The sequence below is a fragment of the Amycolatopsis sp. NPDC054798 genome (genome assembly GCF_053611505.1).
In genome coordinates, this window is the sequence record NZ_JBSHAM010000001.1 from 31087 (window position 1) to 142676 (window position 111590).

Annotated in this window: 113 protein-coding genes and 1 riboswitch (1 of these 114 running past the window's edge); of the genes, 61 read left to right on the top strand and 52 right to left on the bottom strand. The window is 68.7% G+C overall.

Going from position 1 to position 111590, the window contains the following annotated elements; translation table 11 throughout:
• The first annotated feature begins 379 nt into the window (after nt 1–379).
• Entirely contained in the window at nt 380–976 is a 597-nt protein-coding gene (locus ACWGIC_RS00155) for a class I SAM-dependent methyltransferase (RefSeq protein ID WP_452073672.1), read from the top strand.
• A 50-nt stretch (nt 977–1026) separates the two neighbouring features.
• Nucleotides 1027–2421 carry an FAD-binding oxidoreductase gene (locus ACWGIC_RS00160; RefSeq protein ID WP_452073673.1) on the top strand — a complete coding sequence of 465 codons (1395 nt, stop codon included), beginning with the start codon at nt 1027–1029 and terminating at the stop codon, nt 2419–2421.
• 62 nt (nt 2422–2483) lie between these two features.
• On the opposite strand, the gene ACWGIC_RS00165 is transcribed toward ACWGIC_RS00160, so the two are convergent.
• The 4 genes from ACWGIC_RS00165 to ACWGIC_RS00180 all read right to left on the bottom strand — a co-directional run bounded on the left by ACWGIC_RS00165 (nt 2484) and on the right by ACWGIC_RS00180 (nt 5796).
• Nucleotides 2484–3188, bottom strand: a complete 705-nt coding sequence (locus ACWGIC_RS00165) for a DedA family protein (RefSeq protein ID WP_452073674.1) — start codon at nt 3186–3188, stop codon at nt 2484–2486.
• A 175-nt stretch (nt 3189–3363) separates the two neighbouring features.
• Complete coding sequence (locus ACWGIC_RS00170; RefSeq protein WP_452073675.1) at nt 3364–3945, bottom strand: hypothetical protein; 582 nt, start codon at nt 3943–3945, stop codon at nt 3364–3366.
• A 32-nt stretch (nt 3946–3977) separates the two neighbouring features.
• Nucleotides 3978–5168, bottom strand: a complete 1191-nt coding sequence (gene nagA, locus ACWGIC_RS00175; protein ID WP_452073676.1) for an N-acetylglucosamine-6-phosphate deacetylase — start codon at nt 5166–5168, stop codon at nt 3978–3980.
• Between the two features lie 52 nt (nt 5169–5220).
• A complete protein-coding gene (locus tag ACWGIC_RS00180; RefSeq protein WP_378303647.1) occupies nt 5221–5796 on the bottom strand; it encodes a SigE family RNA polymerase sigma factor in 576 nt (191 codons plus the stop codon).
• 195 nt (nt 5797–5991) lie between these two features.
• Between ACWGIC_RS00180 and ACWGIC_RS00185 the strand changes: the two genes are divergently transcribed.
• Nucleotides 5992–6276 (top strand): YciI family protein, encoded by a 285-nt coding sequence (locus ACWGIC_RS00185; protein WP_452073677.1) that lies wholly within the window; start codon nt 5992–5994, stop codon nt 6274–6276.
• Here ACWGIC_RS00185 and ACWGIC_RS00190 read toward each other — a convergent pair.
• The 4 genes from ACWGIC_RS00190 to ACWGIC_RS00205 all read right to left on the bottom strand — a co-directional run bounded on the left by ACWGIC_RS00190 (nt 6273) and on the right by ACWGIC_RS00205 (nt 10437).
• The gene (locus ACWGIC_RS00190; RefSeq protein ID WP_452073678.1) at nt 6273–7271 is read right to left on the bottom strand and encodes a PDR/VanB family oxidoreductase; all 999 of its coding nucleotides are present in this window, start codon (nt 7269–7271) and stop codon (nt 6273–6275) included. The two genes, ACWGIC_RS00185 and ACWGIC_RS00190, sit on opposite strands and share 4 nt — an antisense overlap.
• Nucleotides 7268–8128, bottom strand: a complete 861-nt coding sequence (locus ACWGIC_RS00195) for a metal-dependent hydrolase (protein WP_452073679.1) — start codon at nt 8126–8128, stop codon at nt 7268–7270. Before ACWGIC_RS00195 ends, ACWGIC_RS00190 begins: the two co-directional genes overlap by 4 nt.
• Nucleotides 8125–9594: a flavin-containing monooxygenase gene (locus ACWGIC_RS00200; RefSeq protein WP_452073680.1), complete on the bottom strand. Its 1470-nt coding sequence runs from the start codon at nt 9592–9594 to the stop codon at nt 8125–8127. The genes ACWGIC_RS00195 and ACWGIC_RS00200 overlap by 4 nt, the downstream gene beginning before the upstream one ends.
• Nucleotides 9595–9669: 75 nt before the next feature.
• Nucleotides 9670–10437 (bottom strand): helix-turn-helix transcriptional regulator, encoded by a 768-nt coding sequence (locus tag ACWGIC_RS00205; protein WP_452073681.1) that lies wholly within the window; start codon nt 10435–10437, stop codon nt 9670–9672.
• 68 nt (nt 10438–10505) lie between these two features.
• Here ACWGIC_RS00205 and ACWGIC_RS00210 point away from each other — a divergent pair, with 68 nt between their 5' ends.
• Nucleotides 10506–11555, top strand: a complete 1050-nt coding sequence (locus ACWGIC_RS00210; protein ID WP_452073682.1) for a zinc-binding dehydrogenase — start codon at nt 10506–10508, stop codon at nt 11553–11555.
• On the opposite strand, the gene ACWGIC_RS00215 is transcribed toward ACWGIC_RS00210, so the two are convergent.
• The 3 genes from ACWGIC_RS00215 to ACWGIC_RS00225 all read right to left on the bottom strand — a co-directional run bounded on the left by ACWGIC_RS00215 (nt 11552) and on the right by ACWGIC_RS00225 (nt 13924).
• Nucleotides 11552–12025 carry a pyridoxamine 5'-phosphate oxidase family protein gene (locus ACWGIC_RS00215; RefSeq protein WP_452073683.1) on the bottom strand — a complete coding sequence of 158 codons (474 nt, stop codon included), beginning with the start codon at nt 12023–12025 and terminating at the stop codon, nt 11552–11554. The two genes, ACWGIC_RS00210 and ACWGIC_RS00215, sit on opposite strands and share 4 nt — an antisense overlap.
• An 8-nt stretch (nt 12026–12033) precedes the next feature.
• Nucleotides 12034–12927, bottom strand: coding sequence for an SDR family oxidoreductase (locus tag ACWGIC_RS00220; protein WP_452073684.1), 894 nt, complete (start codon nt 12925–12927; stop codon nt 12034–12036).
• 82 nt (nt 12928–13009) lie between these two features.
• On the bottom strand, nt 13010–13924 hold the full coding sequence (locus tag ACWGIC_RS00225; RefSeq protein ID WP_452073685.1) for an aldo/keto reductase: 915 nt from the start codon (nt 13922–13924) through the stop codon (nt 13010–13012).
• Nucleotides 13925–13986: 62 nt separating this feature from the next.
• Here ACWGIC_RS00225 and ACWGIC_RS00230 point away from each other — a divergent pair, with 62 nt between their 5' ends.
• From ACWGIC_RS00230 to ACWGIC_RS00250, 5 genes are all read left to right on the top strand, one after another.
• The gene (locus ACWGIC_RS00230) at nt 13987–14808 is read left to right on the top strand and encodes an LLM class F420-dependent oxidoreductase (protein ID WP_452073686.1); all 822 of its coding nucleotides are present in this window, start codon (nt 13987–13989) and stop codon (nt 14806–14808) included.
• A 104-nt stretch (nt 14809–14912) separates the two neighbouring features.
• Nucleotides 14913–15944, top strand: a complete 1032-nt coding sequence (fbaA, locus tag ACWGIC_RS00235; RefSeq protein WP_452073687.1) for a class II fructose-bisphosphate aldolase — start codon at nt 14913–14915, stop codon at nt 15942–15944.
• Nucleotides 15945–15957: 13 nt separating this feature from the next.
• A complete protein-coding gene (locus ACWGIC_RS00240) occupies nt 15958–16428 on the top strand; it encodes a hypothetical protein (RefSeq protein ID WP_452073688.1) in 471 nt (156 codons plus the stop codon).
• Between the two features lie 58 nt (nt 16429–16486).
• Nucleotides 16487–17143 (top strand): MBL fold metallo-hydrolase, encoded by a 657-nt coding sequence (locus ACWGIC_RS00245; RefSeq protein WP_452073689.1) that lies wholly within the window; start codon nt 16487–16489, stop codon nt 17141–17143.
• A gap of 201 nt (nt 17144–17344) precedes the next feature.
• Nucleotides 17345–20416, top strand: coding sequence for an NACHT domain-containing protein (locus ACWGIC_RS00250; RefSeq protein WP_452073690.1), 3072 nt, complete (start codon nt 17345–17347; stop codon nt 20414–20416).
• A gap of 55 nt (nt 20417–20471) precedes the next feature.
• On the opposite strand, the gene ACWGIC_RS00255 is transcribed toward ACWGIC_RS00250, so the two are convergent.
• On the bottom strand, nt 20472–21860 hold the full coding sequence (locus ACWGIC_RS00255; RefSeq protein WP_452073691.1) for an alpha-L-fucosidase: 1389 nt from the start codon (nt 21858–21860) through the stop codon (nt 20472–20474).
• Nucleotides 21861–22080: 220 nt separating this feature from the next.
• Between ACWGIC_RS00255 and ACWGIC_RS00260 the strand changes: the two genes are divergently transcribed.
• Nucleotides 22081–23841: a hypothetical protein gene (locus ACWGIC_RS00260; RefSeq protein ID WP_452073692.1), complete on the top strand. Its 1761-nt coding sequence runs from the start codon at nt 22081–22083 to the stop codon at nt 23839–23841.
• On the opposite strand, the gene ACWGIC_RS00265 is transcribed toward ACWGIC_RS00260, so the two are convergent.
• Nucleotides 23838–25760, bottom strand: coding sequence for a UvrD-helicase domain-containing protein (locus ACWGIC_RS00265; RefSeq protein ID WP_452073693.1), 1923 nt, complete (start codon nt 25758–25760; stop codon nt 23838–23840). The two genes, ACWGIC_RS00260 and ACWGIC_RS00265, sit on opposite strands and share 4 nt — an antisense overlap.
• A gap of 101 nt (nt 25761–25861) precedes the next feature.
• Complete coding sequence (locus ACWGIC_RS00270) at nt 25862–27031, bottom strand: hypothetical protein (RefSeq protein WP_452073694.1); 1170 nt, start codon at nt 27029–27031, stop codon at nt 25862–25864.
• Between the two features lie 234 nt (nt 27032–27265).
• Here ACWGIC_RS00270 and ACWGIC_RS00275 point away from each other — a divergent pair, with 234 nt between their 5' ends.
• A complete protein-coding gene (locus ACWGIC_RS00275) occupies nt 27266–27676 on the top strand; it encodes a DUF3151 domain-containing protein (protein WP_452073695.1) in 411 nt (136 codons plus the stop codon).
• Nucleotides 27677–27785: 109 nt separating this feature from the next.
• Nucleotides 27786–28679, top strand: coding sequence for a helix-turn-helix domain-containing protein (locus ACWGIC_RS00280; protein WP_452073696.1), 894 nt, complete (start codon nt 27786–27788; stop codon nt 28677–28679).
• Here ACWGIC_RS00280 and ACWGIC_RS00285 read toward each other — a convergent pair.
• From ACWGIC_RS00285 to ACWGIC_RS00295, 3 genes are all read right to left on the bottom strand, one after another.
• Complete coding sequence (locus ACWGIC_RS00285; protein WP_452073697.1) at nt 28660–29166, bottom strand: GNAT family N-acetyltransferase; 507 nt, start codon at nt 29164–29166, stop codon at nt 28660–28662. The two genes, ACWGIC_RS00280 and ACWGIC_RS00285, sit on opposite strands and share 20 nt — an antisense overlap.
• 261 nt (nt 29167–29427) lie before the next feature.
• Nucleotides 29428–30612, bottom strand: a complete 1185-nt coding sequence (locus tag ACWGIC_RS00290) for a GGDEF domain-containing protein (protein ID WP_452073698.1) — start codon at nt 30610–30612, stop codon at nt 29428–29430.
• A 324-nt stretch (nt 30613–30936) separates the two neighbouring features.
• Nucleotides 30937–32196, bottom strand: a complete 1260-nt coding sequence (locus tag ACWGIC_RS00295) for an MFS transporter (RefSeq protein WP_452073699.1) — start codon at nt 32194–32196, stop codon at nt 30937–30939.
• Between the two features lie 317 nt (nt 32197–32513).
• On the opposite strand from ACWGIC_RS00295, the gene ACWGIC_RS00300 reads away from it, so the two are divergent.
• On the top strand, nt 32514–34391 hold the full coding sequence (locus ACWGIC_RS00300; RefSeq protein ID WP_452073700.1) for an FAD/NAD(P)-binding protein: 1878 nt from the start codon (nt 32514–32516) through the stop codon (nt 34389–34391).
• On the opposite strand, the gene ACWGIC_RS00305 is transcribed toward ACWGIC_RS00300, so the two are convergent.
• The 3 genes from ACWGIC_RS00305 to ACWGIC_RS00315 form a co-directional block, all read right to left on the bottom strand.
• Nucleotides 34381–35280 carry a glycosyl hydrolase family 18 protein gene (locus ACWGIC_RS00305; protein WP_452073701.1) on the bottom strand — a complete coding sequence of 300 codons (900 nt, stop codon included), beginning with the start codon at nt 35278–35280 and terminating at the stop codon, nt 34381–34383. The two genes, ACWGIC_RS00300 and ACWGIC_RS00305, sit on opposite strands and share 11 nt — an antisense overlap.
• A gap of 49 nt (nt 35281–35329) precedes the next feature.
• A complete protein-coding gene (locus ACWGIC_RS00310; RefSeq protein WP_452073702.1) occupies nt 35330–35968 on the bottom strand; it encodes an HNH endonuclease family protein in 639 nt (212 codons plus the stop codon).
• Nucleotides 35969–36120: 152 nt separating this feature from the next.
• Nucleotides 36121–36792, bottom strand: a complete 672-nt coding sequence (locus ACWGIC_RS00315; RefSeq protein WP_452073703.1) for a hypothetical protein — start codon at nt 36790–36792, stop codon at nt 36121–36123.
• Nucleotides 36793–36868: 76 nt separating this feature from the next.
• Here ACWGIC_RS00315 and ACWGIC_RS00320 point away from each other — a divergent pair, with 76 nt between their 5' ends.
• Complete coding sequence (locus tag ACWGIC_RS00320; protein WP_009084870.1) at nt 36869–38155, top strand: adenylosuccinate synthase; 1287 nt, start codon at nt 36869–36871, stop codon at nt 38153–38155.
• A 54-nt stretch (nt 38156–38209) separates the two neighbouring features.
• On the opposite strand, the gene ACWGIC_RS00325 is transcribed toward ACWGIC_RS00320, so the two are convergent.
• Entirely contained in the window at nt 38210–38707 is a 498-nt protein-coding gene (locus tag ACWGIC_RS00325) for an OsmC family protein (RefSeq protein WP_452073704.1), read from the bottom strand.
• Between the two features lie 150 nt (nt 38708–38857).
• Here ACWGIC_RS00325 and ACWGIC_RS00330 point away from each other — a divergent pair, with 150 nt between their 5' ends.
• Nucleotides 38858–39760 carry a TIGR03564 family F420-dependent LLM class oxidoreductase gene (locus ACWGIC_RS00330; RefSeq protein ID WP_452073705.1) on the top strand — a complete coding sequence of 301 codons (903 nt, stop codon included), beginning with the start codon at nt 38858–38860 and terminating at the stop codon, nt 39758–39760.
• On the opposite strand, the gene ACWGIC_RS00335 is transcribed toward ACWGIC_RS00330, so the two are convergent.
• From ACWGIC_RS00335 to ACWGIC_RS00350, 4 genes are all read right to left on the bottom strand, one after another.
• Entirely contained in the window at nt 39741–41378 is a 1638-nt protein-coding gene (locus ACWGIC_RS00335) for a Na+/H+ antiporter (protein ID WP_452073706.1), read from the bottom strand. The genes ACWGIC_RS00330 and ACWGIC_RS00335 overlap by 20 nt on opposite strands.
• 601 nt (nt 41379–41979) lie before the next feature.
• On the bottom strand, nt 41980–42192 hold the full coding sequence (locus tag ACWGIC_RS00340) for a hypothetical protein (protein ID WP_452073707.1): 213 nt from the start codon (nt 42190–42192) through the stop codon (nt 41980–41982).
• Nucleotides 42193–42796: 604 nt separating this feature from the next.
• Nucleotides 42797–44332 carry an amino acid permease gene (locus ACWGIC_RS00345; RefSeq protein ID WP_452073708.1) on the bottom strand — a complete coding sequence of 512 codons (1536 nt, stop codon included), beginning with the start codon at nt 44330–44332 and terminating at the stop codon, nt 42797–42799.
• Between the two features lie 218 nt (nt 44333–44550).
• Complete coding sequence (locus ACWGIC_RS00350; RefSeq protein WP_452073709.1) at nt 44551–45900, bottom strand: FtsX-like permease family protein; 1350 nt, start codon at nt 45898–45900, stop codon at nt 44551–44553.
• A gap of 328 nt (nt 45901–46228) precedes the next feature.
• Between ACWGIC_RS00350 and ACWGIC_RS00355 the strand changes: the two genes are divergently transcribed.
• Nucleotides 46229–46675: a nitroreductase family deazaflavin-dependent oxidoreductase gene (locus ACWGIC_RS00355; RefSeq protein WP_452073710.1), complete on the top strand. Its 447-nt coding sequence runs from the start codon at nt 46229–46231 to the stop codon at nt 46673–46675.
• Between the two features lie 68 nt (nt 46676–46743).
• Here the strand turns inward: ACWGIC_RS00355 and ACWGIC_RS00360 are convergent, their stop codons facing one another.
• Nucleotides 46744–47880 carry a glycerophosphodiester phosphodiesterase gene (locus ACWGIC_RS00360; RefSeq protein ID WP_452073711.1) on the bottom strand — a complete coding sequence of 379 codons (1137 nt, stop codon included), beginning with the start codon at nt 47878–47880 and terminating at the stop codon, nt 46744–46746.
• Nucleotides 47881–48131: 251 nt separating this feature from the next.
• Between ACWGIC_RS00360 and purD the strand changes: the two genes are divergently transcribed.
• From purD to ACWGIC_RS00405, 9 genes are all read left to right on the top strand, one after another.
• Nucleotides 48132–49391, top strand: coding sequence for a phosphoribosylamine--glycine ligase (gene purD, locus ACWGIC_RS00365; protein ID WP_452073712.1), 1260 nt, complete (start codon nt 48132–48134; stop codon nt 49389–49391).
• Between the two features lie 98 nt (nt 49392–49489).
• On the top strand, nt 49490–49879 hold the full coding sequence (locus ACWGIC_RS00370) for a PE domain-containing protein (RefSeq protein WP_452073713.1): 390 nt from the start codon (nt 49490–49492) through the stop codon (nt 49877–49879).
• Nucleotides 49860–50462, top strand: coding sequence for a DUF3558 domain-containing protein (locus tag ACWGIC_RS00375; protein ID WP_452073714.1), 603 nt, complete (start codon nt 49860–49862; stop codon nt 50460–50462). Before ACWGIC_RS00370 ends, ACWGIC_RS00375 begins: the two co-directional genes overlap by 20 nt.
• Nucleotides 50463–50470: 8 nt before the next feature.
• On the top strand, nt 50471–52132 hold the full coding sequence (locus ACWGIC_RS00380) for a hypothetical protein (protein WP_452073715.1): 1662 nt from the start codon (nt 50471–50473) through the stop codon (nt 52130–52132).
• The gene (locus ACWGIC_RS00385) at nt 52129–52887 is read left to right on the top strand and encodes an ESX secretion-associated protein EspG (protein WP_452073716.1); all 759 of its coding nucleotides are present in this window, start codon (nt 52129–52131) and stop codon (nt 52885–52887) included. Before ACWGIC_RS00380 ends, ACWGIC_RS00385 begins: the two co-directional genes overlap by 4 nt.
• Before the next feature lie 188 nt (nt 52888–53075).
• Nucleotides 53076–53387, top strand: coding sequence for a hypothetical protein (locus ACWGIC_RS00390; RefSeq protein ID WP_067577414.1), 312 nt, complete (start codon nt 53076–53078; stop codon nt 53385–53387).
• 22 nt (nt 53388–53409) lie between these two features.
• Complete coding sequence (locus tag ACWGIC_RS00395) at nt 53410–54555, top strand: transglycosylase SLT domain-containing protein (protein WP_452073717.1); 1146 nt, start codon at nt 53410–53412, stop codon at nt 54553–54555.
• 41 nt (nt 54556–54596) lie between these two features.
• Nucleotides 54597–55763, top strand: coding sequence for a pyridoxal phosphate-dependent aminotransferase (locus ACWGIC_RS00400; protein WP_452073718.1), 1167 nt, complete (start codon nt 54597–54599; stop codon nt 55761–55763).
• Between the two features lie 124 nt (nt 55764–55887).
• Complete coding sequence (locus ACWGIC_RS00405; RefSeq protein ID WP_409184305.1) at nt 55888–56073, top strand: hypothetical protein; 186 nt, start codon at nt 55888–55890, stop codon at nt 56071–56073.
• 69 nt (nt 56074–56142) lie between these two features.
• Here ACWGIC_RS00405 and ACWGIC_RS00410 read toward each other — a convergent pair whose 3' ends face one another.
• Complete coding sequence (locus ACWGIC_RS00410) at nt 56143–56724, bottom strand: HAD family hydrolase (RefSeq protein ID WP_452073719.1); 582 nt, start codon at nt 56722–56724, stop codon at nt 56143–56145.
• A gap of 16 nt (nt 56725–56740) precedes the next feature.
• A complete protein-coding gene (locus ACWGIC_RS00415) occupies nt 56741–57757 on the bottom strand; it encodes a threonine aldolase family protein (RefSeq protein WP_452073720.1) in 1017 nt (338 codons plus the stop codon).
• Between the two features lie 141 nt (nt 57758–57898).
• Between ACWGIC_RS00415 and ACWGIC_RS00420 the strand changes: the two genes are divergently transcribed.
• The 3 genes from ACWGIC_RS00420 to ACWGIC_RS00430 are packed head-to-tail and all read left to right on the top strand — an operon-like array spanning nt 57899 to nt 59736.
• Nucleotides 57899–58408, top strand: coding sequence for a SigE family RNA polymerase sigma factor (locus tag ACWGIC_RS00420; protein WP_037808752.1), 510 nt, complete (start codon nt 57899–57901; stop codon nt 58406–58408).
• Nucleotides 58401–59090: a hypothetical protein gene (locus ACWGIC_RS00425; RefSeq protein ID WP_452073721.1), complete on the top strand. Its 690-nt coding sequence runs from the start codon at nt 58401–58403 to the stop codon at nt 59088–59090. Before ACWGIC_RS00420 ends, ACWGIC_RS00425 begins: the two co-directional genes overlap by 8 nt.
• Before the next feature lie 37 nt (nt 59091–59127).
• Nucleotides 59128–59736: a TetR/AcrR family transcriptional regulator gene (locus ACWGIC_RS00430; protein ID WP_452073722.1), complete on the top strand. Its 609-nt coding sequence runs from the start codon at nt 59128–59130 to the stop codon at nt 59734–59736.
• Between the two features lie 6 nt (nt 59737–59742).
• On the opposite strand, the gene ACWGIC_RS00435 is transcribed toward ACWGIC_RS00430, so the two are convergent.
• A complete protein-coding gene (locus tag ACWGIC_RS00435) occupies nt 59743–60156 on the bottom strand; it encodes a Rid family hydrolase (RefSeq protein WP_452073723.1) in 414 nt (137 codons plus the stop codon).
• Between the two features lie 13 nt (nt 60157–60169).
• Entirely contained in the window at nt 60170–60826 is a 657-nt protein-coding gene (locus ACWGIC_RS00440) for an HD domain-containing protein (protein ID WP_452073724.1), read from the bottom strand.
• A gap of 72 nt (nt 60827–60898) precedes the next feature.
• Between ACWGIC_RS00440 and ACWGIC_RS00445 the strand changes: the two genes are divergently transcribed.
• Nucleotides 60899–61831 carry a GlxA family transcriptional regulator gene (locus ACWGIC_RS00445; RefSeq protein WP_452073725.1) on the top strand — a complete coding sequence of 311 codons (933 nt, stop codon included), beginning with the start codon at nt 60899–60901 and terminating at the stop codon, nt 61829–61831.
• On the opposite strand, the gene ACWGIC_RS00450 is transcribed toward ACWGIC_RS00445, so the two are convergent.
• The 3 genes from ACWGIC_RS00450 to ACWGIC_RS00460 are packed head-to-tail and all read right to left on the bottom strand — an operon-like array spanning nt 61807 to nt 64111.
• Nucleotides 61807–62517: a FadR/GntR family transcriptional regulator gene (locus ACWGIC_RS00450; RefSeq protein ID WP_452073726.1), complete on the bottom strand. Its 711-nt coding sequence runs from the start codon at nt 62515–62517 to the stop codon at nt 61807–61809. The genes ACWGIC_RS00445 and ACWGIC_RS00450 overlap by 25 nt on opposite strands.
• Nucleotides 62514–63500, bottom strand: coding sequence for a lactonase family protein (locus ACWGIC_RS00455; protein ID WP_452073727.1), 987 nt, complete (start codon nt 63498–63500; stop codon nt 62514–62516). Before ACWGIC_RS00455 ends, ACWGIC_RS00450 begins: the two co-directional genes overlap by 4 nt.
• On the bottom strand, nt 63497–64111 hold the full coding sequence (locus ACWGIC_RS00460) for a bifunctional 4-hydroxy-2-oxoglutarate aldolase/2-dehydro-3-deoxy-phosphogluconate aldolase (protein ID WP_452073728.1): 615 nt from the start codon (nt 64109–64111) through the stop codon (nt 63497–63499). The genes ACWGIC_RS00455 and ACWGIC_RS00460 overlap by 4 nt, the downstream gene beginning before the upstream one ends.
• An 80-nt stretch (nt 64112–64191) precedes the next feature.
• Here ACWGIC_RS00460 and ACWGIC_RS00465 point away from each other — a divergent pair, with 80 nt between their 5' ends.
• The 7 genes from ACWGIC_RS00465 to ACWGIC_RS00495 all read left to right on the top strand — a co-directional run bounded on the left by ACWGIC_RS00465 (nt 64192) and on the right by ACWGIC_RS00495 (nt 70707).
• On the top strand, nt 64192–64872 hold the full coding sequence (locus ACWGIC_RS00465; protein ID WP_452073729.1) for an SDR family NAD(P)-dependent oxidoreductase: 681 nt from the start codon (nt 64192–64194) through the stop codon (nt 64870–64872).
• Between the two features lie 8 nt (nt 64873–64880).
• Entirely contained in the window at nt 64881–66029 is a 1149-nt protein-coding gene (dgoD, locus tag ACWGIC_RS00470) for a galactonate dehydratase (RefSeq protein ID WP_452073730.1), read from the top strand.
• Nucleotides 66030–66063: 34 nt separating this feature from the next.
• Complete coding sequence (gene purB / locus ACWGIC_RS00475; protein WP_452073731.1) at nt 66064–67491, top strand: adenylosuccinate lyase; 1428 nt, start codon at nt 66064–66066, stop codon at nt 67489–67491.
• Between the two features lie 145 nt (nt 67492–67636).
• Entirely contained in the window at nt 67637–68440 is an 804-nt protein-coding gene (locus ACWGIC_RS00480; RefSeq protein WP_452073732.1) for a substrate-binding periplasmic protein, read from the top strand.
• Nucleotides 68441–68460: 20 nt separating this feature from the next.
• Nucleotides 68461–69222, top strand: coding sequence for an ABC transporter substrate-binding protein (locus ACWGIC_RS00485; protein WP_452073733.1), 762 nt, complete (start codon nt 68461–68463; stop codon nt 69220–69222).
• Between the two features lie 4 nt (nt 69223–69226).
• A complete protein-coding gene (locus tag ACWGIC_RS00490) occupies nt 69227–69970 on the top strand; it encodes an amino acid ABC transporter permease (RefSeq protein WP_452073734.1) in 744 nt (247 codons plus the stop codon).
• Entirely contained in the window at nt 69967–70707 is a 741-nt protein-coding gene (locus ACWGIC_RS00495; protein WP_452073735.1) for an amino acid ABC transporter ATP-binding protein, read from the top strand. Before ACWGIC_RS00490 ends, ACWGIC_RS00495 begins: the two co-directional genes overlap by 4 nt.
• On the opposite strand, the gene ACWGIC_RS00500 is transcribed toward ACWGIC_RS00495, so the two are convergent.
• Entirely contained in the window at nt 70667–71188 is a 522-nt protein-coding gene (locus ACWGIC_RS00500) for an NUDIX domain-containing protein (protein ID WP_452073736.1), read from the bottom strand. The two genes, ACWGIC_RS00495 and ACWGIC_RS00500, sit on opposite strands and share 41 nt — an antisense overlap.
• Nucleotides 71189–71273: 85 nt before the next feature.
• On the opposite strand from ACWGIC_RS00500, the gene ACWGIC_RS00505 reads away from it, so the two are divergent.
• Nucleotides 71274–72161, top strand: a complete 888-nt coding sequence (locus ACWGIC_RS00505; protein WP_452073737.1) for an MOSC domain-containing protein — start codon at nt 71274–71276, stop codon at nt 72159–72161.
• On the opposite strand, the gene ACWGIC_RS00510 is transcribed toward ACWGIC_RS00505, so the two are convergent.
• Nucleotides 72044–72838 (bottom strand): SAM hydrolase/SAM-dependent halogenase family protein, encoded by a 795-nt coding sequence (locus ACWGIC_RS00510; protein ID WP_452073738.1) that lies wholly within the window; start codon nt 72836–72838, stop codon nt 72044–72046. The genes ACWGIC_RS00505 and ACWGIC_RS00510 overlap by 118 nt on opposite strands.
• A gap of 47 nt (nt 72839–72885) precedes the next feature.
• Between ACWGIC_RS00510 and ACWGIC_RS00515 the strand changes: the two genes are divergently transcribed.
• The 6 genes from ACWGIC_RS00515 to ACWGIC_RS00540 all read left to right on the top strand — a co-directional run bounded on the left by ACWGIC_RS00515 (nt 72886) and on the right by ACWGIC_RS00540 (nt 78313).
• Nucleotides 72886–73767, top strand: coding sequence for a phosphoribosylaminoimidazolesuccinocarboxamide synthase (locus ACWGIC_RS00515; RefSeq protein WP_452073739.1), 882 nt, complete (start codon nt 72886–72888; stop codon nt 73765–73767).
• A 66-nt stretch (nt 73768–73833) separates the two neighbouring features.
• Complete coding sequence (locus ACWGIC_RS00520; protein ID WP_452073740.1) at nt 73834–74655, top strand: helix-turn-helix domain-containing protein; 822 nt, start codon at nt 73834–73836, stop codon at nt 74653–74655.
• A gap of 30 nt (nt 74656–74685) precedes the next feature.
• The gene (locus ACWGIC_RS00525; RefSeq protein ID WP_452073741.1) at nt 74686–75522 is read left to right on the top strand and encodes a patatin-like phospholipase family protein; all 837 of its coding nucleotides are present in this window, start codon (nt 74686–74688) and stop codon (nt 75520–75522) included.
• 467 nt (nt 75523–75989) lie between these two features.
• Entirely contained in the window at nt 75990–76466 is a 477-nt protein-coding gene (locus ACWGIC_RS00530) for an NADPH-dependent FMN reductase (RefSeq protein WP_452073917.1), read from the top strand.
• 186 nt (nt 76467–76652) lie between these two features.
• The gene (locus tag ACWGIC_RS00535) at nt 76653–77513 is read left to right on the top strand and encodes a class I SAM-dependent methyltransferase (protein WP_452073742.1); all 861 of its coding nucleotides are present in this window, start codon (nt 76653–76655) and stop codon (nt 77511–77513) included.
• 101 nt (nt 77514–77614) lie between these two features.
• Nucleotides 77615–78313: a DUF2334 domain-containing protein gene (locus ACWGIC_RS00540; RefSeq protein ID WP_452073743.1), complete on the top strand. Its 699-nt coding sequence runs from the start codon at nt 77615–77617 to the stop codon at nt 78311–78313.
• On the opposite strand, the gene ACWGIC_RS00545 is transcribed toward ACWGIC_RS00540, so the two are convergent.
• A complete protein-coding gene (locus ACWGIC_RS00545) occupies nt 78310–78945 on the bottom strand; it encodes an MBL fold metallo-hydrolase (RefSeq protein WP_452073744.1) in 636 nt (211 codons plus the stop codon). The two genes, ACWGIC_RS00540 and ACWGIC_RS00545, sit on opposite strands and share 4 nt — an antisense overlap.
• A gap of 199 nt (nt 78946–79144) precedes the next feature.
• Here ACWGIC_RS00545 and ACWGIC_RS00550 point away from each other — a divergent pair, with 199 nt between their 5' ends.
• Both ACWGIC_RS00550 and ACWGIC_RS00555 read left to right on the top strand, forming a co-directional pair.
• Entirely contained in the window at nt 79145–80641 is a 1497-nt protein-coding gene (locus tag ACWGIC_RS00550; RefSeq protein ID WP_452073745.1) for an aldehyde dehydrogenase family protein, read from the top strand.
• A 9-nt stretch (nt 80642–80650) separates the two neighbouring features.
• Entirely contained in the window at nt 80651–81814 is a 1164-nt protein-coding gene (locus ACWGIC_RS00555) for a lactate 2-monooxygenase (protein WP_452073746.1), read from the top strand.
• Nucleotides 81815–81817: 3 nt separating this feature from the next.
• On the opposite strand, the gene ACWGIC_RS00560 is transcribed toward ACWGIC_RS00555, so the two are convergent.
• Nucleotides 81818–82159, bottom strand: coding sequence for a hypothetical protein (locus ACWGIC_RS00560; RefSeq protein ID WP_452073747.1), 342 nt, complete (start codon nt 82157–82159; stop codon nt 81818–81820).
• Nucleotides 82160–82198: 39 nt separating this feature from the next.
• Nucleotides 82199–84316, bottom strand: a complete 2118-nt coding sequence (locus ACWGIC_RS00565; protein WP_452073748.1) for a DPP IV N-terminal domain-containing protein — start codon at nt 84314–84316, stop codon at nt 82199–82201.
• 209 nt (nt 84317–84525) lie between these two features.
• Here ACWGIC_RS00565 and ACWGIC_RS00570 point away from each other — a divergent pair, with 209 nt between their 5' ends.
• Together ACWGIC_RS00570 and ACWGIC_RS00575 are read left to right on the top strand one after the other, a co-directional pair.
• Nucleotides 84526–85254 (top strand): helix-turn-helix domain-containing protein, encoded by a 729-nt coding sequence (locus tag ACWGIC_RS00570; protein ID WP_452073749.1) that lies wholly within the window; start codon nt 84526–84528, stop codon nt 85252–85254.
• Nucleotides 85255–85272: 18 nt separating this feature from the next.
• The gene (locus tag ACWGIC_RS00575; protein ID WP_452073750.1) at nt 85273–86451 is read left to right on the top strand and encodes a glycosyltransferase 87 family protein; all 1179 of its coding nucleotides are present in this window, start codon (nt 85273–85275) and stop codon (nt 86449–86451) included.
• On the opposite strand, the gene ACWGIC_RS00580 is transcribed toward ACWGIC_RS00575, so the two are convergent.
• From ACWGIC_RS00580 to ACWGIC_RS00590, 3 genes are all read right to left on the bottom strand, one after another.
• Nucleotides 86448–87260, bottom strand: coding sequence for a class I SAM-dependent methyltransferase (locus tag ACWGIC_RS00580; protein ID WP_452073751.1), 813 nt, complete (start codon nt 87258–87260; stop codon nt 86448–86450). The two genes, ACWGIC_RS00575 and ACWGIC_RS00580, sit on opposite strands and share 4 nt — an antisense overlap.
• Nucleotides 87257–88837: a GMC family oxidoreductase gene (locus tag ACWGIC_RS00585; RefSeq protein ID WP_452073752.1), complete on the bottom strand. Its 1581-nt coding sequence runs from the start codon at nt 88835–88837 to the stop codon at nt 87257–87259. The genes ACWGIC_RS00580 and ACWGIC_RS00585 overlap by 4 nt, the downstream gene beginning before the upstream one ends.
• Before the next feature lie 82 nt (nt 88838–88919).
• Entirely contained in the window at nt 88920–89819 is a 900-nt protein-coding gene (locus ACWGIC_RS00590; protein ID WP_452073753.1) for a hypothetical protein, read from the bottom strand.
• A 93-nt stretch (nt 89820–89912) separates the two neighbouring features.
• Between ACWGIC_RS00590 and purS the strand changes: the two genes are divergently transcribed.
• Both purS and purQ read left to right on the top strand, forming a co-directional pair.
• The gene (gene purS / locus ACWGIC_RS00595; protein ID WP_037808692.1) at nt 89913–90152 is read left to right on the top strand and encodes a phosphoribosylformylglycinamidine synthase subunit PurS; all 240 of its coding nucleotides are present in this window, start codon (nt 89913–89915) and stop codon (nt 90150–90152) included.
• A complete protein-coding gene (gene purQ, locus ACWGIC_RS00600; protein WP_452073754.1) occupies nt 90149–90826 on the top strand; it encodes a phosphoribosylformylglycinamidine synthase subunit PurQ in 678 nt (225 codons plus the stop codon). The genes purS and purQ overlap by 4 nt, the downstream gene beginning before the upstream one ends.
• A 63-nt stretch (nt 90827–90889) precedes the next feature.
• Here purQ and ACWGIC_RS00605 read toward each other — a convergent pair whose 3' ends face one another.
• From ACWGIC_RS00605 to ACWGIC_RS00615, 3 genes are all read right to left on the bottom strand, one after another.
• Nucleotides 90890–91309 (bottom strand): pyridoxamine 5'-phosphate oxidase, encoded by a 420-nt coding sequence (locus tag ACWGIC_RS00605; protein WP_452073755.1) that lies wholly within the window; start codon nt 91307–91309, stop codon nt 90890–90892.
• 229 nt (nt 91310–91538) lie between these two features.
• On the bottom strand, nt 91539–93281 hold the full coding sequence (locus ACWGIC_RS00610; RefSeq protein WP_452073756.1) for an ABC transporter ATP-binding protein: 1743 nt from the start codon (nt 93279–93281) through the stop codon (nt 91539–91541).
• Complete coding sequence (locus tag ACWGIC_RS00615) at nt 93278–94912, bottom strand: ABC transporter ATP-binding protein (RefSeq protein WP_452073757.1); 1635 nt, start codon at nt 94910–94912, stop codon at nt 93278–93280. Before ACWGIC_RS00615 ends, ACWGIC_RS00610 begins: the two co-directional genes overlap by 4 nt.
• A gap of 108 nt (nt 94913–95020) precedes the next feature.
• Here ACWGIC_RS00615 and purL point away from each other — a divergent pair, with 108 nt between their 5' ends.
• Nucleotides 95021–97327 (top strand): phosphoribosylformylglycinamidine synthase subunit PurL, encoded by a 2307-nt coding sequence (gene purL / locus ACWGIC_RS00620; RefSeq protein WP_452073758.1) that lies wholly within the window; start codon nt 95021–95023, stop codon nt 97325–97327.
• Nucleotides 97328–97383: 56 nt separating this feature from the next.
• Here purL and ACWGIC_RS00625 read toward each other — a convergent pair whose 3' ends face one another.
• The 3 genes from ACWGIC_RS00625 to ACWGIC_RS00635 all read right to left on the bottom strand — a co-directional run bounded on the left by ACWGIC_RS00625 (nt 97384) and on the right by ACWGIC_RS00635 (nt 100264).
• Complete coding sequence (locus ACWGIC_RS00625) at nt 97384–98325, bottom strand: pentapeptide repeat-containing protein (RefSeq protein ID WP_452073759.1); 942 nt, start codon at nt 98323–98325, stop codon at nt 97384–97386.
• 4 nt (nt 98326–98329) lie between these two features.
• Nucleotides 98330–99184, bottom strand: a complete 855-nt coding sequence (locus tag ACWGIC_RS00630) for a hypothetical protein (RefSeq protein WP_452073760.1) — start codon at nt 99182–99184, stop codon at nt 98330–98332.
• A 189-nt stretch (nt 99185–99373) separates the two neighbouring features.
• Nucleotides 99374–100264, bottom strand: a complete 891-nt coding sequence (locus ACWGIC_RS00635) for a lysozyme (protein WP_452073761.1) — start codon at nt 100262–100264, stop codon at nt 99374–99376.
• Between ACWGIC_RS00635 and ACWGIC_RS00640 the strand changes: the two genes are divergently transcribed.
• A complete protein-coding gene (locus ACWGIC_RS00640) occupies nt 100257–100391 on the top strand; it encodes a hypothetical protein (RefSeq protein ID WP_255443103.1) in 135 nt (44 codons plus the stop codon). The two genes, ACWGIC_RS00635 and ACWGIC_RS00640, sit on opposite strands and share 8 nt — an antisense overlap.
• A 46-nt stretch (nt 100392–100437) precedes the next feature.
• Here ACWGIC_RS00640 and ACWGIC_RS00645 read toward each other — a convergent pair whose 3' ends face one another.
• Nucleotides 100438–101229: a lysozyme gene (locus ACWGIC_RS00645; RefSeq protein ID WP_452073918.1), complete on the bottom strand. Its 792-nt coding sequence runs from the start codon at nt 101227–101229 to the stop codon at nt 100438–100440.
• A 116-nt stretch (nt 101230–101345) separates the two neighbouring features.
• The gene (locus ACWGIC_RS00650; protein WP_452073762.1) at nt 101346–101999 is read right to left on the bottom strand and encodes a type VII secretion system-associated protein; all 654 of its coding nucleotides are present in this window, start codon (nt 101997–101999) and stop codon (nt 101346–101348) included.
• A 59-nt stretch (nt 102000–102058) separates the two neighbouring features.
• Here ACWGIC_RS00650 and ACWGIC_RS00655 point away from each other — a divergent pair, with 59 nt between their 5' ends.
• From ACWGIC_RS00655 to ACWGIC_RS00670, 4 genes are all read left to right on the top strand, one after another.
• Nucleotides 102059–102439 carry a sterol carrier family protein gene (locus tag ACWGIC_RS00655; protein WP_452073763.1) on the top strand — a complete coding sequence of 127 codons (381 nt, stop codon included), beginning with the start codon at nt 102059–102061 and terminating at the stop codon, nt 102437–102439.
• Nucleotides 102440–102607: 168 nt separating this feature from the next.
• On the top strand, nt 102608–103486 hold the full coding sequence (locus tag ACWGIC_RS00660) for a helix-turn-helix domain-containing protein (RefSeq protein WP_452073764.1): 879 nt from the start codon (nt 102608–102610) through the stop codon (nt 103484–103486).
• Between the two features lie 499 nt (nt 103487–103985).
• Complete coding sequence (locus tag ACWGIC_RS00665; RefSeq protein ID WP_020664000.1) at nt 103986–104225, top strand: DUF397 domain-containing protein; 240 nt, start codon at nt 103986–103988, stop codon at nt 104223–104225.
• Nucleotides 104212–104598: a hypothetical protein gene (locus ACWGIC_RS00670; protein WP_452073765.1), complete on the top strand. Its 387-nt coding sequence runs from the start codon at nt 104212–104214 to the stop codon at nt 104596–104598. The genes ACWGIC_RS00665 and ACWGIC_RS00670 overlap by 14 nt, the downstream gene beginning before the upstream one ends.
• Nucleotides 104599–104718: 120 nt before the next feature.
• Here ACWGIC_RS00670 and ACWGIC_RS00675 read toward each other — a convergent pair whose 3' ends face one another.
• On the bottom strand, nt 104719–105012 hold the full coding sequence (locus ACWGIC_RS00675) for a DUF1330 domain-containing protein (RefSeq protein ID WP_452073766.1): 294 nt from the start codon (nt 105010–105012) through the stop codon (nt 104719–104721).
• A gap of 81 nt (nt 105013–105093) precedes the next feature.
• Here ACWGIC_RS00675 and ACWGIC_RS00680 point away from each other — a divergent pair, with 81 nt between their 5' ends.
• The 4 genes from ACWGIC_RS00680 (at nt 105094) to arfB (ending at nt 108826) form a co-directional block, all read left to right on the top strand.
• The gene (locus ACWGIC_RS00680) at nt 105094–105552 is read left to right on the top strand and encodes a MarR family winged helix-turn-helix transcriptional regulator (protein ID WP_452073767.1); all 459 of its coding nucleotides are present in this window, start codon (nt 105094–105096) and stop codon (nt 105550–105552) included.
• A 171-nt stretch (nt 105553–105723) separates the two neighbouring features.
• Nucleotides 105724–107262 carry an amidophosphoribosyltransferase gene (gene purF, locus ACWGIC_RS00685; protein WP_452073768.1) on the top strand — a complete coding sequence of 513 codons (1539 nt, stop codon included), beginning with the start codon at nt 105724–105726 and terminating at the stop codon, nt 107260–107262.
• A gap of 31 nt (nt 107263–107293) precedes the next feature.
• Entirely contained in the window at nt 107294–108364 is a 1071-nt protein-coding gene (gene purM, locus ACWGIC_RS00690) for a phosphoribosylformylglycinamidine cyclo-ligase (protein WP_354745992.1), read from the top strand.
• 33 nt (nt 108365–108397) lie between these two features.
• Nucleotides 108398–108826, top strand: a complete 429-nt coding sequence (gene arfB, locus ACWGIC_RS00695) for an alternative ribosome rescue aminoacyl-tRNA hydrolase ArfB (RefSeq protein WP_452073769.1) — start codon at nt 108398–108400, stop codon at nt 108824–108826.
• Here arfB and ACWGIC_RS00700 read toward each other — a convergent pair.
• Nucleotides 108823–109554: a GNAT family N-acetyltransferase gene (locus ACWGIC_RS00700; RefSeq protein ID WP_452073770.1), complete on the bottom strand. Its 732-nt coding sequence runs from the start codon at nt 109552–109554 to the stop codon at nt 108823–108825. The two genes, arfB and ACWGIC_RS00700, sit on opposite strands and share 4 nt — an antisense overlap.
• A gap of 200 nt (nt 109555–109754) precedes the next feature.
• A complete protein-coding gene (locus ACWGIC_RS00705) occupies nt 109755–110651 on the bottom strand; it encodes a Gfo/Idh/MocA family protein (protein WP_452073771.1) in 897 nt (298 codons plus the stop codon).
• A gap of 28 nt (nt 110652–110679) precedes the next feature.
• Nucleotides 110680–110827: riboswitch (cobalamin riboswitch) on the top strand.
• A gap of 13 nt (nt 110828–110840) precedes the next feature.
• Here ACWGIC_RS00705 and ACWGIC_RS00710 point away from each other — a divergent pair.
• Nucleotides 110841–111497 (top strand): hypothetical protein, encoded by a 657-nt coding sequence (locus ACWGIC_RS00710; RefSeq protein ID WP_452073772.1) that lies wholly within the window; start codon nt 110841–110843, stop codon nt 111495–111497.
• Nucleotides 111484–111590 carry the 5' end (the start) of a CbiQ family ECF transporter T component gene (locus ACWGIC_RS00715; RefSeq protein WP_452073773.1) on the top strand. 973 nt of this gene lie beyond the right edge of the window, so only the first 107 of its 1080 coding nucleotides appear in the window; its start codon is at nt 111484–111486; its stop codon lies off the right edge, out of view. The genes ACWGIC_RS00710 and ACWGIC_RS00715 overlap by 14 nt, the downstream gene beginning before the upstream one ends.

Consider the following 111590-nt stretch of genomic DNA (forward strand, 5'->3'; position numbering starts at 1 on the left):
GTCGAGGTCCCGCTCGGCGAGCCCGGTGCCGGACGAGGTCCCGCTCGGCGAGCCCGGTGCCGGACGAGGTCCCGCTCGGCGAGCCCGGTGCCGGACGAGGTCCCGCTCGGCGAGCCCGGTGCCGGACGGGACCGGGCGGCGGTGGCGGTGCCATCGAGATTTCCACGCTCCCCGGCACTTGCGGGGTGGAGGATTCCGGTTGCCAGGCAAGGAAAATGCTTCCCGTCGGGCGGCTCTCCACCGACGCCGAGCCAGCGCCCGCACCCAGCAAGCGCTCGCCTGGGCGCCGAAAACACCAGAAGCCGTTTGCGGTTCCAGCAAAGAACCTTGCCGTCCGGCGCGGTCAGCGGAATCGTGAACGGCGGAGGTGGTAACGACAATGGCTCCATCCGGAGACTCCGAAGCAACGCAGGACGCGCAGTTCTGGGAAGACCTCTACCGCAGCCGTGAGCAGGTGTTCAGCGGCGAACCCAACGGGGTGCTCGTCACCGAGGTCGAGGGGTTGCCGCCAGGGCAGGCGTTGGACGTCGGGTGCGGGGAAGGCGCGGACGCGCGGTGGCTGGCTGCGCGCGGCTGGCAGGTGACGGCGCTCGACATCTCGCGGACCGCGTTGCAGCGGGCGGCTGCCGCCAACGCCGGGATCGCGTGGGTGTGTTCGGATCTGGCTTCCAGTCCGGTTCCGGCGAGGGCGTTCGACCTCGTCAGCGTCCAGTATTTCCCGCTCCGCCGAGACGACCGCGTAGTGCGGAAACTGCTCGACGCGGTCGCGCCCGGCGGGACCTTTCTGTTCGCCAGCCACGATCCGCGGGATCTGTCGCCGGAGCACGCCGGTTACTGCCAGCCCGACGACATCGCGCGGGCCCTCGGCGAGGAATGGACTGTCCTCGTCAACGAGAGCCGGCCTCGGGTGGCTCCGGCCCCGCCGGGAACGGCGCATACGCGCGACACCGTCCTGCGCGCCCAGCGGACCAGCTAATATCGGAATTAATATTCCGCACTGCGGAGATTCCGGTTTACCATGCGGAGATGAGCAACGACGCCCTCCTCCAGCGGCTTCGGGACGACCTCGGCCCGGCCGCGGTGCTCACCGACGCTGACGTCACCGACGCCTACGCGCGCGACATGATGCCGCTCGCTCCCTCGGGAAAACCGTTGGCGGTAGTGCTTCCGGCGGATACCGAGGGAGTGCAGGCGACCGTCCGGGCCTGTGCCGAAGCGAGAGTCCCCATCGTGCCGCGCGGGGCGGGCAGCGGGCTTTCCGGCGCGGCCAACGCGATCGACGGCTGTGTCGTGCTTTCGCTCATGAAACTGAACGAAATCGTCGAGGTGGACGCGGGCAACCGGCTCGCCGTCGTGCAGCCGGGCGTCGTCAACCTCGACTTCCGGTCCGCCGTCGAGAAATACGGCCTGTTCTATCCGCCCGACCCGTCCAGCTACGACTGGTGCACGATCGGCGGCAACCTCTCCACCAACGCCGGCGGTCTCTGCTGCGTGAAATACGGCGTGACCACCGATTCGGTGCTCGGCCTCGAGGTCGTGCTCGCCGACGGATCGCTGCTGAAAACCGGCCGCCGCACGGTGAAGGGTGTCGCCGGATACGACCTCACCAAGCTGTTCATCGGCAGCGAGGGCACGCTCGGCGTCATCACCCAGGCGACCGTCTCGCTGCGGCCGCTTCCGCAGGCCCCGGCCACTTTCGTCGCCGGGTTCAACACCACCGAGGCCGCCGGCGAGGCGGTCGCGCGGGCGGTGCGCGAGGGGTTGGTGCCGTCGCTGCTGGAGATCATGGACGCGGCGTCGATCAAGGCGTCCGAGACCTACCTCAACACCGACCTCGGCGCGGGATCCGATTGCCAGGCCTTGCTTCTCGGCCAGTCGGACGCGGGCGGCGAGGCGGCTCGGCGCGAGCTGGCGCTGCTCGAACAGATCTGCACCGACTGCGGTGCGGACCTCGTCTACGCCACGGACGACCTCGAAGAGGGCAAGATGCTGCTGCAGGCCCGCCGCGTCGTGCTGACCGCGCTGGAAACCTACGGCGTGTGGCTCACCGACGACGTCAGCGTGCCCCGCACCCGGATCGCCGAACTGATCCGCGGCTGCGAACGGATCAGCGAAAAAGTCGGGCTCACAATCGCCGTCGTCGGTCACGCCGGGGACGGGAACATGCACCCGACCATCGTGTACGCCCCCGATTCCGAGGACGAGTTCGCGCGCGCCCAGCAGGCGTTCGACGAGATCCTCGAGGTCGGCCTGTCTCTCGGCGGCACGGTCACCGGCGAGCACGGCGTCGGCAAGATCAAACGCGAATGGCTCGCCCGCGAGATCGGCCCGGTCGGGATCCGCGTGCACCGGCAGATCAAACAGGCCCTCGACCCGGAAAACCTCTTCAACCCCGGCTCGATGTTCTCGATGACCGACTGACCCCTGACGCGACGAAGCGGCGTCCGGAAAACCCGGACGCCGCTTCGTCGTAGAACCAGGAATCAGTCGCGCACGCGCGGGATCTGCTGCGTGACGTCGGCCGAGTTGTCGGCCGGCCGGGCCTTCTTCTCGCGGCGGCTCTTCAGGTACTCGATGGCGATCGGCACCACCGACACCAGCACGATGAGGACGAAGATCGCGTCGACGTTGTCCCGGATGAAGCCGATGTTGCCCAGCAGCGACCCCAGTACGGTGATGCCTGCGGCCCACAGGATGCCGCCGATGACCGTGTAGGTGAAGTAGCGCTTCGGGTCCATCCGGCCGATGCCCGCGATCCAGGTGATGAACGTCCGCACGAACGGCACGAACCGGGCCAGCACGACGGCCTTCGGGCCGTGCTTCTCCAGGAAGGAATGCGTCTTGTCGACGTACTCCTGCTTGAAGAACTTCGAATCCGGCCTGCTGAACAGCTTCGGCCCGACGAAGTAACCGAGGTAGTACCCGGCGACGTTGCCCACCAGCGCGGCGATCGTGACCAGCACGCACACCAGCCACAGCGGAGCCTGCAGCGTGCCGTTCGCGATGAACAGGCCAGCGGTGAAGAGCAGCGAGTCGCCGGGCAGGACCGGGAAGATGCTGCTCTCGATGAAGATGATCAAGCACAGCACGGCGATCACTGGCGCCGTCAGCCCGTTCAGCAGATGCTGCGGGTCCAGCCACGACGGCAGCAGGGACATGGTGGTCACTGTGTTCTGGGCGAGAATCACACCGAAAACGGTACAGGGTGACTCAGTGTGGCCTCATCGGGCAAGGAATCGCAGGTCATCGGTGTGGGATCGGGGTTAAGAACTCGGCCCGGGAGTGCCCTGCCGGAGTGGCCGTCCGGGCAAGTCCGGGCGGAACGCGGCCGAATGCGGGTGGGTCGCGGGTGAGAACAGCGGCTCAGATCAGCGTGAGCAGGCCGATGACCGACCCCGCGGCCAAGCCCAGCAGCACCGCCAGCAGCAGGACCCAGTGCGCGGGCAGCGGGCCGCTTTGCGGTGCCTGCGCGGGACGGCGGACGGTCGCGTCGTTGGCCCCGACCGGCGGGATCGAGCCGGTGGTCCCGGGCGAGGTGTGGTCAGCCGCGTCGAGGGCGGCGCGCTCGCGGGCGAGCGAGTCGGCGCCGGCCCCGGACAGCAGGCCGTAGTTGGGCGGGAGTTCGGTGGTCGGGCCGGTCTGCGACGGCGCGCCAGCCTCGGCCGGGGCGCTGAACGAAGCCGAGCCGGAGGCGGCACCGGACGCGGTACCGGAAGCCGGAGCGGCACCGAACGAGCCGGTTCCGGAGATGCCGGGACCGCCGGCCGCGCTGAACGAGCCCGAGCCGGAAGCGCCGGGCTGGACCGCGCCTTGCGAACCGGTCTTGGAGCCGGCGTCGGAACCGGCTTCCTCCTCGACCGGGTTCGCCACGACGTGCGGAGCGAAGACGGCTTGTGCACGCAGCGCGTCGGCCAGTAACCGTTCCGGGTCTTTCGGCTCGCTCATCCGCTCCGTCCGCCTGTCGAAGTGCTAGCTCGTCACGTACTCAAGGTAGCCCGGCCCGCCTCGGCCACCCATTCGCCCCGGTGCAGGACCCGGGACGGACGCAGGTCGTCGTCCAGGATCACAGCGTCCGCGGCGAGGCCGGGACGCAGTGCGCCGGTGCGGTCGGCGATGCCGAGCAGCTCGGCCGGTCGCGCCGACGTCGCCCGGACGGCGTCCAGTACGTCGAGTTTGGCGCCCTTCACCAGGTTGCGGAAGGCGTTGTCCATGGTCAACGTGCTCCCGGCCAGGGAACCGTTGTCCAAGGTGGCGACGCCGTCGTGGACGTCGACCTCCAGCCTGCCGAGGGTGTAGCGGCCGTCCGCGGCGTCGGTGGCCGACATGGCGTCGGTGATCAGCACCGTCCGGCCGCGGCCGGCGTGCTGCGCGGCCAGCCGCACGATCGTCGGGTGCAGGTGGACCAGGTCGCAGATCAGCTCGACGGTCACGCGCTCGTCGTCCAGGAGCACGCCGACCGGGCCCGGCTCGCGGTGGTGCAGCGGGCGCATCCCGTTGAACAGGTGGGTGGCGACCGTCGCACCGGCGTCGATGGCCGGGACCAGCTGGTCAGCGACCCCGTCGGTGTGGCCGATCGCGGCGATCACGCCCGATTCGGCGAGCTGCCGGACCGCCTTGACGCCGCCGTTCAGCTCCGGGGCGAGCGTGACCATCCGGATCGCGCCGTGCCCGGCGCGCAGCAGCTTCTCGACCGTGCCGGTGTCCGGTTCACGCAGAGTGTCCGGATCGTGTGCCCCGCAGCGGGCGCGCGAAATGAACGGGCCCTCCAGGTGGATGCCCGCGAGGTCGCCCTCCTGCACGAGTTCGCGCAGGGCCGCGATCTGCTCGGTGAGCAGGTCGATCGGGTCGGAGACCAGGCTCGCGAGCATGGTTGTGGTGCCGTGCCGCCGGTGGGCGCGCACGGCGGTGCGGATCTCGTCCGGGTCGAGGGTCGAGAACGAGCCGCCGCCGCCACCGTGGCAATGGGTGTCGATGAAACCGGGCACGACCAGTGCCCCGGCGACGTCCACCGTCGCGGTATCCGGGCTGCTCGGGGGCGTGCCGGTGCCTACCGCGGCGATCTGTCCGCCGGACACGGCGAGCCAGCCGTCGTCGAGTACGCGGTCCGGGGCCACGACGCGGCCGCCCGTGATGACGAAGTCTCCGGGGTGCTTCACGCGCTCCAGCATATATTGGTCTGGACCAGAGAGGGCCGACCAGCGCGAGATTGGTCCGCCCAGGTCACTGGGGCGGCTGCATTGCCTTCTGCAACGCCTCCAGCGCCCGGCTGGCGGTTGACTTCACGGTGCCCTTCGAAATGCCCGCCGCTTCCGAAATCTCCGCTTCGCTCAGCCCGCCGTAGTAGCGCAGCACGAGCACCTCGCGCTGGCGCGGCGGAAGCTTCGACAGAGCGTTGACCACGGCCTGGTGCTCGCTGGAGAGCATCGCGAGGCTTTCCGCGGACCGGGCGTTCACCGCGTGCGGGGGCACGTACTCGCGGGCGGTCTTGCGCCGCCGCAGCACGCTGCGCGATCCGTTGACCACCGCGGTGCGCAGGTAGCCGACCGCCGCCGCGGCGTCGCGCAGCCTGCCCCAGTTGCGGTGCAGCCCGGTGAACGCCTCCTGCACGACGTCCTCGGCCGTGGCCGGTTCGTCGACCAGCAGGATGGCGAGCCGTACGAGCCGCATCCGGTGCTGCCGGTAGAGGTCTTCCAGGTTCAACGGGGCGGCCGGCGGCTGCGCCGGGACCGGTCCGTCCATGGTCCGCAGGTGGCCGAGGGTCGCCTCGACGCTGCGTTCCGCGTTCCCCTCCAGCATGTATCCCCGCCTGTCCTCGACGTGTCCGCTCAGCAGGCCCGTTGGTGCGCGATAGGCACAGCGTGCACACAGGTTCCGCCCGCGCCTAGCCTATCGGGTTGGCCTTTCGCTGCCACCGCTCGCATGGTGCGTCCGCCGGGCGGTGACCGGTAGCGTCTGCGGCGTCACTGTCGTGCTCACCCCGGGAGTAAGCGCATGGCCTGGTACCTCGTCGAAATCCGCTACGTCCAGGAGAAGCTGGCCGACGTCCGGCCGCGGCACCGGGACTACCTGAAAGAGCACGTCGCGGCCGGCCGGGTCGCGGTGGCCGGGCCGCTCGCCGACAACACCGGCGGCCTGGTGCTGTGGCAGGCCGAGGACGAGACGGAGCTGGCCAAGCTGATCGACAACGACCCGTACGCGCTCGAGGGCGTCGTGGCCGAGCGCACCGTCCGCGAATTCAAGCCGGTGCTCGGCGACTGGGTCCCCGAGCAGGGCTAAAGCTCCAGGACGGCGGGCCCGCGATCGACGCAGATCCGCACGCGCCCGCCGTCTTCGGCCGCCACCTCGCAGGTGCCGCAGAAGCCCTGGCGGCACGAGTACGGCACGTCGGGCAGCACCTCGCGCACCACGTCGAGCGTGGAGCGGTCAGCAGGCACGTCGAGGGTGCGTCCGCTGCGGCGCAGGACCACGCGGAACGGTTCGCCGTCCACGATCGGCGGCGGCGCGAACCGTTCAAAGTAGACCGCGGCGGCGTCCGTGCGGGCCAGGTCGACGCGGACCCCGGTGATCATCGGCACCGGGCCGCAGCAGTACACCGAAGCGCCGCCGGGCATTTCCTCCAGCAGTTCCGCGCCGGACGCCGGGATGCCGAACTCCTTGTCCGGCCGGATCCGCACCCGTTCGGCGGGGAGTTCGTCGAGGAACGGCATCGACTCCCGGTCGCGGCCGGTGTAGACCAGCCGCCAGTCCGCGCCGCTCGCCTCCGCGCGGTGCACCATCGGCAGGATCGGCGTGATCCCGATTCCGCCCGCCACGAAGTGGTACGCGGGCGCGGCGACGAACGGGAAAGCGTTGCGCGGCCCGCGCACCGTGACGCGAGTCCCGGCGGTGAGCGCGTGCACCTCAGCGGACGCGGAACCGATGCGCCGCACGGCGATCCGATAGTGCGAAAGGTCGGAAGGCGAACCGCACAGCGAGTACTGCCGCACCGCTCCCGAAGGCAATATCAGGTCGATGTGCGCGCCGGGACGCCACGCGGGCAACGGCGTCGAGTCAGGATGTACGAGACGCAGGCTCACCACGCCGTCGGCCTCGGTGCGCACGGCGTCGACAACCAACGGCAGCCGACGGTCGACTTCCTGTACTGGCGGACGTCGTCGGCCGGAAATCTCCGCCAGCCGCCGGTAAGCCGCGCCGACCGCGACCAAAGTGGACATCAGCCGGTCGCGCCGCCCGCTGCCGTCGAGTCTCGGCGGGAACTGCGGTGCGGTCATCGCGGAGCGTCGGCGGCCTTGGCCGCGGGCGAACTCGCCAGGTACGCCACCGCCTGGTCGGTGTTGCCGGTTTCGGTGGGGTGATAGGACTTCCGGAAGTACGGCCGGATCTCGCGCAGCAGCTCGCGCGGGCCAGGCAGGAGGCCCTGCCGGGCGGCGCGCCGGTAGGACCGCCAACTGGTGCGGCCGGGGCGTGTCGGGTCGTTCTTCATCAGAAATCGGGTCCCGCGCAGGAAAATCCACGCCAGCACCGGCGTCACCACGAGCATCGAACGCACTCGCCTGCCGTACCGGCCGTCGAGGTGGCAGAACAGGTCGTACGCCACCGACCGGTGCTCGACCTCCTCAGCACCGTGCCAGCGAAGGAGATCCAGCATCGTCTCGTCGGCACCGGCCGCGTCGAGTTCCTTCGCGTCGAGAATCCACTGGCCGAGAAACGCGGTGTAGTGCTCGATCGCCGCGACCAGCGCGAGCCGTTCGATCAGCCATTCCCGGCTCGATCCGGGCCGGTCGCCGAGAAGCCGCCGGAACATCCACTCCATCTGCGCGATGTACGGGCGCACGGAAACCCCGGCGGACTCCAGGTGCTCAGCCGCGCCGTCGTGCGCCTGCGCGTGCATCGCCTCCTGGCCGATGAAGCCGAGCACGTCCTCCTTGAGCCGCTCGTCGCGGATCAGCGGGACGGCCTGCTTGAACACCTCGACGAACCAGCGTTCGCCCTCGGGCAGCGCCAGATGCAGCACGTTGATGCTGTGCGTGGCCTGCGGCTGCCCGGGAATCCAGTGCATCGGCAGTTTCGACCAGTCGAACTCCACGTCGCGCGCGTGGAGCACGATCTGCTCGTGGTCGGTGCTCATGACCGGCCGCTCAGCTCGTAGTCGCTCGGCTCGACGCGCCGCGTCTCCAGCCAGTACCGCCACGTGAAGCCCGGCCAGATCGTCCGGTTGACGCCCTTCGCGTCGAGGTACCAGCTCTTGCAGCCGCCTTGGGTCCACACGCCCTTGACGAGTTTTTCCTGGATCTGCTCCTGGAATTCGTCCTGCACCGACGGCCGCACGTCCAGCGCCGCCGCGCCGCGGGAATCGGCCAGCCGGATCGCGTCGACCACGTAGCGGGACTGCGATTCGATCATGAACACCACGGAGTTGTGCCCGAGCGCGGTGTTCGGGCCGAGGAGGAAGAACAGGTTCGGGAAGCCGGACACGGTGATGCCCTTGTGCGTCTGGATTCCTTCGGTGGCCCAGGTTTTCGCGAGATCGCGGCCGCCGACGCCGGTGATGTCGAGGTATTCCAGCGCGTCGGTCACCTTGAAGCCGGTGCCGTAGATGATCGCGTCGACCTCGTGCTCGACCCCGGCGGTGTCGACGATGCTGTGCGCGCGGACCTCGGCGACCCCGTCGGTCACGACGTCCACGTTCGGCCGGTCCAGCGCCGGGAAATAGTCATTCGACAGCAGGACGCGTTTGCAGCCCATCGTGTAGTCGGGCGTGACTTTCCGGCGCAGCGCGGGGTCTTTGATGCCCTTCGCGATGTGCCTGCGCGCGAGAATTTCGGCGGCCTGCATGAGTTTCGGATGCCCGTTGAACCCGATCGCGCGGGATTCGAGCATCCAGTACAACGCGTTGCGGTACAGCCGCTGCGTACCCGGCACGCGCTTGAACAACTGCCTCGCCCAGCCCGGCATCGCGTGGTCCGGCTTCGGCATGATCCACGGCGGCGTGCGCTGGAACAGCGTCAATTCGCCGACCTCTGGCGCGATCTTCGGCACGAACTGCACCGCGCTCGCGCCGGTGCCGATCACCGCGACCCGCTTGCCCGCCAGGTCGTACTCGTGGTTCCACTGCGCCGAATGCCAGGTCTGGCCCTTGAATTTGGAGATCCCCGGCAGTTTCGGGATCTGCGGGATGTGCAGTCCGCCGACGCCGGCGACGAGGAACTGCGCGGAAAACTCGGTGCCGCCCTTGGTTTCCACCGTCCAGCGGCGTTCGCTCTCGTCCCAGTGCGCGCCGGTGATCTCGACGCCGAACCGGATCCTGTCCCGCAGCCGGTATTTGTCGGCCACGCCCTTGAGGTAGTCGAAGATCTCCGGCTGCGGCGAGAACGACCGGCTCCAGTCCGGGTTCTGCGCGTAGGAGAACGAGTACATGTGCGACTGCACGTCGCACGCGCAGCCCGGGTACGAGTTGTCCCGCCAGGTGCCGCCGACCTCGTCGGCTTTCTCCAGGATCACGTAGTCCCGGATGCCCGCTTTTTCGAGCTGGATCGCCTGGCCGAGCCCGGAAAACCCGGTGCCCACGATCACGACCTTGAACCGCTCGGTCATCTTGTCGGCCTCCGCTGCGCTGGGGGTCTGGCAGCGTTGATGTTACCTCAGGTAACAGTTACTCGAAAGTACTTCCTACTCGTCAGTATCACTCGGCAGCCGGTAGACCACCAGCGTCTGCTCCGGCCGTTCGGCGACGTGGAACGCGGCGTGCGTCGCGGTGACCACGCCAAGCTTCGGGTGTCGAAAACGCTTGTGACCTGCGTGGCTGAACTGGATTTCGTAATGCGGCCACCACTCGCGGACCTCGGGGCTCGCCTCGGTCAGCTCGGCCACCAGACGGGTCACTCGCGGGTGGTCGGGATGCCTTCCGGCGATCGCGCGCAGCCGGGCCAGGATGTTGCGCGCCTCCTGCTCCCAATCGACCAGGACTTCGCGAGCGGCGGGCTCGGTGAACATCCAGCGCACGACGTTGGCTCCCGGTCCGATGTTCCGGAACAGCTCCGCCGCGGCGTCGTTGTACGCGAGCAGGTCGTAACAGATGCCGGTGACGTACGCGGGGTTGTCGCCCAGCATCGCCGGGACGCCCGCGACCTCGGGTGCGGCTTCTTCTGGGGCGTCTTCGGGAGACGCGCCGCCGTCGGCGAGGCGGTGCAGGTGTTCCTGCTCGGCGCTGGTCAGCCGCAAGGCCCGGGCCAGGGCGTCGAGCACCTGGTCGGAGGGGCGGACGTCGCGGCCCTGCTCCAGATAGGTGAGCCAGGTGGCGCTGATCCCGGCCAGCAAGGCCAGCTCCTCGCGGCGCAGCCCGGGCGTGCGGCGGCGTCCGGTGACCGGCAGGCCAGCGTCGGCCGGGGCGATCCGCTCGCGGCGGCTGCGCAGGAACGTGCCCAGTTCGACGCTCACCCTAGAACCTCCAGTACCAGAATAAAGCGATTCTGGATGCCAGCTTAACGGCGCGTGAGGCTTGGTTCATGCGAGCTTGGACTGTGCCTTCACAAGACGAAGACCTGCGGCTTTCCGAGGTGCCGGAACCCGTTCCGCAGGGCGGCGGCGTAGTCGTGGAGGTGCTCGCCGCGCACCTCCCGGCTTACACGAAGGCGGTGGTGACGGGCGGCCGCGGCGGCCTGCTGACCCCGCTGATCCTTGGCCCTTCGTGCATCGGACGCGTGACCGACGTAGCGCCGGACGTTTTCCACGTGACCCCGGGCGACATCGTGCTGGACACCGCGCTGCTCAACGCGGGCGACGGTGACGAAATCCTGGTCGGTTGGGTCGGTCTCGGCGGTTCCGGCGCGAGCGAGCGCACGGACCGTATGCGCGAGGTGTGGCGGGACGGTGTCTTCGCGGAGAAAGCGTTGTGCGCCAAGGAAACGATGGTCAAACTGCCCGGAGCCGAGAATTACCCGGACCCAGCGCGGCTGGCGTTTCTGCCGTGGCTTTGTGTTGCCGCCGCGGGATTGCACTCCGCGGGCCCGCTGGCCGGACGCGACGTCGCGGTGATCGGCGCGACCGGTCAGATGGGCGGCGCTGCGGTGCTGCTGGCGCTGGCGGAAGGCGCTGCGACGGTGACGGCGGTCGGACGCAACAAGGTCGCGCTGGACCGGCTGTCCGACCTCAGCCCGCGCGTGCGCACCCACCAGCTGACCGGCGATCGCGCGACGGACGCGGCGGCGATCGGCCCGATCGACGTGGCCCTTGACGCACTCGGCGCCACGCCGGCCGCGGACGCGACGATGGCTGCCTACGACAGCCTGCGCGTGCGCGGAACCCTGGTGCTCGTCGGCGGCGTCCGCCAGGACCTGACCATTCCGTACAGCGACTTCATGCACCGCAGGCTCACCCTGCGCGGCTCCTGGATGAGCGACGACGACACGGTGCGGACGGTGTGGAACCTGATCCGCTCGGGCGTACTGGACCTCTCCGCCGTGGAGCTGCTGAAGGTGGGGCTGGACGACCCGGAGAGCGCTCTCGACCTTGCGGAACGTACTTCAGGACTGAGCTTTGTCGCCCTCGTCCCCTAGTAGGTGCCGCCGAGTTTCGAGTGGTCCCAGCTGGTGATCTTCGTCGGACGCAGGATCAGCCCGACCCGCTTCGGGGCCTGGTGTTCGATGAAGGTCCGCAGTTCGTCCGGCACCGGAGCGCCCGGCTCGGCTCCGGAGTAGCGCATCATCAGCGCGGTTCCCATCGCCGTGACCTGCTCGGTCTCCTCGACGAACTCGACGTCCGCCTCGAACGAAAGCCCGCGCAGCTGGTCGTACGAATCGCCGCTTTCGATCAGCACGGTCACCTCGGGGAGCCGTCGCAGGTTCTTCGCCTTCTGCGAAGTGCCGTACGTCCACGTCGCGACCCCGCCCTCGTGCGGGTAGTACCAGAGTGCGGTGAGGTGCGGCCTGCCGTTCGGTCCGATCGAGGCCACGTTGATGATCTTCTGCTCGGCGAGATAGGCCTGCACCTCGTCCGGTGTCATCCGGATCTGGTCGCGACGGGACATGGCGCTCCTCAGTTGCGTTTCGTGGCGGCACGACCGCCGTGACCGTTGACCGACGACTCGAACGCGCCGCGTTCCTCGACATCCTTCAGTGCTGCCCGGTCGGCTGCCGGAACCCGGCTGCGCGCACCGAATTCGACGATCGGCGGCAGGAACGAGCGCAGCAGCTTCAGCCCACCGACCCAGCGCGGCACGTGGATCGTCCTGGCGCGGCGCAGAATACCGGCCTCCAAGTCGTCGAGCGCGACGTCCAGCGGGTAGGTCTTGCCGAGCAGACCCGGCATCCCGGTGCGCAGCTTGCCGAACACCGGATGCGCGTCGGCGCTTTCGACCAGGTCGGTGCGGATCCAGGTCGGGTGCGCGACGCCGACCTTCACGCCGAGGTGCGCGACCTCCGCGCGCAGGCTGTTGCAGAACGCTTCGACGCCCGCCTTCGCGGCGGCGTAATTCGCCATGCCGGGCGCGTGCGTGATCGCGGCGAGCGAGGAGATGCCGAGCAGGTAGCCGCGACGTTCGATCACGTGCGGCATCGTGACGCGGAACGTGCGCCACACGCCGAGCAGATCGACCTCGATCACCCGCTCGAACGCGGCGCGGTCCACCGAGCGCACGAACCCGGCGGTCGCGATGCCCGCGTTGGCGATGACGATGTCGATGCCGCCGAAGTGCTCGACCACGCCCGCGGTGACCCGTTCGAGGTCGTCCCAGCTGGTGACGTCGGCTTCCCAGGACTTCGCGTTCGGCCCGATCCGCTTGGCGACCGCTTCCTGTTCGCCGGCTTCGAGCCCGACGAGCGCGACCTTGGCTCCGCGCGCGGCGAGCCGCTCGGCCAGGCCGGCTCCGATCCCGCGAGCGGCTCCGGTGATGAGCACGACCTTGCCGTCGACCTGCTTCTCCTGAGCCACGGTGCCCTCCTGAGCCGGTTTTCGCCTGTCCGGAGGGCACCGTACAACAACCTACCCGCAGTAAGCTACTCCTCGGTAAGTATCAGTTCGACGCTTCGCCCAAAGCGGTGAGTTCGGCGTCGGTCAGATTCAGCTCCACTGACGCGAGCAGGTCGACGAGCTGTTCAGGGGTGCGCGCACTGGCGATCGGCGCGGCGACGGTCGGCTGCTGGCGGAGCCACGCGAGCGCGACACTGGCGACCGAAGCCTGATGCGCGGCGGCCACCTCGTCCAGCGCGGCGAGCACTCGTTCGCCCCGGGCGTCGAGGTATTCCAGCGCCCGCGGAGCGCGCGGGGAATCGCCCGGCTGGTCCTTCGAGCGGTACTTGCCGGTGAGGAATCCCTTTGCCAGGCCGAAATACGGCAGCGTCACCAGGTTCTCGCGGGCGACGAGCGGGGCCAGCTCTCGCTCGTAGTCCCGCTCGACAAGGTTGTAATGCGGTTGCAGGGCAACGTATCGCGCGAGGTTGTTTTCGTCCGAAATGGACAGCGCGGAGGCGAGCCGGTCCGGCTCGTAATTGGACGCCGCGATGTAGCGGACCTTGCCCGCGCGCACGAGCTGGTCGAACGCCGCGAGGGTTTCTTCCAGCGGGGTGTCGGGATCGTCCTTGTGCGCGTAGTACAGGTCGATGTGGTCGGTTCGCAGGCGGCGCAACGATTCCTCGGCCGCCTCGGCGATGTTCTTCGCGGCGAGTCCCGGCCGCTGGTCTCCCGCGCCGACCTTGGTGGCGACGACGATGTCGTCGCGGCGGCCGCGGCTGGCGAGCCAGTTGCCGATGATCGTTTCGGAACCGCCCCCGCCGCCATAGGTGTTAGCAGTGTCGAGGAAGTTTCCCCCGGCCGCGGTGTACGCGTCGAGAACAGCGAATGACGTGGGTTCGTCCGCTGTGTGGCCGAAGACGTTGCAGCCGAGGTTGAGGCCGTGGATGTCCAGTTCCGTGGAGCCGAGCTTGGTCATGCTTTCGAACCTAATCCGGCCGGGTCGGGAGGAAAACCGGGTTCTCGTGCGTTGGGCGGGGCATGGCTATCGAATTGGGCAAGCTCGGCGTGTGGCGGATGTCGGCTCAGGTGGACAGCGCGTTCGCCGCCGAGGTGGAGAAACTGGGCTACGGCACGATCTGGCTCGGCGGTTCGCCCGGCGGCGACCTGGCGATCGTCGACGAACTGCTGGCCGCGACCGAGCGGATCAAGGTCGCCACCGGGATCGTCAACATCTGGGCCGACGCGCCCGAGGGCGTCGCACAGGCGTTCCACCGCATCGAGGGCAAGCACCCGGGACGGTTCCTGCTCGGCGTCGGCGCGGGCCACCGCGAGCACACGCAGGAGTACAAGAAGCCGTACGCGGCGCTGGTCGAATACCTGGACGCGCTCGACGCGGCCGGGGTGCCCAAGGAGTCGCGCGCACTGGCCGCGCTCGGCCCGAAGGTGCTCGAACTCGCTCGCGACCGCACCGCGGCCGCGCACCCGTACCTGACCACGCCGGAGCACACCCGGGCCGCACGGGAGATCCTCGGCTCGGCGGCGGTGCTCGCACCCGAGCAGAAGGTCGTCTTCGACACCGATCCGGAGCGGGCGCGCGCGACCGGCCGCCAGACCGTGCAGTTCTACCTCGGCCTGTCCAACTACACGGCGAACCTGCGCAAGCACGGCTTCTCCGAAGACGACCTGGCCGACGGCGGCAGCGCCCGCCTGATCGACGCGCTCGCCGTCCACGGCGACGGAAAAGCGCTGGCCGAGGGCCTGAAGGCGCACCTCGACGCGGGGGCCGACCACGTCAGCGTGCAGTCGCTGGACGAGGATCCCTTCCCTGCCTACCGGGCAATCGCGGCGGAGCTTCTCTGAATCGCTCCAGTCGGTTTCGTCTCGTGTGAGGTAGGACCGGTCGGCCCGGCCGGTCCACCTCGTACGATGCCGCTGTAGAAGCCAGTCGTCTCGAGGAGGAACCGATGCCCATCGCCACCCCCGAGGTGTACGCGGAGATGCTCGACCGGGCGAAGAAGGACGAATTCGCCTTCCCGGCCATCAACGTCACCTCGTCGGAAACCGTGAACGCCGCGATCCGCGGGTTCGCCGAGGCGGAGAGCGACGGGATCATCCAGTTCTCCACCGGCGGCGCGGAGTTCGCGTCCGGGCAGAAGGTGAAGGACATGGTTGTCGGCGCGACCGCGCTGGCCGAGTTCGCTCAGGTGGTGGCGGCGAAGTACGACGTCAACGTCGCCCTGCACACCGACCACTGCCCGAAGGACAAGCTGGACGGCTTCGTCCGCCCGCTGATCGAGATCTCCGCCGAACGCGTCCGCGGCGGCGGGCTGCCGCTGTTCCAGTCCCACATGTGGGACGGTTCGGCGATCGACCTGGACGAGAACCTGCAGATCGCGCAGGAACTGCTCGCCAAGGCCGCGGCCGCGAAGATCATCCTCGAGGTCGAAATCGGCGTCGTCGGCGGCGAGGAAGACGGTGTCGCCCACGACATCAACGAGAAGCTGTACACCGCCGAAGGCGACTTCGTGAAGACGGTCGACGCGCTCGGCGCCGGCGAGAAGGGCCGCTACCTGCTGGCGGCGACGTTCGGCAACGTGCACGGCGTGTACAAGCCGGGCAACGTGAAGCTGCGCCCGGACGTGCTCAAGCGCGGCCAGGAAGTCGTGTCCGAGAAGCTGGGCCTCGCGGCCGGCTCGAAGCCGTTCGAACTGGTCTTCCACGGCGGCTCGGGCTCCCTCCCGGAGGAAATCCGCGAGGCGGTGTCGTATGGCGTGGTGAAGATGAACGTGGACACCGACACGCAGTACGCGTTCACCCGCCCGATCGCGGACCACTTCTTCAAGAACTACGACGGCGTCCTGAAGATCGACGGCGAGGTCGGCAACAAGAAGGTCTACGACCCGCGCAGCTACCTGAAGGCCGCCGAGGCCGGGATGGCGGCCCGCGTGGTCGAGGCGTCGCAGGCGCTGGGCTCGGCGGGCAAGAAGCTGGGCTGACGGGGTTTTGGTCGTGGGGAGGCCGTCTCGACTCGTGGTCGGGGCGGCCTTTCTGCTTGTTTCCGGATGTGGCAGCGGAGCGGAGCCCACGATCACCGCGGACCAGGCCAACCGGCAGGTCGAGGATTATTCGATGCAGGCCCGCCTCGCGCTGCCCGCCGAGGCTCGGTACTCGCTGTTTTCCTCGGAGCAGCGAGGGGACTGCAGCGATCCCAGCGACAACGGCGCCAAGAATCGCGTCTTAGCCAGCCGGGGCTATCGGGTCGAGGGACTGGCGAAAGACAAGTTTCCCCGGTACTTCGACGCTCTTCGCGCCTGGTGGCAGAGCCACAACTTCCGCGTGCTCGACAACAACCCGCCGAATGAATACCTCTGGGTCGAGAACAATTCGGACGGTTTCCGGATGACGCTCCAGGCGAACTCGCAGGGCGGGTTGTTCCTCACCAGCACGTCGCCGTGCGTGTGGCCGGACGGGACTCCGTAGGTGTTGACCGCTCCCCCTCGCGCCGGTTGGCTGGAGACGGAACGAGGGAGGAACCCCATTGACCTACACCGGAGTGGTGACCACCGGCGGCCCCGCTGACGTGCGGGAGACCAGCGGCCTGACCATCTCGAAAGTCTCCGTCGGCACGATCGACAACAACGCGTACCTGCTGCGCTGCCGCGCGACCGGCGAACAACTGCTGATCGACGCGGCAGCCGACCCGCAGACCCTGCTCGCCCTGATCGGTGACGGCGGACTGGCGTCGATCGTGACGACGCACCAGCACTGGGACCACTGGATCGCACTGGAGGAAGTCGCCGAGGCGACCGGTGCCCGAACCTACGCCGGCCGTGACGACATCGACGGCATCAAGGCCCGCATCGACGTCCCGGTGGACGACGGCGACACCATCCGCGTCGGCGAGGTCGAGCTGACGGCTCGGCACCTCGTCGGCCATTCGCCCGGCAGCATCGCGCTCGTTTACCGCGACCCGGAAGGCATTCCGCATCTCTTCACCGGGGATTCGCTCTTCCCGGGCGGGATCGGAAACACGGAGAAGGATCCGGTCCGGTTCGCGTCGTTGCTCAAGGACGTGGAGGAGAAGATCTTCGGCGAGCTGCCGGACGAGACGTGGTTCTACCCAGGGCATGGCGGCGATTCCACGCTGGGTGCTGAGCGGCCGAAGCTCGCGGAGTGGCGCGAACGCGGCTGGTGAAACCGATCGGTTTTCCAAGCAAACGAGGCTGTTCGATCCAGCATGCGACCTCGCTCGTGGCTACGAATCTTGCGGTTCCCCTGAGAGGCCAAGCGCCAGCACACATGCTTGGTCGGGTTGCCTAACCAGCGAAACATCTGCCGAACGCTTCACGCACAGTAGTAGCCTGGCTCTGCGGAACATTTTCGCTCAGCTACCCACATGACTGTAAGCGATCGCGCGGAGGCGGATGTGGCAAAAGGTCTGAGCTATGCCGACGCCGCCGTACTGCTCGGCAACGGTCCACAGAATCCCATCGTAGTCGCGCTGGATCGATTGTCCGGCAGCGTGCTGCTGCTGACGTCCGCGACGGGTGTCGCCCTTCCCCGTAGTCTGTTCGGTGCGAAGGCCGAGTTTTTCAAGCTGAGTCAGGATCTGGTGCGGTCCGTCGCTGGTCGACTTCGGCGCGCGAAACGTGCCAAGAGGACTGAGCTTCTGGTAGCTGCCAACTCAGTGCTCGTGATCGCGGCGTACTTCGAAGCAATGCGTGAGGTCGCCCTTCCGTTCGACCTCGACGAACTGGAGATGACTGCGCAGGAACAGGTCGCGGTCGCCACCAGCACCCATCCGGAAAAGGACCTCGCCACCGCGTTGCTGCGATCGCCGATACCGATTCCCAAACCGCAGCAGCCGTACGAAAACACCATCGCCGAGCTGAGCCGCTTCTACGATAACCTGGGACAAGCGGTGATGCGGTTTTTCTCCGGGCTCGCCGCTTGGACGCAGCTTCCCAGCGCGATCAGGAACACCACTGCGGAGATCGTCAGAACCTCGGTAACGCAACACGCCTTACGCGGGTACGAGGAGATGTTCCACCGGTTGGCGACGGAGTTCCCCGAAGTCGCGTTTTGGGCCAACCTCGTCGACCACCAAGCGACTCGTACCCAAATCCGCGAGCTGCAGATCGCACTCAACGGCCTCGCGAACACTCTGACCAGCATCGCCGCGGGCGGTCCAGCCGACGAGGTACGAACTCGGCTGGCAAAGTCTTACCAAGCGACGTTGCGCCGCCCCGTCCTGTCCTCGCGAGACGTGCCCGGCGGGGTATCGGTTCCCTTGGTCGAGGAGTCCTATATCAACCCCGACTTCCGTCTGGGAGCCGACGTTCCTGCCGAAGAGATCACCAACAGGAGCTGGTGGGATCAACAGCGCCGGCAGTCGGACCTCCAGCGCTTCCTTGTCGGCTACCTGACCAGCCCCGTCGCGACTGAGACGCCCCTGCTGGTGATGGGACAACCCGGAACCGGCAAGTCAATACTCACCCAGATCTTAGCCGCCCGGCTACCGCCCACCGACTTTCTCGCTATCCGCGTCGCGCTGCGCGAACTCGACGCCGACGCGGATCTGCAAACACACATCGAGGAAGCGGTTCGCGCAGCGACCGGTGAGAACTTGAGCTGGTCACAACTTGCCAGAACAATCGGATACGCCATTCCGGTAATACTCGTCGATGGGTTCGACGAGTTGCTGCAGGCAACTGGCGTGAGTCAGTCGAGCTATCTGGAGAAGGTGGCGGACTTCCAGCAACGTGAGATGAATCAGGATCGCCCAGTAGTGGTTCTGGTGACCACCAGAATGGCGATGGCGCACCGCGCTCGTCTTGTCGACGGTATGGTCACCGTATTACTTGAACCATTCGATGACGCGCAGATCAGCCGTTGGCTCGCTGTGTGGCAGGACAAGAACAGGACCTCTCTCGCCGCGCGCGGATTGCGACCTCTGCCGGTCGAGATCGCGCTGGCGCACCGTGATTTGACTGCTCAACCACTACTGTTGCTTCTCCTGGCTCTTTACGACGCCGAGGGCAACCCCTTGCAGCATGAGAGCGCGCATCTGGACGAGGCGGAGTTGTACGAGCGCCTGCTAGTCGCATTCGCTCGGCGTGAGGTGCTCAAATCGGGGACGGAACTCACCGAAGAGCAGGTCGGTACCGCCATCGACCGCGAGCTGAGGGTCTTGTCGGTCGTCGCGTTCGCGATGTTCAACCGGCAGCAATTGTGGGTGGCCGAGTCAGACCTCGATACCGACCTTCGGGCACTCGTAAACGCTCCAGGGGCTACTCGGGAGCACGAACCAGCGGCGCTGTCCACTGCCCAAATCACGGTGGGACGCTTCTACTTCGTCCATATTGCGCAGGCTGTACGTGGGAAAGCGGTACTGAGGACGATCGAGTTCTTGCATGGCACGTTTGGTGAGTATTTAATCGCGAGACTGGTTGTCAGTGAGCTCACGGAGCTGGTCGACGACGTCTTCTGTCACGCCGTGCTCTCCTTCGTGCCGTTGACGACGCAACCGCACACCATCGCGCTCATCGATTCGCTTGTTAAACAGCAGACAGCCTCAACCCGCGAACGCCTTGCTGTATTGGTACTGCGGCTCTTCCACGAAAGTCTGACTCCGCGGCGAACGTCAATCGAGGGTTACTGCCCTGCGCATACGTCAGCGCCGGCACGGTACTCGGCCTACTCTGCGAACTTATTCCTCCTCGCCGTCATCGTCCTGGGAGAAGTGACGACCGACCAATTGTTCCCTGTCGGGGTGCCGGTCGACGAGTGGATTAAGATCGCCCGGCTGTGGCAGTCGCAGTTACCCGTTGAGGGATGGCTCAACCTTGTGCATTCGGTAACCGTGACCCGTGAGTGGAGCAGGACGGATCGGCAAGTGCGCTTCTCGCTCGGCGGCGGTGCACCGCGATCACCGGATCCCTTCTGGGCCTACGGCTTCTCACCGGAATCGCCATATCGTAGAGGCGGACGCTTCAGCTGGGTGCACAAGGATCCAGGCACGATGCGCACCGAAGCCGCTTTCCTGTGCGCGGTCAACGAAGATACCTATCTCCACTCATTGGAACCGTTACTTGGCCACCTCGGCCTCGCGATCACCACGTTCCACGATTTCCAGCAGCGTGGTCCGGTGTCGGCCGCGCAGGCGTTGCTCTCCCTGTGGTTGTGCTCGACTTCCGGGGCCCCGTCCGAACGCCTCGCCGATGCGGCCGAGACGTGCTTGCTGATCGCGATGCACGGCTTCGCCCCGGTCGACGAGAGGACGCGGCATCATTTCCGGCTTCTGGTACTGAGCCAGTTCGTTGCGGATCGCGGCCGCCTCCCCTCAGGCTGGCTGACTCAGCTCGAGAGACGCGTGCAGTCAGAGCCAGACTTCGACGAGACGGAACGGGCCGACTTTCTCGACTTGGTCCGACGCATTGTCGGGAATCAGTCGGACAGTTCGTGGTGATCACAACGCTCGCCGGCGGCACTAAAGCGCAGACGCCCTCCGAGACCCGCACCTACTAGTCCGTCACCGAGAGCACCGCCGGAAACTCCTCTGTGAAGTCATCCGTCCGACGCACCGGCAGGTCGATCACGATCCCCTCCGCCGTACGCGCCCACGGCAACGGCCGGAAACCCCCGCCCAGAAGCCGAATCCGTGACCGACCGCTAATCGGGACATCCCCCGGCACGAGAAGCCGCGCGCCAGGCCAATGGAGCGGGATCAGGTTGAACGCGCCGCGCGTGCGGGTGTAGCAAAGGTCGCCGTCCATCGCTCGGTGCCAGGGCGTCGAACCGTAGATCGCGCGGCCGTTCAGGCGTAGCCAGCGGCCCATGTCCAGCAGGCGCGAACTCATCCAGTCCGCGATCGTGCCGTCCTCGCGCGGGCCGATGTTGAGCAGCAGGTTTCCGTTCTTGCTCACCACTTCGGCGAGCAGGCGGATCAGCTGTACCGAAGACTTGATCTTCGCCGGGTCCTCGTTTTCGTTGTAGCCCCAGGATTTTCCGATGTTCAGGCAGGCTTCCCACGGATCCGGGCGCAGGACGTACTTCTTGTTATCCCCTTCGACAGTAGCGAAATCCGCGTGCGAAGCCTCGAAGCGGTCGTTTGCCAGGACGCTCTTCGGGTGCGGGCGGTCGGCGGCGTGCCGGTAGTAGTAGGACAAGATTTCGTGGCTGCGCCAGTCCCAGTTCTTCGGACGGAAGATCGGGCCGCCGCCGAATTCGTGGTAGCCCTGGCCGTCTGCCCACAGGAGGTCCGGATCGTACTGGTCGATCAGGGTTTTCAGGTGTGCGTGCTCGTATTGCGTCACGTAGTCGGTGACCGGACGGTAGCCGGTGTAGTCGATTTCCGAGCCGGTGTAAGGGTTTCTCGGTGCGGTTCCCAGGGCGGGGTTGTAGAACTCGCCCAGTGAGTAGTAGAGGCCGCGTTTGAGCCGGGAGTGCGCGGCGGCGGAGAACAGTTCGCCGACCAGGTCGCGGCCTGGGCCCAGCCGGACGGAATTGCGGTCGGACGCGGTGTTGCGGAACAGCTGAAAACCGTCGTGGTGCTTGGAAGTCAGCACGAAATATCGGGCTCCGGCTTGTTCGAACAGTCTCACCCAGGAGCGCGGATCGTAGCGGCGGGCGGTGAAACGCGGGATGAACTGGTCGTACGCGAAGTCCGCGCCGTAGGTTTTCAGGTGGTGGTCACGGGTTCCGGTGCCGCGTGCGGGATCCGTGACGTTCATGGCGTACAGGTACCACTCCGCAGCGTGTTTGGCGTCGCCCCACGCCGCGGCTGAATAAGCGCCCCAGTGAAGGAAAATGCCGAATTTGGCGGAGGGATACCACGGGGTGGCGGCGGGGGCGGCCTGAGCCGGTGCCGAGGTGAGTCCGAGCAGTCCGGCGGTGCCCGCTGCGGCGAGCACACTGCGGCGGCTGATTCCTGCCTGGTTTATGACGCATCCACTCCGACGGTCATCAGATGTATTGGCCTTTCAGGGGTACCAGCTCACCTGGCAAGCCGGCAAGCATCCTGTCTGGTCAAGAACTATTCACAAGCATGAACACGACAGTTGGTCGATTGACTCGGCTGGATGCCTTTCTTATGGTCGAGTGGATACATCAGATCTATCGAGGGCGGCCGTCATGAGTGCAGCGTGGGAAACCAGCCGGCGGACGGCGTTGCTTGGCGGGATCGCCCTTGCGGCCACTGCGGGGACCGCGTTCGCTGACCCGAAACCCGCCGGGCGGCGGCTGCCGTTCCTGCTCGACATGGTTCAGAACAACCCCGGCGAACCGCTGTTTTCCAGTCGCTTCAACGATCCCGCGACGTTGAAGAGCTACGGCTACGACGGTCAGGTGATCAACGAGTTCACCCCGCCGCAGACCGCGATCACCTTCGAGACGTTCGATGAGCGGATTTTCCCCGCTGGCTCACCGGGCCGCACCTGGGTCGAAGCCACTGCGAAAAAGATCGACGCGCACTTCGCGCGAGCACACGCGGCGGGCATCGCGGCCTATTTCTTCACCGACATCATCGTGCTGCCGAAGCGCCTAGTCGAACTGTACGGCGACCAAATCCTCGACAGCAAAGGCCGCATCAGCTTCGACCGTCCGCTTACTCAGCACATCCACCGGCTGATGCTGCGCGAGATCTGCGCGCGGTTCCCCGGCCTGGACGGAATTGTCGTGCGCACCGGCGAGACTTACGTGCAGAACGTGCCGTTCCACACCGGAAACAACCCGATCACCAACGGCGCCGCCAGTCACCTGACCCTGCTCGGCATCCTGCGCGACGAGCTGTGCGTACGCGCTGGCAAGCGAGTCTTCTACCGCACCTGGTCCACCGGAAGCGACAAGCTGACCAGCGACCCCGACTTCTACCGGCAGGTGACCGACCAGGTCGAAACGCACGAAAACCTGGTCTTCTCGATCAAGCACACCGAGAAGGACTTCTGGCGGACCATCCCGTTCAACCGCACCATCGGCGTCGGCAAGCACCGGCAGATCATCGAGGTGGAATGCCAGCGCGAGTACGAGGGAAAGGGAGCTTTCCCGAATTACGTGATCGACGGTGTGGTCAACGGCTTCGAAGAATTCCGCGCCCAGCCGCGCTCCGGCCCGATCGGGCTCGCCGAGGTCGCCGGCAATCCGATCATCGCCGGAATCTGGACGTGGTCCCGAGGCGGCGGTTGGCGCGGGCCGTATCTTCAGAACGAACTGTGGTGCGACCTCAACACCTGGGTAGTCGCCCGCTGGACCCGCGACACCGGGCTCGGCGAGGAAGGGGCGTTCACCGAATACGCGACGACGCGGCTCGGCTTGCACGGCGACCAGGTCCGCCGCTTCCGTCGGCTGGCGTTGCTGTCGGCGGCCGCCGTGCTGCGCGGGCATTACAGCGTGGTGCACCCGATGGGCAGGCTGATGTGGACCCGAGACCAGTTCCTCGGCGGCTCCGACAAGGACCTGACCAGTGATTACGCCGCGATCGTCGCGGCCGGGCGGGTCGAACCGGTGCGGGCGGAGAAGGCCCGCGCAGCACAGATGTGGGACGAAATCGTCGCGCTGTCCGGCACGCTTCCGCTACGCGACCACGCCGACCGGACGTACCTGCGAGTGTCAGCGCGCTATGGCCAATCCTGGCACCGGGTGGTGCACCACGGTTGGGAAGTGATGCTGCGCGGCTACGCCGGCGGATACAACAAAGCCGTAATGTGCTACCACCTGGCCCGCTACGACGCGGAATGGCAACGCTGGCAACGGCTTGCCAAGACCGAACCGTCCTGCGCGACGCTGTATCAGCCGTACAGCTTCGGGCCGAAAGGTCCAGACGGGCTGTACAACGCCGATCCGGAACACGGCATCAAACCGGCCACCGACTATTACCGCCGTCTTCTGTCCAGTTAGGACTTTACGGTCGCCCACCAGAGATAGTCCCGCGCGCGAGTGGCGGCGACGAGCCGTTGCCGGTTCCGCAGCTCGCGTTTTTCTTGCTCCGTAGCGGGGTCTTCCGGCTCGGGATGCACGAAGTCCACGACCAGCACCGCACGGAAGTCCAGTCCTTTCGCCTTGTGCACGGTCCCCGCGTACAGCCGGTCGCCGGTCTCGCCGGTGTGATGTTCGATCGGCCGGGTGGAGACACCGGCCTGCTCCAGCAGCTTCCGGCACTGCTGGGCGTCTTTGTTGCTGAAGGTGATCAGCGCGGCCTCACCGTGCGGAATGTCGAGGTCTCGCACCGCGGCGGCCAGTGCGTCCGGAAGCTCGGATTCGGTGCCCTCCCAGGACTTCGCAATCCCGCCTTCGTTCACCGCGGCCGCGTCGCGCAGTGCGACCCCGGCCGCGCCGTCCAGGTCGTCGACCTCGTTGAGCGCGGTGATCCGCCGGGCGAAATCCAGGATGCCGACGCGGTTGCGGTAGTTGACTTTGAGTACCTCGCCACGGCCCTGAACGGGGATCCCGGCGTCGGAAAGCCGCCAGCCGCCCGGATAGACCTGCTGCTGGCCATCACCGACGAGCAACAGCTGATTCGGCCCGTCACCGGCAATTGCGAGCAGCAGCCGCAGGCCGGTCAGCGTCATGTCCTGCACTTCGTCGACGACCACGGCGGCGTACGGCTCCTCAATCGGTTGCCGTTCAAGCTCTTCCAGCGCCTTGGTCAGCAGATCGTCGAAGTCGTGAGCGTCTCGCTCCGCCAGGTTCTTCTGGTAGTCCAGGTACACCTGCCAGACCGTGGCGCGCTGGCGGCTGTCGAGACGTCGTCGCCGTCCGCGGCGGACCACCCGCTGGTATTCGGCGAGAGTCTTGATGCCCCTGCCCTTGATCACCCGGTGCACTTCGTCCGCCCAATAATGCGGCCCATCGTCCTGGAGTTCGCTGCTGTGCGCTTTCCAGGCGAGACTGAACGAGGTCTCGAACGAGATGTTCACCTGGATTCCCCGGCTGGCGAGGAACGCGCTCGCCCAGGAGTGCAGGCTGACGAACTCCGCCCGATCCGCCATCTCCGGGGCCAGCCGGCGAAACGCGGTCTCGTTCACCGGCGGCAGATTCCGCACGAACGTCGTGAACAGCAACGGACCCGTGCTCCGGCGTCCCGCGTACCGAAGCCGATGCAGCGCCACCACGGTCTTGCCCGTGCCGGCCGGTCCGCTGATCCGGGCCGGACCGCCGTAGTTCCGCGTCGCCAGCGCCGCCTGGTCCGGGTGCAGGAACGTCATCCACGTGTCGAACGGCCGCTCCACCGCCGCCGCCAGCTGATTCTCGGCGACACTCGTCGCGGAGAGCAGCTCGAAAGGCTCCTCCGCCCCGGCTGACGGCTCGATCTTCGGCCAGTCGTACCCGTCCAGCCGCGGTCGCAGCGCACCGGCGATCCGCGCGGCTTGTTTGGCGGTCAGATGCACGGTGTCGCGCCGGAAAAGCTGATCCAGCCGGGAAGCGGGCAGCGACCAGAACGGCCCGGCGTTGCGCGGCCCGGCCGGGGAATCCGGGGCGCCGATCACGACCGGGGTGACCGCGCTCGCGGCGACGCGCCGCTCGCCCGGAAGCGCCAGCCCGGCGAACCGTTCGTCGACCTGGCGCAGCACCGCCCGCATCGTCTCGGCATCCGGGGCTGGATCAGCGACAACAATGGCGAACACCCCGACCCGGCCGATCAGGTAAGCGTCCGCGGCCGGCGCCGCTCCGGTGTGCACCGCGAGATGCCAGCCCTCCGCGGTGCGGGCCACCAGCTCGGCGAAAACATTGCGCTGCAAGGAATTCAGTCCGGGATACCGCTCCGCGACCAGGTTCGCGGCGAGCTGCCGCTTTCGGGCGTGCGAACTGAGCGCCACGGAACCCCCTCCCCGAGGTTACTGCCGGTGTCCGCAGTATTCCGGAAAGGAGCCGTCCCGGAACGAGCATGATCGCGAATCACTCGAATGGCAGCGTCGTCCTACGCCGCGACCGCGCGCCGGGAAGCCCACCACTCCTTCGCCGGACCGGCCCCGGCCCACAACGCGAACACCGCCACCACGGCGACCAAAGCCGTCCAATACGCCACCGGCGGCGCGGACTCCGTCTGCTGTTCCCCGAGCAGCCAAGGCCGCAGCTGCGACTGCACCCAGAACGCCCCGTACCCGAGCACAGTCACCAAAACCGCCCCCGCCAGCGCGGGTCGCGGCAGAAGGAAGGCTAGATCCACCGCGAGCCCGACGGCCAGCAGATAGAACGGCACCGTCGACACCGGGAAGCCCAGCGCCAGCAGCAGCGGCCACATCACGGCCCGGTAGGCGACATACGCGCCGGCCACGGTCAGCGCCGCCCAGCGCCGTCCGACGGTCTTGCGGGCCAGCACGAGGATCAGCGCCGAAACCCCGATGCCCCACAGCGGGTACACCCACTCCGGGATCGGCATCGTGAAGTGCAGCACCGCGGGCCGGTCCACCGGGTGGCCGATCTGGTTGGCGGCGAAGGAAAGCAGCGTCGGCTCCGCCTCCGGCGCGCCGCGTTCCCAGGCCCGCAGGCCGAGGATGCCGTACTCCTGCTGTCCGTTCGGGAAGAACGTGTTCTCCAGGAAGAACGCCCACAGCGCGAGCAGCACCCCGGTCCGGAAGCGGCCCGGCGGGGACAGCCGCAGCCAGCCGAGCAGGACGCCGGCCTGCATGATGCCGGTGCCGAGGTACAGCATCATGTGCGACGGGCTCCACGCGGTCAGGTCGAGGCCGTTCACGCGGTGGTTGATCACGTCGAGCGGCGCGGCGACCAGGAACACGATCAGCCCGGCCTGCATGAGCCGCAGCGAGCGCCGGTCGCAGCCGAGGCCGGTGTAGCTGTGGATCGCCACCAGCACGACGATGATCACCGTGCCGACGGTGTTGATCAGGTGCGGCGGGGCGAGGTCGTCGCGCAGCCACTTGAAGTGCCACGACATGTCCCACGACGACCCGACGAGCTTGAACGCGAAAGCGGTCAGCCACATGCCGTAACAGAACCGCAGCACCCACGCCGGAGTCGGCTGTCCCGGCGCGCCGCGGTGCCAGTGCGTCGCGAAGAAAAGCCTGGTCTTGCCAACGGGTCCGCGCGGGACCGCGGGGCCGGCGACGTCTTCAACCGCCTTCGTCATAGGCGCCATCATCCCCTGCCGCAAGAGCAGGCGACGCGAGAAGGGGCAAAAACCGGGGTTCACCCCTACGGGTGGCGGACTTGCCCGTGCGCGGCCCGGCACGGCAGGGTGTCGGCCCATGATGCCGAAACGAGCCGTCGCCGCTGTGCTGATCGCCGCCCTCGTGCTGGCCGGCGGAGGCGTGCTGACCAGCCTGTTCCTCTGACCCGCTGGCATCGTGGGCACAATGGCGGCATGACGCACAACCTGCTGGGCCCCGAGCCCACGCTGCTGCCCGAGCACACCGAAGCGCAGGCCGCGCTCGACTCCGGGACGGACCCGTCCGCCGTGGCCGCCGAACACCCCGACTACAGCGAGGCCTGGGCCACGCTCGCCGAGCGCGCGCTCGCCGACGGCGAGACCGTCGCCGCGTACGCCTACGCCCGCACCGGCTACCACCGCGGCCTCGACCAGCTCCGCCGCGCCGGCTGGAAGGGTTTCGGCCCGGTGCCGTGGGCGCACCGGCCGAACCAGGGTTTCCTGCGCGCGCTCGCCGCGCTCGGCCTGGCTGCTGAGCGCATCGGCGAGTCCGAGGAGCACGAGCGCTGCAAGACGTTCCTCGCCGATTCCGACCCGGCGGCGGCCGAGGCGACCGGCCTGAAGTGACACTGGGCCGCCGGTCGCGGCCCGGAAAACCGGGGCGCGACCGGCACGTTGCCCACCTTCGGGTGACAGCCTGAGGTGTTCGCATTTGGTGACACCTACAAAGGCGGCCATGCGAGGCACGGCCATGCTCACCCCCCGGATCCGCACCCTCGGCACCGCACTGCGCGAGGCCCGGATCGACGCCCGTTTCGGACTCCGAGAACTCGCCCGGCGAGTCGGCACCAACCCTGCGCTGGTGTCGAACTGGGAGCTGGGACAACGGATTCCCGCGCTGGAGGACGTCGCGGGCATCCTCGGCGCGCTCGGTGTCGTCGGCGCGGAGAAACAGCGGATCCTGCAACTGGCGCGCGGCACCGCCGAACCGGGCTGGGTCGCCCGCGGCAAGCAGTCCGACCCGGACCACCTCGGCGGGCTGCTCGCCTGCGAACGCGCCGCGACGTCGGTCGTCGAATGGCAGCCGCTGCTCGTGCCGGGACTGCTGCAGATCCCGGACTACGCGCGAGCGCTGTTCCTCGCCGACGGATTGCCGCTGAAGGACGCGGAACGCCAGGCGGAGCTCCGGATGATGCGCAGGCCGCTGGTGGTCGGCCCCGGCGCGATCCCGTGCGAGGTGTTGCTGGGCGAGGCGGCATTGCGCAATCCGATCGGCGGGCCTTCGACGATGGCCCGGCAGCTGCGGTTCCTCGCCGACCTGATGGCGACGTCGGCGAAGCTGTCGGTTCGCGTCGTGCCCGCGGGCAACGGCGGGCATCCGGGCCTGGCGGGCCGGTTTTGCGTGTACCACGTGGAGGTCGGCGATCCGATCGTCTACTTCGAGCACCAGCACTCGGGGGCCTTCCTCCTCGACGAGGGGAACGACACCTACTGCGAGGTCGCGGACCGGATCCGCGACATCTCCCTTGGCCCCCGCGCGTCGGCGGCGTTCGTGCAGCGCACCGCGCAGCAGTTCCGGGACCTCGCCCAAGGGAAAACCCCGGAGGGGCCTACGGATATGTTCGGTTAGCGGGTACGTCGACCGCGATCCGCAGTTCGCTGTGGAGCAGGTTTTGCGACACCGCGAATCCGTGCCGCAGATAGGCCGGGATCGCGCGATCCGAGGAGTGCACGGTCACCCGCTCCAGCCCGGATTCCGCGGCCAGCCGCAAAATCGCCTCGATCAGGAGTCCGCCGACGCCGCTGTCGCGTGCTTCCGGCACGACGTACACGCATTGCACGTCGCCGCAGACCCGCGAAAAGTCGTGCGGCGTCGGCACTCTGGGGGTGAGGGCGAGGAACGCCATGCCGAGCACGTGCTCGTCTCGGACCGCTACCAGACACCGATGAGTTTCGGCGTGTGCGCGGGCCCAGGCGGCGAATTCGCGGAGGAATTCGGTCCGATCGCGTTTCGGCGGACCGTCTTGGTCACTTACCCAACGCCAGCGCAACGCGGCGACGGCGGCGAATTCGTCGGTGCGGGCGAGGCGGATTTCGGTGGCTGGCACGGGCGGCACTCCCGGATTCCCGGCTGTGGGGCGGTTCCGCTTGGCATAGTTGCTGGGAGAACTCGCGGGCAGCCACGGCGGCGGCAGAGAAGCTTGTACCGGTCCTTCGATGCCCTAGTCGCCAAAGCCGTGGAACGCGAGGTGATCACCTCAAGCCAAGCAGAAGCCAGCAAGCTCCTCTACGGCGAACTGGACTGAGCTTCCCTGCCGCTGGCAGGTGAAGGATGGACCCGGCCGGCCGGGGGAGGGTGCCGGCCGGGTCCGAGGCTCTCAGGCGACCGCCGCGAGTTCCCGGGTTGGAGCGACCGAGCCGACGACCCGGTTGCGTCCGCTGTTCTTCGCCGCGTAGACAGCGGCGTCGGCCGCCGCCATCACTTCCTCGATGCTTGTCCCGTCCAGCGGGAACGCCGCCACCCCGATCGACGCGGTGCGGTTTTCGATCGCGACTGCTTCGCCTTCGTTCGTCTGCGTCGGGATCACCAGCTCGCTGATGCGCTGCCGGATCCGTTCCGCGGTCACGATCGCGTCTTCTTTGGACGTCGACGGCAGCAGCGCGACGAACTCCTCGCCGCCGAAACGGCCGACGAGATCGTGTGCCCGGGTCTCCTGTTTCACCACCGCGGCAACGGCTTTGAGCACGTCATCGCCCGCGAGATGGCCGTACGTGTCATTAATCCGCTTGAAGTGGTCGAGGTCGATCATCAGCGCGCCGAAGCTGCCGTTCTCGCGCTCGGCGCGGGAAATCTCGCGCTGCGCGCCGTCCTGCCAGGTGGTGGCGTTGAGCAGCTGGGTTTTCTGGTCCGTCGTCGCGAGTTCCTCGAGCCGCTTGATCAGCATCGACCGCTGCAGCACGTACAGCGGCAGGATCACCAGCACCGACAGCAGCGGTTCATGGCTCAGCACCATCACGAGCAGCCCGCCGACGCACAGGGTCGCCAGTTCCAGCAGGTTGTCGTCCATGGTGCCGAGACAGGATTCGGCCGTCGCCTTCGCCGGGTCGGTCAGGTACAGACCAAGGCCGGTCAGAGCGGTGTTGACCAGGAAATAGCCGAGCGCGCCCGCGACCACAGTGGCGACGCTGTCGCCGTCCGCGAGGTGTCCGGCCAGCGCGGCGCCGAAACCGGACAGGATCATCGTGGTCGCGTTGGCCGCGACGCGGTGCGCCTCACCGGGGCGCGTGCCGTGCCAGCTGCGGAACGCCAGGTAGACGTAGATGATCACGCCCAGCGCGGCGACCAGCTGCGGCGGCACCAGCAGCGCCGCCGGAAGCAGCCACACCGACGTGACGGTGATGTGCGGGCCCTGGCTCAACATCCGGCGCTGCCGCTCGATCTGGCGGGTGACCTCGGTCTGCGCGATCGCCAGGCCGGCGAGCATGCCGAGGATGCCGATCTCGCCGAGGCTGACCGGGAACACCAGCGTGCTCACCACGGTGAGCACCACGGTGACGGCCATGCTCGTCAGCGTGACCGCGACCCACTGTCGCGGTCGGGACCAGAGCGACCACCGGGCAACCGCATCGCGCAGCCCCAGACGTGAAAATTCCCCCAATGTGACCATTTTTCCCCCCGGGTCTTGCGCGGATCTCCAGTGACACTCGCCTTACTCACAGTTTCAGACCGTTTGCCGCCTGTCCACAAGGGCCTTAGGTGTGTACATTTTTCCCGAACACGCCGGATGAAGGGTGACCAGCGATGCGCAGCAAGGAACAGTGACCGCGTAGCAGCACCGCAAGGTCGCGCAGGTCAGAGCCTCACGCGCGGGGCATGTCGGGGTAGTTCAGGCATGTTCGGCGCGTGTGGCTTCCTTCGCTGACCCGCCTTCAGCCTGTCCGGAAACGCTCCGCTGCCACGCGATCGCGAGCGGAATCGTAATGAGCAACCCGGCCAATCCGAAGATCCCGACCGTCGTCTGGGCGCTCACGTGGTCCGCGATGACCCCGCCGATCAACGGAGTCACGCCCATTGTCGTGGTCAATCCGGTGTTCGACAGCCCCATCGTCTGCGCCCGGCTCTCGTCCGGAACCGCGACCGTCAGCGAGGCGGTCGCCTGCAGCAGCGCGATCGTGCCGAAACCGCCGGAAATCACGAACAGGATCACCGAGACGATCGGCCCCGGCTGCAGGAAACAGAGCAGCAACGGGATCGCGGCGAGCGCGGTCATCGGGCCGATCAGCTTCGGCCGGATCCCGGCGGGCACCCAGCGCGTGTAGACGAACGTGAAGATCACGCTGCCCACCGGGTCGGCGGCGAGCAGCAAGCCGATCATTTCGGACCCGCCGCCCGAGGAAGCCACGTAGGGCGCGGCGATGCCCTCGTACACCGGCATCAGACCGGCGAGCCAGGTGAAGACCATCAACGAACGCAACGCACTGGTCGCGAACGCGACGCGGCCGCCCGCGCTCAGCGACGAGAAGAACGGCTTGCGCTTTTCCCCGCTGGCCGCCGCGGGGCGGGCTTTCAGTCCGAAGCGGAGGAAGAGCGCGGAGAGCACGAAGGTGCCCGCGTCGAGCACCAGGGCGAGGTGGGCGTCCATCGCGAGCAGCAGCGCGCCACCGCCGGCGAAACCGAGCAGCTGTGCGGATTGGACCGTCATGCTCCGGATGCCCATGCCGACCACGAACCGGTCGCCTTCGAGCACCTGCGGCAGCAACGCCAGCTGAGACGCCTTGAACGGCGGATTCAGCAGTGAAACACAGCCGACGAGCACGCATAGTGCCCAGAACGGCAGTCCGGGAATGGCTACGCACAGGATCAGCGCCGCGCGCGTGAGGTCGACAGTGACCATGACCGCCCGGCGCGGGAAGCGATCGGCGAATCCGGTGAGGAAGATGCCGCCGAGCAGCGACGGGAAAAACGTGAGCGCGTAGGTGAGGCCGGTCAGCGTCGCGGAACCGGTGTTGGCGTAGACCAGGACGGACAACGCGACCCGGGCCAGCTGGTCACCGGCGATCGACAGCAGTTCGCCGAACCACATCGCGCGGAACTCGGCGACTCCGAACACCTCGCGGAACGTGACCCGGTGTGGTGCTGTCGTCATGCGTGTTCTCCCCGCTGCTGTGTGCGGACTGTGCCGCACTAGTGACCAACGGGTGACCCTAGAACCTCCTGGTCACGGGCCGGTCACACGAAGTGAGTTGTCAAGCTCAGTGTCTCGTGACTGTTGGTGATTCTCTAGGTTCTTTCGCCGGTATCCGACAGGTCACGATCAGTTCGCCACGTGTCCAGACGATAGCGCTCCGCACTCTCGGCTGGGGCCAGATCGATCTTTGTGGTTTGTGACACATCCTTTCGGGTGGACCGTCCGCAGAGTGGAACGGCCGCCGTCCGGCCATCCAGCCGCGTAGCTTCGCCCGGGTGACCGCTCTCCCGACGTTCACGCTCGCCATCGTGGGCGCCGGACCTCGCGGGGTCGGCGTCCTCGAACGGCTGTCCGCGAACGCCGCCGGCCTGCTCGGCGACCGGCGCGTCGAAGTCCACCTCATCGACCCGTTCCCGCCCGGCCCTGGCCGCGTGTGGCGGTACGAGCAGTCGCCGCTGCTGCGGATGAACTCGATGCCCGAGGACGTCACCGTGTTCACCGACGACACTGTCCGGATCGACGGTCCGGTGCGGCCGGGTCCGTCGCTGATCGAGTGGGTGCGGCAGGTGCGCGCGGGCACCGTCGCCTATCCGGTGCCGGACGACGTCCGCGCCGAGTTCGAGAGCCTCGCCTCCACGGATTTCCCGACCCGGCGGCTGCAGAGCCGGTACCTGGAGTGGTTCTACCGCAAGGTGGTGGCCGAATTGCCGCCCGGCATCACGGTGGTCGAACATCTCGCCACGGCCGAGCGTATCGACCACGACGAAACGGTGCGGCTTTCCGACGGCACGACCGTGGTCGCCGATGCCGTGGTGCTGACTGTCGGCCACCTCGACGCGGTCCCGGACTCTCGCGAACGCGAACTGGAGGCGTTCGCCGAGCAGCACGCGCTGTCGTACTACCCCGCTGGCTACACCGCGGACGTCGACTATTCCGCTGTGCCTGCTGGAGAACCGGTGTTGGTGCGCGGTTTCGGTCTGGCGTTCGTGGACCTGATGCTGTTGCTCACGGAGGGGCGCGGCGGCCGGTTCGAAGAATTGCCGTGCGGCGGCTTGCGCTACCACCCGAGCGGTGCAGAGCCGGTGCTGCACGTCGGTTCCCGGCGAGGGGTGCCGTACCACGCGAAGACCGGTTACCGGTTGCGTGGGAAACCGTTGCAGCTGCCCAGGTTCTTCGACCAGCGGGCGATCGACGGGCTGACCGGCCCGCTCGACTTCCGCGTGGACGTGTGGCCGCTCATCGCGAAAGAACTCGCCTGGGCGTATTACACCGAGCTGTTCACCGGCCATCCGGACCGCGTGCGCACAGATTTCGCTGTCTTCGCGGACAAATTCGCCGACCTGCCCTGGGAATCGTCCGAAATGGACGCTCTGATCGCGGCCGCGGTTCCTGCCCGGGAAGACCGGCTCGACCTGGAACGGCTGGATCGCCCGTTCGCTGGCCGCCGCTTCGATTCCGGTGAGGAATTCGGGAAAGCGGTGCGGAAGTACATCGAATCAGACCTTGCCCGGCGCGCGGACGTGCACCACAGTGCGGACCTCGGCGCGTTCATGGCACTGCTGTCGGTGATCGGCCAGCTGCCCGCGCTGCTCGCGACGGGACGGCTGACCGCCGCCTCTCAAGTGTCCGATATGGACGGATGGTTCCACGGCTTTTTCTCCTACTACGCCAGTGGTCCGCCGCCGCGGCGTCTCGACGAGCTGCTCGCGCTCGAGGACGCTGGTGTCGTTTCGTTTCTCGGCGCGGACATTTCGATCGCCGCCGACGAGGCCGCCGGAACGTTCGTCGCTTCGAGCGCCAGCCACCCGGACACTGTCGCCGCGCGCACGTTGATCGAGGCGCGACTGCCGGACGCGAGTGTCCCGCGAGTGTCCGACCCGCTGTTGCGCAGCCTGCGCGACACTGGCGCGCTGGCCGAGGAAACCGTGCCGGATGTCGACGGCGCGACCCTGCCGTCCGGGCGGATCGCCACGACGCTCAACGACTTCCGGCTGCTCACTGTGGACGGAACGGCGCATCCGCGGCGATTCGCGGTCGGCCCGCACACGAGCGTCCGCTCGGCGGGGGCCTTCACGCGGCCGCGCACGAATGCGATCTCATTCCGGCAGAACGACGCATTGGCAAGGGAAATCCTGCGGCTGGCTAACCCTTGACGGTCGGCGCGATCTGCTGTGCCCACTCCCACGGCGCGGTGGTGTCGCCGGGCAGCGAGTTGAAGTACTCCCAGCCGTCGATGCCGCCGAAGTCCGGATACTTCTGGACGAGGCTGCCGACGGTGTTCTTCAGCGTCGGCATGTCGACGTAACCGTTGCAGTTGGCGGGATTCGTGACAGTTCCGGCGACAACCTTGCTTGCCGGGACGACGCCGCGGCCGATGATCTGGTCATAGCCGGAGGTGTCCGCCAGCGAACCCCAGCCGCAGTAGAACTGGGCGTTGAACCAGGAAATCTGGTCGCCGCGCTCGCGATAAAGCCGGTCGTAGTCGAGGCCGGAAAGCCCACCGCCGCCGCTGAGTTCGGTCGCGACCGGCGCGAGGGTGATCAGGAAGTCCGCGCCGAAGTCGTTTCGCAGCGCGTCGATCACCCGGTTCAGGGCGTCGTTCGACATCTGCTCTTCGACATCGAGATCGATGCCAGACAGCGAATGGTCGCGGATCAGGTTGCGCAGCAACGGGTAGTAGGTGTCGAAGTCCTGCTCCAGACGCTGGAAGCTGCCCTTCGCCGCGCCGCCGACGAAGGCGAGCGCGTGCACGCCTTTGCTTTGCATCGTGGCGAGGTCGGCCCACATCTGCGTGAACTTGCCGTCTGAGGGCGGATCGTCGTTGAGCGTCATGGTTCCGCCGTCGTTGAGGTGCACCGCGCCCACGATCACGTCGGTTGCGCCGGTGTCGTGGTCGGTGAGTCCCAGCGGGGAGATGTACGACCCGTTCTGGTGCGTCGTTTGGTAGTAGACAACAACTCTGCGTCCGGTTGCCGCCGTGGCCGGGACTGCTCCGCAGAGCACCAGGAACACCGCCAGCACCGCCGCCGTGATCTTCCTCATGGGTTCGGACCCTAGGACGGCAGCGGTGCCCGCGGTAGGCCCGAAAGCGTCAGCAACGCCCCAGCATGTCCGTCAGCGCAGACTTCTCCGCCGAATTCACGGTGAGCTTGAACTTGTACTTGACCGTGACCCACATCTTGGCGTAGGTGCACCAGTAGCCGGTGGACGGCGGCTTCCACTGGTCCGGCGACTTGTCGCCCTTTTCCTGGTTCACGTTGTCGGTCACCGCGATCAGCTGCGGATCGGACAGATCGTTGGCGTAGGCCTGGCGCTGCTCCTGCGTCCAGGACGAGGCCCCGGTGCGCCACGCGTCGGCGAGCGGAACGACGTGGTCGATGTCCACATCGGACGGAGAGCTCCAGGTCGCGTCGTCGTACGGCGAGGTCCACTTGCCGGACGTCGGATAGCAATCGGAGCCGACCTGGACGTTCGTGCCGTCACGCTTGAGCACCATCTCGCGCGTGTTGCAGTTGTTGCCCTGGTCGATCCAGTGCGGGAACTTGTCGCGGCTGTAGCCGTCTTGCGAGCCGTCCGGTTTCACCGTGAGACCGGCGAGCTGGCTTTTCGCGGTGTCCGCCGACGGGATGCCGGGCGGGGTGGCGTCGGCGACGCCGACCGTGACCGAGCCGAGCAGCGCGACGCCGGCCAGGACGGTCAAGGAGTTGCGAACTGTACGAGTGGTCGGCATATTTCTGCCTCCCTGGTCAGGTGCGGGACTGGTTCACCTTTGACCACGAAAGTGGCGCGCGCAACACCGTCAGGTGACAGGAAACCGACCTTCAGTAAACGGAAAGTCACCGAGAGTCCAAGCTGGCCTGAACCCTGCGCGGCCGAAGCGGGTCAGCCGCGGACCGCCCGAAGGTCGGCCGTATGCCGGTACCAAGTGCGGCGGGTGATCTCGCGTTCCTGCGGCACACCGTCGATGACCAGCGAAGACGTCGGCACGCAGCCGAGCTGGAAGGCGCGCCCGCGATACGTCGAGGATCGTTTGAGGAGCTTGCCGCGGGTGATTCGGGCGGTCACTCCAGCGTCGTCCGGTGCGACCTCGATGCCGGAAACCGAGCCGTCGAAAGCCACCTGTTCGTCGCAATACGCCTGGCCCTTGACATCGCGCAGGGTCGCGTGCCCGAGGAGTACTCCGCCGGTGTCGTCGCGCACGAGCGGGATCTCGGTGTCGTCACCCTTCCAGGCGAGCGTGAACGCCTCGTCCGGGTCCGAGGGCAGCCGCCAGTGCTCGGCGACGCGAGAGCCGGCCTCAGTGGCCACGAAACCGACGGACACGCCCGAGAGGAGTTCGCGGCGCATGAGACGCACCACCACGGCGGCGAGGCCAGCGTCGGAGCCCAGCACGACGAGCCGGTCGTGTTCCCCCAGCAAGGGGTCGATTTCTGCCTTGCCGGGACGGGGTCCGGCATGCACCAGCGGGACGTCGCCGAGCCGCGCGGGCAGATCCGCCGCGGCGCCGCAGGCCACCACTATTCCGCGCACTCCGGCGTCCTCCGTTAAAGTCATGCACCGGCATTTACCAGCGCCACCCGTGCCCCCGTCCGGGGTCACTATTCCTATTGCCGAACACCTGGAGTGTCACATGCCGGCCATCGTGCTGATCGGTGCCCAGTGGGGGGACGAGGGCAAGGGCAAGGCCACCGACCTGCTCGGCGACCGCGTCCAGTGGGTCGTCCGCTACCAGGGCGGCAACAACGCGGGCCACACGGTCGTGCTGCCGAACGGCGAGAACTTCGCGCTGCACCTCATCCCGTCGGGGATCCTGACGCCGGGCGTGACGAACGTCATCGGCAACGGCGTGGTCATCGACCCGGGCGTGCTGCTGGACGAACTGGCCGGCCTCGAGGAGCGCGACGTCGACACCAGCAAACTGCTGATCTCGGCCGACGCGCATTTGATCATGCCGTACCACGTGGCGATCGACAAAGTCACCGAGCGCTATCTGGGCAGCCGCAAAATCGGCACCACCGGCCGCGGCATCGGGCCGTGCTACCAGGACAAGATCGCCCGCGTCGGCGTGCGCGTGCAGGACCTGCTGGACGAGAAGATCTTCCGGCAGAAGGTCGAGGCGGCCCTGGAGTTCAAGAACCAGGTGCTGGTCAAGGTCTACAACCGCAAGGCGCTCGACGCCGACCAGGTCGCCGACGAGGTGCTCGCGGCGGGCGAGAAGTTCGCGCACCGCATCGCCGACACCCGGCTGCAGCTGAACCAGGCGCTGGAGCGCGGCGAAACGGTGCTGCTGGAGGGTTCGCAGGGCACGCTGCTCGACGTCGACCACGGCACGTACCCGTTCGTCACGTCGTCGAACCCGACGTCCGGCGGCGCGAGCGCGGGCTCGGGCATCGGGCCGGGCCGCATCACGACCGTGCTGGGCATCCTGAAGGCGTACACGACGCGCGTCGGCTCCGGCCCGTTCCCGACCGAGCTGGACGACGAGTCCGGCGAGTACCTGCGCAAGCAGGGCGGCGAATTCGGCGTCACCACCGGCCGTTCCCGCCGCACCGGCTGGTTCGACGCGGTGATCGCCCGCTACGCGGTGCGGGTCAACGGAATCACCGACTACTTCCTGACCAAGCTGGACGTGCTGTCCGGCCTGGAGAAGGTCCCGGTGTGCGTCGGCTACGAGGTGGACGGCTTCCGGACCTCGGACATGCCGATGACCCAGACCGACGTGCACCACGCGGTCCCGATCTACGAAGAGCTGCCGGGCTGGTTCGAGGACATCTCGCACTGCCGCACGTACGACGAACTGCCTGCCAACGCGCGGGCTTACGTCGAGCGGATCGAGGAGCTGTCGGGAGCCCGGGTTTCGGCGATCGGCGTCGGCCCCGGCCGGGAGCAGACGATCGTGCGGCACGAGTTCGCCTGATCTATTCGGTTTTGGCGGCCAGGCTGGTTTCCTGCCGGCCTGGCCGTTTTTTCGTCAGCGAACCGTGGTGGTGACCGGGGTTTGGTTGCGGAACAGGTCGAGCACCGGGCAGTGTTCATCCACCGCGCGGCGCAACTGTTCGTAGGCGTCGGCCGAGGCTGGGCCTTCGAGTTCCACGGACACCCGCACGTCGCTGAAGCCCGGCCGGGTCGATTCGTCGAAGCCGAAGAAGCCGTGCAGGTCCAGGTCTCCGTCCACCTTCACGCGCACCGCGTCCAGCTGGATGCCGAGGCGGGCCGCCCAGAACTGGTACGTGATCACCTGGCAGGACCCGAGCGCGGCCAGTGCGTACTCGACCGGGTTCGCGGCCTGGTCGGTGCCGCCGAGGGCGGGCGGCTCGTCGACGGTGAACGCGTGGTCGCGCACCCGGACGTCCACCACCGTCGAAGTGTTCGCGGCCAGTGCGTGGTCGACGCTGAACGACACCGCCGCGTTGTGCCGGTCCGTCTGCACGGCTTGGCGGGTGCCGTCGATGACGTCGGTCAGTGACATCGGTCCTCCTGGGGTCGTCGGGCGTCCAGGGTGCGGGTCTGCCGCGGCGTGCGGCAGGGGCTCTCGGCGGCTGAGAAAGCGGCTGGTACAAAGCCGCGTGGTTGTTTCGGCTGGTGAGAAACCGGTGGTGGGCCTGGATAGCTTGGAGGCATGAGCGTCGGACTGACCTTGCCCGCCCTTCCGCAGGCGAACATCACGGTGACCGAAGTGCTGGAGCAGGCGCGCGAGGCCGAGGAGGCTGGTGCGGCGTCGATCTGGTTCGCCCAACTGCCCTCGAGTCACGACGCGCTGGCGGTGGCCGCGCTGGCCGGACAGGTGACGTCGCGAGTCGAGATCGGCACCTCCGTCGTGCCGATCTATCCGCGGCATCCGCTGGTGCTGGCGTCCGCGGCACGCACGGCGAGCGAGGCGTCCGGCGGGCGCTTCACGCTTGGCATCGGCCTTGGTGCCAAGAACTTCCTCGAACCCGTCTACGGCACGCCGTACCCGCCCCCGGTGCGGCACTTGCGGGAGTACCTGACCGCCTTGCGCGCGCTGTTCGCCGGGGAACAAGTCGACTTCACCGGCTCGACGCTGGAAGTCCACCTGTCGCAGCCAGCGCCGGCGACGCCGATCTCGGTGATCGTCGCCGCGATGGGGCCGCAGGCGTTGCGCGTCACCGGAGAACTGGCCGACGGCACGCTGCCGTATCTGGCCAGCCCGCAGGCGATTTCGAACCTGATCGTGCCCGGGATCGGTCCGGGCAAGCGAGTGATCGCCGCCGTACCGGCCGTGGTGACCAGCGACGTCGACGCGGTGCGCGAAATCGCGGCGCAGGAACTCGGTTTCTACGGTTCGATCCCGTCGTACCAGCGCATCCTGAAGGAGGGCGGCGTCGAAAGCGCAGCGGACCTGGTGCTGATCGGCGACGAGGAGACGGTCGCCGCCGGAGTGCGGCGTTATTTCGACGCCGGCGCGACCGACGTGTTGCTCACCCAGACCGCCCTGCACACCGACGAGGACCGGCGGCGTACCTGGCGGCTGACGGGCGAGCTCAACTCATCCGGTTCGTAAGGGTTGTCGTTACTGACATTTCCTCCAGATCGAGTTCGTGCAGCACCTTCTGCAGGACGTCGTCGTCAAGGCGGCCGGCACGGTTCTCCTCGATCATCGCCGCACGCTGGGTGATGAGGAGTTCCCGCCGCGCCTTGGCGAACTGCGCCTGCGGGCTGTCGCGGCGCTCCTCGCCGGACAGGGTGATCGCGGCCTGCGCGAACCGGTAACGGGTGTCCACCATGCGTTCCAGCCGTTGTTCGAGCCGCTTCATTTTCTCCGGCTCGATGTCTAATGTGGACAGTTGATCGCGGGCGAGTTCGCGCAGCCGCTCGTGCGCGGCTTTCTGCGCGACCTCGCGCGCGGCCAGCTCCTCGGCCTGGTCGCGCGCGTCCTCGTCGGGGTCTTGGACCTTGAGCAGCCGGATCAACGGCGGCAGCGTGAGACCTTGGATCAGCACGGTCCCGACCGCGACGGCGAACGCGAACAGCTGAATCTCGGCGCGCCCAGGCGTGTCCGCGGGAACACCCGACGCGGCGGCGATGGTGACGACACCGCGCATGCCGGTCCAGGAGATCACCGCCAGCGAACGCCAAGCAGGCGGATCGTGCTTGGTGCGTCTGAGAAGCTGCAGCGACCGGGGCAGGTAACTGGACAGGAAAACAGCGGGAATCCGCACGAACATCGTCGCGAGCAACACGACGACCGCGGACAGCGCGAGCGTCCAGTTGTCCCGCGCGGCATGCTGCGCCCCGTCGAGCACGAACGGCAGTTGCAGTGCCATCAAGGCGAACACCAGCGCTTCGAGCATGACGTCGATCGAGGCCCAGACAGACCGGTCCTGCACCCGCGTCGCCGGTGATGCCCGCAGCGATCGGTGCCCGAGGAACAGCCCCGCCGTGACGACCGCCAGCACGCCGGACCCGCTGAACTCCGATCCGAACGGATGCAGATGCTCCGCGGTGACGTACGCCGCGAACGGCACCACGATCCCGAACGCCGATTCGAGCAGCGGATCGTCCAGCCTCGCACGGATCAGCTCGACCACCCCGCCCGCGACCAGCCCGACAAGAATGCCGACCACCGTCGCGACGGCGAACACCGCGAACCCGTGCCCGAGCGACCCCGCCGTCCCGGCCACCGCCGCGAGCGCGACCTTGTACAGCGTGAGCGCGGCCGCGTCGTTGACCAGGCTCTCGCCGGTGAGCACAGTCATCACGCCCCGTGGCAGCCCGAGCCGCCGCCCGATCGCGACCGCCGTGACCGCGTCCGGCGGAGACACGACCGCCCCGAGCACCAGCGCCGACGCCCACGGCAAATCGGGCAGCAGCAAATGCACGACGAAGGCGATCACGAACGCGGTGCCCACCACGAGCAGCACGCCGAGCGTGATGATCGGCCGCAGATTCGCACGAAAGTGGGAGATCGAACTCTCCAGCGACGTCGAGTACAGCAACGGCGGCAGCACGACGGTCAGGATCAGCTCGGGCTCCAGTTCGACCCGCGGAACACCGGGAATCAACGCGATCCCCAGCCCGACCACCACGATGAGCAGCGGCGCGGACAGGTTGAACCGCCGGGCGATCGCAGTCAGCCCCAGCGACCCGGCGAGCACGCCGACCAGCGTCAAGGTCTCCATGCTTCGCATCTTGACTCATGCGTCGCGCGGGACGCGGATGGTGTGGATTCGTGTCGGGACTCCCTTCGGGGTGAGGCGGATGGGCCGGGTCGCTGGTGTTGGGGGTGGTCGTCGGTGGGTTGCGCGGGTGCGTTCGGGGTGGGTCGGGCGCGGGGTTTTCGGGTGGCCGGGCAGGGGCCGCGCGAGTCGGCTGGCGGGGCGTGGTGGCGGACGGCGCGGGTCCACGCGGGACGGTTGGCGGATGGGTGGGCCGCTTGGTATTGGCGGGGAAGGGGTAACCGGCTGCTGCTCGGTTCCGGGCTGGCTGGTGGGCAGAGCGACTGGGGTGGGCTCGGAAGGAGCGGCTGATTGTGGATCGATGCCAGGGTGGCTTCGCTGCCGCACCCCGCACCCCGCACCCCGCACCCCGCACCCCGCACCCCGCACCCCGCACCCCGCACCGCCGCCGCTGCCGCACGCCGCGCCGCCGCCGCACGGCACACCGCTGCCGCACGCCGCGCCGCCGCCGCACCGCACACCGCCGCCGCACCGCACACCACCGCCGCTGCCGCACGCCGCGCCGCCACCGCACCGCACACCACCGCTGCACATCGCCGCCGCACTACCGCCGCCGCGCACCATCGCTGCACGCCGTCGCCGCACTACCGCCGCCGCGCACCATCGCTGCACGCCGTCGCCGCTCGCCGTTGCACACCGCCGCCGCACGCACGCCGTCGCTGCACCGCCGCCGCACGCCGCACACCACCACCGCCGCATCGCCGCCGCCGCACACCGCGGCCGCCGTGCACCATCGCCGCTGCCGTATCGCTGCCACCGCACACCACCACCGCCGCGCACCGCCGCCGCACCGCCGCTGCGGGCCATTGCCGTTGCGCGCCATCACCGCCACGGTGTCGGTAACCCCGGCACACGGTGTTGGTAACCCCGGCACCGTCGGCGGACGGGGCCCGGCATGGGCGCGGGAGCGGGGCAGCGGTGGGAAGTGCAGCGGCTGGCCCGCGCACCGGCGATCGGGCTGCGGCAGACGATCGAGACCGCTTCCCGCACCGGCAGCCCAGCCGCCGCCTGAGCGCGGAACCCGCCCTCGAGATCCGCCGCCTTCACCAGCCCAGCTGCCGCAGATCCGCCGCGCAGCGGGCCGACGAAAGGGCGCGGCCGCTCGGCGAGAAGCTCGCGGTCGTCGTTCCCGAGCCTCGGTGTGGAGTCGGCGGGGTGGTCTGGCTGCGAAGCGAGAGCCGTGACGGGATGGCATCGGGCGTCCCGTCACGGCGGGTTCACTTCGCAGCAGACGAAGTGAACCGAAGCCGTGGTCGGCACGCGACGGTTCGGCCGGATCCCGCCCGCAGGCTCCGGTCAAGCACCAGCCAGCGGAGCGATGCCGGGCGGGGAACGGCCGGCCGTCTCGAGAGCTTGCGGGACTAACCGAGTTCCTTCAGTTCCTTTTCCACCGCAGCGAGTTCCGCCGCCGAGCCCTGCACCTTCGGGCCGGTGAACCACTTCCGTGCCGACAACACCCACCACAGGGCGGCCCCGCCCAGAACGACCAGGAAGGCGATCGGCGTGTAGTTGAACGTGTCGACCGTGACTGGGCTCGCCTGGGGGAGCATGAAGAGCACGAAGATCACCGCGACCCATCCCGTCGCGACGATGCCGATCGGTTTGCCCCAGCGGCCCAGGTTCCACGGGCCTTTCTCGAAACTGTCGCCGCGGCGGACGCGGAGAAAGACGGGGATCACGTACGCCACGTACAGGCCCACTGTCGCGATCGAGGTGACTGCTGCGTACGCCGTCGCGCTCCACAGGTACGGCAGCGCGAGCACCAGCGCACCGCCAGCGGCCAGCCACACCGCGTTGGTCGGTGTTTGGGTTCGTTTGTTGATGCTGTGCCAGATCTTCGAACCCGGGATCGCGCCGTCGCGGGCGAAGGCGTAGATCATGCGGGAGTTCGCGGTCACCGACGCCATGCCGCAGAACAGCTGCGCGCCGATACAGATCAGGAGCAGGAATTTGCCGGTCACCGCGTCGGTCGCGTCGATGAAGATTTGCGCTGGCGGGACGCCGGTGGCCGAGTTGACGGCTCCGTCGTAGTTCTGGATCGCGAACGTCAGGCCGATCAACAGGATCCAGCCCGCCACGAGCGAGACGAGGATCGAGTTGATGATGCCGCGCGGCCCCGCTTTCGCGGCGTTCTTGGTTTCCTCCGTCATGTGCGCCGAGGCGTCGTAGCCGGTGAGGGTGTATTGCGCCAGCAGCAAACCCAGCAAGAACACATACGGCGCGGAACCCCAGCCGGTCTGGTTCACGAAACTGCCGAACACGAACGACGCTTCCTGATGTTTCGCCGGAACGAACACGAGTACGCCCACGATCACCAGCACGCCAAGCAGATGCCACCACACGCTGACGCTGTTCAGCACCGCCACCACACGCACGCCGAAGGTGTTCAGCACCCCGTGCACGACGAGAATGACGGCCAGCAACAGGATCGTGTGCCCCGGCGTCGCGCTGAAGCCCCACTGCAGATCGAGGAACGCGTTGAGGAAGAGCGCGGCGCCGAAGTCGATGCCGGCCGTGACCGCGATCTGCCCGATCAGGTTGAACCAGCCGGTGAACCACGACCACGCCGGGCCGTTGCGCGTCGCCAGTTTCGCCGCCCAGTAGTAGAGCCCGCCCGCGGTCGGGTAGCTCGAGCACACCTCCGCCATGCCCAGCCCGACCAGCACCACGAACAGCCCGACCAGCGGCCAGCCCCAGATCATCGCCGCCGGGCCGCCGGTTTTCATGCCGAAGCCGTACAGCGTGAGGCAGCCGGAGAGGATCGAGATGATCGTGAACGACACGGCGAAGTTCGAGAACGCCGACATCGTGCGTTTGAGTTCCTGCGCGTAGCCGAGCGCGTGCAGGCGAGCGCTGTCTTCGTCGGGCTGGCCGGTCTGCTGATCGGAGACATCCATCGGGCACCCACCTGAAAGGTATGCGGACAGACCATTGAGAGTGCGCAGAAGTTAGCCCCCGGCGTTCGCGGGTGTCAAGGTTTCGCTGGTGGCTGGGCGGAAGCTCCTCCGAACGGCGCAGGGCGGTCCGGGTTTCGGTGATCAACATAAGGCCAGTATGTCGAACGGATGTTCGAGTGCGCATCACTCGAACCGGTCGTCTGCGAAGCGGCGGCCGGTCAGCGGCAGGCCCGCACCGCCGGGACGCGGATCGCCCGCCGGGCGGTGCCGACGCTGGAGGCCAGGGTCAGCGCGCACGCGGTGAGCACGATGCCGAGGTAGATCGTGATGGTGGCGTCCGGCAGTACCGAACCTGTCTTCACCAGGCTGTACGGGACCACCGTCGCGACCGAGGCGATCGAGCCGAACAGCACCCCGGTCGACGCGAGCACGGCTCCCTCCAGCCCGACCATCCCGAGCACCTGCGGCGGCGTCGAACCCACGAGGCGTTGCTGGCCGAACTCCCGCCTGCGGTGAATGGTGGTGGCGATGAGCGTGTTCACCACCATGATCGCGGCGAACAACGCGACCATGCCGACCACCACGTAGTTCAGCGTTTCGATGCTCCGGGCGATCTCGGTCCGCGCCCCGGTCGCCGCGGAGTTCTCGATGCTCTGCATGTAGAGGGTGCCGGTGGCCATTCCGGTGAACAGGATGTTCGGCACGAGGGCCCCGGCCAGCTGCTGAGTCTGCCCGCGCAGGTTGAGCACGGCCAGGTGGCCGCTAGCGCCCGTTCGCCTCAGCGCCCTGGTCAGCGCCCGCGTGATCACCGTCAGCAGCGAGGGCGCGAGCAGCGCGAACCCGACCGCGGACAGGATGGCGCCCTGGCCGCCGACAGCCATCAACGCGGGCTCCCGGCCGGTGAACACGGTCGCGGTCAGCACTCCGGCGGAAATGCCGGCGGCGAGCACGAGCACCCCGGCGATGAGGCGGACCCGCCCTGGCCGGGCACCGCCGACCGAAGCGGTGAGCAGTCCTTCCCGCACCCCGATCCTGGCTCCGCGCCACGCCGTCGCCGCGGCTGCGATCGCGGCCGCGAGCAGTGTGATCCCGAGGCCGATGCCGATCGCGAACGGACCGAATTCGGCGGGCATGCCTCGCGGCACGCGCTGAGTGTTCTTGAGCAGGTCGACCACCAGCCTGCCGGCGAACACCGCCGGTGTGATCGCCGCGAGAAACGCGATGATCGCGATGGACACGGCCTCGCCGACGATCAGCTGGCCAATCTGCGCAGGCGTCGCGCCGACGCTTTTCAGCAGAGCCAGCTCAGCGTCGCGTTGGCGTACCAGCAAGCCGAGCGTGGACATCACGGCGACCACGACGAGCACCAGGCCCCAGCCGCCGACCGCGCTCGCCATGATGGTCAGCATGCTTCCGGTCGCCTCGTCAACGGCGGCGTTGGCGCGAGTGTCCAGCAGCGACGCGAAAGTCATCAGGATCGTGGCACCGAGGAACAGCGAGACGAAGCTCGCCACGAAGCTGGCGGGGCGGTGGCGCAGCGAGCGCAGCGCGAAACGAAAGATGATCATCGGACTGCTGCCCTTCGCTCGACAGCCGAAGGGCCGGCCAACTCGTGCCTGCCAGCGCACGCACCCGGTTCCTCTCCGGCCCGGATGCCTTGCTGACCGACTCCCGCCGCAGTTCCAGCCACCGGTCTCTCCCCTCGACAGCCTGCGCGACGAACGCTAAGGCTCCCGACGGCACGACGGCGATGGCCTGCACCCCCCGTTACGGGGTGGGGACAGCCCTACCTCGCCCGGGCTGGACAGACATTTCTGACCAGGATGTCGAGAATGTCGCGGCGGCTCCGTCTCCGGGGCGAGATACTCCCCGTTCGCCCCTGAAAGGACCGTCGCCATGGCTGTCGCCGAAGACCTCGACCGCGCTACCGACTCGAAGTGGGACTGGGTCGCCGAGCAGACCAGGACCTACCTGGCCACGAATGGCGCGGAAGGGCATGAATCCAACGGCCTTTACACGCTCCTGCTCGTCACGACCGGCCGCAAAACCGGCGTGCCTCGGCGCACCTGCCTGATTTACGGCACCTCCGGCGACGAATTCGTCGTCGTCGCCTCCAAAGGCGGTGCCGACGAGGATCCGGAGTGGTTCAAGAACTTGGTGGCGGAACCGAGTGTTGGCGTGCAGGTCGGCGATCGCCGGTTCACTGCCCGCGCCCGTGTCGCGGCTCCGGACGAGCGCGAGACTCTGTGGCCCCAGATGGCGCGCATTTTCCCGCTGTACGACGAATACGCGCAGAAAACCGACCGGGTCATCCCGATCGTTCTGCTCGCGCCGCAAGACTGAAACGGCCCGCCAGCGACGCGGACGTCACCGGCGGGCCGGAAAGAAAAACCTAAGTCGGCAAAGAGAAATCAGCGGCCGGTGAAGTCCCGGACCGACTCCAGCGCGGTGTCCGGCTGGTCGGCGAAGAATCCGTCGACCCCGGCCTTCAGGAACGCCGCTTCCTCCGCGAACACGTTGCCGAACGCGCTCGGGCTGGCCGAGGAGCGCAGGTTCGCCGGCAGGAACGGGTTTTCGTTGCGGAAGGTGTAGGGCTGCACCTCAAGCCCGGCGCGGTGCGCGTCGGCGATCAGCGTGGTCGGTTTGCCGAGGTTGTCTTGCGCATCCCGCGGGATGATCTGCCCCTTCTCCGGGCCGAGGTATTTCGCGTACTTCGCGATCTCGCGCAGGCCGGCGGGCGTGACCAGGTCGGCGTAGGTGCGCTTGTCGCCCTTCGCGACGAAGTCGGCCGGAGCGCCCTTCGCCTCGGTCAGCTGCAGCAGCGGCACTCGCACCTGCTTGTGCAGCTCCTGCAGGTTCGACACCTCGAACGACTGGATGATCACCGGCGCGTTCGGCCGGTTCAGGCCGTTGCGGTTGAGGATCGACACCAGCTTCGGTTCGGTCGGGTTGCCGATCGAGGAGAAGTACGTCGAGTGCTTGACCTCCGGGTAGGTGCCCAGCGTCCGGTGCAGCTCGTGGCCGAGCCGCCGGGTCAGGTCGAGCACCTCCTGGTAGGTGGCGATCCGGTAGCGGCCGTCGTAGAGCTGGTTGTTCGGCCGGTTCTGCGGGATCCGCTCCTTGGCGTAGAGCGTTTTCAGCTCGGCGAGGGTGAAGTCCTCGGTGAACCAGCCGGTCATCTTGGTTCCGTCGATGACCTTCGTGGTCTTGCGCGAGGCGAACTCCGGGTGGGCCGCGACGTCGGTGGTGCCGCTGATCTCCGGCTCGTGCCGGGCGACGAGCTGGCCGTCCTTGGTCGGCACCAGGTCGACGTCGACGTAGTCCACCCCCATCCGCCAGGCGAGTTCGTACGACGCGAGCGTGTGCTCCGGGCGGTAGCCGGGCGCGCCCCGGTGTCCGACGATCACCGGGCCATCGTGCCGGGGACCGTGCGCGGCCGCACCCGCGGCCGTGTCCTCGCTCGCGGCGGCCGGGCCGATCGCGAGGCCGGCGACGCCGAGCAGGGCCAGGCCGGACAGGGCGAGCACGCCGAGGCGTTTGCGCTTCATGGGGGACCTTTCTCTACCGGGCGATCCGCAGCTCGCCACGACTACCGCGTCACCCTCACCGCCGCAAGCGTCGCGCGCACGGCACCAGCCGGACGGGCGGTTGACAACCGGGTAAACGGTGGATGGCGGCCGAATCCGGACCCCGTTCTCCGGTGTCCGAGGTCTCAACGGACCAGTCGCGCACCTGGTCCGGGACGAGGTCGCGGACGGCGCGCTGCCGGGGCGCGACACGCACCGTTACTCTGTCCGGCGTGCGCGTACTGGTAATCGGCTCCGGCGCCCGTGAGCATGCACTCGTCCTCGCGGTGTCTGGCGACCCCGCGGTCACGGCGCTCGCCTGCGCCCCCGGCAACGCGGGGACGACGGCGGTCGCGGAGCAGCTCGGGGTCGAACTCGCCGAGCCGGAGGCCGTCGCGGCCCTGGCCAAGGAGTGGAAGGCCGACCTCGTCGTGATCGGGCCGGAGGTGCCGCTCGTCGCGGGCGTCGCCGACGCGGTGCGCGAAGCCGGCATCGCCTGCTTCGGACCGTCTGCCGCGGCTGCGCGCATCGAGGGGTCGAAGGCGTTCGCGAAGGACGTCATGGCGACGGCGAAGGTGCCGACGGCCCGCAGCGAAGTCGTCGACACCCCCGCGCGTCTCGACGCCGCGCTTCAGCGCTTCGGGCCCACCTGGGTCGTGAAGGACGACGGTCTCGCCGCTGGCAAGGGCGTGGTCGTGACCGAGGATGTCGAGGTCGCGCGCAAGCACGCGTTGATGTTGCTCGACGGCGGTCACCCGGTCCTCCTGGAGTCCTTTTTGGACGGACCGGAGGCCTCGCTGTTCTGCTTCGTCGACGGCCGCACTGTGGTGCCGATGCTGCCCGCGCAGGACTTCAAGCGCGTCGGCGACGGCGACACCGGCCCGAACACCGGCGGCATGGGCGCTTACGCACCGTTGCCGTGGGCTCCTGCGGGCCTGGTGGACGACGTCGTCGCGCGGATCGTGCAGCCGGTGGTGGACGAACTCGCCGACCGGGGCAGCCCGTTCTCCGGCCTGCTCTACGCCGGGCTCGCGCTCACCTCGGAAGGCCCGCAGGTGATCGAGTTCAATTGCCGCTTCGGCGACCCCGAGACGCAGGTTGTGCTGGCACTGCTGCGTACGTCGCTGGCGACTGTGCTGAACGCGACGGCGACCGGGAAGCTGGCTGAGCTGCCGCCGCTGGAGTGGTCGGGCGGAGCCGCGGTCACCGTCGTGATCGCTGCCGACGGGTACCCGGGCAAGCCGCGCACTGGTGACGTCATCACCGGCGGAGAGATCGAAGGCGTGCTTCACGCGGGTACGCGGCGTCGCGACGACGGTGCGGTGATTTCGGCGGGCGGACGGGTGCTGTCGGTCGTTGGCACCGGTAAGTCGCTTAAGGCGGCGCGCAAGCACGCGTACGAGACTGTCGAGCGCGTACACCTCGCTGGGTCGCACCACCGCACCGATATCGCATTGCGCGCGGCCAACGGGGAAGTAAGCGCTCCCGCCTGAGCAGCTTCTCCACGAAGTTCGCCTCGGGTTCACGCGCCGGTTGGTAGCCTCGAAACGGTCCGTACGGTCACCGTCCGTATCACGGGAGGGGTTAGCGCATGCCGGGAAGCACACCGCTCACCGACCTGGCTTCGTCGGTACCGGCAGCGCCGGGCGTGGCGGACATCGTGGTCGAGCCGGCGAAACTGCTTGAGGTCGCGCGGGTGGTCGACGAGCAGGTCAGCGCGCTCGAAGACAAGCTCCTCACGCGGCTGGGCGAGCTGCGGGTCGACACTCCTTCGTCGGACACGGTGAGCGTGAACGCGATGGCTGCGTGGAACACCGTTGTCGCGGAAGGTGATCATTCGTACGCCGCGCAGGTGCGCGCGTACGTCGCCAATCTGCACAAGCTTGTCGGACAGCTGCGCGAAGCAGCGAAGACGTACGAGGCCAGCGACGCAGACAAGGCCGCGGCGTTCGGGGACCGTGGTGCGCACGGCATCCACTAAGCCGATCATCGCCGTCGTCGCGGTACTCGGCCTCGCGGGCTGCTCGTCGGGCGAGCAAGGCACCGCGTACCCCGTACAACCGGCGATGAGTTCCCTGGCGCAACAGACGAAGGCGGCCGCACTGCCGCAGCGGCCGTCGGATTTGCCGATCGCCGGGACCGATCCGTGCGACCTGCTCGGTCAAGCGCAGCTCGACCTGCTGAAGGTCACGAGCGTGCCGCGCAAGGCCGCCGAGGCGAAAGACGGGCCCACCTGCGTGTTCGATTCGGACAAAACCGAGCCGTTCCACGCGCTGCACCTGCGGATCGTCGGCGCGGACGTCCAGGAGTGGCTCACCGGCTCGCGGCGCAAGAACAGCATGACCACCTCGCCCACCAGCGTCGAGGGCTATCCGGCGATCACGAACTACCGCGCGGCGGGCACGCCTGCCGACTGCGAGGTGCTCGTCGGCGTCGCCGCGGGGCAGACCATGGCGGCACAGGAGTTCGCGGTCACCGCGGGCGCGTTCAGCCAGCCGCAGTTGTGCGAAATCGCCACCCAGGCCGCCGGCCTGGCCGTGCAGGGCCTGAAGAACCGGACCTAGGAGGGCGCGTGGAGATCTCCGAACTCGCGGGCAGGATCCGCGACCACCGTTTCGACGGGTGGACCGACACCGCCATCGCCGACGAGATCGAGAAGTTCGGCACCGGCGACGGAATCGCCAGCATCGCCACCGCGGTCGAGGCCCTGCGGGAGGTCGCGACCGCGCTCGCGGGCACCGACCGCGCTTTGCGCGACCAGCTCGCGAAGCTCGGCGTCGAATGGCAGAGCCAGGCGGGCGGGCAGGCCGGGCAGGTGCTGTCGGACCAGGCGGGCTTCTCGCAGGACGCGATGCAGAAGGTCACGCACACCGCGGAAATGCTTTTCGCGCAAGGAGAAGCGTTCAACCGCACCAAGTACAAGCTGCCCGACCCGGCCGCGGTGCGCAAAGGCGCGGAAAGCCTCACGCTCATCGATTCGGTGGCGAGCTTCCTCGGCTTCGAGACTGATCACGCGGCTCAGGTGCAGGCCGCGGACAACGCGCGCGGCCAAGCGGTCGAGGCGTTGAACTCCTACGCCCAGCAGAGCGGGGAAAACCTGCTGTCCACCGAGCCGCTGAGCCAGCCGCAGTCGCTCACGATGGTCCAGCCGGGCAGCGGGCCGAGTCCGGTGGACCGCGCCGCGGCGGCGGTCGACGTGACCCCAGACGGCCAGGTTCGGCCCGCTGCGGCGTCGGTGAAGTCGCAGTACGTTCCCCCGCCGCCGCCTCCGGCCCCTCCGGTAGATCCGCCGACGCCCGCGTACGGCAGTGCTTCGCAGGCACCGGCTGCTCGGCCGACCGCCCCGGTGGTCGCGGCTAGCTATGTGCCGCCGTCTTCGCCTCCGCCGTCGGGCTGGGAGAAGGCACCGGCTCCGCACGGCAGTGCGCCTCGGTCGGTCGGGTCCACTAACGGGCCGGGAATCCCTAGCGGGCCAAGCACTTCCGGCGGCCCCAGTGCTTCCGGCGGAACGCGGGTCCCTGGCGGAGTGCGGCCCGGGGAGCCCGGCACGTTCCTGCCGACTGGCCCGCGCGGGACCGGCAGCGGATCCGAAAGCGGTGGCCCGGGTAATCGCGGAGCTGTCGGCAGTTCGGAAAGTCTTGGTGGCACAAGCGGATCCAGTCGTTCGACGGTCGGCGGCCCGGCAGCTGGCGGCCCGGCGGCGGGCGGCTCGGGAGGAAACCCCGGCGGTGCCGCGGGCGGCAGCTATCCCGGCGGAGGCCACGAAAACCAAGCGCTGCAACGAGGTCGGCTGGTCGGCAGCGTCCCGCAGACGCCGCCCGCCCCGGTCGCCGAAGCCCCCAGCACTGCTCCGGTTCCGCGCGGAGGCGGCGCGTCGCCCGGAGAAATCGGCGCGGGCGCTGCTGCCTTGGGCGCGGGAGTGGCCGGTGGCGCGCTCTCCGGCGACCGGGAACGGCAAGGCCGCGGACCGGACAGCCAGCAGAAGGGTCTGGTCCGGCCGTTGCCGGTGGACGAGCTTCCCGAGGAGGAAGCTGTCGCGCTGCAGAAAGCCGAGCAGATCGCGCCGAAATCGGGCAGCGGCGACGCCAAGTACCTCTCCGAAGCCGCCCCGCAGGAAAGCGACGACGAGCACGTGCGCCGCTTCGGCGTCGACGACAAGGACCTGTTCGCCGACGGTCGGATGGTCACGCGCGACGTCCTCGGCGACGGCACGGGAGACGTGCGGCGGCCGTGAACCTGGTACTGACCGCCCTCGAATTCGACGTCCTGTGGGAATCGCTCGACTTGGGCAGGCGTCCGGCCGCGCTCGCGGTCCCGTCGCCGGGACGCACCCGCAGCGAACGGGCCGAACTGATCGAGTCCGTCTGGGATTCGCTGGCGCAGCGGCGGCTGGCGCGCGGCCGCCGTCCGTCCGGGACCGTGCTGGACCAGTTGCATTTGCTGGCGCGTCCGCGGGAAGCCGTGGACGTCTGGGTATGGGCGGACCGCGAGATCCACGGCCGCGCGGTGAGCCGGGGAAGCCAGGCCGTGCTGGCGGTGGTCGACCGGGACGAGGTGTGGCTGATTCCCGCTGAGGCCAGCGCGCTCGCCGACGCCGTGGTCTCGGTGGCCGGATCGCTGGACCCGGGCGTCGGCCAGTCGGTTTCGGTGCCGCACAGCACGCTGGTCGCCGCCGACGCGGCCGCCGGTGGTGACCCGAAGACGCTGGTCACGGCCTTGGAGGACCGGGGCGTGGCGCTGTGGGAAGCGCAGGAGCTGGCGGGGATGTTGATGGGGCAGGCGGCGCGCGGCCAGTTCTGCGCGGAGCGAGTGCTGCGGGACGGGACGGTGCGCCGGTCGCCGCACGTGGCGGCGTTTTACGACACCGATTCCGGACGGTATCTGTTCCAGCTCACGGACGATTCGGACGGGCATACCTGGGCGACGGTGAGCCCGGCGGACAACGCGGTGCTGGCGGAGCGGGTGCGGGAGTTGCAGGCCGCGATCTGAAGCGTTGGGGCAGACCGTTTTCTCCCGTTTCGACCTCGCTATAACCCGGTCCGGGGGTTCACGGCCGGAACTCGGACAGAACTGCACACGGCACGCGCTCGAAGTCTTAGAGTAAGCAGGGAACCGACCTGGTGAGCGGAGCGTCCGAACTGGTCGGGAAGCGAGTGTCGCGAAGGGGATGACGAACGGTGCCTGTCTACGATCCGGATTCCATGGCCATTGCCGCCAGGAACGTGGAGAAGCTGAAGGACGAGTTCGAAAAGTCCAAGAAGCACCTCACCGGCGTTGACGACGAGCCGGAAAGCCCGTTCGGCACGATGGGCGGCTCCAAGGACGTGCACGGCGCGGTCGGCACGTTCAAACAGGGCGTGCACAGCGAGTTCGACGCGGCCGGGAAGCTGATGGAGGCGACCAGCTTCATTCTCAAGAAGGCCGCCGGGCTGATCCAGGAGACCGACCAGGTCCACAAGACCGACCTGACCGTCCACGAAGACCGCTGAGCAGGCACGAGGGGGCAAGAGCATGGCGCTGATCGACTACCCGCCGAACTGGAACGGCATCGTCGAAAAGGCTAAGAAGGTCGACAAGATCAACCCGGACGCGATCAGCAAAGCCGGGCAGCAGTTCAGCGACGCCGCGAAACAGGCGGGCGACCACAGCGCCGCGCTGAACAATTCCACGAAGTCGTTGGCAGGCGGAGTGTGGGAAGGTCCGGCGGCGGACTCTTTCGTCGAGTACGTCACGCAGATCACCAAGGCGGGCGACAAGGTGCAGGGGCACCTGGACGAGGTCGGCAAGGACCTGACTCAGCTGTCGAGCGACCTCGGCGGGATCAAGACCAAGGTCACCGAGGCCTTCAACACCGCCAAGACGAACATCGACAACCGCATCAAGACCGAATCGGATCGCGCGCAGAAGGCGCAGACGGCCGAGGCGGAGTACGCAAAGTCGGACAAGAAGGGCCCGGCGCCCAGCCCGACGTCGCAGTCGATCATCGACGAGGCGAACAAGGCGAACCAGAGGGACGCGACCGCGGCCGAACAGACCATCGACCCGCTGCTGAAGCAGGCCGACGACATGGTCAAAAAGTCGCAGGACCTGATGAAGACCCAGATCGAGGGCGGCTATTCGAAGGTCCCGCTCCCCAACTCGGACGGCACCATTCCGCAGAGCACCGGCGGCCTGCACACCGGCCACGGCGGCGGCGGTGGCGGTGGCGGCGGGGGTCACCACGGCGGCGGTGGCGGTGGCGCCAGCGGAGGTGGCGGCGGCCTCGGCCCGAGCGGCGGTCCGCCCTCCTCGCCTCCGCCCGGCAACGTTCAGCAGTGGATCCAGGAAGCGATCAAGGCACTGCAGGCCGCGGGCGTGAACGTCACCGACGCGGACATCAAGAACATCTGGGCGATCATCCAGCACGAGTCCGGCGGCAATCCGAACGCGATCAACAACTGGGATTCGAACGCCGCGGCAGGGCATCCGTCCAAGGGCCTGATGCAGTGCATCGACTCCACGTTCAACGCGCACAAGCTGCCCGGGCACGACAACATCTACAACCCGGTCGACAACATCATCGCCGGGGTCCGCTACTCGCTCGACCGGTACGGCTCGATGTCCAACGTCCCGGGCATCGCGGCGATGGCGCACGGCGGCGCGTACCGCGGTTACTGACGGCACAACCCGCACGCGGTCCCGCCGGTTAGCCTGGCCGCATGGTCGACATCGGTGCTTTCGGCGGGCCCGCGTTGCGGGCAGGCGTACCTCCTTTCCACGTGATGGACGTGCTGTCCGCGGCGCAGGCGCGGCAGCGCAGCCACGGCGACCTCATCTCCTTGGCCGCCGGGCAGCCGTCCGCGCCCGCTCCGGCTGCGGTGCTGCGCGCGGCTCAGGAAGCATTGAGCCAGCACACCCTCGGCTACACCGAGCAGCTCGGCATTCCTGAGCTGCGCGAAGCCGTCGCCGGGCATTACCGGCGCACCTACGACGTCGAGGTCACCGCCTCCGACGTCGTGATGACCACCGGCTCCTCCGGCGGTTTTCTGCTGTCGTTCCTCAGCGCGTTCGACCCGGGCGCGCGGGTCGCGATGGCCCGCCCGGGCTATCCGGCGTACCGGAATCTGCTGAGCGTCCTCGGCTGCGAGGTCGTCGAATTCGCGACCACGGCCGAGACGAATTTCCAGCCGACCGTCGAGCAGCTCGACCGGCTCGGGCCGATCGACGGGCTGATCGTCGCGAGTCCCAGCAACCCCACCGGGACCGTGCTGCCGCCCGGGGAGCTGGCCGCGATCTCCGGCTGGTGTGCGTCCCACGGGGTACAGCTGATCAGCGACGAGATCTACCACGGCATCTCGTACGGCAAGCAGCTCGATTGCGCCTGGCAGTACGGCCGGGAAGCGTTGGTGCTCGGGTCGTTCTCGAAGTATTTCGCGATGACCGGCTGGCGGCTCGGCTGGATGCTGGTGCCGCAGCGGCTGCATCGCGCGGTCGACGTCCTCACCGGCAACTTCACCATCTGCCCGCCCGCGGTTTCGCAGTACGCGGCGGTCGCGGCGTTCACGCCGGAGTCGTACGCCGAAGCGGACGCGCACGTCGAGCATTACCGGCGCAACCGCGACCTGCTCTTCGCCGGCCTGCGCGAGATCGGCCTGGACAAGCTCGCGCCCGCCGACGGCGCGTTCTACGCCTACGCCGACGTTTCCGACCACACCACCGACAGCCTGAGCTGGTGCCAGCGGCTGCTCGCCGACACCGGCCTCGCGATCACCCCGGGAATCGACTTCGACCCGGTCGACGGCGGTCGTTACGTGCGGTTTTCCTTCGCGGGAGCGACCGAGGACGTGACCGAGGGGGTACGTCGGCTCGGTGGCTGGCTGGGATGATTCCGGTCAGGGGGAACCCGGAGCTTTCCCTGAACGTTGGTCTGGCGTAGAGAGTTTCCGTCGTACGGATGGCACGCTGGAGGGCACCGGGCCGACGTGGCGCGGAAACGGCATCGGAGGAGCCATGTTCTGGAAGATCGTCGGAGCGCTCGTCGTGGCCTGGATCGCCTTCATGGTGATCGGGTCCGTGATCGGCTTCCTGTTCAAGGCCGTGCTGTGGATCGGCATCATCGGCGGGGTGCTGTTCCTGGGCACCGCGGCCTACGGGGCGATCACCGGGAAGAAGCAGTCGAAGCGGATCACCCGCTGACCGGCGCCGAACCATACTGAGCGGACGAGACGGCTCCCGCGCCGGGAAGGTGCGGGAGCCGTTCGCTGCTCAGGCCAGTGCCGCGCGGGCGGCTTCCGCGCCGTCCCACAGGTGTGCGCGGATTCCGACCGCGCGAGCGCCGTCGATGTTGACCTGGCGGTCGTCGAAGAACAGGCACTCGTCCGGTTCGGCACCCAGTTTGTCCAGCAGCAGCTGGAAAATCTCGGCGTCTGGCTTCGCGACCTTCACGTCGCCGGAGAACAGCGTGTGCTTGAACAGCTTCGACCATTCCTGCTCGCGCACCCAGACGCCGAACGCCGACGGCGCGTTCGACAGCAGTGCGAGCGAGGCTCCGGCGTCGGACAGCGACTGCAGCAAGTCCAGTGATCCCGGCGCGAGCTGTCCCCAGCCCGCGACGTCGAGCGCGGTCAGTTCGGCCGACAGCGCGTCGTCCACCTTCGCGCCCACCTGGTCGCCGATGGACGTCCAGTACTCCAGGTCAGGACAGCCGCGGTCGTACGGGTCGCGCACGCTCCAGTACACCGGTTCGAACGTCTCGTGCGGGACGCCCATGGCGGCTGCCAGCTTCGGCACCGCGGCGGTGCGGACGCTGAGCACCTCGCCGTAGTCGAACACGATCCAGTTGGTCACCCGAGTCCCCCAGGGTTCAGGCGCCGGCTTTGATCCGGCGCAGTGCTTCGGCAACGTCAGCGGACGACAGGTCGCGGTGCGTGACGAACCGGACCTTGCCCGCCATGGGCAGGGCTTGGATGCCGAGCGAGCCGAGCCAGTTCAGCGCGGTCGGCACGTCTGGCACCCCGGCCAGAACGATATTGGTATCCGGAGCCGGGACGTCCCACCCGTGTTCGGAGAGGCCGTCGGCCAGCCGTTTCGCGAACTCGTGCGTCTCGGCCAGTTCGTCGACGCGGTCCAGCGCGACCAGGCAGGCCGCGGCGAGGACACCGCCCTGACGGACGCCGCCGCCGAGCATCTGCCGCATCCGGCGGGCCTGCTCGACGAACTCGGCGCTGCCCGCGACGACCGAGCCGACTGGTGCGCCGAGACCCTTGCTGAAGCACGCCGACACCGTGTCGACGCCGACGGTCAACGCCGCGGGCGGCACCTGTAGCGCGACGGCCGCGTGCCAGATCCGGGCACCGTCGAGGTGCACGGTGAGCCCCGCCTGCTTCGCGACGGACAGCAGCTGCGCGTGCTCGTCGGGCGGAGTGACCGCGCCGCCGGCCGCGTTGTGCGTGTTCTCCAGGCACAGCAGAGAGGTGCGGAGCGTGAAGTACGGGCCGGGGTTGCCGATCGCGGCTTCGAGCGTTTCCGGCAGGCACCGGCCGGGGCCCGCGTCGTGTTCGAGGATGTCCGGCATGCCGCCGGCCAGCCAGGCGGCCGAACCGAGTTCGTTGGCGAGCACGTGCGCGCCGCGGGTGGCGAGGAACCGGTCGCCGCGTCGCAGGTGGACGCTCAGCGCGATCAGGTTCGCCATCGTCCCGCTCGGCGTCCACAGCGCCGCGGGCATGCCGAGCGTCTGCGCGGCCCGGCGCTCCAGTTCGGCGATGGTCGGGTCGGTGCCGATGACATTGTCGTCGACCTCCGCCTCGGCCATGGCCGCGCGCATGATCGCGTCCGGGCGGGTGACGGTGTCGGAACGGAAGTCGATCAGCTGCCCAGTCATGGTCACAGTCCGATCACATCACACAGGTGGGCGCGGCATCAATGCGACGGGGGGTGGAACGTTTCCGGCCGGACGTGCAACCGTGGACGCCCCCGGATCCGTCCCTTCACCGGACATGGCCAGAGCGGAGCTGCAAAGCGCGTGGACCAGCGCGACGAACAAGAGTTCGCGGAGTACTTCGCCGCGAGGAGGGACGCCGTGCGCCGGACCGCGTATTTGATGTGCGGGGATTGGCACAAGGCCGACGACCTCGCGCAGACAGCGTTCGTCGCACTGCACCGGAGGTGGAAGAAGATCAGAGACCGCGCGGCGACCGACGCGTATGTGCGCAAGACGCTGGTGCGCGCGGTCATCGACGAGTCCCGCCGTCCGTGGCGGCGGGAACGGCAAACCGAGGTGCTGCCGGAGCCGGTGGACGACAGTCCCGGGCTCGCCGAACGCGTCGCGACGCGCGAGGACCTGCTCGCGGCGCTCAAGGAGGTGCCTCCGAAGCAGCGGGCGGTGCTGGTGCTGCGGTTCTTCGACGGCCTGGACGTCGGAGCCGCGGCGACGGCGCTGGGCTGCAGCGAGGGCAATGTGAAGAGCCAGACCGCGCGCGGGCTGGCGAACCTGCGTCAGGTGCTGGAACGGGAGGTGGAGACCAATGGATGAGCGGGAAGCCGAGACGTTGTTCTCCGCTGCGCCTGGGGAGGTGCCGCCTCCGACGTTCTCGGTGGAAGACGTCGTGCGCCGCTCCCAGCGCGAGAAGCTGCGGCGACGCAACCGGATCACCGCCGGCGCGGCGGCCGTGCTCGTGGCCGCGGGGTTCGGCACCTGGGGGATTGCCGGGAGTTCGAGCGAGAAGTCCGATTCGGTCGCGAATTCCGCAGCCGCACCCGTGCAACCCGGCGGGTCGGCCGCGCGTCCTTTCAGCAATGGGGATGACTTCCCGGGTCAGCCGTCTCGGCAGGGAGAGGGCGGGAACGGGAGGACCGGCCCTCGGGTCGAAGGCACCTCCGGGTGCGGACGGGTGGACTGGGAGCTCGCCACAGCCCTCGCTGGCGAGCTCCCAGGCCACTTGAGCGCCGCGCAGGCTTCCCCAGGCAGCGTTTGTACGACGTCGTCGCGCGGCGCGGGGTTCCCGCTTCCGGACGGGTCGATCGGCGCGGCGGTGTTCGCTCGCGACGCGGCGGTGACCGTGCCCACGCAACCGGCCGGAGCCGTCACTGTGCGTCAGAAAACCGGCAGCGGCGGGACTCTCGTGCTGGTCAGCGTGCCGGGTACTTCCGGGCATCCAGCACCGTACGCAACCGACCTGGCGCGCCTCGCCGCTTCGCTGGCCCCCCGGTTCTGATCGGCGGCCAGCGGGGCGGCTGGCAGAATATCCGGGCATGACGGCAGCAGCCACCACCCCGAAGGGCGAGCGACGACGGGCAGCGCTCGTCGAAGCCGCCGCTGAGCTGCTGGCCGAGGGCGGTTTCGACGCGGTCCGGCACCGGGCCGTCGCCGAGCGGGCGGGCCTGCCGCTGGCGTCCACGACGTACTACTTCGACTCGCTGGAAGACCTCGTCACCGCCGCGGTCGAACACCACGGGCACACCGAACTGGCCAACGGACGCCGGCAGCTCGACGACCTGACGACCCGGAACCGGGGAGTGCAGGCGACCGTGGAACTCGTGCTGGACATGCTGCTCGGCCCGCAGAGCGGCGATCCGGAAGCCGACGCCGAGGCGGTCCTGCTGCGCTACGAACGCCTGGTCGCGACGGGGCGGCGGCCGTACCTGCGGCCGTTGATGCGGACGTTGTCCCAGCAGCTCAACGAACTGCTGACGGAGATCCTCGCCCGTTCCGGGACCCCGGTGGGCAAGGACGAACTGGACCGGCTGGTCGCGCTGGTGGACGGGGCCGTGGTCAACGCGCTGATCGCGGTGGACCCGGCTCCGCGCGCCGCGGCCGGGCGGATGCTGCGGACCGCGCTCGCGGAGTCCTCCGTCCATTGAGGACAGTTACCCCGGATATGCCGCGGTGGCGCGGATCTCGATCAGCAATCCCGGACTGGCGAGCCCGCTGACGCCGATCATCGACCACGCCGGATAAGGCTCCGCGGTCACGAGGCGCTGCTTGGCTTCCAGGAAACCGGGCAGGTGCTGGTGGATGTCGACGTGATAGCTCGTGACGTCGACCAGTGCGGCCAGGTCGAGGCCTTCCAGGCGAAGGATCTCCTCGATCCTCCGGAGCGCGATCTCGGTCTGCTCCTCGATGGTTTCCGCGATGGCCCCGTCCGGGCGACGGCCGATCGTCCCGGCGATGAAGAGGTGGTCGCCCGCGCGGACGGCGGCGGAGTAGCCGAAGCGGGCGAAGGCGGAAGCCCCGGACGGCCCGAAAACCTCGGAGTCCTCGGGGATTTTGACGGCGTGCATGGAGATCCCTTTCTCAGTTGCCCCAGCGCGAGGCGCGGGAGGCGCGTTCCAGCCGGGTTTCGCCGTCTGCCGTCCGTTCGCGCAGGAAATCGGCGGGAACGGACGGCACCGGCGCGTTGTTCGGGTTTTTCGCGGCCTGCGCGACGATCGCGTCGGTGAGCGAGCGGACCATCTCCAGCCGGGGGTACGCCGCGTGGATCGTGGCGGCCTGCTCGTCGCTGACGGCGGCGAGATATTCGGCACCGACCGGACCGCCGAAATCGACGGCGACCCCGGCGCGGACGAGCACGCACAGCGGGCCTCGGTGTTCCGCGATGCCCGCGGTGGTGTGCAAGGCGATGGCTTGCCAGACCGCGTCGGCGTCCGCGGTGGAAATCCCTTGCCGGACAAGGAATCCGGCGGCTCGTTCGGCCCCTTCGACCTCGAAGCGTTCCACGTGCGGGCCGTCCGGTGCCACGCCGATGTCGTGCATCACGCACGCGGCGAACAGCAGGTCGTCGTCATAGCCGGACAGGGCCAGCCGGTCGGCGACCAGCCGGGCGAACAGGTAGGTGCGGACGCTGTGGTTGAACACCGACTGCGATTCCACCGGGCGGACGACCTCGACGACGGCGTCCGCCAGTGGAGTCGCGGGCAGTGCGACTACCGGGTCCGGAAGGAGTTCGGTCATGGCTTCAAGCGTGGCCCGCAACGCTCTGACCTGGCCAGTGGCAAGTTTGCCGTACTTCGATAGAATCTTGCCATGACGGTGCATCGGGTCGCGGTGCTGGCGCTCGACGGGGTCCTTCCACTGGACCTGGCGATCCCGGCGCAGGTGTTCCACGCGCGGCCGCAAACGCACTACGAGATGACGCTGTGCGCGCTCGGTCCGAAGGTCGCCACCAGCGCCGGATTCGACCTGTCCGCTGAAGGCGGGATCGAAGAGCTGCGCGCGGCGGACACGGTGATCGTGCCGGGGTACGACCCGATCCGCGAGACGCCGGAAGCGGCGGTCGAGCTGCTGGCCGAGGCACGCGACCGGGGACGGCGGGTGGTGTCCATCTGCACGGGTGCGTTCGCGCTGGCCGCGGCGGGAGTGCTGGACGGCCTGCACGCCACGACGCATTGGGAATATATCGACGAATTCGAGCGGGACTACCCCTCGGTCCAGGTCGACCGGGACGTCCTCTACGTCGACGAGGGCGACGTGCTCACCTCAGCGGGCGTGTGCTGCGGCATCGATCTGTGCCTGCACATCGTGCGCCGGGATTTGGGCGCCGCGGTCGCCAATCGGATCGCGCGCGGCCTGGTCGCCGCTCCGCATCGGGAAGGCGGTCAGGCGCAGTACGTCCCCGCTCCGCTCGCGGACGCCGGGGACGCTTCGCTGTCGGACACGCGGGAATGGGCGTTGCAGCGGCTCGGCGAATCGCTCAGCATCCGCCTGCTCGCCCGGCACGCGGGGATGTCGCAGCGGACTTTCTTGCGCAGGTTCGCCGAGGAAACCGGGACGACGCCGTTGCAGTGGCTGCTCAACGCTCGGCTCGGCAAAGCCCGGGAACTGCTGGAAACCACGGATCATTCGGTGGACCGGGTGGCACGCGACTGCGGTCTCGGCACCCCGGCAAACCTGCGGCTGCACTTCCGGCGGGCGCTCGGAACCACGCCGACGGCTTACCGGCGGGCCTTCACGTCCTGACCGGTCCGTTTGGCGTCGGCGGCGGCTTTCACCAGCAGATCCAGCATCGCGGTCTCCGCCGCGACCGGGTCGTGCGCGGCGATGGCGTCCAGCACCCGGCGGTGACTCGGCACCGGATCGTCGGTGGGGCCGGCGCTGTGGACCAGTTTGTCCCGCTCGGCCAGCCCGATCGCGATGACGCGTTCGATCTGGAGCAGGAAGTTGTTGTGCGCGGCGGCCAACAGGCTGCGGTGGAACGCCAGATCCGCCTCGACACTGGCTTCCAGATCCGGTGCGGCCACCATCGCGTCGAGTGCGGACGCCATCGCGGCGAGGTCTTCGTCGGCCGCGCGCTCGGCGGCCATCCGCGCGGCCGCGGGTTCGACCACGGCGCGCACCTCGGCCAATTCGTCCAGCAGACCGGCGTTTCCGCGCGCGGTGGTTTGCCAGCGCATGACGTCCGCGTCCAGGAGCTGCCAGTTCTCGCGCGGCTGCACGAACGTGCCGTGCTTCTGTCGAGCGCCGATCATTCCCTTTGCTGCCAACACCTTCAACGCTTCGCGCAGTGCGGTGAGGCTGATGTCCAGCTCCTCGCGCAGCGCGGGAAGGTCCAGCACCGTGCCCTCGCGCCATTCGCCGGACAGGATGCGCGCGGCGAGTGTTTCCACGGTCAGCCCGTGCAGGCCGCGAGGGCGATGGTCGGTCACCGGAGCGGGAGCACGCACGTCGGGGAGCCGGTCGGGTACTTGCGCACCTCTGCGTTTCCGAAGTCCCGCAACGGGAAAACGGAAATGACGTCTTCCTTGAAGGCCGCGGTGTAGCACATTCCGTCCGCCACCGCGAAGTTCCACGGAAACGCGCCGCACGGCTGATCGGCCGTCGCACGCAACGGAGCACCGGCGAACGACGTGATGCATTCGGGGCCGCGATTCGACAGGTATACCCCGGATTCGAGCACTTCCAGGTGTGCCACCAGGGATTCGCCGCCCTTGACCGTCGAAGGAGTCGCCTCGACGAACTCGAACGCGCCCGGCGAAGTCTCCCGCATCGTGATCAGCTCTCCGGACAATTCTCCTGCCACGTAAGCGATTCCGTCCGCGCCGCGCACCAGCTGCCGCGGTCCGGTTCCCGGAGGAAGCGACGAAACGGCCAGCGGAGTCAGTTTTCCTTGCGGGGACAGCGTATAGCTGCGGATTTCGTCGGTGCCGAGGTCGACGGCGCTCACCACGGAGCTGTCCGCCGACGACACCGCCATGTGGACGTGCGGACCTTCCTGCCGGTCGGCGCGCGGCCCGCTTCCGGTGTGCTGCACCAGATCCGTGCGCCCGTCGATGCGGCCGTCCGCGCGAAGGGCGAACACGGCGAGACTGCCGCCGCCGTAGTTGGCGCACAACAGGAACCGGCCGTCCGGCGTCACCGCGAGATGGCACGGGCTGGCCCCGCCGGATTCGACCACGTCGAGCGCGGTCAGGCCGTCAGCGACGGAAACGGAGGTGATCTCGCCGTAGCTCGTCTCGTTGACCGCGTACACCATCGGCAGTCCGGGATGCTGGATCAGCCAGGTCGGCGACACCATCGGCACTGTCGAATCCAGCACCAGTTCGCCGCCGGAGCGTCGGAAAACCGCGATTCCCGTGCCGCTCCCGCCGGTTTCGGCAGTGCGGCAGCCGACGAGTACGACGTCGCTCACGAGCGCTCCTTCACTAATGCGGCCACTCTGGCCCGGATGTCCTCAGACGAACCTCGGGTCAGCGCCGACCCGATCCCGCAGGCGACCGCGCCCGCGTCGAGCCAGAGTGGCACGTCCTCGGGAGCGATTCCACCCGTCGGCACGAGCGGGGCTTGCGGAAGCGCGGCGCGCACGTCCTTGATCCACTGCGGACCGAGCGCGGAGGCGGGAAAAACCTTTACGGCGTCAGCACCTTCCTCCATCGCGCGCACGATCTCGGTGACCGAACCGGTGCCCGGCAGCGCCGCGACGCCGTACCGATGAGCGGTACGCAACACCTCGGTGTGCAGCGACGGCGACACGAGAAACTGGGCTCCCGCACGGATCGCGGCCGTCGCGGACGACTCGTCGAGCACCGTGCCCGCTCCGATCGTGGCGTCCGGATACGCGGCGCTCAGCTCCTCGATCGCGACGAGCGCGCCGGCGTTGGTGAGCGGGACTTCGACCGACTTCAACCCAGCGTCGAGCACTGCCCGGGCAGCGGCGACCGCCGAGGCCGCGTCCGCCGTCCGCACGATTCCGACGACGCCCTGCCGCACCGCTTCGCGCGTGATCTCCCACCGGTATCCCATGGCCGCCAGCCTAGCAGGCAAATTATAAATTACTAATTATTCTTGACGGCTTCGCTGCCGCCCCGGCATGCTTGCGAACCATGCGTACTGCCGTGGTGACCGGCGCGGCGTCCGGAATCGGAGCCGCGACCGCCCGCCAGCTCAACGCCGACGGCTACCGGGTGATCGGCGTCGACCTCGCCCCGGTCTCCGGCGGCGTCCAGGGCGACGTGACCGACGACGAGACGTGGCAACGCGTTCTGGATCTGGCCGGCGAAGCCGACGCCGTGGTCAGCAACGCGTACCTGCCGACTTTGGGCCCATTGCACGAAACCGGCCGCGCACAATGGCAACGACAGCTGGACGTGAACCTCACCGCGGCGTACCTGGCAGTGCGGACTTTCCTGCCGTCGCTGCGGGCTCGTCGCGGCTCGGTGGTGCTGGTTTCCTCGGTGCACGCACGATTCGGGCTGCCGGGCCATCCGGCGTACGCGGCCAGCAAAGGCGCGTTGGTATCTCTGGCCCGGCAGCTGGCCGTGGAGTACGCGCCGGAGGTCCGGGTGAATTCGGTGCTTCCCGGCCCGGTCGAAACCGAGGCGTGGCACCGGATCAGCGCGGAAGACCGCGAACGCAGCGTCCGCGCGACGCCTGCCGGACGGCTCGGCGACCCAGCCGAAGTCGCCGCGGTGATCGCCTTCCTGCTCTCGCCCGCAGCGTCGTTCGTCACGGGTGCCGACCTCACTGTCGACGGCGGCTGGTCGGCCGCCAAAGATTCCGCTTAGGAGACAGGGTGCAGATCACCGGGATCGAGACGTTCCTCGTCGCGCCGCGCTGGTTGTTCCTCAAGGTCAGCACCGACGAAGGCATCACCGGCTGGGGCGAACCGGTCGTGGAAGGGCGCGCCGGTACCGTCCGCGCGGCCGTGCACGAGCTGGCTGAGCTGGTCGTCGGGAAGGACCCGCTGCGCATCGAGGACCACTGGCAGGTGCTGCGGCGCGGCGGTTTCTATCGTGGTGGTCCGGTGCTTTCCAGCGCGCTCGCCGGGTTCGACCAGGCGTTGTGGGACATCGCGGGCAAGGCGCGGAACGCTCCGGTGCACGAGCTGCTCGGCGGTCCGGTGCGCGACCGCGTCCGGGTGTATTCGTGGGTAGGCGGGGACCGTCCGTCGGGGATCTTCGACGCGGTGTCCGCGCAGGTCGAGCGTGGTTTCACCGCGGTGAAGATGAACGTGGCCGGTCCGCTCGGGCCGATCGCCACGCCCGCCGAGGCGGCGGCTGCGCTGGCCCGCGCCCGGCAGGCCCGGGAAGCCCTCGGACCCGACCGCGACCTGGCGATCGACTTCCACGGCCGCGTCTCGCCCGCGATGGCGCGACGGCTGGTGAAGATGCTCGAGGAAGTACAACCGATGTTCGTCGAAGAGCCGGTGCTGCCGGAACTGCCCGCCGACGTGCTGGCGTCGGTGGTCGAGGCGTCGACGGTCCCGATCGCGCTCGGGGAACGGCTGTTCTCGCGCTGGGAGTTCAAACCGGTGCTGGACGCGGGCGTCGCCGTGGTGCAGCCGGACCCGTCGCACGCGGGCGGCATCTCGGAACTGCGCCGGATCGCCGCGCTGGCCGAGGTGTACGGCGCGAACCTCGCCCCGCACTGCCCGCTCGGCCCGATCTCGCTGGCCGCCGCGCTGCAGGTCGCGTTCGCGACGCCGAACTTCCTGATCCAGGAACAAAGCCTCGGCATGCACTATCACGACGGCCGCGAACCAGTGGCCTATCTCGCGGACGACGCGCTGTTCCGCTTCGTCGACGGCTACGCCGCGCGCCCGACCTCGCCCGGGCTCGGCATTGAGGTGGACGAGGAAGCCGTCCGCCGCGCCGACGAGACCGGGCACGCCTGGCGGTCGCCGGTGTGGCGGCTGGCCGACGGCAGCTTCACGGAGTGGTGACCGCCGCGCTGACCTGCGCAGGTATCGTGGCCGCGTGACGGACAAGCCCCGCATTCCGAACGTGCTCGCCGCCCGCTACGCCTCGCCTGAGCTGGTGGCGCTCTGGTCGCCCGAACGCAAGGTCGTGCTCGAGCGGCGGCTGTGGCTCGCCGTGCTGCGGGCTCAGGCCGAACTGGGCGTCGAGGTGCCCGATGGCGTCCTCGACGACTACGAGCGCGTGGTCGAGCAGGTCGACCTCGAATCGATCGCCGCCCGCGAACGCGTCACCCGGCACGACGTGAAGGCCCGGATCGAGGAGTTCAACGCCCTCGCCGGGCACGAGCACGTGCACAAGGGCATGACCTCGCGCGACCTCACCGAGAACGTCGAGCAGTTGCAGCTGCTCCGGTCGCTGGAGCTGGTCCGTGCCCGCGTCGCCGCGGTGCTGTCGCGGCTGGCCGCGCTCGCGGTCGAGCACTCCGACCTGGTGATGGCCGGCCGCTCGCACAACGTCGCCGCGCAGGCGACCACGCTCGGCAAGCGTTTCGCGACCGCCGCCGACGAGCTGCTGGTCGCGTTCTCCCGGCTGGACAACCTGATCGAGCGCTACCCGCTGCGCGGCATCAAGGGTCCGGTCGGCACCGCGCAGGACATGCTCGACCTGCTCGGCGACGAGTCCACTTTGGACCAGCTGGAATCGCGGATCGCCGAGCACCTCGGCTTCGGCAACCGGTTCGTCAGCGTCGGCCAGGTGTACCCGCGTTCGCTCGACTTCGACGTGCTGTCCACTGTGGTCCAGCTCGCCGCCGCGCCGTCCAGCCTCGCGAAGACGATCCGGCTGATGGCCGGGCACGAACTGGTCACCGAGGGCTTCAAACCGGGCCAGGTCGGGTCGTCGGCCATGCCGCACAAGATGAACACCCGTTCCTGCGAGCGCGTGAACGGTCTCGCGGTGGTGCTGCGCGGCTACCTGTCGATGATCGGCGAACTGGCCGGCGACCAGTGGAACGAGGGCGACGTCTCGGATTCCGTGGTCCGTCGCGTCGCGCTGCCGGACGCGTTCTTCGCGCTCGACGGCCTGCTGGAGACCTTCCTCACCGTGCTCGGCGAATTCGGCGCGTTCCCGGCCGTGGTCGAGCGTGAGCTTGATCGCTATCTCCCGTTCCTCGCCACCACGAAGGTGCTCATGGCGTCCGTGCGGCGGGGCGTCGGGCGTGAGACGGCTCACGAGGCCATCAAGGAGAACGCCGTCGGCGTCGCCCTCGCGATGCGCGAACGCGGTGCGGAGAACGACCTGCTCGACCGCCTCGCGGCCGACGAGCGGATCCCGCTCGACCGCGCTGACCTGGACGAACTCCTCGCCGACCGGATCTCGTTCACCGGCGTGGCCCCGCGTCAGGTCGAAGAAGTCGCGGCGCGCGTCGAGGACGTGCTCAAGCGATTCCCGGACGCCGCGAAGTACGCGCCGCAGCCGATTCTGTGAGCGCGCGCACGTCGTCCACGTGCTGAGACGGCATTACTCGATCGGGCGAAGCTTTTAATCTTCCTGCCGAACCCGGAAGCGCCAGACCGCCAACCCGCGGCCTGGCGCTTCTTGTCTGCGCCTCCCGGATATTCAGGAAGAAGTCATGAGAAAGATCCTCAGCACGCTCGCCGTCGTAGTCGCCGCCACCGCGGGCCTTACGGCGTGCGGATCCTCGGACGCTTCCGGGGAAACCTTGCGCGTCGGCACCCTCACCGACGCCCCGCCCAGCATCTACCTCGAAAACGGCCAGTTCACCGGCTACGACAACGAACTGCTCCGGGACATCGCCAAACGCGAGGGCTTCCAGGTCGAGTTCGTCGGCACCGAGTTCTCCGGCCTGCTCGCCAAGGTCGCCGGCGGCCAGCTCGACATCGGCAGCTCGACGATCTCCGCGACCGCCGCGCGCAAGAAGACGGTGGCCTTCAGCAACGGCTACGACACCAGCTACACCACCGTCGTCAGCAAGAAGGGCGCCGCGCTGCCCGCCGCGAACTCGTTCGCGGGCAAGCGGGTCGGCGTCGTGCAGGGTTCGGTGCAGGACGAGTTCGCCGGCAAGCTCGCCGGCGCGCAGGTTGTCCGCTTCCCGGACTACAACGCCGGTTTCGCGCAGCTGAAGACCGGCGGTCTCGACGGCTGGGTCGTGCCCAAGGACATCGGCCAGAAGTACCTCGACCAGAACCCGGCCGTGCCGCTCGAATTCGGCTACACCGTCGCGGACAAGGACACCCCGTCGGCCTTCGCGGTCGCCAAGTCGAACACCGAGCTGCTGAAGAAGATCAACGACGGCCTGGCCAAGGCGATCGCCGACGGCACCGCGGCCCGGCTGCACGCACAGTTCTTCAAGGAAGCGCCGGTCGCGAAGGAGCTGGAGAAGGGCGGCCCGGGCCTCCCGGTGGCGAACTCCTGATGCCCGGGCACACTGGTGGCATGAAGAAACTGATCGTCACCGCCGTCACGGCGGCACTGGTCGCCGGTCTCACCGCGTGCGGTGGCGACGCCGGCGAGACCCTGCGGGTCGGCACCCTCAGCGATTCCCGGCCCAACGCCTACCAGGAGAACGGCGAATTCACTGGGTTCGACAACGCGTTGCTGAAGGATATCGCCGCGAAAGAGGGCCTGAAGCTGGAATTCGTCGCGACCGATTTCTCGGCGCTGCTCGGCAGCGTCGCGAACGGCCGCTTCGACATCGGCAGTTCGGCGATCGCGCAGACCGACGAGCGCAAGAAGACGGTGGCGTTCAGCGATCCGTACAACTACCAGTCGCTCGGCATCGAGGCGAAGGCGAGCGCGGGCATCACCGACGAGAACTCGTTGGCGGGCAAGCGGATCGGCGTGGTGCAGGGCACGGTGTCGGACACCTGGCTCGGCGCGAACGCGCCGAAGGCGCAGGCGGTCCGGTTCCCGAGCGACGCGGCGGCGCTGAGCGCGCTCAACTCCGGTGCGGTCGACGGCGCGGTGTTCGACCAGGTGTCCGCGGAGGACTACGCGGCCAAGAATCCCGCGCTGAAGGTCACGAAGTCGATCACCACCAACATTCCGCACGGGTACGCGGTGCGCAAGGGCAACACCGAACTGCTGGGCAAGCTGAACGACGGCATCAAGAAGGCCGTCGCGGACGGCACCTGGCAGAAGGTGCACCAGCAGTTCGAGCCGAACATTCCGGTTCCCGCTGATTTCAAGACGAAGTAGCCTGATGGACCAGTTTCTCGACACTTTCCTCAACTGGCAGTACATCTGGGAGGTTTTCCCGGACCTGCTCAAGACCGGCCTGCTGAACACCCTGATCCTGTCGGTGGCGGCTGCTGTTATCGGGACCCTGCTCGGCATGGTGCTCGCGGTGATGGGCCTGTCCACCAAACGCTGGCTGCGCTGGCCCGCGCGGGTGTACACGGACATTTTCCGTGGCCTGCCCGCGATTCTGACGATCCTGGTGATCGGTCAGGGGGTCGGGCTGCTCGCCCGCGGGTTGGTGGGCAACAACCCGTACCCGCTGGGCATCGCCGCGCTGAGCCTGATCGCCGCCGCGTACATCGGCGAGATCTTCCGCGCCGGGATCCAGAGCGTCGACAAAGGACAGCTGGAGGCGAGCCGAGCGCTCGGCATGAGCTACTCCAAGGCGATGCTGCTGGTGGTGATCCCACAGGGCGTGCGGCGGGTGCTGCCCGCGCTGGTGAACCAGTTCATCGCGCTGGTGAAGGACTCGACCCTGGTGTACTTCCTCGGTTTCCTTACCTCGCAACGGGAACTGTTCCGCATCGGCCAGGACCTCGCGGCCAACACCGGAAACCTGTCACCCTTGGTCGCGGCGGGCGTGGTCTATCTGGTGATCACCGTGCCGCTGACGCATCTGGTGAACTACATCGACAAGCGGCTGCAGACCGGTCGCAAGGTGACCGCGGAGAGCAACGAAATGCTCGCGGGTGGGGCGACGATATGAGCACGGCGATTCGTTCTTCTTCGGTGGAACTGAAGGACATCCACGTTCGTTTCGGAACGTTGGAGGTCCTGCGCGGGGTGAACCTGAAGGTGCCCAGCGGCAGCACTACGTGCGTCATCGGCCCGTCCGGTTCCGGCAAGTCCACGTTGCTGCGCTGCGTGAACCGCCTGCAGGAACCGGACAGCGGCGACCTGCTGCTGGACGGGGAAAGCGTCATCGCCTCGGATCCGGACGCGTTGCGCCAGCGGGTGGGGATGGTGTTCCAGCACTTCAACCTGTTCGGGCATCGAAGCGTGCTGGACAACATCGTGCTGCCGCTGCGCAGCGTGCGCGGTCTGTCCAAAGAGGACGCGGCGGAGGTCGCCCGTACCCGGCTGGCGGAAGTCGGGCTCGCGGACAAGGCCCCGTACCGCCCGGCCGCGCTGTCCGGAGGCCAGCAGCAACGGGTGGCGATCGCCCGCGCGCTGGCGATGGAACCGGAAGTGATGCTCTTCGACGAGGCCACGAGTGCGCTGGACCCGGAGCTGGTGAAGGGCGTACTGGACCTGATGGCGGGGCTGGCTTCGCGGGGTCTCACGTTGATCGTGGTGACGCACGAGATGGGGTTCGCCCGGAGCGTGGCGGACGAGGTCGCGTTCATGGACGCGGGGCGGATCGTGGAGCAGGGGACGCCGGACCAGGTGTTCGAGGCACCGGCTAGTCCTCGGTTGCAGCAGTTCTTGTCGCAGGTGTTGTGAGGGGTTGGCCGTCCTCGCAGAGGATGAAGCTGTCGCTGGTCCGTGCGGCTTCCCAGGCGACTCGGAGCCGCCGGGCCAGCGAGGGGGCGACTCGCTGAGTCGCATCGTCGAGCGGCAGCAGGTGGACGGCCAGGATCTCCGGGTCGGTGAGGATTAGGCGGGCGGTTTCTTCGGCGGAGATTCGTCCGCCATCGAAGATGAACGCGAGTCCTTCTGGCATCCGGCCGTCGTCCGGCGCGTAGTCGATGACCAGGAGCGGGCCGAGCGGGCGGTCGATCCCGATTTCCTCGGCTTGTTCCCGGCGCGCCGTGCGCCACGGCGGCTCGCCTGCCTCGCACACCCCGCCGGGTATGTCCCAACTGTCCTTATAGGACGGCTCGACGAGCAGGACGCGGCCGGTTTCGTCGCGGAGCAGGGTGCCTGCCGACATCCGCTTCCGTGGCAGCGAGCGCACGTACTCGTCGAACGGCAGCAGCTCCACGAGTCCGCAGGGTACCGGCGCGGCAGCTGCGCGTGCGGGATCGTGCACCCCAGTCCCCTTCGGACGGCCAGGTACCGTAAACCCCATGGGGATGATCTCTCGGCTCACGTACTACCCGGTCAAAGGCTGCGCCGGCACCACAGTCCAGTCCGCCGAAGCGACCCCGGCCGGTCTCGCGCACGACCGTGAGTTCATCCTCACCGCTCCCGACGGCGACTTCCGCAGCCAGCGCCGCTTCCCCGTCATGGCCGCCATCCGGCCCCGCCTCCTCGACGGCGGCACTCGCCTCGCCTTGTCCGCGCCGGGGATGGAAGACCTGACCATCGAGGTCCAGAAGGACGGCCAACGCCACCCCGCGTCCACCTTCAACTGGACCGGCGAGGGCATCTACCAGGGCGCCGACGCCGCTGAGTGGTTCTCCACCGTGGTGGGTCAGCCGTCCGTGCTGCTCGGAGTCACCCCGGAGCATGAGCGGGTCACGAGCGGTGAGACGCCCGGTACCGCGACGTTCGCCGACGGTCACGCGATCCTCGTGATCTCGGAGTCCTCTTTGGACCATCTGAACGAACGGATCGCCGAGCGCGGCGGCGAACCGGTGCCGATGGACCGGTTCCGGCCGAATCTCGTGATCCGCGGCTGGGCGGAACCGCACGCCGAGGACTCCGTCCGCCGGATGGAAGCGGGCGGGGCCGAGTTCGCCTACGCGAAGCTGTGCGTCCGGTGCGCGGTGCCGATGGTCGACCAGGAAACCGGCAAGCGCTCCGGTCCGGAGCCGATTCGCACGCTCGCGGCGTACCACCGCGATCCGGCGGGCGGCGTCCTCTTCGGCATGAAGGCGGCGGTGACCCGGCCCGGTCAGCTGGCGGTCGGCGACGCGGTGATCGTGCATTCCTCGGCCGGCCCGATCCGCAGCACCGAGGCCGCCGAACCGCCGTTGACGGCGACGGCCAGCCTTCCCGCCGAGTCGGTGTAGACGAGGTTCGCGCCGGGGGGCACGTCGGCGAAGGTCCGGCCGATCGCGGCGGACACCGCGACCTGCTCGCTGTGCACCGTCACCTCACCGGTCAGCCCGGTTAGTTCGAGGTCGGCGGGAGTGGCGGCGAGCTGGACGTTGCCGAAGTGGTCGACGGTCAGCACATCCGACACGAGCTTGCCAGGAAACGCCGCGACCAGCGGTTCCGGCAGCCGGACCAGGTCACGGATGGCGGGCCCGAAGGAGCCGGGGTGCGCGCCGAGAGCGAGCTTCGCGGCAACAGGTGCGAAGATGTCCCGGCCGTGAAAGGTCGCGGACGTCGGCGTGCGCACATCGATCACGTACGACGCGTACACGCCGCCTAGCGCTTCTGCGGCGGGTATCAGCAGACCGTTGTCCGGGCCGACCAAGATGCCGTGCGTCGCGACCACCACGATGCCTCGGCGCTCTGTGCCGACGCCGGGGTCGACGACAGCGAGGTGTACGGCCTTAGGCAGGGACGGCACGGTCTGCGCGAGCACTGCCGCGCCTGAGCGCACCTGTTGCGGCGGGACGAGGTGTGTCACATCGAGAACGCGTACGTCGGGCGCGATGCCGGCGATGACCCCGTGGCAGGCGGCCACGAAGCCGTCGTGCAGCCCGTAGTCGGAGGTGAACGAAATCCAGCGGTAGGCCATGACCTGCATCATCCTCGTGGTAGCGGTGCTCGGGTTAGGGTGCAGCAGTGACGACGCTCGCCGATTACCCGAAGATCGCCGCCGGAAAAGTCCGGGACCTGTACGCGGTCGGAGACGACCACCTGCTGCTGGTCACCTCGGACCGCATCTCCGCCTACGACTTCATCCTGGACACGCCTATCCCCGACAAGGGCCGCGTGCTCACGGCGATGAGCGTGTTCTGGTTCGAGCAGCTGTCGGACCTGGTCCCGAACCACCTCGTCGCGTACGACGACCCGCGCATCCCCGCCGAGGTACGCGGACGCGCGCTGCTCGTACGCCGTCTCGACATGCTTCCGGTGGAGGCTGTCGCGCGCGGGTACCTCACGGGGTCTGGGTACTCGGACTACCAGCGTACGGGCGCAGTGTGCGGCGTAGAGCTGCCGGAAGGTCTCGTAGAAGCCTCGAAGCTGCCGTCGCCGATCTTCACGCCCGCGACGAAGGCGGCCTTCGGCGAGCACGACGAGAACGTTTCTTTCGACGCCGTAGTCGCGACTATCGGCGCGAAGCGTGCGGAGGAGCTACGCGAAACGACGCTCGCGGTGTACCGCCGTGGTGCGGAAGTGGCGGCGAAGCGCGGAATCCTGCTGGCGGACACGAAGTTCGAGTTCGGTGTGGACGAGACGGGCGCGCTGGTGCTGGCGGACGAAGTGCTGACGCCGGATTCGTCGCGGTACTGGCCGGCGGAGGGGTACGAGCCGGGAAGGGTGCAGCCGTCGTTCGACAAGCAGTACGTGCGCAATTGGCTGACGGGGCCGGAGTCGGGCTGGGACAGGGCGTCGAACGTGCAGCCGCCGCCGTTGCCGAGGGAAGTGGTGGAGGCGACGAGGGGAAGGTACGTGGAGGCGTACGAGAGGCTGACGGGGTTGTCGCTGGAGGAGTGGCTCTAGGAAAGAGCGAAGGGCCCCAGGGAGAGAACCCCGAAAACTGTCGGCACCCCCTGACAGACTGCAACCATGACCACACCGTACGCAACACCGCGCGCGAGGGCATTGGGCCTGGAGTTACGCGCGGCGCGGGAGAGAAGAAGACTGGGTGTAAGAGAGTTGGCCCGGTTGCTGGGGATGACGCCTGGTTTCGTGACGAACTGGGAACGAGGACTGCGGCTGCCGAAGCCGGAGGACATCGGAGCGGTCCTGGCGCACTGCAGGGTGATCGGGCCGGACCGCAGGCGAATAGTGGAGATGGCGCGAGGAGCGCGAGAGCAGGACTGGATAGACAGCGGCGGAGAAGAGCCGTACCTGGAGTGGGAGCGCACGGCGGAGGCAGTGTTCGGCTGGGAGCCGGAGGTAGTGCCGCCGTTGTTGCAGACGAGCGGGTACGCGCGAGCGTTGCTGTCGGCCGCTTCGGGCGCTGTCGCGGACGAGGTGGAGGCGCGGGTAGCCGAGAGGCTGGCGCGGCGAGCGGTGCTCGATTCGGGCACGCGGTGTGTGCTGGTGCTGGGGGAAACGGCGCTGCACAAGAGGATCGGCGGCGCGGACGCGATGGCGGAGCAGCTGTGGCACCTGCGCGAGCGGTTGGCGGAGGGCAAGGTCGAGGTGCGAGTGGTCCCGGCGGACCACCGCCCCGATCTGGGCAGGGCGTTCACGATTTTCGATTTCGCGGACCTGCCGTCGATCGTCCACGAGCGGTTGCTGCGGGAGAGCGCGAGCAGTTCGAGCCCGGCGCGGGTGGCGAAATACCGCGAGGCGGCGGAAACGTTGCTGGAGCTGGCGTTGCCGAGATCCGAGACGGACGCCCTGCTGGAATCGGCGCTCCGGAAATTGTCCGTGCCCTAGGGCAGAGTGGACACCGGTGAGAGGAGCGGCATGAGCCGAGCTTTGGTGTTGGGCGGCGGTGGCGTCGCCGGGATCGCGTGGACGACCGGTTTGCTGGCCGGGCTCGCGGAAGCGGGCCAGGACGTGACCGGAGCCGACGTGCTGATCGGCACGTCGGCGGGCGCGGCGGTGGCGGCGCAGCTGGGCAGCGGACTGCCGCTGCCGCAGTTGTACGCGCGGCAGACCGATCCGGCTGTGCAAGCGGCGGAGATCGCGGCCGAGTTCGACCCGGAAAAGTTCGGCGAGGAGTTCGCCGCGGTGCTGGCCGGCGGCGGCACCGCGGCGGACATCCGCGCAGCGGTGGGAAAATACGCATTGGCCGCGGAAACCGTACCGGAACCGCGGCGGCGCGCGGTGATCGAATCCCGTCTGCCGTCCCACGATTGGCCCGAGCGTGCGGTGAAAATCGTTGCGGTGGAAGCGGAAACGGGTGAACCTGTGGTGTTCGACCGTGCGTCCGGCGTCCCGCTGGTCGCCGCGGTGGCGGCGAGCTGCGCGTTGCCCGGCATCTGGCCGGCAGTGCCGATCAACGGCAGGCGTTACGTCGACGGCGGCATCCGCTCCTCCGCGAACGCCGACTACGCAACAGGTTTCGCCGAGGTGACGGTGGTTGTCCCGATGGGTGCGGCGGAGGTGCTCCCGACGGAGCGGCCGTTCGAACAGGTGCTGGCGGATCTCCGCGCGGCAGGCGCGAAGGTGGCGGTGCTGGAGCCGGACGAGGCCTCGGTCGCGGCGATCGGGCCGAACCCGATGGACCCGGAAACCCGAGCGGCAGCCGCGGCGGCCGGATTGGCGCAGGGTCAACGAGACGGGGTGGTGTGGGAGTGAGGGTGGTGCGCAGTCCGGTGGCTGGTCAGTAGCGAAGAAACACCAGGGCGGGTCCGTCGCCGGCAGTGATCTCGGAGGGCCAAACGCGAGGCTCGGTGCCGTCGATGTGACGGCTGTTCCGGAGGCTTTACTCCGCTGTTTCAGGCCAATTCGCCACTGATCGCCCACTGTCCTGCGTTGCTCGGCACGGGAAATCAGGTCGATCGGGCGTTTCCGCGGCAGATTTCGGACGGATGACCAAGGCTGCCGCCCTGCGTGTAGCCACTGGCACGCTTCAGAATCGTGTCCACGCCGAGGCGGCCGGTGCTGACGGTGTGCGGCAATCGCGTTCGCGCGGTAGCAGCGGGTGAACGTCAGGTGCCTCCGGACAAAGGCGATCCCGCGGCGGCGTCCGCGCTGGCACACTGGGCTTCGTGCTTCTGCTCATCAGCGGCAGTCTGCGGGCCGGTTCGGTCAACACGGCTGTCATCGCGACCGCGGCCGGGTTCACGCCGTCCACTGTGTACGGCGGGCTCGCCGGGCTGCCGCACTTCAATCCGGACCACGACCGGGACCCGCTGCCCGCCGAGGTCGCGGCGTTGCGGGAGGCGATCGGGGCGGCGGACGGCGTCCTGTTCTGCACCCCTGAGTACGCCGGCGGCCTGCCGGGTTCGTTCAAGAACCTGCTCGACTGGACCATCGGCGGCGGCGAGATGTACGGCAAACCTGTCGCGTGGATCAACGCGTCTTCGGTCGCCGCGCCGACCGGGGGCACCGACGCGCACGCGTCTCTCCGCAAGACGCTCACCTACGCGGGCACCCGCATCGTCGACGACGCTTGTGCTCGAATCCCGATTCCCCGTCAGGCGGTCGAGGACGGGGCTCTTGTCGACCCCGACCTGCGCGGGCGGATCGCGGTCGCGGTGCGCCGTCTGGTGGAGGCGGCCAAACCGGTCAATCCGTGAGCTGCTGAGCCCGGATCCCGCACCTCCCCGGGCAAGACAGCGACCTGCCCAGACCGCATGATCAGCCTCGGTGTTTCGCCTGGCGCAGAACGTAATCCGCCGGGGGTGTCTCCATCGAGCCATGGTGCGGCGGCGAGCGCGAAAATCGGTGGCCCTGCGGCTTTTGCCCGGTTAGCGTCCGCGAGAGTGAGCTACGAGCATCCTCTCGCCTACCTCATCGGCATCGAAGGAACCGCGCTGCTCCGCGCGTTCACCGGCGAGCACGACCGCGAGTTCGTCGAAGCGCGACTGGCCGAGATCCGCGCACTGCTGGCCGACCACGACCTAGCCGACGGCGTTGAAGTCACCCAGCTCGCCCCACGAGACGGTTACGCCCGCTGGGCGGCCGCGTACGACTCCGGCGAAAACGCCGCCTTCGCCGACGAGCCCTACCTCGCGGAGATTCTCGACGCCATCCCGCCGGGCCGCGCACTTGACGCTGCCTGCGGCACCGGACGTCTCACCCGTCTTCTGGTCGAACGCGGCCACCACGTCGTCGCCGTCGACGGGTCGCCCGAGATGCTCAGTCACGCCAAGGCCGACTCGACCCTGGTCGCCGACCTGCGCGAACTCCCGGTCGACGACGGTTCGCAGGACGTCGTGCTCTGCGGTCTCGCCCTGTCGCACGTGCCGGACCTGGCTCCGGTGATCGCGGAGTTCGCTCGCGTCCTCGCCCCTGGTGGGCACCTCGTCCTCTCCGACGTGCACCCCGAGCAGGTCCAGCGCGGATCGATCCCGTCCGTACGCACGGCCGACGGCGCCCCGGCCCGAGTACGCACGAGCTACCACCGCGTCGGCGACTACCTGCGTGCGTTCCTCGCCGCGGGCCTCGCCCCGGTGAGCTGCCAGGAGCCGACGCCCGCACCGGCCCCGCCGCGGCACGTTCCCGGCGGCGGGCCGTGGGACCTCTGGCCGTGGTCACTCAACGGCCTGGTCCCGGACGCCTTGGCGGCGGCAGCGAAAGACGTGCCGTCGATGCTCATCTGGCACTGCCGCAAAGCCGCCTAAACCGCACGCCAACCCCGGCAGTGACTGTCCGCCGCGTAAGTCTCACTCGCAGTTCACGATGCGGTCAGGCGATCGCCACACGGCTGCGGCGCAATGGTGGCGTGGATGCTCGCCTGCTGGTCTCGCTGTCCGGGGTCACCACGCGCACGCTGCACCGGTGTGCGCATCTGGCGGCCGAACTCGAACGTCGGCACGTCCCGCTGTCGATTCTGCATGTCGCGCGCACCGAAGACGGACCTGTCACGGCCTGGGTCCGTACGCGCGCCGCAGCGGGCGACTCGGTGCTGCTCAACGGCTACGACCACCGCATCCCGCCGACGCATCGCGCCGTGCACCTGGGCCGTAAGGCCGAGTTCGCCGCGCTCCCCGCGCACGAAGCGCGGCTTCGGCTCATCGCCGCGAAGGCGGCTCTCGACGCGACAGGCGTGACCGTTGACGGCTTCGCGCCGCCGCGGTGGCTCGCGTCGCCCGGCACCGTACAGGCGTTGCGGGAGCACGGCTTCACGCTGTGCGCCGACCAGAACGCTGTTCGAGACCTGGTGACCGGCGAGACCCGGCGCGCCCGCGTACAGGACTTCACGAGCCAGTCGCACCGTACGGAGACTGTCCGTTGCTTCGCGCTCGTACTGGCCTCCGCCCGGGCCGCGCGCCGAGGCGGGCTGGTGCGGCTCGGCATCGATGCCGTCGACCTCAGCCGCCCCGGCTTGCGGCAGGCGTTGCTGGACGCGGTGGACGTCGCCCTCGAAAACCGGGCCTTCGGGAGCACCTACGGCTCCCTGCGCCACACCGCTCCCGCCTAGACCTCCGTCGCGACGCCTCGCTCTAGCACCTGCACCTCGGTGCCCTCCGGTGCGAGGTTCTGGAACAGCCCGTAGTGCATCGCCGGGTTGGCCAGCACTGCCTCGTGGATCGGCACCGAGCGGCGCGGCGCGACCGCGCGCAGGAAGTCCACCGCTTCGCCCGCCTTCAGCCACGGGGCGCCGGTGGGCAGGCCGAGCACGTCGACCTTCTGCTCGGGCACGAAGAACGAGTCGCCCGGGTGGTAGAACGCGCCGTGGTCGACGAGGTAGCCGATGTTCGGGATCACCGGGATGTCGGCGTGGATCACCGCGTGCTCGCCGCCGACGACCGACACCGACGTGCCGCCGAACTCGAACGCGTCGCCGGGCTTGGCGACCTCGAACTCCAGGTGCAGCTTCTCGATCGCCTCGGCCGAACCCGGGTCGACGATCAGTTTCGCGTCCGGGTTCGCCTCGAGCAGGCCGGGCAGCCGTTCGACGTCGAGGTGGTCGAAGTGCTGGTGGGTGATCAGCACCGCGGACAGTTCGCGCTCGGCCTCGAAGCCGGTGGAGAACGTGCCCGGGTCGAGCAGAATCCGCTCCGCGGCGGTCTCGAGCAGTACGCAGGAATGTCCGAAATGGACGATCCGCATCAGGTTTTCTCCTTACCAGATTGGTCGGCTCAACCCTACGCTTCGGCACCGGTCCGGCACCGCCGTCCAGCGCGGCCTCCCGGCCGGAGGACTTTCCGCGCCCGCTCGCGGATGACATGCTGGCGGGAAGCCCGGGCAACTGTTGGCAGAGTGTCAGCAACCTCGTAGCCTGGGGGTTCACCGAGACGGGGAGACGCCGATGACCGCGGTCCAGCCGAAGCCGACGCCCGTCGGCGAGACGTTCGATTCGCTCAGCCCGGCCACCGACGAGGTCGTCGGCACCTACCCGGTGCACACGGCCGACGAGGTCGGCGCCGCCGTCGAGCGGGCTAGGGCGGCCGCACGCTGGTGGGACGGCCTCGGCTTCGCCGGGCGCGCGGAGCGGCTGCAGCGCTGGAAGGGCGTGCTCACCCGGCGGCTGCCGCAGCTATGCCAGGTCGTGCGCGACGAAACCGGCAAGCCGATCGCGGACGCCCAGCTCGAGAGCGTGCTGGCGATCGAGCACATCGCGTGGGCGGCGAAGAACGCCCGCAAGGTGCTCGGCAAGCACCGCCGCTCGTCCGGCCTGCTGATGGCTAACCAGGCCGCGACCGTCGAATACCTCCCGCTCGGCGTCGTCGGCGTGATCGGGCCCTGGAACTACCCGGTGTTCACCCCGCTCGGCTCCATCGCCTACGCGCTGGCCGCGGGCAACGCCGTCGTGTTCAAGCCGAGCGAGTTCACCCCCGGCGTCGGGAAATGGCTGGTCGACGCGTTCACCGAGATCGTGCCCGAGCAGCCGGTGCTGCAGCTGATCACCGGGTTCGGCGAGACCGGAGCCGCGCTGGTCGGCTCCGGCGTCGACAAGATCGCGTTCACCGGCTCCGCGGCCACCGGCAAGAAGATCATGGCCGCCGCCGCGAACACGCTCACCCCGGTCGTGATCGAGGCGGGCGGCAAGGACGCGCTGCTGGTCGACGCGGACGCGGACCTCGAAGCGGCGGCCGACGCCACCGTCTGGGGCGCGTTCTCCAACTCCGGCCAGACCTGCGTCGGCGTCGAGCGCGTCTACGTGCACGAGCGGGTGGCCGACGAGTTCCTCGCGCGGGTCGTCGAGAAGGCGAAGAACGTGCGCGCCGGCTCCGACGAGGACGCGCAGTACGGCCCGATCACCATGCCGTCGCAGCTCTCGGTGATCCGCCGGCACATCGAGGACGCGCTGAACCGGGGCGGAAAAGCGCTGGTCGGCGGCGTGGAGAGCGTCGGCGACCGCTACGTCCAGCCGACCGTGCTGGTCGACGTCCCGGAGGACTCCGAGGCGGTGCGCGAGGAGACGTTCGGCCCCACGGTCACCATCGCCAAGGTCCGCGACATGGACGAAGCGGTCGAGAAGGCCAACGCGACCAAGTACGGCCTCGGTTCCACGGTGTTCTCGCGGGCGCGCGGCGCCGAGCTGGCGTCGCGGCTGCGAGCGGGCATGACCGCGGTGAACGCGCCGCTGTCGTTCGCCGGCATCGCGTCGCTGCCCTTCGGCGGCGTCGGCGATTCCGGGTTCGGGCGGATCCACGGCCCGGAAGGACTGCGCGAGTTCGCCCGCCCGAAGGCCGTGGCCCGGCAGCGGTTCACCGCGCCGCTCACGCTCACTTCCTTCTCCCGCAAGGAAACCACGGACGCGCTGGTCGCCAAGCTGATCACCGTCCTGCACGGCAAGCGTTAAGGAGAACTGTTGCCCGGCTTCGGCGATTTCCAGCACGAGATCTACTTCGCCGGATTGTCCGGCCGTGTCCCGGACCTGCCGATGGCGTACGCGGAGCTGGAAGCGCGTGCGGCACAGGCACTTCCGCCGTCGGTGCTGTCCTATGTGGCCGGCGGTGCGGGGGACGAGCGCACCCAGCGCGGGAACGTCGAGGCGTTCGAGCGCTGGGGCCTGGTCCCGCGGATGTTCGTCGGCGCGAACGAACGCGACCTGTCGGTGGACCTGTTCGGGATGAAGCTGCCGTCACCGCTTTTCCTCGCTCCGGTCGGGGTGATCGGCCTGTGCGCGCAGGACGGTCACGGCGATCTCGCCACCGCGAGGGCCAGCGCGCGAACGGGCGTGCCGATGGTCGCTTCGACACTCAGCGTCGACCCGATCGAAACGCTCGTCCCGGAACTGGGCGACACCCCGGGCTTCTTTCAGCTGTACACGCCCACCGACCGCGACCTCGCCGCCTCGCTCGTGCAACGCGCCGAGGCAGCGGGTTTCCGCGGCATCGTCGTCACGCTCGACACCTGGGTCACCGGCTGGCGTCCGCGTGACCTGTCCACGGCGAACTTCCCGCAGCTGCGCGGGCATTGCCTGGCCAACTACTTCACCGACCCGGTGTTCCAGAAACGGCTCGGCAAGGCCCCGGAGGACGACCCGGCGGCCGCCGTCGGGCTGTGGGCCCAGCTCTTCGGCAACCCGCTGACCTGGGACGATCTGCCCTGGCTGCGGTCGCTGACGAAGCTTCCGCTGCTGGTCAAAGGCATTCAGCATCCCGACGACGCCCGCCGCGCCATCGACGGCGGGGTCGACGGGATCTACTGCTCGAACCACGGCGGACGGCAGGCCAACGGCGGTCTCCCGGCGCTGGACTGCCTGGCCGAAGTGGTCGATGCCTCCGGCGGCACGCCGGTGCTGTTCGACTCCGGCGTTCGCTCCGGAGCCGACGTGGTCAAGGCGCTGGCCTTGGGCGCGACCGCGGTGGGCGTCGGCCGTCCGTACGCCTGGGGTCTTTCGCTGGCCGGCGAGGACGGCGTTGTCCATGTTCTGCGCACCTTGCTCGCTGAAGCTGACCTGATCATGGCGGTGGACGGCTATCCGACCTTGGCGGACCTCACCCGCGAGGCCCTGCGGCGGGTCGGATAGCCCTCACGAGGGGAGGAAGTACCCCTCGCTCTCGTCCCACGGGATATCGAAGTCGTCCAGGTGCACGCGCCATTCCGCGTCCGGGAGGGCGCGGCGCAGCTCGGTCACCGAGCCCAGCACCCGCTCCAGCACCGGCATCACCCGGTCGGGATCGAACGGGAGCTTGGTGGACCCGGCCACGATCGCGTCCGGCTCACTGCTGCCCTCCTCGTACAGGAAGAGGCATTCCTCGTCCTGGTACGGGAAAGCCGACTGGTGGGCGGTGACGATGCGCTCGACAGCGGCCGTCTCGGTCGAGGTGAGCGCGGTCGTCCGGCTCGCGTCGTAGTAGAGGGAAGTGCTCATGGCGCAACCGTAGCGAGGGGGTCCGACAAAAACGGACAATCAGGCGAACAGTTCGCTCAGCAGCTCCGGGTCGAGGACGATCGGCGCGGGCCGATACGCGGGCGGCTGCTCGCCCAGCAGCTCACGCACCAGGAAATCCCAGCCGCGCGCGCGGACATACGACAGGCAGTCGATGAACACGTGCTCGGCCCCGGGCACGATGAGCAGTTCGAAGTCCTTGTTCGCCGCGATCAGCCGATCCGCCAGCCGGAGCGTGTTGTCCGGATGCACCCGGTCGTCCATCTCGCCGTGCACGAGCAACAGCTTGCCCGCCAGCCGATCCGCGATCTCCACATTGGACGTGGCCGCCCAAGCCTTCGGATTGTCCGCGCCGTCGTACGCCTCCACGAAGTCCAGGCTGAAATGCTGCGCGTCGTGCGAACCGGACAACGCGACGCCAACCCGGTAGACCTCGGGGTAGTCCAGCATCGCCCGCACCGTCGCGAATCCGCCGCCGGAATGCCCGAACGCGCCCACCCGGTCCAGATCCATCCACGGCCGCGTCTCGGCGAGCTGCCGCATCGCCGCGAGGTGGTCGTCCAGGCTGCCCGCGTCGGCGAGCTTGCCGTAAGACGCGTCGTGGAACGCCTTGTTCCGGCCCGGCGTGCCGCGGCCGTCCACGGCTAGCACCACAAAGCCCAGTGCGGCAAGGGGTTCCGCGTCCAGGCCCATGCCGCCCGGGTCGAAGGACGGCGACACTCGGGTGACCTGCGGACCCGGGTAGATGTTGTCCACGACCGGATACTTCTTGGCCGGATCGAAGCCGTGCGGCCGGTACAGCACGCCGTAGATGTCGGTGACTCCGTCGGCTGCCTTGACGCGGAACGGTTCCGGCGGCGTCCAGCCGGTCGCGGCGAGCTTCGTGATGTCCGCCCGCTCCAGCTCGACCAGCACCCGGCCGGACCAGTCGCGGACCGTCGCCACCGGCGGAGTGTCCACAGTGGAGGCCGAGTCGACGAAGTACGCCGAGTTGGCCGCCACCGTGACGACGTGGTCCAGCGAATCGTCGGTCACCTTGGCGAATCCGGTGCCGTCCAACCCGATCCGGCACACCGTGCGCCGGTACGGGTCCTCTTCGACCAGTCCGGAAGCGATGAAGTACACCGTCTCCGCGTCGACGTGCAGGATCTGCCGCACCGCCCAGTCGCCCGAGGTGACCTGGTTCAGCAGCTCGCCGGTGTGCAGGTCGTAGCGGTACAGGTGGCCCCAGTCGTCGCGCTGCGAGTACCACAGCACCTCGTTCTCCAGCACTCGCACGATCGGCGGCTGGTACATCCACTGGGTGGGCTCGACGCGGGTCGGCCCGGTTTCGCTGAGCACCGTGGTGACCTCGCCGGTCGACGGGTCCATCCGGTGCAGGGTGAGGGTGCGCCGGTCGCGCGGCTGGCGGAGGAAGTACACCGCCGAGCCGTCCTCGGCCCACCACGCCCACTTGGCCGTCACCGGCGACATCATCGGCGCGAGCAGCGGTTCGGCCTGCGCGCGGACCGTCGTGCCGGTGGCGACGTCCAGCACCACCAGTTCGGCCAGCGCCATCGTCTCGTCGCCGGTGTACGGGTAGCGCTGAGTGTGCAGCGCCGGTGCGCTGCCGTCCGCGGGCCGGGATTCGAGCAGATGCGTCTCGCGGACCTCCCGCTCGTCCGTCTGGTGGGTCAGCACCTTGGTCGAATCCGGCGACCACGCCACCGCGGGCGGCAGGTGCGGCAGGCCGAACTTCCGCAGCAGGGTGTTGTTGCCGAGGCTTTCCGGGCTGGTGCCGTACTGGTAACTGGGCGCACCGTCGGTGGTCAGCGGCCATTCGCGGGCGCCGGACACCGCCCACAGGTCCGCGCCGCGCTGGGACACCGCGACCTTGCCGTCCGGCGAGGGCACGTCCAGCGGGCCGCCCGGCGGCGGCGTGGCGGGCAGCTGAGCAGGGTCGAAGTCCGGGGTGCGCGTTCCCGCGGCCGGGTCGACGAGGAAGAACTTCTTGCTGTCGCCGTGGTTGACGGCGTACCAGAACCGCGCGCCACCGTCGATCCACTGTGGACGGACACGGTCGCCGACCACCAGTTCGCCGGGACGGGCGAGGCGGCGCAGGAGCAGTTCGGCGGCTTGGTAGTTCTCGGTGGTCGTCATGCTCGGGTTCCTTCCCCCAGTTTGTTTCTGACCCTAGAAACGCTACGTTGCGTTTCCAACGTTTGCCAACATGCTTGTTGCGTTTTCAAGGCGTAAATGCAGGTGAAAGCCAGTGCATCGTTGCAACGGACGCTAAAGTCAACGCAACGGTGGCGTTGCAATGGAAGTAAGATCAACGCTATCGTCGGCGGAGAGCGAAGGAGAACACGATGCCCGGTGGCAGGCTCACTCAGCAGGAACGTCATCAGATCGCGCAAGGGCTCGCCGACGGTCTCGCGTACGCGGAGATCGCACGCGGGCTGGAGCGGCCGACCTCGACGGTCACGCGCGAGGTGCTGCGCAACGGCGGCCCGGCCGGCTATCGCGCCGACCTCGCCCAGCACGCGACTGAACACCGTGCCCACCGGAGCAGGCAGTCGGCTTCCCGCCGGGCTCGCCCGGTCCCGCCGGAGGGCGGCCGCGACGCCGAGGCGGTGCGCGAGTACGAGGAGTCGTTCGCCACGGTCTTCACCGACGCCGGGCTGCCCAAAATGACCGCCCGGCTGCTGGTCGCGCTCTTCACCACCGATTCCGGCGGCCTCACCGCGGCCGAACTCGTCCGGCGGCTGCAGGTCAGCCCCGCGTCGGTGTCGAAGGCGATCGCGTTCCTCGAACACCAAGGCCTGGTCCGCCGGGTGCGCGACGAGGGCCGCCGCGAGCGCTACGTGGTCGACGACGACGTCTTCTACGAATCGATCATGTCCACGGTCCGGGCCAACCTCCGCCTCGCCGAAACCGCGCGTCGCGGAGTGGAGGTGCTGGGGCCGGACACGCAGGCGGCTGTCCGGTTGGAGGGCATCGCACGGTTTGTCGACGTCGTCGCGGACAGCATCCGCCGTTCCGCGGACGAGGCGCGCGACATCCTGCACGCCTACCGGGCAGAGCGTGCGGAGCGCTGACTTACAATCGCCGCCCGTATGTGGTCGCAAGGAAAAGCCGGGCGGATCCTCGCTCTGCTGTCAGCCGTCGGCGCGATAGCGCTCGTCACGGTCGCAGCGGTCGTAGTCAGCAGCTTCCATCCGGTTGACCTGCAGGTCTACCGATTCGGCGCGGACGCCGTCGACCGCGGCGGCGACCTTTACGGCGCCCTCCCCAGCACCACGGCAGGGTCCATGCTGCCGTTCATCTACCCGCCGTTCGCCGCGATTCTCTTCTCTGCCCTGGCGATTCCGCCGCTGCCCGTCGCGTCCGTTTTGCTCGACCTGGTCTCCGCCGCGTCGCTCTTGGCCGTCCTGTACGTCGTCGTCCGCCGCCTATGGCAGTCCTGGAACCGTCGCACCGCCGTCGTCACCGCGTCCGCGCTCACCGTTGCCGCACTTGCCTTCGAGCCGGTGCGGTCGACCCTCGCTTTCGGACAGATCAACCTCGTCCTGATGGCACTGGTCGCAGCCGATTGCCTGGCACCCAACCCACGCTGGCCGCGCGGAATACTCGTCGGCCTGGCCGCCGCGATCAAGGTGACGCCCGCTGGTTTCCTGCTGTTCTTCATCCTCGCCAAGGATTTCCGAGCCGCCCGCAACGCACTGCTGACCGGTGCCGGGGCCACCTTGCTCGGCTTCCTGGCCGACCCGCACGCGTCCGTCGAGTACTTCTTCGGCGGTGGCCTCACCGGTGCAGACGGCTTCAGCGGATCGCCCTACGCGACCAACCAGACCATCCAAGGCGCACTGAACCGCCTCGCTCTGCTGCCGCACACCCACGACCTGCTGTGGCTGGCTTTGTCCGCGTTCGTCCTGGTCGCCGCAGTGCTCGTGATGCGACGCGTCGACAGCTCGCTCGCCTTTGCCGTCAACGCGGCGGCTGTGCTAGTTCTGTCTCCGATTTCCTGGTCGCACCACTGGGTTTGGGTGGTGCCCGCAACGCTCGTCCTCGCCGCCCGCGTCCGCACGGTTCGCGCTGGCGCGGCGTTGCTCGCGGGTGCCGCTGTCTTCATCGCCGCGCCGCATACTTTCCTGCCCTCCAGCGGAATGCGGGAACTCGCGTGGACCCCCTGGCAGCACTTGATCGGCGATTCCTATCTGGTTCTCGCCCTGGGTTTCCTTGCCTGGCAGCTGTTCGCGCTGCAACCCGCGCGCGCCCTGGAACCCGCCCGCTAGCCGGAACCGGGCCACACCAGCGTCACCAGCTCCCGGCCGGAAGACCCGAGATCCGGCGGCAGTCCCGGATCGACCCCAAGGTCCAGCAACGCCCGCTCAACCTCGTCGGCCGACTCGGCGGGCAAGCACAATCGCCGCCGCACGACGTCCACTGTGGACGCGAACTCCGCGTATTCCGGCTCCGGCGGCCGTCGCCATTCCACGACTTCCGGCTCGATCCCCACTTCCGCGAGCGCTGCGACACAATCCTCGGCAGTGGGTCCCGTCGGCCGTTTGATGCCGTGAAACCGTTGCCACAACGGATTAAGCTCGGTCAACGGATGCCGCGCGGCCGTCTCGACCACCACCCGCCGCCGGGCCGCCGCAGTGAGCGCCGTAGCGAACGGGGCCAGGTCAGGGACGTTGTAGACCACGTTCCCGCACACCACGACGTCCGCCGTCCCGGCTTCCTCGGCGAGATCCGGCCACCGCCCGGACAACAGCCGATGCTTCACGCCGGCAGCCCGCTCGGCGAACGCCGCGAGCAACTCGTCGTCGGTGTCCACCGCTGTCACAGCGGTGACGTTCGACCGGCCGACCAGGGACAGGCTCGCCGCCCCGGCCGCCGCGCCGATGTCGAGCACCGTGCCCGGTTCCTGCAACGCCTCGACGGCCAGCCGATGCGTCGCCCCGCTCGGCTCGGCGATCTGCCGATCGGCCCGCCGCCGGAACACCTCGCGCGGAAGGACCCACGGCGATTCCGGAGGGTGCACGGTCTCCGGAATCGCCCAGGCGGCAAGGAGATTCCTCCAGGCGGACAGAGCGCTCATCGGCCCCGGATCAAATCCGCCGCCTTCTCCGCCACCATGATCGTCGGCGCGTTGGTGTTCCCCCGCGGCACCACCGGCATCACCGAAGCGTCGACCACCCGCAGCCCCGAAACCCCGCGCACCTTCAACTCCGGATCCACCACCGCGTGCTCGCCGCTGCCCATCGCGCACGTGCCGACGGGGTGATACAGCGTCTGCGTGTTCTCCCGGACGTGCTCGGTCAACGCTTCATCCGACAGCTCATGCGTCGCCGGAAGGAACGGCCGGTCCAGGAATTTCGCCAGCGGACCCGACCGGCCGATCTCGATCAGAGACCGCAACGCCGACTTCACCGCTTCCAGATCGATCGACTCCGCGTAATAAGCCGGGTCGATTTCCGGCTTCCACAACGGGTTCGCTGACTTCAACCGGAGGCGACCACGGCTCGCGACGTCGACCAGCGTGGCCGCGGACGTGAAGCCGGGGCAGGTCGGCTCGCGCATTCCGTTGTCGTAGAACAGCGTCGGAGCCACGTGGATCTGCATGTCCGGCGCGGCCAGGCCGTCGCGGGTCGAGTAGAACGCGCCCGCCTCGCCGATGTTCGACGCGAGCGGGCCGCGTTTGGTCAGCTGGTAGCGCACCAGCCCGGCCGGCGTCGCGGAGTCCGCGATGTCGGTCGTGCCCTTCGTCGACCAGATCACCCCGACCGCCGGGTGGTCGTGCAGGTTGTCGCCGACCCCGGGCAGCGCGGCGACCACGTCGATGCCCAGTTCGCGCAGATGCTCGGCCGGTCCGACGCCGGACAGCATCAGCAGTTGCGGCGAGTTGATCGCACCGCCGGACAGCAGCACCTCGGCGTCCGCGCGGACGGTCGTCGGCACGCCTTTGTCCAGATAGGACACTCCGACCGCGCGCGTGCCCTCGAAGACCACCTGGGTGGCCTGGGCGTTCGTCCGCACCGTGAGGTTCGGCCGGGCCAAAGCAGGCCGCAGGTATGCGTCCGCGGTGGACCAGCGACGGCCGCGTTTGCAGGTGACCTGGTAGAGCCCGGCCCCCTCCTGCGACTCGCCGTTGAAGTCGTCGGTGTGCTTGAGTCCCCACGAAACGGCGCTGTCCACCCACGCGTGCGACAGCTCGTGCGTGAACCGCCGGTCCTCGACGTGCAGTGGGCCGTCCGTCCCGTGCAGCGGACCGCCGAGGCGCTGGTTGCCCTCGGCGCGCTTGAAGTACGGAAGCACGTCGTCCCAGCCCCAGCCGGTGGCTCCGTGCGCATCGCGCCAGCCGTCGTAGTCGGCGCGGTTGCCGCGGATGTAGATCATCGCGTTGATCGACGAGCAGCCGCCGAGCAGCCGGCCGCGCGGCCAGTACGCCGTCTTGCCGGTGTGCTTCTGCTCGACGGTCTCGTAGTTCCAGTCCCACTTCGTCTTGAACAGCGACGCGAACGCCGCCGGGATCCGGACCTCGTCCGCGGTGTCCTCGCCGCCCGCCTCGAGCAGCAGCACCCGTGCGGACGGGTCCTCGCTCAGCCGGTTCGCCAGCACGCAGCCCGCGCTGCCCGCGCCGACGATCACGTAGTCGAAGGAGTCCTGCTCTGGCACGCTGCCTCCCGGTGGTGTTGACACCCTGTCAACGACACATCATGGCGCAGGTCACGCTACGCGCAAGTCCCCGGAAAACCGATCAGTCGGAAGTGGGGTCGAAGGAGGTGACGCACGCGCCGTCCACCGCGTGGTCGTCGGTTTCCACCCGGCCCTCCTTCGCGATGCCGTCGAGCTTGGCGTCGACGTGCACGATGGTCCGGCCCGCCGTCCGCAGCACGTCCGTTTTGCGCGGGGTCAGCTTCGTTTCGCCGTAGATCCACTGCTGGGTGCCGTCGCGGGTGGTGTCCGGCGCGTCCCGGCACATCACCGAGAGCGCCGCCGGGATGTCGCGGGCGTTGACCGCGTCGATGAACTTCATCGCGGCGTCTGTGCCGTCCTTCACCTGGGGTCGCGGCTTCGGATCGGTCGACAGGCTGGCCAGCGGGGCCGGCTCGCCGTCCGCTTTGGCGTCGCGCACGCACCAGCCGTTGCCGTCGGGAATGAGCGCGATGCCGTAGGTGAAGTTCCCCGTGGAGATCGTGGCCGCGCGCTCCTGCTGGCCGGTCGGATGCACCGGATTGCTGATCTTCGCGTCGCCCTTCGCGCTGCGGAAGATCTCGTCGGCGGAGTAAGACCGCTTCGACCGGATCTTGCACCACAGCTGATTCAGCCCGGTCTGCTCGGTGATCGAGTTCGCAACGGACTGGGCCAGTTGCTCCGGAGTGCCCTGCGACGTCGTGTCCAGCTTCTCCTTGAAGAAGCCCGGAGTCACCCAGCCGGTGAACGCGACCGCGCCGCTGAGCACCACGACCGCCGCGCCGAGCGAGATCCACAGCCCGGCCTTCGACTTCTTCTTCGGCGGCTGCGGCGGGTACTGGCCGAAAGGCTGTCCAGGCGGCCCGGCCTGCGGCGGATACTGCTGCGGGTACTGCCCCTGCTGCGGTCCGCGCGGCGGAAAAGGGCCCTGCTGCGGGTAGGGGCCTTGCGGCGGGTGGTTCATGTCTCCCCCTCGATACCGGTCTGTCTGCCGGTCAGGCTAGTGAAGTACGCTTCAACCGCACCCACGACCTGCAGAAATAAGGAGCAGCCAGCCGTGGCTCGAGTCGTTGTCGACGTCATGCCCAAACCCGAGATCCTCGACCCGCAGGGCCAGGCGGTGGCGCGTGCGCTGCCGCGGCTGGGCTTCTCCGGAGTCGCCGACGTGCGCCAGGGGCGGCACTTCGAACTCGAGGTCGACGACGACGTCGATGACGAGACGCTGGCCAAGATGGCCGAGGGCTTCCTCGCCAACCCGGTGATCGAGCAGTGGACGATCCGGCGGGTGGAGGCGTGAGCGCCCGCATCGGCGTCATCACCTTCCCCGGCACGCTCGACGACGGCGACGCCGCCCGCGCGGTCCGCTACGCCGAGGCCGAGGCGGTCTCGCTCTGGCACGCCGACGACGACCTGAAGGGCGTCGACGCGGTCGTCGTCCCCGGCGGTTTCTCCTACGGTGACTACCTGCGCGCCGGCGTGATCGCCCGCTACGCGCCGGTGATGACCTCGGTCATCGAAGCCGCCCGCAAGGGCATGCCGGTGCTCGGCATCTGCAACGGCTTCCAGATCCTGTGCGAGGCCGGTCTGCTGCCCGGCGCGATGATCCGCAACGTCGGCCTGCACTTCGTGTGCCGCGACCAGTGGCTGCGCGTGGACAACAACGCCACCGCGTGGACCTCGCGCTACGAGGCGGGCGCGGAAATCCTGGTGCCGGTCAAGAACAACGACGGCTGCTACGTCGCCGAACAGTCCACTGTGGACATGCTGGAGGCGGAGGGCCGGGTGGCGTTCCGTTACGTCGGCGGCAACCCGAACGGCTCCCGCAACGACATCGCGGGCGTCGCCAGCGAGAACGGCCGCGTGGTCGGCCTCATGCCGCACCCGGAGCACGCGATCGACGCGCTCACCGGCCCGTCCGACGACGGCCTCGGCATTTTCTACAGCGCGGTCGACGCGCTCGTGAAAGCCTGAGCCAAGGTCCGTGAAGGACTCCTTGAGGGAATCTGATTCCCTCAAGGAGTCCTTCACGGCTTTTTACTTGCTGTGGTCGCTGGAGAGCCAGCGCTCGGTGCGCACCCGCACCAGCACCGAGGTCTCCTTGAGCGAGCCCTCGACGAACTGCCGCGCCTCGGCCTCGGACGCGTACCGCGAGGCGATCGCGAGCGCCTGCTCCTCGGTCGGAGCCGAGGAGCGGTCCACGACCGGACCGGACACCGTGACGTACTTGTACGGCTGGGTTTCCTGCTGCACCGTCAGGCTCAACTGGCCCGCCGCCTCGATCGCCCGGTCCTTCGCCGACCCGCGGTCCATCCAGATCAGCAGTTCGCCGCCAGGCTCGTAGTCGTACCAGACCGGCACGGCGAGCGGGGCCGCGCCTTCCCGGCCGATCGACAGCACGCCCACTCGCTCCTCGGCGAGGAACTTCTCTCGTTCGTCCACCGTCATGACCGCCATCCGGCGTCACCCCCAGGGTAGGAAGATCAGGATCCGCTTGGGACCAACGCCGGATCCCAAGCGGACATTCCGTATCTTCTGCCTCGGCTTCGCCGAGGCGTGCAGGATCGCCTTTAAGCCGGTGTCTGGGTGAGCGACGCACTCGGCCCGGGGGGCCAAGCACGTCGCTCACCCAGACGCCGGCGCGATCCCGCGGCACGGTTTCGTTTGGGCGGTGAGCTGAGCGCGATCAGGTCGCCGCCTCAACCAGCCGCGAGTACGGACCGCCCGCCGCGATCAGGTCTTGGTGCGGGCCAAGCTCGGTGATCCGGCCGCCTTCGACCACCGCGACCCGGTCCGCCGCCGCGGCGGTGTGCAGCCGGTGCGCGATCGCGATCACTGTGCGGCCTTCGAGCACCGCGTTCAGCGATCGTTCCAGTTCGCGTGCCGAACCGGTGTCCAGCAGCGACGTCGCCTCGTCCAGCACCAGCGTGTGCGGGTCGGCCAGGACGACCCGGGCCAGCGCCAGCTGCTGCGCGAGACCGGCCGGAACCGCGTACGCGCCGGAGCCGAGCTTGGTGTCCAGGCCGTCGGGCAATCCGGCCGCCCACTCCGCCGCACCGGCGGACGCGAGCGCGGCCAGCAGTTCCTCGTCGGTCCAGTCCCCGCCGCCGCGCCGGGCGGGCAGCGCCAGGTTTTCCCGCAGCGTCCCGGAAAACGTGTGGTGCTCCTGCGTCAGCAGCAGAACCTCGCCGCGCAGCACGTCGTCCGCGAGCGTCGACACCTCGGTGCCGCCGACCCGGATCGACCCCGCCGTCGGCGCGGAGATCCCGGCCAGCAGCCTGCCCAGCGTCGACTTGCCCGCACCAGACGGTCCGACGATCGCCAGCCGTTCGCCGCGCGGCACGCTCAGGCTGATGCCGTGCAGCACCTCGCGATCGGAGGTGTAGCCGAACCGGACGTCGCGCACCTCGATGTCGCGCCCGCGCGGCACCTCGGTGACCTCGTTCGTCGATTCGGTCGGCTGCACGCCGATGATCCGGCGCGTCGCGGCTATCGCGACCTGCATGTCCTCCAGCCAGAACAACGCCTCGCTGAGCGGAGCGGTCATCGCCTGCGCGTACGCCAGCATCGTGGTGATCGTGCCGAGACCGGCCCAGCCCTGGCTGTAGGCGAACAGGCCGAGCAGCAGGAGCGCGGCGATCGGCAGCACGTAACTGATCTCCAGCGCCGGCAGCCAGCGCATCTGCAACGCCCGCATCCGGCGTTCCCCGAGCACCGCCTGGTCAAGCCCGTGATGCCCGGCGCGCACTCGCCGTTCGGTGAGGCTGAGCGCCTCCGCGGTGCGCGCGCCCTCCACGGTCTCGTGGGTGATCGACTGCAGGTCGCCCCAGCGGTCGAGCATCCACGCGAACGCCGTCGGGATCTTCCGCTGGTACCAGATGTTCACCGGCACCAGGATCGGAATCGCCACCAGCAGGGCCAGCGCGAGCAGCGGGGACGTCACGATCATCGCGATGGTGGTGAACAGCACCGTCACCGCGGCGATCAGGATCTCCGGCGCGGCGAACCGCACCGCGACGTCCAGCCGGTTGACGTCGCTGGTCGCGCGGCTGAGCAGATCGCCGGTGCCGGCCGCCTCGACGGTGCCGAGCGGCAGGTCGAGCGCGTTCGCGACGAACCGTTCGCGGGTCTGCGCCAGCACCCGCTCGCCGAACATCCGGCCGCGCAGCCGCGCCGCTTTCCTAGCCCACGCCTGCAGCACGAGCACCACCACGAACGCCACGGCCAGCAGGTCGACCTGCAGCGTGGGGCCGTGCTCGACCACGCCGTCCACGAGCCGGCCGAGCAGCTGCGGCCCGGCCAGCGCGATCACGGTGGCCAGGCAGAACAGCCCGAGCATCACGGAGAACTCGCGCCGGTGCTCGACCGCCACGCGTTTCGCCCACTGCCGTACCTCGCGTTTCGAGGCCAGCGGGAGCCGCGTCGTCATACCGTCACTGCCTTTCCGCTCACGACCTCATCGGCCACGTTTCTCCACAGTGGACTCTGGCTGAACACCACGGTGGTCCTTCCGGCCCGCAATTCCTTGACGCGCTGGGTGATCCGGGCCTCGGTGTGCGCGTCGACGGCCGAGGTCGGCTCGTCGAGCAGCAGCACGTCGGAGTCGATCGCCAGCGCGCGGGCCAAGCTCAGCCGCTGCCGCTGCCCGCCGGACACCTCACGCCCGCGCTCGCCGATCAGCTCGTCCACGCCGCGCGGCAGGGCCTCGATGATGTCGTCGGCGTCCGCCGCGTTCAGCGCCGCGAAAATGTCGACCTCGCGCGGGTACTCCGGGGTCAGCTGATCCCGCAGGATTCCGGAGAACCACAGGTCCTGGTTGTGTGCGTACACCACCCGGCGACGCAGCTCGGCGAGCGCGACGCGATCCGCGGGCACCCCGCCGACCAGCACCTGCTCGCCTTCGTCGGCGTCGGCGAACCGGCTCATCCGCGCGGCGATCGCCTCCGCCTCGGCACCGAGATCGACCACGGTCAGCTTGCCCGGCGCGATCCGGATGCCGCTGGCGGTGTCCACCAGTTCCAGCGGGCCGCCCGGCAGCGGCCGCGGCGACACCGGGTCGGCGAACTTCGGCCGCAAAGCCAGCAGCCCGCACACCTTGCGCGCCGCGACCAGCCCCGAGCTGAGCGAGCTGACCTGTTCGGTGGCCGTGGTGACCGGAACCACCAGGAACGCCGAAAGCCCGTAGAACGCCACCAGTTCGCCGACGCTGATCGTGCCGTCGAGCGCGAGCCGCGCGCCCAGCCAGGTGATCGCCACCGTGACCAGCCCGGGCAGCAGCACCTCCGCGCCGGCGAGCCAGGATTCGCTGCGCCCGACCTCGACCCCGGAGTGCCGCACCAGCTGGCTGGCGTCGCGGAACCGGCGCAGGAACCGTCGTTCGCCGCCGACGCCGCGCAGGATCCGCAGCCCGGACACGATGTCCGCGCCCAGTGCGTTCACCTCGCTCAGGTTCTCCCGCTGCGCGGTTTTCCGCTTCTGCAGCGGCGCGAGCAGCGGTCCGATTCCGAGCACCGCGAGCGGGACGCCGACCAGTGCGATCGTGCCCAGCACCGGAGACGTGCCGAGCATCGCGATGCCGATCACCACGAACGCCACGATCGAACCGAACGTGCGACCGACGACCTCGAACGCGTTGCCCACCCAGTTCATGTCCGACGACGTGACCGCGACGACGTTGCCCGTGCTGGTCGCGTCGCGCAGGGACGCGCCGAGCCGGGTGGTGTGGTCGGTGACCAGGCGTTGCGTGGAGCCCGCGCCGTGGATCCACAGGCCGAACGAGGCGAAGTGCAGCCCGGTGCCGAGCAGCGCCTGTGTCACGCCGAGCACCGCCGCGAGCAGCGCCCAGCGCCAGAGCGCGGACGAGTCACCGGCCGCGATCGCGCCGACGCCCCGGCCGATCACCAGCGGCAGGAGGGCGCTCGGCAGCGACCAGCCGGCCCCGGTGACGATCGCGGCGAGGACGAGGCCCGGCCGCGCGCGCAGGACCGCCAGCAGGTACCGAAGCGGCGTCGGACGTTCCGGCAGGCGGATGTCGGGAAAGCGGTACGTGGCGGAAAGCACGATCACTGACGCTAAGCCGCCGGGACTGTCCGGCGCGACTGATTTATCCCCGCGCGACCAGCGTGGGCGGCTGCGGGTGTGACGTGGTCGACACGTAGTCTTGAGGTCGTGGCGAACCCTGACACGGACACCGTGACCAGCACAGTTGACACCACCGCAGTGGCCGCGGCGACCCCGGAAACGAGCCAGCCGTACGTCGAACTCGGCCTCGCCGACGACGAGTACGCGCGGATCCGGGAAATCCTCGGTCGCCGGCCCACCGACGCCGAGCTCGCGATGTACTCGGTGATGTGGAGCGAGCACTGCTCCTACAAATCCTCGAAGAAGCATCTGCGCTACTTCGGCGAAACCGCCACCGACGAGATGAAGGCCAAGATGCTGGCCGGCATCGGCGAGAACGCGGGCGTCGTCGACATCGGCGACGGCTGGGCGGTCACCTTCAAGGTGGAAAGCCACAACCATCCGTCCTATGTGGAGCCCTACCAGGGCGCGGCCACCGGCGTCGGCGGCATCGTGCGCGACATCATGGCGATGGGCGCGCGCCCGCTCGCGGTGCAGGACGCGCTGCGCTTCGGCCCGGCCGACGCGCCGGACACCAAGCGCGTGCTGCCCGGCGTGGTCGCGGGCGTCGGCGGCTACGGCAACTGCCTCGGCCTGCCGAACATCGGCGGCGAGCTGGTCTTCGACCCCTCCTACGCGGGCAACCCGCTGGTCAACGCGCTGTGCGTCGGCGCGATGCGCACCGAGGACCTGCACCTGGCGTTCGCGTCCGGCTCCGGCAACAAGATCATCCTGTTCGGCGCGCGCACCGGCCTCGACGGCATCGGCGGCGTGTCCGTGCTCGCCAGCGACACCTTCTCCGGCGACGAATCCGCGTCCGGACGGCGGAAGCTGCCCAGCGTGCAGGTCGGCGACCCGTTCACCGAGAAGGTGCTCATCGAGTGCTGTCTCGACCTGTTCAAGGAGAACCTGGTCGTCGGCATCCAGGACCTCGGCGGGGCCGGGCTGTCCTGCGCGACGTCCGAACTGGCCGCGGCCGGTGACGGCGGCATGCACATCTACCTCGACCGGGTTCCGTTGCGCGCCACCGGAATGACGCCCGCCGAGGTGCTCTCCAGCGAATCGCAGGAGCGCATGTGCGCGGTCGTCGCGCCGGAGAACGTCGAGGCGTTCATGGCGGTCTGCGCCAAGTGGGACGTCATCGCCACCGACATCGGCGAGGTCACCGACGGCGAGCACCTCGTGATCACCTGGAACGACGAGATCGTGGTCGACGTGCCCGCGCACACCGTCGCGCACCAGGGCCCGGTGTACGACCGCCCGATCGAGCGCCCCGCGTTCCAGGACGGCCTGATCGCCGACACCTCCGCGAAACTGCCCCGGCCGTCGACGCCGGAGGAACTGCGCGCGGACTTCCTGAAGCTCATCGCGTCGCCGAACCAGGCGTCGAAGGAATGGGTGACCGCGCAGTACGACCGCTACGTGCGCGGCAATTCCGTGCTGTCCCAGCCGTCCGATTCGGGCATGATCCGGATCGACGAGGAGAGCAACCGCGGCGTCTCGGTGGCCACCGACTGCAACGCGAAGTTCGTCTACCTCGACCCGTACCGCGGCGCGCAGCTCGCGCTGGCTGAGGCGTACCGGAACGTCGCCACCGGCGGCGCGACCCCGGTCGCGGTGTCCGACTGCCTCAACTTCGGCGCCCCGACCGACCCCGGCGTGATGTGGCAGTTCGAGCAGGCCGTGCACGGTCTCGCCGACGCGTGCGTCGAGCTGGGCATCCCGGTCACCGGCGGCAACGTCAGCTTCTTCAACCAGACCGGCGACACGGCGATCCTGCCGACCCCCGTGGTCGCCGTGCTCGGCGTGATCGACGACGTCACCCGCCGCATCCCGACCGGCATCGGCGCGGAAGCGGGCGAAACGCTGCTGCTGCTCGGCGAGACCCACGACGAACTGGACGGTTCGGCCTGGGCCCGCGAGCTGCACGGCCACCTCGGCGGCGTCCCGCCCCGCGTGGACCTGGCCCGCGAGAAGCTGCTGGCCGACGTCCTGGTGGCCGGTTCGCGCGACGGCATGATCTCCGCCGCGCACGACCTCGCCGACGGCGGTCTCGCCCAGGCGCTCACCGAAACTGTCCTTATTGGACAGTGTGGGGCCCGGGTGTTCCTCGACCGCGACCAGGACCCGTTCGTGCAGCTGTTCTCCGAGTCGTCGGGCCGCGTGCTGGTGGCTGTCCCGCGCACGGAGGAGCTGCGGTTCACCGAGATGTGCACCGCGCGCGGCCTGCCGTGGCGCAAGACCGGTGTTGTCGACCCGGATTCCGGCACGCTTGAGATCCAGGACGTCACGGAGTTCTCTCTTGAGGAGCTGCGCGAGACCTGGGAGAAGACGCTTCCGGCGCTCTTTGACTGAGCCCTCGTGAGTGCCTGTCCCGGTTCTAACCGGGACAGGCACTCACGAGGCGCTGCTCAGCTCGGTACCGCGACCTTGCGGTCGTTCTGCGGTTCCAGCTTCCAGCCGTCCGGCAGCGATGCCTCCACCGGACCGGAAAAAGCCGCTCCGTCGAACAGCACTTCCTTCGCGAACGTCGCGCCCTTGAACGTGGTCGGACCGGCGAACGTAGTGTTGGAGAAGTTCGCCCGCTCCGAGAACTCGGTGCCGGAAAACCAAGCCCGGCTGAGAAAAGTCGTGTTGCGGCAACGGAAAACGCCCCCCAGCCGACCGGGTCCGGTGCCCGCGGCGGTGAAATAAGCCTGCCCGGTGAAGACACAGCCACTGAGGTTCGTGCTGCTGTACAGCGAAGCGTGCCGCAGCAGCAGGCCGCCGATCCGGCGGTGGGAAAGGTCGAAATACTCCAGTACCGCGCCGGTCAGATCGAGGTCCGGACCGGGTCCGTCCACATCGGACGGTGGCAGCAGATCCCGGACCAGCCGCTGCGCGGTGAGCCGCACCTGAAGCTCGCGCTCCTCTTCGGGCGTGGCACCGTCCTCGGAATCGCTGTAGCGGCCGTGCGTGAACGGCCGCCGCAGATAAGAACACAGCACGTCCAGCACGGTCTGCCGATACTCCGGCCGCGTGCGCGCCAGCCCGGCCAGCGCGTGCAACGCCCCCACGCGCACCTGATCGGCTTCGTGCCCTAGCAATTCCACCGATTTCGCGAACCGCTCGTCGGAGATCCGCTCGCGGTCGACGTCGTGCCGCTGCTGTTCGATCACCTGCCGCGCTTCCTCGACGCGGCGACGGCGATCGTTGAGCCACAACGCATACAGCGCCACGACCGCGCCGCCGGCGAGACCAGCGGTCTTCAACGCTTCACTGCGGCTCGTCGCGGGGTCGGTGAGCAGCCAGCCACCGACCCCGCACAGCAGCACCACGGACGCGATCAACGTCCACAGCAGCGGCGAGCGCACTGGGTCAGAACGCCAGGATCAGGTACAGCCCCACGCAGTAACCGCCGCCGCGGTTCATGATGACCATCGTGCCGCTGGCGTCCTTGCCCGACAGCTTGCCGCTGAGCCGGGCGCTCGTCGTAGCGCTGCCCTCGGTGACCTTGCCCAGGGTGAGCTGCGGGTCGCCGCTGGTCGTCTCGTCGATGCTGCGCTTCGACATACTCTCGGTGCCCTGGCAGGCCATCGCGGTCGCACCGGCCGCGTCCTTGGCGTTGAGCTTGGCGAGGAAGTCGTTGATGACCTGCCGCGCCTCGCCGGAGCCGGACCCGCCGGAGTCGGGCTCGCTCGAATCCGTGGTCGGCGAGGACGAATCGCTCGGCAGCGGAGCCTCCGAGGACTGGGACGGAGCCGGGGCCGGCGGCTGTGCCTGCGAGCTGCCCTTGTCGTCCTTGCTCAGGAAGAACCCCGGCGCGACGAACCCGGTGATGCCCAGCGCGACCACCACGACGACCGCGACGGCGATGCCGATCCACAGCCCGGTCTTGTTGTTCTTCGGCGGCTCTCCGCCCGGCCCGCCCGGGTATTGCCCCTGGTCCCAGCCCTGCTGCGGGAACTGCTGGGTGCCGGGGTAGGGCTGCTGCTGGTACCCCGGGTACTGCTGCTGCTGAGCGTTCGGGTCCCAGCCCTGCTGCGGCTGCTGCTGGGCGTTCGGATCCCACGCGGGCTGCTGCTGGTGCTGGGCGTTCGGGTCCCAGCCTTGCTGCTGCTGGGCCTGGTTGGGGTCCCACCCCGGCTGCTGCGGCACCCCGCCCGAGCCGGGCTGCTGCCAGCCCTGGCCGTAGGGGTCCCCGCCCTGTCCGGGCTGCGGTGGGTAAGTCATGTCCGGTTCCGCCTTCCTGCTGCACCGACTCGCGCCGCGGTCTGACGCCCCGCCGGCCCAGGCGGTTCCGTCTCCGCCCCAGGTCTGCATTGTGCAAGGCGGACAGGGCACGCACAAAAGCGGCTCCCGGCCGCCCCGCCCGGCAGGAGGCGGGGTGAACCGGGAGCCGCGTCTGTGCGCGCCGTCAGGTCAGCCCTTGGAGAGTGCCTGCAGCCGGTCGTAGGCGCCGTTGAACGTGTCCAGGTCGAGCGGGCTCGAGGTGTACTGCCACACGGTGTAGTAGCCCCAGTTGTACGGAAGCGTTCCCGCCGAGGACGCGTACCGCGCGACCCACAGCGGCGCGGTGCTGGAGAAATCGCCGCTGACGCACTGGCTCCACCAGCTCGTCGACGTGTAGATCACCGGCCAGCGGCCCGTTTTCGCGTGATAGGTGTCGTGGAAGTCCTTGATCCACGACGTCATCGCCGCTTTGCTCAGTCCGTAACAGGTCGCGCCGTAGGGGTTGTATTCCATGTCGAGTGCGCCCGGAAGCGTCTTGCCGTCGGCCGACCAGCCGCCGCCGTGCGAGACGAAGTAAGTCGCCTGTGCCGCGCCGCTGGAGGTGTTCGGGGTGGCGAAGTGGTAGGCGCCGCGGATGAAGCCCTGGTTGTAGGAACCGTTGTACTGCTGGGCGAAGTACGGGTTCGTGTAGCTCGTGCTCTCGGTGGCCTTGGTCCAGACGAATCGCTTGCCCTGGCCCCACCAGTAGCCCCAGTCGACGTTGCCCTGATAGCCGGCGACGTCCATGCCGGCGACGGCTGCCGCCACCTGGTTCGGCAGCGCGGCCGCGGGTTGCGGCTGCTGCGCGGCGGCTTTCGTCTCGGGGGTGGACTGATCCCCCTCGACGCGCCGGATTTGCGACCCCATGGCGTGGTTGTTCGCCTGGATGTCGGCGTTGACGGCGTTGATCTCCCGCGTCGAAAGCGGGGAAGCCGCCGGTGCGGCCGTCGCCTCTGCTGACGCGCCGAGCAGGAGCGCGACAACCGGGACGGTCAGAGCGGACAGCAGCGCGGTACGCCGTCCTCTTCGGGAAGTGGACATCGTCGATCCCTTCACAGATACCCTCGCGGAGGGCGGCTATGTGCAGGTAGCCGCCACGGGGGAGATTCTTGAGGACGAATCGTCGTTTGTCATCAAGTTCCGTGAAGATGAATGGGCAAGTGGGTGATTTTCATCGGGTGGTGATGACTAATTCGTGACCTCGTCACGAATGTTCACCCGAATGCCAGATTGCGCAACGCTGCCTTGGTTCCGTTGAGCCAGTTCTGGTCTCCCGGCAGGGTCCCGCTGTTCGAGAACTGCCAGATGGCGTGCTGTCCCCAGCCCGCGGGCAGTTCGCCGATGAACGAGTTGTAGCGCGCGATCCAGAGCGGATTCCCTCCGAAAGAAGGGTTGTTTCCGGTGCAGCGTTTCCACCAGCTAGTCGATGTATAGATCGTCGGCAGCCGTCCGGTGCGGACTCGATAGGCGTCGGAGAAGGCGCGGATCCACGCGACCATCCCGTTCGCGTCCTTGCCGTAACACGTTTCGCCGTAGGGGTTGTATTCCATGTCGAGTGCGCCCGGAAGCGTCTTGCCGTCGGCCGACCAGCCGCCGCCGTGCGCGAGGAAGTAGCCGGCCTGCGCGGCCCCGTCGGACACGTCCGGGCGGGCGAAGTGATAGGCCCCGCGGACGATCCCGGCTTGATAGGAACCGTTGTACTGCTGGGCGAACTGCCCGCTGACGAACCCGGTTCCCTCGGTCGCCTTCACGTACACGAACTTCGCGCCGGCCCCCGCCGCGGCCGGCCAGTCGACCGGTCCTTGGTGGCCGCTGACGTCGTGTCCGAGGTACTGGTCTTGCGCCGTGTACGAGATGTTCGGCGACCCCAGCACGCCTTCGTGCTTCGCGATTTGCGAACCGGCGTAGTTGTCCGCGGCGCCCGCGTAGCTCGGCGCCGCGCTCGCCGTTTCGCACAGCGAGGTGCCGGTGATCCCGGCGAAGAGAACCGCGCTCCAGCGCAGCAGCAGATGACGCTTCACCCAGGACTCCTCACCGGACGCGTGTACTCCTACCGCGTCACGATGCCCGGGTGAGGGGATTTCGGCGAATCATGATCACTCGGCAGAGTGGTCTGCCCAGGTCAGCGTCGCTCTTCGGCCAGCGCCTTCATCAGCTGCTCGGCCGGTACGACCGCGGTGATCAGGTCGTGCGGGTTGATCGCGAGCGGATGTCCGGCGAGCAGCCCGACGATGTCGCGGCCGAGCACCGCGCGGGCGTGCGGCCATTCGCGCGGCACCAGCGACTTCGACGTGTACGCCGGGACCATGACCCGGCCGTCGGCGTTGTGGAAGCCGATGACCGTGCGCTGCACCGGGGAAAGGGCGTAAACCAGCAGCGTCGAATCGAGGATGACGCGCGGCAGGTCTTCGGCGGGCCGGTGGTCGGTGCGGACCATCTGCAGGAGCCGCTCGAGTTCGTTGCGCGGTTCGGGAAAACCGAGTGCCTTCGGCGAGGGCCGGTACCGGTCGTTGGGGTGGAAGTCCTCGACGACCTCTCCCGTTCCGTTGACCGGATACGCGCCGACGACCGCCCACGACGGCACCGGGCCGCGAGCGTCGAAGGCCTCGTCGATGACATACAGCCAGCTGTTCGGGTTCGTCCGCGCGTTGGCCCGCATCTCGGGAGTGATCTCGGGTTTTCCTTGCGGCCCGCGGCGGGGGTACGCGTTCCGGCGCGCGCGTTTGCCCGCCGGGGTCCGGGAAACCATCCGATCTGCCTCGTCCCGCTGCGCCATCGCCGTCCCTCGGTGCCGGGTGCCTGAAAGTCCGTCCGCGGCCACTCTACTGTTGTCGCATGGCCTCTTCGCGTTCGGTCGATCCCGCTCAGTTACGGGCTGCGGTGCTGGCCGTTTCGGACTGGTTGCGTGGTGACGGACCGGATCCGGCCCGCCCTGAACTGGCCGCCGCGGTGCGCGCGACGCTGCGGACCCTCGCCCAGGACGCACCCGGCCACACCGTCGAGGTCCGGGTTCCGCCGTACGCCGCGGTGCAATGCATCGAGGGCCCGCGGCACACCCGCGGCACCCCGCCGAACGTCGTCGAGACCGATCCGCGGACCTGGCTCGAACTCGCCACCGGCGTCCTGGACTGGGACGACGCGGTCAGCACGGCCCGGGTGTCCGCCTCGGGCAGCCGCGCGGATCTTTCCCACTGGCTGCCGGTTGTGCGGATCTGATTTTCCCGGGCAATTGTTCGCTCAGGTGTGTCATCTGAGGCACACACTCCGTAGAATCCCCTGAACTGAGGCTCGTGCCGCGCTGTCCGGGGCAGTGCCTTGCGTGTACTTTGGGTAGTCGGATTTCGATTCCCACGACGAACGAGCGGCGATGGAAGGGCCCTGGTCATGAACGCGGTGAGCGTGTCCGCCGGCGAGCAGAGCCTCGGCCCGACAGCACGCCGGATGATCCTCGGTTCGCAGCTTCGCCGGTTGCGCGAGGAAGCCGGGATCACGCGTCAGCAGGCCGGCTACAACATCCGCGGTTCGGAATCCAAGATCTCCCGGCTGGAACTCGGCCGCGTCGGCTTCAAGGAACGCGACGTCGCCGACCTGCTCACCATGTACGGCGTTTCCGACGAGGACGAGCGCAAAGCGTTCCTCGACATGGTCAAGCAGTCGAACGAAGCGGGCTGGTGGCGCAAGTTCGGGGAGACGGTGCCCGGATGGTTCACCGACCTCGTCGGACTTGAGGAAGCGGCGTCGCGGATCCAGATCTGGGAGCCGCTGTTCGTGTCGGGCCTGCTGCAGATCGAGCCCTACGCGCGAGCGATCTTCAGCCACGGCCGCCCGGAAATGGCCGACGAACGCGTGGACCAGCTGGTCGCCCTGCGCATGCGGCGGCAGAAGATGCTGGCCCGCCCGGACGCGCCGCGGATCTGGGCGGTGCTCGACGAATCGGTGCTGTACCGGCCGATCGGCGGCCCGAAGGTGTTCCGGCAGCAGCTGGAGTACCTGCTCGAGGTCACCACGTTGCCGCACGTGTCGGTGCAGATCCTGCCGTACTGCCGCAGCGGTTTGTCGGCCGAGCACGCCTTCTCGCTGCTGCGGTTCGCCGAGGCGGAGCTGCCGAACATCGTCTACGTCGAGTACCTGACCGGCGCGCACTACCTGGACAAGCGGGACGAGATCGAGAAGTACGGCCGAGCGCTGGACCTGCTGGCCGTCGACGCGGAGACCCCGGAACGCAGCCGGGCCCGCATCGCCAAGCGCAAGGCCGAGATCTAAGCGCGGCCTCTCGCCGCTTCCGTTCTACGCCGCGCTCGAAGCGTCCCCGGTGAAATTCTCCCGGCCGAGAATTCCTGCCCAGCCAACCGGGCGTCGAGTAGCCGAATAGAGAACGCCCGCTCCCTTACCTATCACCGAGCGTGCATAAGTCCGGAGACTCACTTACACCGACTCGGTTCAGTGCTTACCTGCCGCCGCGTTCGGCCATCACGGTGAGTGTTCATCATTCACCCGCTGCACCCGGTGGCGGCGAGTTGCACACGCGCTGCGTTAACAGGCTGCCAATATCGTGACTCAAGGTAATATTTAGCCCGTTCAGGTAGTGCTCGAATCACCTATCTGGGAACTTCTGCTGAATCCGGTCGTCACGCAGTGAGAAATTTGCGGAAAATTCTGCACGTGCATTTACCGCTGCATGCGCGCGTGCTAGCGTCGAAGTCACGGGCAGATGCACATGCAGATTCCTGAGCTTTTCATCGTCCTTCTGGAAGGTGGCATCATGGCTGAACGGTTCGAGAACGGTATTCCGGCCGACCGTCTGACCGGAGCGCAGTGGCGCAAGGCGAGCTACAGCGGCGCCGTGGGCAACTGCGTCGAAGTGGCCCCGCTGACCTCGGGCGAGATCGCGATGCGGAACTCCCGTTTCCCGGAGGGTCCCGCGCTCGTCTACACGCGGGCGGAGATGGCTGCCTTCCTCGCCGGTGCGAAGGACGGCGAATTCGACGATGTGCTCGGCTGAGGCATCCGTCGTCGACTCCGTCTCCGACATCGAGCAGGGCCTGCAGGAACTGATCGCTCGCGGCTACCAGTTCGTCCACCCGACGGACGGAAGCGGCGAAGTGCAGGCTGTGGTCGGAGTGCGGGTCCACGACAACGTAGTAGACGTCGTCCGGCTCAACGCCGAGGACGACGCGGAGGCAACCCGCCTCCCTGGCAGCGAGCAGAACATTTTCGCGCCCACGGCCACGTTGTGGCGTTCGCGCGGCGAGGCAGGCCGGGTGCTGGGCGAGGTGCTCGCCCTTCCCGAGCGGCAACCGGCCGTCGCCGCATCCGCGAACGGCTGCTGGGTTCCCGGCCGCGGCGGCCGCTCGAAGTGGCTCGTCGCTCGCTGATCCACTCCTCTCGCACTGTCCCCACCGGTGCCCCTGATTTCAGGCTCCGTACGAAGTGGCCCAATCCACTTCGTGCGGGGCCTGGCTCATTTCTGCCCCGTGTCTGGCTGAGCCTCTCGGTCAGGCGAGGCCTTCGACGATGCGGAAGTCGCGCTCGACGCCGTCGGAGAGAGCCGCCAGCGCCTCCTGGTAGGCCTCGCTCTCGTAAGCCGCGACGGCCTGTTCGAAGCTGTCGAACTCGATCAGGATGACGCGCTCGGTGATTCCGGCTTCATGGGCGACGACTCGGCCGTCACGCGACAGGAGCCGCCCGCCCCCGGCGCGGACGGCCGGACCGGCCAGCTTGTTGTAGGCAGCCAGTTTCTCGGGGTCGGAAATGTTGCGGTAGACGCTGGCCCAGTAGCCCTTGGTCACGGAAACCTCCTGTGCTCGGCCGGATCCGTCCGGCCTTTCGAGATGTATAAAGCTTTTATATAAGTACTCTATGCTTCTTGCATGAGTCGTCAAGACGCCCCTCGCGACGCCTCCGCCGCGGTCGGGTCGGCCCTCTACGAGCTGGCCACCAGGGCCGCGAGACGCCTTCCGCGCGATCTCAGCATCACGTCCGCCTCCACTCTGGCCACCCTGCACAGATCCGGCCCGCGACGCATCACCGAGCTGGCCGTGCTCGAGGGTGTCACCCAGCCCGCGATGACCGTCTTGGTCCGGGCGATGGAGGAGTCCGGACTGGTCGAGCGGAGGGGCGACGCGTCCGACAAGCGGGTCACGCTGGTGCGGCTGACCGAAGCCGGGGCTTCGTACGTTGAGACGCGGCGCCAGGCGGGCATCGACGCGTACGCGCGGCTGATCGACGAACTCGCCGACGCCGAGGTCGAGGCCCTGAGGGCGGCGCTTCCGGCGCTGGCGCATCTGGCAGAACTGGAAAGCCAGCACCGGGAAGGGCCGAAGCGGTGACGGAGCGCATCCAAGCACTCGCTCCACCATTAAGACCCCTGCTCCAAATCAAGAGCACCGATCCGGAAACCCTCCCCCGTAGTGGTCAGAACCACCCCGCAGCCCGCTTCCCCGCCCCCTCCACCCCTTACACTTGAACCGGCCCGCCCACGTCTTCCTGGGAGCTTCCCGGTGGTTTCCGACCCCTCCGCCAGTCCTGCTCGACCCGAAGATCAACCCGAACCGGAACCCCGTGAGGAGTGCGGCGTCTTCGGCGTCTGGGCTCCCGGGGAAGAAGTCGCCAAGCTCACCTATTACGGCCTTTACGCCCTGCAGCATCGCGGGCAGGAGGCAGCGGGCATCTCCGTTTCGGACGGCTCGCAGATCGTCGTCTTCAAGGATCTCGGGCTCGTCAGCCAGGTCTTCGACGAGCAGGTTCTGCAGTCCCTGCAAGGGCACATCGCCGTGGGGCACTGCCGGTACTCCACGACCGGAGCCACGATCTGGGAGAACGCCCAGCCGATCTTCCGCACCACGGACACCGGCAGCGGCCTGTCCTTCGCGCACAACGGCAACCTGGTCAACACCGCCGAACTGCGCGATCGCACCGTCGCCGCGGGGCTGAAGCCGCACGCCGGGCTCACCGGGTCCTCCAGCGACTCCGACCTGGTCTGCGGACTGCTCGCCGCGAACGCCGCGGACAAGGGCATCGAGGCCGCCGCGCTGGACCTGCTGCCGACGCTCAAGGGCGCGTTCTGCCTGGTCTTCGCCGACGAGAACACCCTGTACGCGGCCCGCGATCCGCACGGCGTGCACCCGCTGGTGCTCGGCCGGCTGGAGCGCGGCTGGGTCGTGGCGAGCGAGACCGCCGCGCTCGACATCTGCGGCGCGTCGTTCGTGCGCGAGGTCGAGCCGGGCGAGCTGATCGCCATAGACGCTGAGGGGCTGCGTTCGTCGCGGTTCGCGAACCCGGAGCCCAAGGGCTGCGTCTTCGAGTACGTCTACCTCGCCCGTCCGGACACGTCGATCGCCGGCCGCAGCGTGCACGCGACGCGCGTCGAGATCGGCCGCAAGCTGGCCGTCGAGCACCCGGTCGAAGCCGACCTCGTGATGCCCGTTCCGGAGTCCGGCACCCCGGCCGCGATCGGCTACGCGCAGGGCTCGGGCCTGCCCTACGGCACCGGCCTGGTCAAGAACGCCTACGTCGGGCGCACGTTCATCCAGCCGTCGCAGACCATCCGGCAGCTGGGCATCCGGCTGAAGCTGAACCCGCTGCGCGACGTCATCCGCGGCAAGCGGCTGGTGGTGGTGGACGATTCGATCGTCCGCGGCAACACCCAGCGCGCGCTCGTGCGGATGCTGCGCGAGGCCGGTGCGCTCGAGGTGCACGTGCGGATCGCGTCGCCGCCGGTGCGGTGGCCGTGCTTCTACGGCATCGACTTCGCCTCGCGGGCCGAACTCGTCGCCAACGGCGTCGACCTCGACGGGATCCGCCGTTCGATCGGGGCCGATTCGCTCGGCTACATTTCGCTGGACGGCCTGGTCGCGGCGTCCGAGCAGCCGAAGTCGCGGCTGTGCACGGCCTGCTTCTCCGGCGAGTACCCGATTCCGCTGCCCGAGGACGCGCTCATCGGCAAGCACCTGCTCGAAAGCATGGACGCCGCAGGTGGCGCGGCGACTCCGGTCAGCGCCGCCGGGTACGGTGCCGAAGACGCCGTCCGGCGTCCGTGAACCAAGCATGTCCAGTAGGGAGTCCGCTTCCGTGAGCGAGTCCACGAGCGCCACGTACGCAGCCGCCGGGGTCAGCATCGACGCCGGTGACCAGGCCGTCGAGCTGCTCAAGCCACACGCCGAGCGGGCCACCAGGCCCGAGGTGCGCGGCGGGGTCGGCGGTTTCGCCGGGCTTTTCTCCCTCAAGCTCGACAAGTGGAAAGAGCCGATCCTCGCGTCGTCGACCGACGGCGTCGGCACCAAGATCGCGGTCGCGCAGGCGCTCGACAAGCACGACACCGTCGGCATCGACCTGGTCGCGATGGTGGTCGACGACCTCGTCGTCACCGGGGCCGAGCCGCTGTTCCTGCAGGACTACATCGCGGTCGGCAAGGTCGTGCCGGAGAAGATCGCGGCGCTGGTCGGCGGCATCGCCGAGGGCTGTGTCCAGGCGGGCTGCGCGCTGCTCGGCGGCGAGACGGCCGAGCACCCCGGCCTGATGGGCGAGCACGACTACGACCTGTCGGCCACCGGCGTCGGCGCGGTCGAGGCGTCCGCGCTGCTGTCGCCGGAGAAGGTCCGCCCCGGCGACGTCGTGATCGCCATGGGCTCGTCCGGGCTGCACTCCAACGGCTACTCGCTGGCCCGGCACGTGCTGCTGGACATCGCGCGGATGCCGCTGGACGGGCACGTCGAGGAGTTCGGCCGCACCCTCGGCGAGGAACTGCTCGAACCCACCAAGATCTACGCGAAGGACTGCCTCGCGCTGGTCGCCGAGACCGAGGTGCGCACGTTCGCGCACATCACCGGCGGCGGTCTCGAAGCGAACCTCGCCCGCGTGATGCCTCGCGGTCTCGTCGCCAAGCTCGAACGCGGCACGTGGACGCCGGCTTCGGTGTTCGCGCTGATCGGGCAGCGCGGCAAGGTCGAGCGCGCGGAGCTGGAGAAGACGTTCAACATGGGCGTCGGCATGGTCGCGATCGTGTCCGCCGAGGACGTCGACCGGGCGCTGGCGGTGCTCACCGCGCGGCACGTGCCCGCGTGGATCCTCGGCGACGTCCAGCCCGCCGAGGACCCGGACGGTCCGCGCGCGGTGCTGTCCGGCGACCACCCGCGGTTCTGAAAGCCGCTTGCCAGGTCTTGAGACACTGAGGACATGGCGGAGGACGTACGCGTTGGCACCCGGTTCGTGATCCCGGGTGCCGAACTGCGAGAGCGGTTCTCCCGGTCCTCGGGACCGGGCGGACAAGGCGTGAACACGACGGACTCGCGCGTCGAGCTGTCGTTCGACGTCGCGGGCTCCGCCGTGATCCCGCCCGCGCTGAAGGAACGCATCACGACCCGGCTGGGCACGCGCCTGGTCGACGGCGTGCTGACCATCGCGGCCAGCGAATACCGCTCCCAGCTGATGAACCGCGACGCGGCGCGGGAGCGGTTGGCGGAGGTGTTGACGAAAGCTTCCGCGCCGCCGCCTGCCAAGCGGCGTCCCACCAAGCCTTCGCGGGGCTCGAAGGAACGCCGGTTGGCGGCGAAGAAGCGTCGTAGCGACGTCAAGCGTGGTCGCGGCGGCCGGTACGACGATTAGTTCAGCGACAGGTGCACGCATTCGCCGGCGGTGCGGTACCCGGCGCGGCGGTAGACCGTCCCGATGCCCACGTCGCCCGGCGTAAGGAATGCTGTCCGCGCACCGAGGTCGTGGGCAAGGCGCGTCAGGCGCGCAGTGATGGCCGCAGCGATGCCTTGGCCGCGGTACTCGGCGGCCACTGCGATGCCGACGATTTCCGTCGCGCCGGAAACGATGTCCAGCGCGATTCCGCCGCCCACAATGGTTTCTTCGTGTTCGGCTAGGACAGTCAGGTAGTGGCGGTTGCGTTCGACATCGGCGTCCGACACCTCCGGCGGCTCTCCGAACGCGACGTTCTGCACGGACCGCAAACGGCGGAATTCGTCGTCGGACGACGGCGCGCGCAGCTGAATGTGTTCCGGTACAACGCAATCGACACGGTCTTCGGCGGTGCAGGTCATCACCGGCACGCGTCGTTCCAGCGTGAACCCCTCGGTGACGAGAGCTGCCTCGACCTCGGGGGCGGCCTCGGTGAAGAACTCCAGCCGGGGCAGGAGATTTCGTTGCTGGTAAGCGGAAATCAGAAGAGCGATCTCGGCGGGCGAGGGCTTCGCGCCGTCGTCGGGGATGGCGTAGTTCGCCATCGGATGCGAGCTGTCCCGGGCGAAAGTCGCCAGGAACGGGCCGATCCGTTCGGTATCGCGGCCGATCGGTGCGGTGGCGCGGACGTAGGCCTGAAGGGCGGACATCTCTGGTGGAAGCCTTTCGGAAGGAAGGAAAGCACAGGCAGCACGAAACCAGGCAGGGCTTCCCACGCCAGGCGCGCAGGCCAGACAGCTCAGGCCAGACAGCTCAGGCCAGGCGGCCGGGGTGGGCCGTGGCGGAGCACATAGGCATTCCTTCGTCCGAAACGAACTTCCCGTTCATCGTCTCAGACCGGGCAAGCGAATTAAGAACTCAGCGCGGCCCGCGCCTGGTCCACGATCCGAGCCAGGTGCACGCCTCGCCGGACATCGCAGGGGTGCGTGGTCGTTCCGCACGACACCATCGCGGCGAAGTCGTCCAGCAGCGCGGTGTACGCGTCGTTCGCCGTGCCAGCGCGGCCGAGGGTGCGGAGGCCGTGCTCGCCGAAGACCGAGTACTCGACCACCGTCGGCTGCACCGGCAGGCGCATGCTGAGGGTCGCGGTGCTCGTGATGCCGCCTTCGTGTTCGAGCAGCAGTTGCCAGAGGTCTTCGGGACCGCGGTGCGCGGCGAGGACGCCGGTGATCGGACCAAGGGCGGCGTCGAGGAGGTCGAACGCGTGCGGGCCGACGTCGGCGAGTGCGCCGCCCGCCGGGTCCTGTCGCCAGGTCGAGGTCGCGTACTTGCCGCCGAGCAGCGCGCCGGACAGCCACCGCACGCTGCCGCCTCGCCAACCGCCAGCGGCGGTGACGCCGTCCAGCCAGTCGCGCGTCTGCTGGGAAAACCGCAGCGTGAGCATCACCAGCGAAGCCACGCCAGCGGACGTCACGGCGTCGGCGAGACGCTGTGCCGAGGCCAGGTCGGCGGCGATCGGTTTTTCCAGGATCAGGTGCTTGCCCGCCTCCGCGGCCCGGGTCGCCAGTTCGGCCTGCACGGTCGGCGGCACGGCGAACGCGAGCGCGTCGACCTGCTCGAACAACTCGTCCAGATCGCTGGTCGGCACGGCGTCGTAGGCCTGCGCCAGCGCGGCGGCGGCTTCCGGCCGACGGCTCCACACAGCACTGAGCACGGTCCCTGGATGATCCGCGAGCCCGGGAGCGTGCACCGTGGTGGCCCACGGTCCGGTTCCTACGAGGCCGACGCGCAGCTGGTCCTGTCCCACGCCCGGAAGTGTAGGTGTGTCCGCGGTCGCTTCCGGCGCGGCCTGCGGTGCGTTAACGTCGACAAGTTCTTCGCCACGAACGGGGGAAGCCGGTGAGAATCCGGCGCTGGCCCGCAACCGTGAGCGGCCCGCGAGGGACCGCGAGCCGGATCGCCCGTCGTGGTCCGATCGATGCGAGGTACATCTGACATGAAGTTCGGCCACGCGCGGCACTGGGGGCGAGTCCTCGCCGGCTGCGCTCTTCTCGTCGCCACCGGTTTGGGCGGGGCGTCCTCCGCCTCGGCGACCACGCCCGGCAAGGGCACCGCAGGTTATTGCCAGGACGACAACGGCGTCACGGTGATCGTCGATTTCCAGGGGCTCGGCGGCGAAACCCTGATCCGGTGCGCTCCCGGCAAACAGGAAAACGGCGTCACCGCCCTGCAGAACGCGGGCTTCGAACTCGCCGGTGCGGGCAAGTACGGCCTGGCGGTGATGTGCAAGATCGAGGGCAAGCCCGCCGACCAGACCTGCACCGGAATGCCGCCGGAGAACGCGTCCTGGAGCTTCTGGACCGCCGCCAACGGCGGTAAATGGGCCTCGGCGCAGGTCGGCGCGCAGAGCTGGAAGCCGCCCGCCGGTGCGTTCGAGGGCTGGTCGTTCGCGATCGGCAAGTCCTACACCGAGTATCCGCCGCCGCGCACCGAACCGGTGCGCAAAGCCAACGCGCCCGCGGAATCTCCGGCTCCGGCGTCCACTTCGGACAGTGGATTCCCGTGGGGACTGGTGATCGGCATCGTGGTCGTCGTGCTGCTCGTGGTGGCCGGGACGGTCGTCGCGGTGCGCCGCAGGCGTGCCGCGGAGTAGCCCGCGAGCGCTCCATCCCGGCGCGTGGTGGGTGTGGGCGCTCGCGCTCGCCGTCGCCGCCAGCCGGACCACGAACCCGGTTCTGCTCGCTCT

Coding starts and splice junctions, on each gene's coding strand:
- ACWGIC_RS00155 (WP_452073672.1), top strand. CDS start 380: ATGGCTCCATCCGGAGACTCCGAAGCAACGCAGGACGCGCAGTTCTGG.
- ACWGIC_RS00160 (WP_452073673.1), top strand. CDS start 1,027: ATGAGCAACGACGCCCTCCTCCAGCGGCTTCGGGACGACCTCGGCCCG.
- ACWGIC_RS00170 (WP_452073675.1), bottom strand. CDS start 3,945: ATGAGCGAGCCGAAAGACCCGGAACGGTTACTGGCCGACGCGCTGCGT.
- nagA (WP_452073676.1), bottom strand. CDS start 5,168: ATGCTGGAGCGCGTGAAGCACCCCGGAGACTTCGTCATCACGGGCGGC.
- ACWGIC_RS00180 (WP_378303647.1), bottom strand. CDS start 5,796: ATGCTGGAGGGGAACGCGGAACGCAGCGTCGAGGCGACCCTCGGCCAC.
- ACWGIC_RS00185 (WP_452073677.1), top strand. CDS start 5,992: ATGGCCTGGTACCTCGTCGAAATCCGCTACGTCCAGGAGAAGCTGGCC.
- ACWGIC_RS00190 (WP_452073678.1), bottom strand. CDS start 7,271: ATGACCGCACCGCAGTTCCCGCCGAGACTCGACGGCAGCGGGCGGCGC.
- ACWGIC_RS00195 (WP_452073679.1), bottom strand. CDS start 8,128: ATGAGCACCGACCACGAGCAGATCGTGCTCCACGCGCGCGACGTGGAG.
- ACWGIC_RS00200 (WP_452073680.1), bottom strand. CDS start 9,594: ATGACCGAGCGGTTCAAGGTCGTGATCGTGGGCACCGGGTTTTCCGGG.
- ACWGIC_RS00210 (WP_452073682.1), top strand. CDS start 10,506: ATGCGAGCTTGGACTGTGCCTTCACAAGACGAAGACCTGCGGCTTTCC.
- ACWGIC_RS00215 (WP_452073683.1), bottom strand. CDS start 12,025: ATGTCCCGTCGCGACCAGATCCGGATGACACCGGACGAGGTGCAGGCC.
- ACWGIC_RS00225 (WP_452073685.1), bottom strand. CDS start 13,924: ATGACCAAGCTCGGCTCCACGGAACTGGACATCCACGGCCTCAACCTC.
- ACWGIC_RS00230 (WP_452073686.1), top strand. CDS start 13,987: ATGGCTATCGAATTGGGCAAGCTCGGCGTGTGGCGGATGTCGGCTCAG.
- fbaA (WP_452073687.1), top strand. CDS start 14,913: ATGCCCATCGCCACCCCCGAGGTGTACGCGGAGATGCTCGACCGGGCG.
- ACWGIC_RS00250 (WP_452073690.1), top strand. CDS start 17,345: ATGACTGTAAGCGATCGCGCGGAGGCGGATGTGGCAAAAGGTCTGAGC.
- ACWGIC_RS00260 (WP_452073692.1), top strand. CDS start 22,081: ATGAGTGCAGCGTGGGAAACCAGCCGGCGGACGGCGTTGCTTGGCGGG.
- ACWGIC_RS00270 (WP_452073694.1), bottom strand. CDS start 27,031: ATGACGAAGGCGGTTGAAGACGTCGCCGGCCCCGCGGTCCCGCGCGGA.
- ACWGIC_RS00275 (WP_452073695.1), top strand. CDS start 27,266: ATGACGCACAACCTGCTGGGCCCCGAGCCCACGCTGCTGCCCGAGCAC.
- ACWGIC_RS00280 (WP_452073696.1), top strand. CDS start 27,786: ATGCGAGGCACGGCCATGCTCACCCCCCGGATCCGCACCCTCGGCACC.
- ACWGIC_RS00290 (WP_452073698.1), bottom strand. CDS start 30,612: ATGGCCGTCACCGTGGTGCTCACCGTGGTGAGCACGCTGGTGTTCCCG.
- ACWGIC_RS00295 (WP_452073699.1), bottom strand. CDS start 32,196: ATGACGACAGCACCACACCGGGTCACGTTCCGCGAGGTGTTCGGAGTC.
- ACWGIC_RS00305 (WP_452073701.1), bottom strand. CDS start 35,280: ATGAGGAAGATCACGGCGGCGGTGCTGGCGGTGTTCCTGGTGCTCTGC.
- ACWGIC_RS00310 (WP_452073702.1), bottom strand. CDS start 35,968: ATGCCGACCACTCGTACAGTTCGCAACTCCTTGACCGTCCTGGCCGGC.
- ACWGIC_RS00315 (WP_452073703.1), bottom strand. CDS start 36,792: ATGACTTTAACGGAGGACGCCGGAGTGCGCGGAATAGTGGTGGCCTGC.
- ACWGIC_RS00320 (WP_009084870.1), top strand. CDS start 36,869: ATGCCGGCCATCGTGCTGATCGGTGCCCAGTGGGGGGACGAGGGCAAG.
- ACWGIC_RS00325 (WP_452073704.1), bottom strand. CDS start 38,707: ATGTCACTGACCGACGTCATCGACGGCACCCGCCAAGCCGTGCAGACG.
- ACWGIC_RS00330 (WP_452073705.1), top strand. CDS start 38,858: ATGAGCGTCGGACTGACCTTGCCCGCCCTTCCGCAGGCGAACATCACG.
- ACWGIC_RS00335 (WP_452073706.1), bottom strand. CDS start 41,378: ATGGAGACCTTGACGCTGGTCGGCGTGCTCGCCGGGTCGCTGGGGCTG.
- ACWGIC_RS00345 (WP_452073708.1), bottom strand. CDS start 44,332: ATGGATGTCTCCGATCAGCAGACCGGCCAGCCCGACGAAGACAGCGCT.
- ACWGIC_RS00350 (WP_452073709.1), bottom strand. CDS start 45,900: ATGATCATCTTTCGTTTCGCGCTGCGCTCGCTGCGCCACCGCCCCGCC.
- ACWGIC_RS00355 (WP_452073710.1), top strand. CDS start 46,229: ATGGCTGTCGCCGAAGACCTCGACCGCGCTACCGACTCGAAGTGGGAC.
- ACWGIC_RS00360 (WP_452073711.1), bottom strand. CDS start 47,880: ATGAAGCGCAAACGCCTCGGCGTGCTCGCCCTGTCCGGCCTGGCCCTG.
- ACWGIC_RS00370 (WP_452073713.1), top strand. CDS start 49,490: ATGCCGGGAAGCACACCGCTCACCGACCTGGCTTCGTCGGTACCGGCA.
- ACWGIC_RS00395 (WP_452073717.1), top strand. CDS start 53,410: ATGGCGCTGATCGACTACCCGCCGAACTGGAACGGCATCGTCGAAAAG.
- ACWGIC_RS00400 (WP_452073718.1), top strand. CDS start 54,597: ATGGTCGACATCGGTGCTTTCGGCGGGCCCGCGTTGCGGGCAGGCGTA.
- ACWGIC_RS00405 (WP_409184305.1), top strand. CDS start 55,888: ATGTTCTGGAAGATCGTCGGAGCGCTCGTCGTGGCCTGGATCGCCTTC.
- ACWGIC_RS00415 (WP_452073720.1), bottom strand. CDS start 57,757: ATGACTGGGCAGCTGATCGACTTCCGTTCCGACACCGTCACCCGCCCG.
- ACWGIC_RS00425 (WP_452073721.1), top strand. CDS start 58,401: ATGGATGAGCGGGAAGCCGAGACGTTGTTCTCCGCTGCGCCTGGGGAG.
- ACWGIC_RS00430 (WP_452073722.1), top strand. CDS start 59,128: ATGACGGCAGCAGCCACCACCCCGAAGGGCGAGCGACGACGGGCAGCG.
- ACWGIC_RS00435 (WP_452073723.1), bottom strand. CDS start 60,156: ATGCACGCCGTCAAAATCCCCGAGGACTCCGAGGTTTTCGGGCCGTCC.
- ACWGIC_RS00440 (WP_452073724.1), bottom strand. CDS start 60,826: ATGACCGAACTCCTTCCGGACCCGGTAGTCGCACTGCCCGCGACTCCA.
- ACWGIC_RS00445 (WP_452073725.1), top strand. CDS start 60,899: ATGACGGTGCATCGGGTCGCGGTGCTGGCGCTCGACGGGGTCCTTCCA.
- ACWGIC_RS00460 (WP_452073728.1), bottom strand. CDS start 64,111: ATGGGATACCGGTGGGAGATCACGCGCGAAGCGGTGCGGCAGGGCGTC.
- ACWGIC_RS00465 (WP_452073729.1), top strand. CDS start 64,192: ATGCGTACTGCCGTGGTGACCGGCGCGGCGTCCGGAATCGGAGCCGCG.
- ACWGIC_RS00480 (WP_452073732.1), top strand. CDS start 67,637: ATGAGAAAGATCCTCAGCACGCTCGCCGTCGTAGTCGCCGCCACCGCG.
- ACWGIC_RS00485 (WP_452073733.1), top strand. CDS start 68,461: ATGAAGAAACTGATCGTCACCGCCGTCACGGCGGCACTGGTCGCCGGT.
- ACWGIC_RS00490 (WP_452073734.1), top strand. CDS start 69,227: ATGGACCAGTTTCTCGACACTTTCCTCAACTGGCAGTACATCTGGGAG.
- ACWGIC_RS00495 (WP_452073735.1), top strand. CDS start 69,967: ATGAGCACGGCGATTCGTTCTTCTTCGGTGGAACTGAAGGACATCCAC.
- ACWGIC_RS00505 (WP_452073737.1), top strand. CDS start 71,274: ATGGGGATGATCTCTCGGCTCACGTACTACCCGGTCAAAGGCTGCGCC.
- ACWGIC_RS00510 (WP_452073738.1), bottom strand. CDS start 72,838: ATGGCCTACCGCTGGATTTCGTTCACCTCCGACTACGGGCTGCACGAC.
- ACWGIC_RS00520 (WP_452073740.1), top strand. CDS start 73,834: ATGACCACACCGTACGCAACACCGCGCGCGAGGGCATTGGGCCTGGAG.
- ACWGIC_RS00525 (WP_452073741.1), top strand. CDS start 74,686: ATGAGCCGAGCTTTGGTGTTGGGCGGCGGTGGCGTCGCCGGGATCGCG.
- ACWGIC_RS00545 (WP_452073744.1), bottom strand. CDS start 78,945: ATGCGGATCGTCCATTTCGGACATTCCTGCGTACTGCTCGAGACCGCC.
- ACWGIC_RS00550 (WP_452073745.1), top strand. CDS start 79,145: ATGACCGCGGTCCAGCCGAAGCCGACGCCCGTCGGCGAGACGTTCGAT.
- ACWGIC_RS00560 (WP_452073747.1), bottom strand. CDS start 82,159: ATGAGCACTTCCCTCTACTACGACGCGAGCCGGACGACCGCGCTCACC.
- ACWGIC_RS00565 (WP_452073748.1), bottom strand. CDS start 84,316: ATGACGACCACCGAGAACTACCAAGCCGCCGAACTGCTCCTGCGCCGC.
- ACWGIC_RS00570 (WP_452073749.1), top strand. CDS start 84,526: ATGCCCGGTGGCAGGCTCACTCAGCAGGAACGTCATCAGATCGCGCAA.
- ACWGIC_RS00575 (WP_452073750.1), top strand. CDS start 85,273: ATGTGGTCGCAAGGAAAAGCCGGGCGGATCCTCGCTCTGCTGTCAGCC.
- ACWGIC_RS00580 (WP_452073751.1), bottom strand. CDS start 87,260: ATGAGCGCTCTGTCCGCCTGGAGGAATCTCCTTGCCGCCTGGGCGATT.
- ACWGIC_RS00590 (WP_452073753.1), bottom strand. CDS start 89,819: ATGAACCACCCGCCGCAAGGCCCCTACCCGCAGCAGGGCCCTTTTCCG.
- ACWGIC_RS00605 (WP_452073755.1), bottom strand. CDS start 91,309: ATGGCGGTCATGACGGTGGACGAACGAGAGAAGTTCCTCGCCGAGGAG.
- ACWGIC_RS00610 (WP_452073756.1), bottom strand. CDS start 93,281: ATGACGACGCGGCTCCCGCTGGCCTCGAAACGCGAGGTACGGCAGTGG.
- ACWGIC_RS00630 (WP_452073760.1), bottom strand. CDS start 99,184: ATGACTTACCCACCGCAGCCCGGACAGGGCGGGGACCCCTACGGCCAG.
- ACWGIC_RS00635 (WP_452073761.1), bottom strand. CDS start 100,264: ATGTCCACTTCCCGAAGAGGACGGCGTACCGCGCTGCTGTCCGCTCTG.
- ACWGIC_RS00650 (WP_452073762.1), bottom strand. CDS start 101,999: ATGGCGCAGCGGGACGAGGCAGATCGGATGGTTTCCCGGACCCCGGCG.
- ACWGIC_RS00655 (WP_452073763.1), top strand. CDS start 102,059: ATGGCCTCTTCGCGTTCGGTCGATCCCGCTCAGTTACGGGCTGCGGTG.
- ACWGIC_RS00660 (WP_452073764.1), top strand. CDS start 102,608: ATGAACGCGGTGAGCGTGTCCGCCGGCGAGCAGAGCCTCGGCCCGACA.
- ACWGIC_RS00665 (WP_020664000.1), top strand. CDS start 103,986: ATGGCTGAACGGTTCGAGAACGGTATTCCGGCCGACCGTCTGACCGGA.
- ACWGIC_RS00670 (WP_452073765.1), top strand. CDS start 104,212: ATGTGCTCGGCTGAGGCATCCGTCGTCGACTCCGTCTCCGACATCGAG.
- ACWGIC_RS00680 (WP_452073767.1), top strand. CDS start 105,094: ATGAGTCGTCAAGACGCCCCTCGCGACGCCTCCGCCGCGGTCGGGTCG.
- arfB (WP_452073769.1), top strand. CDS start 108,398: ATGGCGGAGGACGTACGCGTTGGCACCCGGTTCGTGATCCCGGGTGCC.
- ACWGIC_RS00700 (WP_452073770.1), bottom strand. CDS start 109,554: ATGTCCGCCCTTCAGGCCTACGTCCGCGCCACCGCACCGATCGGCCGC.
- ACWGIC_RS00710 (WP_452073772.1), top strand. CDS start 110,841: ATGAAGTTCGGCCACGCGCGGCACTGGGGGCGAGTCCTCGCCGGCTGC.